The sequence below is a fragment of the Anaerococcus sp. Marseille-Q7828 genome, assembly GCF_949769285.1.
Taxonomy (GTDB): Bacteria; Bacillota; Clostridia; order Tissierellales; family Peptoniphilaceae; genus Anaerococcus.
Map to the genome: position 1 here is coordinate 403,698 of NZ_OX458331.1, position 115,343 is coordinate 519,040.

102 protein-coding genes, 1 tRNA gene, 3 rRNA genes, 2 pseudogenes and 1 other annotated feature (1 of these 109 only partly in view) are annotated in these 115,343 nt (G+C 34.9%); of the genes and pseudogenes, 25 read left to right on the forward strand and 83 right to left on the reverse strand.

Annotated features, from left to right (window positions below; genetic code table 11):
• The 14 genes from QNH69_RS01960 to QNH69_RS02025 form a co-directional block, all read right to left on the reverse strand.
• Positions 1 to 250: the 5' end (the start) of a dicarboxylate/amino acid:cation symporter gene (locus QNH69_RS01960; RefSeq protein WP_282928947.1), read on the reverse strand. Its footprint begins 983 nt before the window's first position; 250 of the gene's 1,233 nt are visible here — the first part of the coding sequence; the start codon lies at positions 248 to 250; the stop codon falls past the left edge of the window.
• A 346-nt stretch (positions 251 to 596) separates the two neighbouring features.
• On the reverse strand, positions 597 to 1,220 hold the full coding sequence (locus tag QNH69_RS01965) for a superoxide dismutase (protein ID WP_282930179.1): 624 nt from the start codon (positions 1,218 to 1,220) through the stop codon (positions 597 to 599).
• 69 nt (positions 1,221 to 1,289) lie between these two features.
• Entirely contained in the window at positions 1,290 to 1,727 is a 438-nt protein-coding gene (locus QNH69_RS01970; RefSeq protein ID WP_282928948.1) for a MaoC/PaaZ C-terminal domain-containing protein, read from the reverse strand.
• Between the two features lie 91 nt (positions 1,728 to 1,818).
• Positions 1,819 to 2,112 carry a hypothetical protein gene (locus QNH69_RS01975; protein WP_282928949.1) on the reverse strand — a complete coding sequence of 98 codons (294 nt, stop codon included), beginning with the start codon at positions 2,110 to 2,112 and terminating at the stop codon, positions 1,819 to 1,821.
• Between the two features lie 57 nt (positions 2,113 to 2,169).
• Positions 2,170 to 3,951 (reverse strand): C39 family peptidase, encoded by a 1,782-nt coding sequence (locus QNH69_RS01980; protein WP_282928950.1) that lies wholly within the window; start codon positions 3,949 to 3,951, stop codon positions 2,170 to 2,172.
• A gap of 87 nt (positions 3,952 to 4,038) precedes the next feature.
• A complete protein-coding gene (locus QNH69_RS01985; protein WP_282928951.1) occupies positions 4,039 to 4,701 on the reverse strand; it encodes a TlpA disulfide reductase family protein in 663 nt (220 codons plus the stop codon).
• Positions 4,688 to 5,542: a 4Fe-4S binding protein gene (locus tag QNH69_RS01990; RefSeq protein WP_282928952.1), complete on the reverse strand. Its 855-nt coding sequence runs from the start codon at positions 5,540 to 5,542 to the stop codon at positions 4,688 to 4,690. Before QNH69_RS01990 ends, QNH69_RS01985 begins: the two co-directional genes overlap by 14 nt.
• The gene (locus QNH69_RS01995; protein ID WP_268873852.1) at positions 5,535 to 5,681 is read right to left on the reverse strand and encodes a CD1871A family CXXC motif-containing protein; all 147 of its coding nucleotides are present in this window, start codon (positions 5,679 to 5,681) and stop codon (positions 5,535 to 5,537) included. The genes QNH69_RS01990 and QNH69_RS01995 overlap by 8 nt, the downstream gene beginning before the upstream one ends.
• A 53-nt stretch (positions 5,682 to 5,734) precedes the next feature.
• Positions 5,735 to 6,841, reverse strand: coding sequence for a HAMP domain-containing sensor histidine kinase (locus QNH69_RS02000; protein ID WP_282928953.1), 1,107 nt, complete (start codon positions 6,839 to 6,841; stop codon positions 5,735 to 5,737).
• Positions 6,831 to 7,502, reverse strand: coding sequence for a response regulator transcription factor (locus tag QNH69_RS02005; RefSeq protein ID WP_282928954.1), 672 nt, complete (start codon positions 7,500 to 7,502; stop codon positions 6,831 to 6,833). The genes QNH69_RS02000 and QNH69_RS02005 overlap by 11 nt, the downstream gene beginning before the upstream one ends.
• Before the next feature lie 60 nt (positions 7,503 to 7,562).
• Positions 7,563 to 7,817 (reverse strand): hypothetical protein, encoded by a 255-nt coding sequence (locus QNH69_RS02010; protein WP_282928955.1) that lies wholly within the window; start codon positions 7,815 to 7,817, stop codon positions 7,563 to 7,565.
• A gap of 16 nt (positions 7,818 to 7,833) precedes the next feature.
• Entirely contained in the window at positions 7,834 to 8,364 is a 531-nt protein-coding gene (locus tag QNH69_RS02015) for a DUF4256 domain-containing protein (RefSeq protein WP_282928956.1), read from the reverse strand.
• A 49-nt stretch (positions 8,365 to 8,413) separates the two neighbouring features.
• Positions 8,414 to 9,139: a TIGR03915 family putative DNA repair protein gene (locus tag QNH69_RS02020; protein ID WP_282928957.1), complete on the reverse strand. Its 726-nt coding sequence runs from the start codon at positions 9,137 to 9,139 to the stop codon at positions 8,414 to 8,416.
• Positions 9,136 to 10,383, reverse strand: a complete 1,248-nt coding sequence (locus QNH69_RS02025; protein ID WP_282928958.1) for a putative DNA modification/repair radical SAM protein — start codon at positions 10,381 to 10,383, stop codon at positions 9,136 to 9,138. The genes QNH69_RS02020 and QNH69_RS02025 overlap by 4 nt, the downstream gene beginning before the upstream one ends.
• A 179-nt stretch (positions 10,384 to 10,562) precedes the next feature.
• Between QNH69_RS02025 and QNH69_RS02030 the strand changes: the two genes are divergently transcribed.
• The 3 genes from QNH69_RS02030 (at position 10,563) to QNH69_RS02040 (ending at position 12,572) form a co-directional block, all read left to right on the forward strand.
• Positions 10,563 to 11,138: a hypothetical protein gene (locus QNH69_RS02030; RefSeq protein WP_282928959.1), complete on the forward strand. Its 576-nt coding sequence runs from the start codon at positions 10,563 to 10,565 to the stop codon at positions 11,136 to 11,138.
• 26 nt (positions 11,139 to 11,164) lie between these two features.
• Entirely contained in the window at positions 11,165 to 11,782 is a 618-nt protein-coding gene (locus QNH69_RS02035; protein ID WP_282928960.1) for a hypothetical protein, read from the forward strand.
• A 67-nt stretch (positions 11,783 to 11,849) separates the two neighbouring features.
• Positions 11,850 to 12,572, forward strand: coding sequence for a hypothetical protein (locus QNH69_RS02040; protein ID WP_282928961.1), 723 nt, complete (start codon positions 11,850 to 11,852; stop codon positions 12,570 to 12,572).
• Positions 12,573 to 12,589: 17 nt separating this feature from the next.
• On the opposite strand, the gene QNH69_RS02045 is transcribed toward QNH69_RS02040, so the two are convergent.
• From QNH69_RS02045 to QNH69_RS02085, 9 genes and pseudogenes are all read right to left on the reverse strand, one after another.
• The gene (locus QNH69_RS02045; RefSeq protein WP_282928962.1) at positions 12,590 to 13,789 is read right to left on the reverse strand and encodes a HAMP domain-containing sensor histidine kinase; all 1,200 of its coding nucleotides are present in this window, start codon (positions 13,787 to 13,789) and stop codon (positions 12,590 to 12,592) included.
• Positions 13,789 to 14,469, reverse strand: coding sequence for a response regulator transcription factor (locus QNH69_RS02050; RefSeq protein WP_282928963.1), 681 nt, complete (start codon positions 14,467 to 14,469; stop codon positions 13,789 to 13,791). Before QNH69_RS02050 ends, QNH69_RS02045 begins: the two co-directional genes overlap by 1 nt.
• Positions 14,466 to 15,374, reverse strand: a complete 909-nt coding sequence (locus QNH69_RS02055) for a hypothetical protein (protein WP_282928964.1) — start codon at positions 15,372 to 15,374, stop codon at positions 14,466 to 14,468. The genes QNH69_RS02050 and QNH69_RS02055 overlap by 4 nt, the downstream gene beginning before the upstream one ends.
• Entirely contained in the window at positions 15,364 to 15,672 is a 309-nt protein-coding gene (locus tag QNH69_RS02060; RefSeq protein ID WP_282928965.1) for a hypothetical protein, read from the reverse strand. The genes QNH69_RS02055 and QNH69_RS02060 overlap by 11 nt, the downstream gene beginning before the upstream one ends.
• A 109-nt stretch (positions 15,673 to 15,781) precedes the next feature.
• Positions 15,782 to 16,651, reverse strand: a pseudogene (locus QNH69_RS02065) (IS3 family transposase); the annotation flags it as partial.
• A complete protein-coding gene (locus tag QNH69_RS09310) occupies positions 16,639 to 17,613 on the reverse strand; it encodes a helix-turn-helix domain-containing protein (RefSeq protein WP_349252247.1) in 975 nt (324 codons plus the stop codon). The pseudogene QNH69_RS02065 and the gene QNH69_RS09310, both read right to left, overlap by 13 nt.
• Positions 17,600 to 18,274: an ABC transporter ATP-binding protein gene (locus tag QNH69_RS02075; protein ID WP_282928966.1), complete on the reverse strand. Its 675-nt coding sequence runs from the start codon at positions 18,272 to 18,274 to the stop codon at positions 17,600 to 17,602. Before QNH69_RS02075 ends, QNH69_RS09310 begins: the two co-directional genes overlap by 14 nt.
• Before the next feature lie 134 nt (positions 18,275 to 18,408).
• The gene (locus tag QNH69_RS02080) at positions 18,409 to 19,134 is read right to left on the reverse strand and encodes a hypothetical protein (RefSeq protein WP_282928967.1); all 726 of its coding nucleotides are present in this window, start codon (positions 19,132 to 19,134) and stop codon (positions 18,409 to 18,411) included.
• 23 nt (positions 19,135 to 19,157) lie between these two features.
• Positions 19,158 to 19,233 (reverse strand) — tRNA-Gln (locus QNH69_RS02085).
• A 335-nt stretch (positions 19,234 to 19,568) separates the two neighbouring features.
• On the opposite strand from QNH69_RS02085, the gene QNH69_RS02090 reads away from it, so the two are divergent.
• The 9 genes and pseudogenes from QNH69_RS02090 to QNH69_RS02130 all read left to right on the forward strand — a co-directional run bounded on the left by QNH69_RS02090 (position 19,569) and on the right by QNH69_RS02130 (position 29,564).
• A complete protein-coding gene (locus QNH69_RS02090) occupies positions 19,569 to 20,303 on the forward strand; it encodes a ZinT/AdcA family metal-binding protein (RefSeq protein WP_282928968.1) in 735 nt (244 codons plus the stop codon).
• 363 nt (positions 20,304 to 20,666) lie between these two features.
• Entirely contained in the window at positions 20,667 to 22,265 is a 1,599-nt protein-coding gene (locus QNH69_RS02095; protein ID WP_282928969.1) for a Na/Pi cotransporter family protein, read from the forward strand.
• 222 nt (positions 22,266 to 22,487) lie between these two features.
• Positions 22,488 to 23,357 (forward strand): DUF6612 family protein, encoded by an 870-nt coding sequence (locus tag QNH69_RS02100; RefSeq protein ID WP_282928970.1) that lies wholly within the window; start codon positions 22,488 to 22,490, stop codon positions 23,355 to 23,357.
• Between the two features lie 20 nt (positions 23,358 to 23,377).
• On the forward strand, positions 23,378 to 23,593 hold the full coding sequence (locus QNH69_RS02105; RefSeq protein WP_282928971.1) for a hypothetical protein: 216 nt from the start codon (positions 23,378 to 23,380) through the stop codon (positions 23,591 to 23,593).
• Positions 23,594 to 23,617: 24 nt separating this feature from the next.
• Positions 23,618 to 24,271, forward strand: a pseudogene (locus QNH69_RS02110) (DUF6612 family protein); the annotation flags it as partial.
• A gap of 19 nt (positions 24,272 to 24,290) precedes the next feature.
• Positions 24,291 to 25,211: a hypothetical protein gene (locus QNH69_RS02115; protein WP_282928973.1), complete on the forward strand. Its 921-nt coding sequence runs from the start codon at positions 24,291 to 24,293 to the stop codon at positions 25,209 to 25,211.
• A gap of 259 nt (positions 25,212 to 25,470) precedes the next feature.
• A complete protein-coding gene (locus tag QNH69_RS02120; protein ID WP_282928974.1) occupies positions 25,471 to 26,391 on the forward strand; it encodes a CAMP factor family pore-forming toxin in 921 nt (306 codons plus the stop codon).
• Positions 26,392 to 26,989: 598 nt separating this feature from the next.
• Positions 26,990 to 27,646 (forward strand): HAD family phosphatase, encoded by a 657-nt coding sequence (locus QNH69_RS02125; RefSeq protein ID WP_282928975.1) that lies wholly within the window; start codon positions 26,990 to 26,992, stop codon positions 27,644 to 27,646.
• An 827-nt stretch (positions 27,647 to 28,473) separates the two neighbouring features.
• Positions 28,474 to 29,564, forward strand: a protein-coding gene (locus tag QNH69_RS02130) for an IS3 family transposase (RefSeq protein ID WP_282930180.1) whose coding sequence is annotated in 2 segments (ribosomal slippage) — positions 28,474 to 28,711 and positions 28,711 to 29,564 — 1,092 coding nt in all. Because the reading frame shifts where the segments join, the coding sequence is not laid out codon by codon here.
• A 423-nt stretch (positions 29,565 to 29,987) separates the two neighbouring features.
• Here QNH69_RS02130 and rrf read toward each other — a convergent pair.
• The 11 genes from rrf to QNH69_RS02185 all read right to left on the reverse strand — a co-directional run bounded on the left by rrf (position 29,988) and on the right by QNH69_RS02185 (position 43,698).
• Positions 29,988 to 30,104, reverse strand: a 5S ribosomal RNA gene (rrf, locus tag QNH69_RS02135).
• 237 nt (positions 30,105 to 30,341) lie between these two features.
• A 23S ribosomal RNA gene (locus tag QNH69_RS02140) occupies positions 30,342 to 33,473 on the reverse strand.
• A 228-nt stretch (positions 33,474 to 33,701) separates the two neighbouring features.
• Positions 33,702 to 35,231: ribosomal RNA gene (locus tag QNH69_RS02145) — 16S ribosomal RNA — on the reverse strand.
• The 16S, 23S and 5S rRNA genes sit together here, the layout of an rRNA operon.
• Before the next feature lie 555 nt (positions 35,232 to 35,786).
• The gene (locus QNH69_RS02150) at positions 35,787 to 36,641 is read right to left on the reverse strand and encodes an IS3 family transposase (RefSeq protein ID WP_282930181.1); all 855 of its coding nucleotides are present in this window, start codon (positions 36,639 to 36,641) and stop codon (positions 35,787 to 35,789) included.
• Positions 36,605 to 37,171 (reverse strand): helix-turn-helix domain-containing protein, encoded by a 567-nt coding sequence (locus QNH69_RS02155; protein ID WP_282928976.1) that lies wholly within the window; start codon positions 37,169 to 37,171, stop codon positions 36,605 to 36,607. The genes QNH69_RS02150 and QNH69_RS02155 overlap by 37 nt, the downstream gene beginning before the upstream one ends.
• A gap of 87 nt (positions 37,172 to 37,258) precedes the next feature.
• Positions 37,259 to 38,524: an ectonucleotide pyrophosphatase/phosphodiesterase gene (locus tag QNH69_RS02160; RefSeq protein ID WP_282928977.1), complete on the reverse strand. Its 1,266-nt coding sequence runs from the start codon at positions 38,522 to 38,524 to the stop codon at positions 37,259 to 37,261.
• 9 nt (positions 38,525 to 38,533) lie between these two features.
• Positions 38,534 to 39,361, reverse strand: a complete 828-nt coding sequence (locus tag QNH69_RS02165) for a carbohydrate ABC transporter permease (RefSeq protein WP_282928978.1) — start codon at positions 39,359 to 39,361, stop codon at positions 38,534 to 38,536.
• Positions 39,362 to 39,370: 9 nt separating this feature from the next.
• Positions 39,371 to 40,288, reverse strand: a complete 918-nt coding sequence (locus QNH69_RS02170; protein ID WP_282928979.1) for a sugar ABC transporter permease — start codon at positions 40,286 to 40,288, stop codon at positions 39,371 to 39,373.
• Positions 40,233 to 41,384, reverse strand: coding sequence for an ABC transporter ATP-binding protein (locus QNH69_RS02175; protein ID WP_282928980.1), 1,152 nt, complete (start codon positions 41,382 to 41,384; stop codon positions 40,233 to 40,235). Before QNH69_RS02175 ends, QNH69_RS02170 begins: the two co-directional genes overlap by 56 nt.
• A 12-nt stretch (positions 41,385 to 41,396) precedes the next feature.
• Positions 41,397 to 42,770, reverse strand: coding sequence for an ABC transporter substrate-binding protein (locus tag QNH69_RS02180; protein WP_282928981.1), 1,374 nt, complete (start codon positions 42,768 to 42,770; stop codon positions 41,397 to 41,399).
• A 211-nt stretch (positions 42,771 to 42,981) separates the two neighbouring features.
• A complete protein-coding gene (locus QNH69_RS02185; RefSeq protein ID WP_282928982.1) occupies positions 42,982 to 43,698 on the reverse strand; it encodes a glycerophosphodiester phosphodiesterase in 717 nt (238 codons plus the stop codon).
• A 133-nt stretch (positions 43,699 to 43,831) separates the two neighbouring features.
• On the opposite strand from QNH69_RS02185, the gene QNH69_RS02190 reads away from it, so the two are divergent.
• Together QNH69_RS02190 and QNH69_RS02195 are read left to right on the forward strand one after the other, a co-directional pair.
• Positions 43,832 to 44,821 carry a sodium-dependent transporter gene (locus tag QNH69_RS02190; protein ID WP_282928983.1) on the forward strand — a complete coding sequence of 330 codons (990 nt, stop codon included), beginning with the start codon at positions 43,832 to 43,834 and terminating at the stop codon, positions 44,819 to 44,821.
• A gap of 140 nt (positions 44,822 to 44,961) precedes the next feature.
• Entirely contained in the window at positions 44,962 to 45,168 is a 207-nt protein-coding gene (locus QNH69_RS02195) for a hypothetical protein (protein WP_282928984.1), read from the forward strand.
• Between the two features lie 98 nt (positions 45,169 to 45,266).
• Here the strand turns inward: QNH69_RS02195 and QNH69_RS02200 are convergent, their stop codons facing one another.
• Positions 45,267 to 46,625 (reverse strand): PLP-dependent aminotransferase family protein, encoded by a 1,359-nt coding sequence (locus QNH69_RS02200; protein WP_282928985.1) that lies wholly within the window; start codon positions 46,623 to 46,625, stop codon positions 45,267 to 45,269.
• Positions 46,626 to 46,705: 80 nt separating this feature from the next.
• Here QNH69_RS02200 and pdxS point away from each other — a divergent pair, with 80 nt between their 5' ends.
• The 3 genes from pdxS (at position 46,706) to QNH69_RS02215 (ending at position 50,621) form a co-directional block, all read left to right on the forward strand.
• Positions 46,706 to 47,557 carry a pyridoxal 5'-phosphate synthase lyase subunit PdxS gene (gene pdxS, locus QNH69_RS02205; protein ID WP_282928986.1) on the forward strand — a complete coding sequence of 284 codons (852 nt, stop codon included), beginning with the start codon at positions 46,706 to 46,708 and terminating at the stop codon, positions 47,555 to 47,557.
• A 14-nt stretch (positions 47,558 to 47,571) separates the two neighbouring features.
• Complete coding sequence (locus QNH69_RS02210) at positions 47,572 to 49,212, forward strand: tryptophanase (RefSeq protein ID WP_209814197.1); 1,641 nt, start codon at positions 47,572 to 47,574, stop codon at positions 49,210 to 49,212.
• Positions 49,213 to 49,280: 68 nt separating this feature from the next.
• A complete protein-coding gene (locus tag QNH69_RS02215) occupies positions 49,281 to 50,621 on the forward strand; it encodes a sodium-dependent transporter (RefSeq protein ID WP_282928987.1) in 1,341 nt (446 codons plus the stop codon).
• A gap of 110 nt (positions 50,622 to 50,731) precedes the next feature.
• On the opposite strand, the gene pepF is transcribed toward QNH69_RS02215, so the two are convergent.
• From pepF to QNH69_RS02270, 11 genes are all read right to left on the reverse strand, one after another.
• On the reverse strand, positions 50,732 to 52,513 hold the full coding sequence (gene pepF / locus QNH69_RS02220; RefSeq protein ID WP_282928988.1) for an oligoendopeptidase F: 1,782 nt from the start codon (positions 52,511 to 52,513) through the stop codon (positions 50,732 to 50,734).
• A 21-nt stretch (positions 52,514 to 52,534) separates the two neighbouring features.
• Positions 52,535 to 53,404 (reverse strand): membrane lipoprotein lipid attachment site-containing protein, encoded by an 870-nt coding sequence (locus QNH69_RS02225; protein ID WP_282928989.1) that lies wholly within the window; start codon positions 53,402 to 53,404, stop codon positions 52,535 to 52,537.
• Positions 53,405 to 53,412: 8 nt separating this feature from the next.
• Positions 53,413 to 54,087, reverse strand: a complete 675-nt coding sequence (locus QNH69_RS02230) for a rhomboid family intramembrane serine protease (protein ID WP_282928990.1) — start codon at positions 54,085 to 54,087, stop codon at positions 53,413 to 53,415.
• A gap of 46 nt (positions 54,088 to 54,133) precedes the next feature.
• The gene (locus QNH69_RS02235; protein WP_282928991.1) at positions 54,134 to 55,243 is read right to left on the reverse strand and encodes a glycerate kinase; all 1,110 of its coding nucleotides are present in this window, start codon (positions 55,241 to 55,243) and stop codon (positions 54,134 to 54,136) included.
• 216 nt (positions 55,244 to 55,459) lie between these two features.
• Complete coding sequence (locus QNH69_RS02240) at positions 55,460 to 56,713, reverse strand: folylpolyglutamate synthase/dihydrofolate synthase family protein (protein WP_282928992.1); 1,254 nt, start codon at positions 56,711 to 56,713, stop codon at positions 55,460 to 55,462.
• A 222-nt stretch (positions 56,714 to 56,935) separates the two neighbouring features.
• The gene (locus tag QNH69_RS02245; protein WP_282928993.1) at positions 56,936 to 58,537 is read right to left on the reverse strand and encodes a hypothetical protein; all 1,602 of its coding nucleotides are present in this window, start codon (positions 58,535 to 58,537) and stop codon (positions 56,936 to 56,938) included.
• Positions 58,538 to 58,779: 242 nt separating this feature from the next.
• Entirely contained in the window at positions 58,780 to 62,565 is a 3,786-nt protein-coding gene (locus QNH69_RS02250; protein ID WP_282928994.1) for a tetratricopeptide repeat protein, read from the reverse strand.
• 40 nt (positions 62,566 to 62,605) lie between these two features.
• Positions 62,606 to 63,634: a protein kinase gene (locus QNH69_RS02255; protein WP_282928995.1), complete on the reverse strand. Its 1,029-nt coding sequence runs from the start codon at positions 63,632 to 63,634 to the stop codon at positions 62,606 to 62,608.
• On the reverse strand, positions 63,634 to 65,316 hold the full coding sequence (locus tag QNH69_RS02260) for a hypothetical protein (RefSeq protein ID WP_282928996.1): 1,683 nt from the start codon (positions 65,314 to 65,316) through the stop codon (positions 63,634 to 63,636). Before QNH69_RS02260 ends, QNH69_RS02255 begins: the two co-directional genes overlap by 1 nt.
• Positions 65,317 to 65,331: 15 nt before the next feature.
• Positions 65,332 to 65,862: a hypothetical protein gene (locus QNH69_RS02265; RefSeq protein ID WP_282928997.1), complete on the reverse strand. Its 531-nt coding sequence runs from the start codon at positions 65,860 to 65,862 to the stop codon at positions 65,332 to 65,334.
• A 144-nt stretch (positions 65,863 to 66,006) separates the two neighbouring features.
• Positions 66,007 to 68,016: a flavocytochrome c gene (locus QNH69_RS02270; protein ID WP_282928998.1), complete on the reverse strand. Its 2,010-nt coding sequence runs from the start codon at positions 68,014 to 68,016 to the stop codon at positions 66,007 to 66,009.
• Between the two features lie 225 nt (positions 68,017 to 68,241).
• On the opposite strand from QNH69_RS02270, the gene QNH69_RS02275 reads away from it, so the two are divergent.
• The gene (locus QNH69_RS02275; RefSeq protein ID WP_282928999.1) at positions 68,242 to 68,811 is read left to right on the forward strand and encodes a redoxin domain-containing protein; all 570 of its coding nucleotides are present in this window, start codon (positions 68,242 to 68,244) and stop codon (positions 68,809 to 68,811) included.
• A gap of 21 nt (positions 68,812 to 68,832) precedes the next feature.
• Positions 68,833 to 70,377 (forward strand): alkyl hydroperoxide reductase subunit F, encoded by a 1,545-nt coding sequence (ahpF, locus tag QNH69_RS02280; RefSeq protein WP_282929000.1) that lies wholly within the window; start codon positions 68,833 to 68,835, stop codon positions 70,375 to 70,377.
• Positions 70,378 to 70,477: 100 nt separating this feature from the next.
• Here the strand turns inward: ahpF and QNH69_RS02285 are convergent, their stop codons facing one another.
• The 4 genes from QNH69_RS02285 to QNH69_RS02300 all read right to left on the reverse strand — a co-directional run bounded on the left by QNH69_RS02285 (position 70,478) and on the right by QNH69_RS02300 (position 73,519).
• Positions 70,478 to 70,750, reverse strand: a complete 273-nt coding sequence (locus QNH69_RS02285) for a type II toxin-antitoxin system RelB/DinJ family antitoxin (RefSeq protein ID WP_282929001.1) — start codon at positions 70,748 to 70,750, stop codon at positions 70,478 to 70,480.
• A 116-nt stretch (positions 70,751 to 70,866) separates the two neighbouring features.
• Positions 70,867 to 71,220, reverse strand: coding sequence for a type II toxin-antitoxin system YafQ family toxin (locus QNH69_RS02290; protein WP_282929002.1), 354 nt, complete (start codon positions 71,218 to 71,220; stop codon positions 70,867 to 70,869).
• Positions 71,221 to 71,231: 11 nt separating this feature from the next.
• Entirely contained in the window at positions 71,232 to 71,504 is a 273-nt protein-coding gene (locus tag QNH69_RS02295; protein WP_282929003.1) for a type II toxin-antitoxin system RelB/DinJ family antitoxin, read from the reverse strand.
• Positions 71,505 to 71,599: 95 nt separating this feature from the next.
• Positions 71,600 to 73,519 (reverse strand): flavocytochrome c, encoded by a 1,920-nt coding sequence (locus tag QNH69_RS02300; RefSeq protein WP_282929004.1) that lies wholly within the window; start codon positions 73,517 to 73,519, stop codon positions 71,600 to 71,602.
• A gap of 166 nt (positions 73,520 to 73,685) precedes the next feature.
• On the opposite strand from QNH69_RS02300, the gene QNH69_RS02305 reads away from it, so the two are divergent.
• Positions 73,686 to 74,456, forward strand: coding sequence for an SDR family oxidoreductase (locus tag QNH69_RS02305; protein WP_282929005.1), 771 nt, complete (start codon positions 73,686 to 73,688; stop codon positions 74,454 to 74,456).
• A 96-nt stretch (positions 74,457 to 74,552) separates the two neighbouring features.
• Here QNH69_RS02305 and QNH69_RS02310 read toward each other — a convergent pair whose 3' ends face one another.
• Positions 74,553 to 74,909: an arsenic metallochaperone ArsD family protein gene (locus QNH69_RS02310; protein WP_282929006.1), complete on the reverse strand. Its 357-nt coding sequence runs from the start codon at positions 74,907 to 74,909 to the stop codon at positions 74,553 to 74,555.
• Positions 74,910 to 75,039: 130 nt separating this feature from the next.
• Positions 75,040 to 75,275 (forward strand) — a binding site (T-box leader).
• 66 nt (positions 75,276 to 75,341) lie between these two features.
• Here QNH69_RS02310 and QNH69_RS02315 point away from each other — a divergent pair.
• Positions 75,342 to 76,487 carry a 5-methyltetrahydropteroyltriglutamate--homocysteine methyltransferase gene (locus QNH69_RS02315; RefSeq protein WP_282929007.1) on the forward strand — a complete coding sequence of 382 codons (1,146 nt, stop codon included), beginning with the start codon at positions 75,342 to 75,344 and terminating at the stop codon, positions 76,485 to 76,487.
• A 126-nt stretch (positions 76,488 to 76,613) separates the two neighbouring features.
• Here QNH69_RS02315 and QNH69_RS02320 read toward each other — a convergent pair whose 3' ends face one another.
• Positions 76,614 to 79,130: a Spaf_1101 family AAA-like ATPase gene (locus QNH69_RS02320; protein WP_282929008.1), complete on the reverse strand. Its 2,517-nt coding sequence runs from the start codon at positions 79,128 to 79,130 to the stop codon at positions 76,614 to 76,616.
• A 399-nt stretch (positions 79,131 to 79,529) separates the two neighbouring features.
• On the opposite strand from QNH69_RS02320, the gene QNH69_RS02325 reads away from it, so the two are divergent.
• The 3 genes from QNH69_RS02325 to QNH69_RS02335 are packed head-to-tail and all read left to right on the forward strand — an operon-like array spanning position 79,530 to position 84,789.
• Positions 79,530 to 80,459: a restriction endonuclease subunit M gene (locus QNH69_RS02325; RefSeq protein WP_282929009.1), complete on the forward strand. Its 930-nt coding sequence runs from the start codon at positions 79,530 to 79,532 to the stop codon at positions 80,457 to 80,459.
• The gene (locus QNH69_RS02330) at positions 80,456 to 81,478 is read left to right on the forward strand and encodes an Eco57I restriction-modification methylase domain-containing protein (protein ID WP_282929010.1); all 1,023 of its coding nucleotides are present in this window, start codon (positions 80,456 to 80,458) and stop codon (positions 81,476 to 81,478) included. Before QNH69_RS02325 ends, QNH69_RS02330 begins: the two co-directional genes overlap by 4 nt.
• Positions 81,478 to 84,789, forward strand: coding sequence for a DEAD/DEAH box helicase family protein (locus QNH69_RS02335; RefSeq protein WP_282929011.1), 3,312 nt, complete (start codon positions 81,478 to 81,480; stop codon positions 84,787 to 84,789). Before QNH69_RS02330 ends, QNH69_RS02335 begins: the two co-directional genes overlap by 1 nt.
• Before the next feature lie 161 nt (positions 84,790 to 84,950).
• On the opposite strand, the gene QNH69_RS02340 is transcribed toward QNH69_RS02335, so the two are convergent.
• The 20 genes from QNH69_RS02340 to QNH69_RS02435 form a co-directional block, all read right to left on the reverse strand.
• A complete protein-coding gene (locus QNH69_RS02340) occupies positions 84,951 to 86,060 on the reverse strand; it encodes a hypothetical protein (RefSeq protein ID WP_282929012.1) in 1,110 nt (369 codons plus the stop codon).
• A 115-nt stretch (positions 86,061 to 86,175) separates the two neighbouring features.
• Positions 86,176 to 86,859, reverse strand: a complete 684-nt coding sequence (locus QNH69_RS02345) for a peptidase E (RefSeq protein ID WP_282929013.1) — start codon at positions 86,857 to 86,859, stop codon at positions 86,176 to 86,178.
• 723 nt (positions 86,860 to 87,582) lie between these two features.
• The gene (locus QNH69_RS02350; RefSeq protein ID WP_282929014.1) at positions 87,583 to 87,915 is read right to left on the reverse strand and encodes an IS3 family transposase; all 333 of its coding nucleotides are present in this window, start codon (positions 87,913 to 87,915) and stop codon (positions 87,583 to 87,585) included.
• A gap of 92 nt (positions 87,916 to 88,007) precedes the next feature.
• The gene (locus QNH69_RS02355) at positions 88,008 to 89,015 is read right to left on the reverse strand and encodes a 2-hydroxyacid dehydrogenase (RefSeq protein WP_282929015.1); all 1,008 of its coding nucleotides are present in this window, start codon (positions 89,013 to 89,015) and stop codon (positions 88,008 to 88,010) included.
• A gap of 14 nt (positions 89,016 to 89,029) precedes the next feature.
• Positions 89,030 to 90,094 carry an AEC family transporter gene (locus QNH69_RS02360; RefSeq protein WP_282929016.1) on the reverse strand — a complete coding sequence of 355 codons (1,065 nt, stop codon included), beginning with the start codon at positions 90,092 to 90,094 and terminating at the stop codon, positions 89,030 to 89,032.
• Positions 90,095 to 90,660: 566 nt separating this feature from the next.
• On the reverse strand, positions 90,661 to 91,038 hold the full coding sequence (locus QNH69_RS02365) for a VOC family protein (protein WP_282929017.1): 378 nt from the start codon (positions 91,036 to 91,038) through the stop codon (positions 90,661 to 90,663).
• 455 nt (positions 91,039 to 91,493) lie between these two features.
• Positions 91,494 to 92,492 (reverse strand): NADH:flavin oxidoreductase, encoded by a 999-nt coding sequence (locus QNH69_RS02370; protein WP_282929018.1) that lies wholly within the window; start codon positions 92,490 to 92,492, stop codon positions 91,494 to 91,496.
• 14 nt (positions 92,493 to 92,506) lie between these two features.
• Positions 92,507 to 93,469: a cation diffusion facilitator family transporter gene (locus tag QNH69_RS02375; RefSeq protein ID WP_282929019.1), complete on the reverse strand. Its 963-nt coding sequence runs from the start codon at positions 93,467 to 93,469 to the stop codon at positions 92,507 to 92,509.
• Complete coding sequence (locus QNH69_RS02380; protein WP_349252252.1) at positions 93,444 to 94,388, reverse strand: IS3 family transposase; 945 nt, start codon at positions 94,386 to 94,388, stop codon at positions 93,444 to 93,446. The genes QNH69_RS02375 and QNH69_RS02380 overlap by 26 nt, the downstream gene beginning before the upstream one ends.
• Positions 94,301 to 94,840: a helix-turn-helix domain-containing protein gene (locus QNH69_RS02385; RefSeq protein WP_282929020.1), complete on the reverse strand. Its 540-nt coding sequence runs from the start codon at positions 94,838 to 94,840 to the stop codon at positions 94,301 to 94,303. The genes QNH69_RS02380 and QNH69_RS02385 overlap by 88 nt, the downstream gene beginning before the upstream one ends.
• Positions 94,804 to 95,142, reverse strand: coding sequence for a cation transporter (locus QNH69_RS02390; RefSeq protein WP_282929021.1), 339 nt, complete (start codon positions 95,140 to 95,142; stop codon positions 94,804 to 94,806). Before QNH69_RS02390 ends, QNH69_RS02385 begins: the two co-directional genes overlap by 37 nt.
• A 74-nt stretch (positions 95,143 to 95,216) precedes the next feature.
• Positions 95,217 to 95,627 carry an arsenate reductase ArsC gene (locus QNH69_RS02395; protein WP_282929022.1) on the reverse strand — a complete coding sequence of 137 codons (411 nt, stop codon included), beginning with the start codon at positions 95,625 to 95,627 and terminating at the stop codon, positions 95,217 to 95,219.
• A 94-nt stretch (positions 95,628 to 95,721) separates the two neighbouring features.
• Complete coding sequence (locus QNH69_RS02400) at positions 95,722 to 96,546, reverse strand: MurR/RpiR family transcriptional regulator (protein WP_282930183.1); 825 nt, start codon at positions 96,544 to 96,546, stop codon at positions 95,722 to 95,724.
• Positions 96,547 to 96,557: 11 nt separating this feature from the next.
• The gene (locus QNH69_RS02405) at positions 96,558 to 97,442 is read right to left on the reverse strand and encodes an ROK family protein (protein ID WP_282929023.1); all 885 of its coding nucleotides are present in this window, start codon (positions 97,440 to 97,442) and stop codon (positions 96,558 to 96,560) included.
• Positions 97,443 to 97,495: 53 nt separating this feature from the next.
• Positions 97,496 to 97,945 carry a YhcH/YjgK/YiaL family protein gene (locus QNH69_RS02410; protein ID WP_282929024.1) on the reverse strand — a complete coding sequence of 150 codons (450 nt, stop codon included), beginning with the start codon at positions 97,943 to 97,945 and terminating at the stop codon, positions 97,496 to 97,498.
• A gap of 1 nt (position 97,946) precedes the next feature.
• Positions 97,947 to 99,461, reverse strand: a complete 1,515-nt coding sequence (locus tag QNH69_RS02415) for a sodium:solute symporter (RefSeq protein WP_282929025.1) — start codon at positions 99,459 to 99,461, stop codon at positions 97,947 to 97,949.
• Between the two features lie 11 nt (positions 99,462 to 99,472).
• Positions 99,473 to 100,393, reverse strand: coding sequence for a dihydrodipicolinate synthase family protein (locus QNH69_RS02420; RefSeq protein ID WP_282929026.1), 921 nt, complete (start codon positions 100,391 to 100,393; stop codon positions 99,473 to 99,475).
• A 19-nt stretch (positions 100,394 to 100,412) separates the two neighbouring features.
• Positions 100,413 to 101,108, reverse strand: coding sequence for an N-acetylmannosamine-6-phosphate 2-epimerase (locus tag QNH69_RS02425; RefSeq protein ID WP_282929027.1), 696 nt, complete (start codon positions 101,106 to 101,108; stop codon positions 100,413 to 100,415).
• 231 nt (positions 101,109 to 101,339) lie between these two features.
• On the reverse strand, positions 101,340 to 102,140 hold the full coding sequence (locus QNH69_RS02430; RefSeq protein ID WP_282929028.1) for a methyltransferase domain-containing protein: 801 nt from the start codon (positions 102,138 to 102,140) through the stop codon (positions 101,340 to 101,342).
• A gap of 3 nt (positions 102,141 to 102,143) precedes the next feature.
• Positions 102,144 to 103,142: a DUF4236 domain-containing protein gene (locus QNH69_RS02435; protein ID WP_282929029.1), complete on the reverse strand. Its 999-nt coding sequence runs from the start codon at positions 103,140 to 103,142 to the stop codon at positions 102,144 to 102,146.
• Between the two features lie 140 nt (positions 103,143 to 103,282).
• On the opposite strand from QNH69_RS02435, the gene QNH69_RS02440 reads away from it, so the two are divergent.
• Positions 103,283 to 103,564: a DUF1232 domain-containing protein gene (locus tag QNH69_RS02440; RefSeq protein WP_044567102.1), complete on the forward strand. Its 282-nt coding sequence runs from the start codon at positions 103,283 to 103,285 to the stop codon at positions 103,562 to 103,564.
• A 320-nt stretch (positions 103,565 to 103,884) separates the two neighbouring features.
• On the opposite strand, the gene QNH69_RS02445 is transcribed toward QNH69_RS02440, so the two are convergent.
• The 11 genes from QNH69_RS02445 to QNH69_RS02495 all read right to left on the reverse strand — a co-directional run bounded on the left by QNH69_RS02445 (position 103,885) and on the right by QNH69_RS02495 (position 115,116).
• A complete protein-coding gene (locus QNH69_RS02445; protein WP_044567100.1) occupies positions 103,885 to 104,145 on the reverse strand; it encodes a glutathione S-transferase N-terminal domain-containing protein in 261 nt (86 codons plus the stop codon).
• 101 nt (positions 104,146 to 104,246) lie between these two features.
• Positions 104,247 to 105,011 (reverse strand): AIM24 family protein, encoded by a 765-nt coding sequence (locus tag QNH69_RS02450; RefSeq protein ID WP_282929030.1) that lies wholly within the window; start codon positions 105,009 to 105,011, stop codon positions 104,247 to 104,249.
• 88 nt (positions 105,012 to 105,099) lie between these two features.
• The gene (locus QNH69_RS02455) at positions 105,100 to 105,516 is read right to left on the reverse strand and encodes a histidine kinase (RefSeq protein ID WP_282929031.1); all 417 of its coding nucleotides are present in this window, start codon (positions 105,514 to 105,516) and stop codon (positions 105,100 to 105,102) included.
• 9 nt (positions 105,517 to 105,525) lie between these two features.
• Positions 105,526 to 105,729 (reverse strand): helix-turn-helix domain-containing protein, encoded by a 204-nt coding sequence (locus QNH69_RS02460; protein ID WP_044567095.1) that lies wholly within the window; start codon positions 105,727 to 105,729, stop codon positions 105,526 to 105,528.
• 137 nt (positions 105,730 to 105,866) lie between these two features.
• Complete coding sequence (locus tag QNH69_RS02465) at positions 105,867 to 106,055, reverse strand: hypothetical protein (protein ID WP_282929032.1); 189 nt, start codon at positions 106,053 to 106,055, stop codon at positions 105,867 to 105,869.
• Entirely contained in the window at positions 106,052 to 107,671 is a 1,620-nt protein-coding gene (locus QNH69_RS02470; RefSeq protein ID WP_282929033.1) for an oligopeptide/dipeptide ABC transporter ATP-binding protein, read from the reverse strand. The genes QNH69_RS02465 and QNH69_RS02470 overlap by 4 nt, the downstream gene beginning before the upstream one ends.
• Positions 107,658 to 108,659, reverse strand: coding sequence for an ABC transporter ATP-binding protein (locus tag QNH69_RS02475; protein WP_282929034.1), 1,002 nt, complete (start codon positions 108,657 to 108,659; stop codon positions 107,658 to 107,660). The genes QNH69_RS02470 and QNH69_RS02475 overlap by 14 nt, the downstream gene beginning before the upstream one ends.
• A gap of 8 nt (positions 108,660 to 108,667) precedes the next feature.
• On the reverse strand, positions 108,668 to 110,641 hold the full coding sequence (locus tag QNH69_RS02480; protein WP_282929035.1) for an ABC transporter permease subunit: 1,974 nt from the start codon (positions 110,639 to 110,641) through the stop codon (positions 108,668 to 108,670).
• 10 nt (positions 110,642 to 110,651) lie between these two features.
• Positions 110,652 to 111,614, reverse strand: a complete 963-nt coding sequence (locus QNH69_RS02485) for an ABC transporter permease (protein WP_282929036.1) — start codon at positions 111,612 to 111,614, stop codon at positions 110,652 to 110,654.
• A 347-nt stretch (positions 111,615 to 111,961) separates the two neighbouring features.
• On the reverse strand, positions 111,962 to 114,220 hold the full coding sequence (locus tag QNH69_RS02490; RefSeq protein WP_282929037.1) for an ABC transporter substrate-binding protein: 2,259 nt from the start codon (positions 114,218 to 114,220) through the stop codon (positions 111,962 to 111,964).
• A 386-nt stretch (positions 114,221 to 114,606) separates the two neighbouring features.
• Complete coding sequence (locus QNH69_RS02495) at positions 114,607 to 115,116, reverse strand: helix-turn-helix transcriptional regulator (RefSeq protein WP_282929038.1); 510 nt, start codon at positions 115,114 to 115,116, stop codon at positions 114,607 to 114,609.
• Positions 115,117 to 115,343: the final 227 nt, after the last annotated feature.

A 115,343-nucleotide genomic window follows, 5' to 3' on the forward strand; every position in this document is an offset into this window, starting at 1 on the left:
TAGAACAATATGCTATTAATACTGTTATACCCAATAATTTACCTGCACCTTCACCAAGATCTGCGATACCCTTGGTAACGAAAGCTAAAATCATTAATGGAATAATGAATGATAAGAATGATCCGAAGATCTTAGAAAATGTTACAAACAATCTAGTAAATCCAGCTGGCATATATGAGCCAATTAGGATACCAAGGATGATTGCAACGATTAGTTTTGGAACAAGTCCAATGTTTTTTAAACGTCCCATAAAATTCTCCTATATATATTATTATGTAAACCTTTGCAACTAAATTATAACCTATTTTTGACAAAATTAAAACAGTAAAACATAAATTTTTCCAAATTTATATTTTATTGTTCCTTTCCGCCAACAAATCTTAGAATTTATCTAGTCTTCAGTTATAATCCAGAAATATATTATATAGTATAAAAACGTTTTTTGCAAGACTATTTATTAAATTTTTACAAAAATTTAACTATTTATTTCTAATCATATAAAAATTAAAGAAGAAAAGCCTATCCTTGATGGCTTCTCTATTAATTTGAGAAGTTGGATAGGCTTTTTCATTTATTTGATTTTTAAGTTACAAATATTATTTACATTTACAATTTTTTTGGTATCTTTCTTCTACTACATCCCAGTTTACAACTTTCCACCATTCTTCTAGGTATTTAGGTCTTGCATTTTGGTAATCTAGATAGTATGCGTGTTCCCAAACATCATTGCCTAGAAGTGGAGTTTTGCCGCAAAGGATTGGGTTATCTTGGTTTTTTGTAGAGATAACTTCAAGTCCACCTTCACTTACAACAAGCCATGCCCAACCTGAACCAAATTGTCCCTTGCCTGCTTCTTCAAATTCTTTTTTGAATGCATCAAATGATCCAAATTTTTCTTCAATAGCTGCTTTCAAATCTCCAACAGGTTCACTTGATCCACCTGGGGTCATTGTATCCCAAAATAGGTTGTGGTTTAATACTCCACCAAGATTATTAATAAGTTTTTGTTTTTTATCAGCATCATCTGTTATATTTTCTATATCTTTTAATAGGCATTTTGGACAAGATTTTTCTTCATAGCCTGTGCCTTCCAAAAGTTTGTTTGCTGTATCAACATAAGCTTGATGGTGCTTGTCGTGGTGGAAGGTCATAGTTTCTTTTGATATAACTGGCTCTAGCGCATCATATTCGTAAGGTAATTTCTTAAGTTCTAACATTATATAAAACCTCCTAATGGTTTAATTTTTAATTTACACTTAATATATACCCACAATTGATAATGAAAATCATTATTTATTATTTACTAAGCCAGTTGCTTCATAAACTACAACAGGTTCGTTTTCTGGGTCATAGGCCGTCATTTTGTAGGTCACAAATCCATCAACACCATCACGTCTGACTTTCTTTTCAGTGATTTCTACCTTTATATCATAAAGAGTATCTGCATACACCGGCTTTATCCACTGGCCACCGTCTAGCCATGCGCCAGCAACAAGTCCATCCATATCTATGCCTGTTTTTACCCATTGACCCCAAAAAGCCATATTTGCAAAAGATCCTGGAGCAATGATTTGACCAAATCTGGATTTTTCCGCAGCATCTCTGTCTATATGAATAGGCCTAGGATCGTATTTCTTGCCATATTCTATGATTTCTTCTTCTGTAAATGATATAGATTCGATTTCTTTATCAAAAACCATACCTACTTTATAATCTTCAAAATACATATTTTCACCTCTTAGGAAATTTTATACCCAATTTGCAAATAAATGTCCATATGTTTTCACAAACTAAAAGCACCCATAAAAGGTGCTAAAGTTAAATATATTGACTTAATACTATAGTCATTATTATAGGGCCGAGAATGACAGTTGCTACAAGGCAAAATACAAACGAATTTTGAGAGAGCCAAAAGGACCTATAAGCAATTGCTTCTAAAAATAATAAAATGGCTAATATTATGTAAGCTTTACCCACATTTTTTCCTAATTTTACAGGGTCATCTATTTTTTCAATATTGATTCCATTTAATAAGTGGAGCATTTTTGTATTATAGAACTTTATTCCAAGTATCAAATAAGTAAGACCCAATATCACTGTCATAACTACCATATCAAACCTCCTTATGATTAACTATAATTTACCTGATTTTAAGATTTTAACAAATTATTATTTTATCTCCCAGGCCACAGTAACTTCTTGTTTTAATCTCCAAAAGTCGTGGGTTTCCATAGTATTTTTCTTTGAATAAAATGGATCGTTAATGTAGAACTTGCCATCTTTGTAGGAGTCAATAACCATATAGTGCCCAGCATTTATAAAGTAACCATTGCCAACTCTTACTATGATTGGGTTCTTCTTTAGGGCTTGGATGAAGGCTTTTTCATTTACTGGAACTGGATAAGATTTTAGTCCATAATTTTCCGGACCTTCGATTAGATATTGCCAATCTGTTCCATTCCATGCTGTGTAAGGTCTGGCATCTATTGCTGTAGTTGTTGGATAGATGTCGTTTCTATTCAACTTCCTATTTAAAACCATGGCCATAACTGTTGGACCACAAGCGTATCCTCCAAAATTACCTGAGGCATAGGATTTATATCTCCACCTAGGATCGTTTTGGGTAAAGTATGGGGTTTTGCGATTTAAATATTGACTAAAGCCTGGTCTAAATTCTCCTCTAGTTCCAGCTTGAGCTGGATATCGGTTGACTTCACCAATATATCTTGCCACGCCATTTCCATCAGTTCTATATCTCTTGTGGTTGAAGACCTTTTCTACATTTCTTTGTTTTTCTAGAGTCAATTCATGGAAAATATATGTCTTTCCATTTATAACTTGAAGACCTTCAGCTGGTTTGCCATCTGAGAAATAATATCTATCTCCAACCCAGCCAGTTGGGAAATTGCCATTTGATCTGGAAGCTTCGCCATATTTGTTGAAATACCACCATTGCTTGTCGATTTTCTTGTATTGACGGTTATAAATTTTCCCATCATTATCAAAGCCATAGGTCATGCCGCCAATCTTTTTAAGACCCTTGGAATATGTTCCATCGGAATTAAAATATCCTAGCTTGCCATTGTAGTAATCCCAACCTACATAATGAGCCACTCCATTGTCTGCAGTATGGATTTTGTCAAAACCTTCATTGATTATTTGGTTTCTAAGCATAAGGCCATCGATTTTGTCAAAGTAAAACCTGTTGGTGCCCAAATCTTGTAGACCCCTTAGTAATTGTCCTTTTTCATCAAAATAATATGACTTTTCTCCTAAGCCAGCCCAGCCTTTTTTGGCATTTTCGGTAAGTTTAACTGTAGCATCTTGCCCAGCATAGTATTTGCCACCATCAGCTATAAATGGTTGATCGACAGTTAATTTGTATTCTTTGTCAAAAAAGTATTGCTTACCTGAAATTTTTTGTAGGCCTTGGTAGGCTATTCCGTCTTTGCCAGCAAAGTATACGTGGCCTCCTATATTGGCCCAGGTATTCTTTGCCTTTTCTTCCTTACCATCTGATACCTGATATATGGTGCCATTTTTCAGCTTGTAAGTACTTTGACTTTCTTCTTTTTCTTCGGCTATCTCATTATTTTCTTGTTCTTTATCCGGTTTTGGATCTGGGCTTTGGTAATCCTCTTTAAATAAAGGCAGAAGCTCATCTAGATTTATGTCATTATAATATACAAGCGGAGCATTTTCAGATGAATCTTTCGAGAATGTACTTATTTGGTCTTTGCTATCTAGGCCTTCTTCCAATCTAGGATCAGAAACTTTATTAGTAATCTCTTCATTTGCCGATTTTTCTGCATCATTATCTGTGATTTCTATATTTTCATTTATATAATTATTATCTTTAGGAGATGTGTCAGCTGCATTTGCTACATTTGTATTCAAAAATGTAGATAAGGATATCACTGCACATAAAGTAAGAATTTTTTTACTAGCCATTATTAGCTCCTTTACAATAATCTCCTTCAATTATATAATGTATGATTTTAATTATCAATAAAAAATGCACATATAAATGTGCATCTCTTAGCTACTTTTTGAAGATTCAACAGCCTTTTTAATATTTTCTTTTAGTTTGGCTACTTGTTCTTCTGGAATAAGTGCGCCTTCTATTGGATCTCCTATAATATTACCATTTTTGTCTACAACTATAGTTGTTGGATAGGCAAATATGTTTTCTAGGTAGTCTTTCATGTCGCCCTCATAGTCAACTGCAAGTGTCTTGTAGGTTGGCTTTTTGTCAGCTATGATTCTATCAAAAGCTTCTTTGGTAGATTCGTCATAATTTACATCTGTACACATTGATAGGAATTCTACCCCATCTTCCTTGTTTAGCTCATCTGCAAGGTCGTTTAGCTCGTCCATTTCGTCTATACATGCTGAGCATCCTGTAAACCACAAGTTTATTACTGTAGCATCATTTTTTGCAATATCTTCGTTGGTAAAATCCTTGCCATCTTGGTCTTTTGATGTGAAGTTTGGTAATTTTGTGATTTTTTCGCCATTTGTTTCTGGCTCGTCTATAGGAAGATTTTCCTTTACTACATTTGCACCTTCAGGCATAGATTCCATAGCCTCAGCTGGCGCAGTTTCTTCTTTAGTTGCTGGCTTTTCAACTTCTTGCTTACCACAAGCTGTAAGCATTAGACCTGCTAATAAAATAGCATTGAATTTTTTAATTTTCATCATTTTCTCTCCTTTTTATCATTGAGGTTGATATGGCCTTAGTAGGGCAAGCTTTGACACAGTCATTGCATCTGATACATTCGCTATGGCAGGAATTTTTCCTAATGTCAACGTCCATCTTGCAAACTCTAGCACATTTGCCACAGTCTATGCATTTTGATTTGCTAACTTCCATTTGGTAAAAACTATACTTATTAAAGAAAGCATAAAATGCACCCAGTGGACAAATCCACTTACAAAAAGGTCTATAAAATATAGTCGATAGGATTATGGTCACTATCAAAATTCCTAGTTTCCAATTAAATAAGGCTCCCATGCCAAGTCTTAATGAAGGATTTTTAAGTGCTAGGGGAAATGCACCTTCTAGAATCCCTTGTGGACAGATGTATTTGCAAAAATATGGAGGAATTACTTCATACACATCTCTTAAGACTAGGCCTAGGGCTATGATTAGGGAAAAGAGAATCCCATATTTGATATAGCGGAGGGGCCATAGCTTCTTAGTGGACAATTTTGGACTTGGGATTTTGTGGATCAAATCTTGGAAGAAACCAAAAGGGCAAAGAAAACCACATATGAGTCTGCCAAACATTACTCCAAAAAACGCCATTATGCCAAAAACATAGTAGGAAAATCTATATTTCTTGCTGCCCATAACAGCCTGGAGGGAACCAATAGGACAGGCTCCAGCAGCGCCTGGGCATGAATAACAATTTAATCCAGGGAGGCAGATTTTCTTCGTTGGCCCAGTATAGATTCTTCCTTTAAAAAAGTTTGGTATATGTATGTTATAAACTAGTGTCGCTAGAGCTTGTATAATATGTCTGGGATTTTTCTTATCCAATTCCTATACACTCCAAACATAGTTTTACTGCCTTGTGAAAAACAGTATCTACTTCGCCACGACTTGCCCCATATACCATAAAGACTAGAGAAGTGACAAATATTAAATTTCTTATTATTTTTTTGTCAATTTTTTTCATATCATTACCTCTACAACAATATTAGCAAATAGATTGTTAATTCCTTGTTAAGATTATTTGAAAGTGATTAAAAACTTACTTCCCTTTGGTTTATTGTCCAAAACTTCAATTTTTGCTCCCAATGAATCTGCTATTTGCTTTGATAAGGAGAGGCCAATTCCAAAGCCTTCACCATTTCTTGATTTGTCAGCCTGATAGAATAAATCAAATATTTTCTTTTTCTGCTCATCAGTCATACCAATGCCAGAATCTCCTATCTCTATTTTTAGTTTTCCATTATCAACTTTTGTTTCTATATTTATAAATCCATCTTGAGTATTATATTTAATCGAATTCTCAATGATATTAAATAGCAATCTTTGCAAGAGCGCATCATCTGACTTGATGCATAGATCCGCATCATTATCAAAATCCACTTTGATACCCTTATCTGCAATTTTATCTTCTAGGTCAAATAGTATTTCTTCTATCAATGAATTTATACAGACCTTACTTATGTGAGGCTCTTGATTTTTGGAAAACATAAGGACAGAATTTATAAGATTTGTTAGCTTTTCTAGGGACTTATCCATTTTCTCAACAAAGACCCATGTTTCATCATCCATCTCTTTTCTCTTGAAAACATCAACCTGGGCTTTCATAACTGCAACAGGTGTGCGAAGTTCATGGGCTACATTTGCCGAAAAGTCCTTTTGTTTTTTGTAGTCCTTGTAGACCCTATCCATGAGATTATTAAAGCTTTCTGACAAATCGACTATCTCACTTGACCCATCTTCTATCAATAGTTTTTCAGAAAAAGTTTCTGGCCTATCGATATCAACCTTTGCGATGTTTTTTTGAAGTTCCTTTAAAGGATCCAAAATTTTTGTAATGATAAAGGCAAAAATCAAAGACCCGGTCAATATCACAATTCCTGTTACTATAAAGGTGTATATTTTAAAATCTGCTGACGATTGTAAGTGGGCGTTGTTTACTGTTACAACAATAGAATTCTTGTAATTAGGCATCCATTCTTCAATCTGCTTAAGCATTAGCTCTGTCATCTCTATTTGCTTTTGATTAATCAAGTAATTTGTAATGGTAATCATGGCTATAAAAATGATTACAACTGCAAAAATCAACTTAAAGACAATGGATTGATAAAATTTCTCAGTTTTCATAAATTCTATAACCCTTGCCAATTATATTTTCTATTTTGTTCTCTCCGCTAGCTTCTTTGATTTTCTTTCTAAGGGAGGACATATGGACTCTTACAGAGTTTGAGAAGCTATCAGCATTTGAATCCCAAACGTGATCTATGAGCTCCTCGCTTGATACATATTTTTCCTTGTTCAAGAATAAATATTCTAATATTCCAGTTTCTTTTTGAGTAAGATTTAGTTTCCTGTCTCCTACAAAAGCTTCACGGGTGGTAGTATCAAAAGTCATACCACCAGCTTCCAAAATTGGATTTTCTGTAACAGATTTTCTTCTCAAAAGCGCCCTCATTCTGGCATCAAGTTCCTTTAGATCAAAAGGCTTTACCATATAATCATTGGCCCCAAAATCAAGACCCCTTACTCTATCATCTATATCAGAGCGAGCTGTGAGCATTATGATATTTACTTCTTTGTTAAAGTCACGGATTTCCTCAAGAACCTCAAAGCCGTCCTTTTTTGGCAAATTGATATCCAATACAATCACATCATAAGTCTCAACATAGGCCATATCAATGGCTTCTTCTCCATCTGTCGCCTTATCAACAGCATAACCATACATGGTCAAGCCTTCTGCCAGTAATTCTATTAAATCTAAATCATCTTCTACAACTAATACTCGCATACTTACCTCCATTTTACAGATATTATATAATATCTTTTGTTAAATTTACATAAAAAAAGACTAGCTCTCGCTAGTTTCAGGCTTCGCAAAATAAAATCCTACCATCAGTATAGCCACTAATAGGTAATCAAAAATATCTATATTGGCCAATTCTGTTAAATCTAAAATTAAAAGAAGGACAAATACAATTGCAAGTACAAAAGAAGTCAATTTATAGTCCATTTTAAAATAATCTAGGCTTATTTTATTTGGTGTTCTAGTTACTTGCCATCCTATTTTTATATTATCTTTTCTAAATAACTTTTTAATAGACATCTTTGGCTCCTAAGCTTTAAATCTCAACATATCCACGAAATCCTCTTGATGAATAGTAGGACTCAGCTCCATTGTGGAAGGTGAAGACCCTGCCATATCTCTTTTCACAAAATAAAGCTCCGCCCCTTTCCCTCAATTCACCTTCAGTTAAAATCCAAGACGATGATTTTAAATCAAATTCAAATAATTCTTGAAGAGTATAGTACTGGTCTTCATTTAGAACTTTGATTCCTATCTTTTCTGCTTCTTCCATGACCGATGAATTTGGAGCATTTTTCTTTCTCTTTATTCTAGCTTCCTTGTCATAGCAAAGGCTCCTGCGTCCCTTGGGAGATTCCTTGGCACAATCTAGGAAAACTGGTCCAGAAAATATTGGTAAGTCAACAAAATTGACCTCACCACCAGTTTCTTCCATTAGACACAAAGTTTCTAATAACTTCTTGTCCTTTAATAATTTTTCTTCCACTTCATCCCAATTTGAATTTGGGTGGAGATCTAAAGTCTTATCAAATCTTTCTTTTAGTATTGATATTAAATTTTCTTTCATAATTATCCTCTGAAATGCCTTTAAGTTAAGAATTTCTAATACAAGTACTTTACTTTCCTTGCTTCTCAGGTAGGTACTTCCAGTATTTTTTTGGCATATTACTTGCCATCAGCTTGTGGTTTTTTCTTTCCTCTATTCCTATGGCCTTATAAAATCCCTGCCAGGCGTCTTTAAATATTTCTTCTTCTTTACTATCTACCCCATTCATTTCTAGTATCTCTACTATTTCCCAAGATTCTTTCTCACAAAGACTTGCCTTCTTACGATTCTTATCATATATTATAAATTTCTCATTTGGCATTCTCGATAAAAAATGTGGAGTCAAGTGTTCTAGGATATCGTTTTCCGGCTCTATTTCTCCTAGTAAATAATTATCTTGGATTTCCCTAAATCTCACTAGGCCCTTATAGGTATGGAGTTCGTGGTTGAAATTTCTTAGTTTTTGTCTAAATCTTACAGCGGCTTTTTTGGATGATCCCAGGTAGATTCTGCCATATAACAGGCAGGATTTGACTGTGATAGCTATGGTTTCCTCTTTCGTGTCATCTTTTGACTTAAAGACCTTGTAAACATCGGTTAGGAATTCATCTCCTATATTATCTTTTATAGACCTGATGACTCTTTGAGCTTCTATTAGATTTGTTTCTACAAATTCACTTTGAAGAAAGTTTACTTGGTCACTTTCCTTTGATATCTCACACTTGCCAATTTCCTTATATTTTTCAAATATTACAGTCATTAAGCCGTCAAAGGTCCCATCGTAATTGTAAATCATGGAAGCTGCCTATCAAACATTGATAATTGCTGGTAATTTGAATTATCTGGTGCACTCATCATATCCCTAAGGGTCTTTTTATTTTTAAAACGTAGACCTCTATAGACTCCATTTACTAAGATAAAATGCTGGGCACGTTTGGTTGAAATTTTCATCTGCCTTAGGTTATCATAGGATATTCTGTGGAATTTGCGAGCAGCAATTATCCTATTAGCATAGGTTCTACCAAAACCAGGAACTTTCATCAACTGGTCATAATTTGCCGTATTTATCTCTATGGGGAATCTTTCTATATTGTTTATAGCCCAATTAGTTTTGGGATCTATTCTTAAATCCAAGTTCGAATCTACATCAGATAATATATCATCAGCGGAGAACTTATATCCACGCATGAGAAAGTCAGCTTGGTAGAGCCTATGTTCTCGCAAGAGTGGAGCCTTATCAATTCCTTGGGTCCATTTTGATTTGACCACCGGTACAAAACCCGAATAATAGACTCTCTTTAAAGCATAATTATTGTATAAATTCTCACTAGCTTTGATGATTTCATAATCACTTTCCCTATTTGCTCCTATTATCATTTGAGTAGTCTGTCCTGCAGGAAGAAACTTAGGTGTGTGATGAAATTTCATCCTATCTGCTCCATAAACCATTAGTTCATTTTTTACATCAGCCATTGGGCGGGTAATGTCTGCTATTTTCTTTTCTGGTGCAAGTTCAGATAGGGCTTTTTGAGTTGGGAGCTCTATATTTATAGACATCCTATCGACAAGTAGACCCATTCTTCTAATCAAATCATAGCTTGCCCCAGGAATTGCCTTCATGTGAATGTAGCCATTGAAATTGTAGGTATTTCTCAGCAAATCAGCAACTCTTATCAAGAGTTCCATTGTATGGTCTGGATTTCTGATTATGCCAGATGAGAGAAACAAACCTTCTATATAATTCCTACGGTAGAAGTTCATTGTAAGATTTGCCACTTCTTCTGGGCTAAAAGTAGCTCTTCTAGTTTCATTGTCCCTACGATTTATGCAATATTCGCAATTGTATATACAGGAATTTGTCATAAGAATTTTGAGCAAGGAAATACATCTACCATCTTCAGACCACGAATGGCATATGCCACCCATTGACCCATTACCTAGACCTTTATTATGATTTTTCCTATTAGATCCGCTAGATGAGCAAGACACATCATACTTGGCTGCATCAGCTAGAATCTCAAGTTTCTCTCTCAAATCCATAAAATATTTTCCCCTAATCTTATATAATTTCAAAGATCTTTTCTAGTAAATTAACTATACTTTACCAGTCATTAATTGTCTAGCGATTATCTGTAATTATCATTTAATTTCACTTGCACAAATAAGTTGTTAATTATTTTTGCAATCGGGTATAAAAAGTAGAAATAAAAGGAGGTTTTATGAATAAAAAGAAATTACAAAAGACCTTGTTAGCCCTACTAGCAATCCTTACTTTTGCTGCTTGTTCAAAAGATTCAGAGAAATCTGCCGATACTTCTACAGAAATTGTAAGTGAGAATAATGATGAAAATTCAAATGAAACAAATAAAGAAACTAATACAAATGATGATGAAGAAAAAGAAGATACAGCCGATGGCGTCAATATGATTGATGATGGGACTTACACTTCTAGTCTCGAACCAGGTAGGAATGGAGAAAGAGAAGCTGACGGGTCTTGGGCCAATGTTTATGACATAGCTATAGATAGTAATAAACTAATTGTTAAGGGAAGCTTGGACTTTTTCCCAGATGATGATACCAGCAGCGAGGCAAAGCCTTTAGAAAATCAGGTTAATGTCTTTAAAATAGACGATGCCACTCAGTTTACAACACAAAGTAATGCAAGTTCCGAGACAAATACTCATTCCCAAGAAGAATTCTTAAATATGTACGATGAAACTAAGGACCAACAACTTGCTTTATTTGTACAAGTTGCCAATGGAACTGTGATGGAAGTTCACATGGGATTGAAATAAAACAATTACAGAAAAAGGAGAAAATAATGAAAAAGAAAATATTAATGACTGCAGTTCTAGCAATTGCCCTAGCTAGTTGTGGCAATGTAACAGAAGCAGAACCTACAAGCGAAGACAATCAAACAAGTGTAGAAACAGAAGAAAAAGCCCCTGAAGTGGCAGAAAACGAAGCTATGGCAGATAGTGAAAAACCAGAAGAAAATATAGAAGAAGATACCAATGATGAAGCTAGTGATGATTCAAAAGAAGAATCAGATCCAAGCGATGAGATGATTATAGAAGAACGTGATGGAAGATATTTCTCTACACTAATGGCTTCAAAAAACGGTGAACGTAGCGAAGACTTCAACGCTGGATTTGTATCAAATCTAACAATAGAAGATGATGTTCTCACCGTAGATGGGACTATAGATTATTTAGTAGATCTAGAAAATACAGAAGATGACGAAAAATATGACAAAGGGTCTTTCCACTTTAACTTAAGCCCTGATGTTAAACTTCAATCAGCAGGCGGAGACCAAGAACCTACCGTATATACAAAAGAAGAATTCTTGAAATTCTATGAAGATGTCAAAGACTCAGGCCTTGCCCTATTTATCGATGTAAAAGATGGACTAGTGACTCTAGTATCAATATCTTCATAAGATATATTCTCTTTAAATATTTTCTTATCTGTAAACAGAGGGTAAAATATATAACAAGGAGAATATTATGAAAATTAGTAATAAAATTTTATTAACTGCAATCTTAGCAGTAAGCCTAGCATCTTGCACAAACTCTGATTCCGGAGAAAACCTAAGTGAAGATGTGGTAGCTAGCATGGAAGATGAATCAACAGATAAGCCAAAAGATGAGCTAATCGAAGACGTATCTGAGGATGCCAATACCGAAGTTAGTGAAAACGAAGATAAAGCAGAAACTGACAAAAAAGTCGAAGAATCAAAAGCAGAAGAAAAGACAGTAATAAATGTCAAAAATCAAAATAAGGAAGAAAACAAAGAAGATTCTGACAAAGAAAATGCTGATGATTCACAAGAGACAAGCGAAAGTGAAGAAGATATGGACTACCAAGACCAAGACGGAGTTTATTTTTCAAGCCTAGTTGCATCAAAGGGCGGAGAACGTGATAGCGACATGGGTCTTGCTACAATTTCTAGTATCAAAATCGAAGAAGATACACTAATAGTAGAAGGCACCATGGACTACAGAGAAGATCCAAATTCTGAAGAAAGTCCAAAAGAGCTTGAAAAAAAGACATACAAATTTAAATTTAACTCTGACAGTAAGTTCCAAGCAATTGGTGGCCTAGCCGAACCAGAAATATTTACTCCAGCAGAATTCATAGAATACTATCAAGGTATAACAGATTCTGGTCTAGGACTAAATATCGAAGTAAAAGATGGAATAGCAAGCACAGTTTCCTTTGCTTCATAAGTTAAAAATCCAAGGATTTATTCCTTGGATTTTTTTATTTCTATTATAAAAGCATTATCATAATGTATTTGCCAGCCGTGCAAATCACAAATTCTCTTGACATTAGAAAGGCCCATGCCACGAAGTTTGTCACCAGTTCTACTTTCCTCTCCTGTATATAGAGGATTGAAGATTTTGCTAGCCTTATCTTTACTAATGCCCTTACCAGAGTCTTTAAAAATAAGCTTATCTTGCTTGTAATCTATATATATTTTGACATCACTTTCATTGTGATCAATAGAATTTTGCAATATATTTTGTAAGAGTCTTTTGAATAGTTTTTCATCAACAGGGATAATTTCCTGGTCTGTCTCAGCAAATAAAATTTCAATTTCTCCGCCATTGTCCAAAAAATACATGTAGTTATCGCCGACATACCTTCTTATAATCTCTAGTATATCTTTGGATTCTTTGTCAATGTTTCTGCTACCAAGACTAGCAAATTCCAATAATTCATCTACCCTATCATTTAAAATATTAGCATTTTTCTCTATAGATTCTAAATATACTTCCTTCTTATCATTGTCTATAATTTCATCGTTAAGGGCCTTGGAATAAGAAATTATCACAGAAAGCGGGGTCTTTACATCATGGGCTATGCCCCTGAAAAGCATGTCCTTTTCCTCTTCTTCCTTGCTATATATTTCGCTCATCTCTTTGTTGATGCGCCTTGAAAGCCATCTGACTATAGCATAAATAATGCTAAGGTAGATAAGGACTATAAGAATGGCTATCGATATAATTTCAGTTTTTAGTGGAACTTTTTCATGGTTTATATCAACTTGCCAGATGTATTTGACAGCCTCATTATCATATTCTAAAAAAAGCTTGTTGCCATCTTTTGTATTATAGACCATCCTGGTCTCTGATCCAGAATTTACTGCAAGCATATCAAGGAGTTCATTTTCTGAGTACTTGTCCTTGAAATCTTTGTTATAGGATCTTATAACATGGCCATCCTTTAGGACAAAGCCCGAACCACCATAAGCGTCGATTGCCTGCCAATCTATAGCTGTGTCATCTACAGTTTCTCTAGTTGGGAAATACTTTGAAACGTAATTTTCAACATTATTTTGGTTAAAAACTATGCCAAGGCTTAGCAGAAAAATAAGACTTACAATTATGAAAACTATTATAAAAATCACTGTATTTTTTAAGATATTTTTCCTAGTATTCATCAATCTTTCCTCATCATGTATCCAAGTCCTCGTATGGTTATGATTCTAGTTGGATTTTTGGGATTATCCTCAATCTTATCTCTTAAGTTTGAAATATGTACCATGATTGTATTATCATCGTTTATAAAGTCTCCACTCCACAAGTACTCATAAATCTCACCCTTGGTAAAAACCTTGCCTGGAGTTGTCATAAACATGGTAAGAAGTTCATATTCCTTGGCCCTAAGCCTTAGAATTTTATCATTTTTATAAACTTGCCTGTTAGCCTTATCCCAGCTAAGATTTCCCACCCTTATAATCTCTTCAGTATTGGCTCTTTTTTGCCTACGCAAAAGAGCTATAGAACGTGCAAGTAATTCTCCTGGATCAAAGGGCTTGGCTAGGTAGTCATCAGCTCCTAAGTATAGGCCCTCGATTTTTTCTTTGACTGTTGATTTGGCTGATAAAAATATAATTGGAAAATCTCTATCTTGGCCGATTTTCTTTAGGACTTCAATCCCATCCATTTCTGGCATCATGATGTCTAAAATTATGAGATCCACAGAATTTTTATCCAAAAGTTCAAGAGCCTCAACACCATTTCCAGCTTCCATTACTTCAAAGCCAGAATTAGTCAGATATAGCCTTACAATATCTCTTATTTCCTTGTTGTCATCTACTACCATTACTAGTTCATTCACAAAATTCGTCCTCTTTCCATCATCAAGTCAAGGTTGTTCTTCTCATCAAAACTCAAATTTTCTCGCCATTGCTTGTAGTATTTATCCAAAGTCCTAGCCTTTAGTTCTCCCTCTGTATAGAAAGTCTTTTCCAATTTATAAAAGACCCTATCTTCAAATTTAATCTCATCAACACCAGTTTGATCTGCCATGTACTTGTCTTGAACTAATTGGGCCGTACCTTCTATAAATTGCTTGTAGTTTATGTGAAAGATCAAATCTTCAAATAGTGAAGGGAAGTTCTTTTTGATATAGGCCTCTTTTTCAGCCTTTGCTTTTTTGTAGTTATCAGCATCTCCTGAATCATAAAGATCCAAAAGTCCCATACATTCTGCTTCCCACAGTTTTTTAAATTCTGGGTCCTTGTCCATTTTTTCAATAGCTCCCATAAATTCATTGTAGTCTTCCTCTACTTCACTTTGGCCATCACTTACATCATGGACCATATCTAGCCCATGTTGCATCTGATAGCAATGGAAGCTCTCGTGAACAAAGACTGACTTGTAGTTTTCTTCTTGATTAGTGGTTCCACCCATTCCCCCATAAATATTTTTGAATTTATCAAAGGAAATAGCTTTAATAAGTGGCTTGCCATCTAGCTTTAGCGCCTCAATTCCTAATACTGGGTCATCTGGTTGTTTTTCTATTATCTTGCCATTTTGATACCTAAATTCCTTATTAAAATTATACCAAATATCCTTGGTATATGAAGACATCTCAAAGCCTTTCCAAAGTTTTGTGGTATCATAGGTCTCTACTTCATCAATAAGTGCAAGGCTTACTGGATCAATTGTAGTTATTCTCATAGAAAAACTCGCAAGCAAAAGTCCAAGACCTGTAATAAAATAAATGATTTTACTTTTCACGACCTAGCCTCCATCTTTTTACAAGATACAAAATACCAAGCAAAAGCCACAAATAGATTAGGCTATGAACAAGGGACCTATAGTTTGTGAAGTTGCCGAAAAATAAATCACGCTCTATCTCTCCAAAAACACTTATAGGCGGAAAGATATTTAAAATATGAGTCATAACTTGGCCAAAGATTCCACCTGTCATCTCTACTATTAGCCTAAAAATTTCTCTCATAGCGCCAACAATTACAAAAAACACCCCAAAAAGTGCAGCAGGAGCTGGTGGCAAAATCAAGTTGAAAACTGACATTAATAGGCTACTTGTAAGAATTCCTATTAGATAAACTATGATAGCTAAGATAAAACCAAGAAAGGAAATGTGACCTGAACCCGTAAACACGGAATAATTTAATAATATTTTAAGCGGAATGTAATCTGTACATAACAGGAGACATTCCGTTTAATTTTGTCTTAATCCTATCTTCATTGTACCATTTAATATATTTTTCAATCTCATTTCTCAAATGATCATAACTTTTAAAATCTTCTCCATAATACATTTCTTGTTTTAATATCCCAAAGAAGTTCTCCATTGGAGAATTGTCTAGACAATTGCCTTTTCTTGACATACTTTGGGTTATATTCATCTTTTCTAGTTTTTTAGTCCAAGAACTATGTTGGTAATGAAATCCTTGGTCTGAGTGTATAGTTAAATATTTAATGTCTTTATTTTCTTCTAGTGCTTTTTCTAGCATTGTATTGGTTAAGTTTATTGTTGGGTGGTTACTTAGTGTATAGCTAATTATTTCACTGTTGTATAGGTCTAATATTGGTGATAGGTACAGTTTCTTTTCTTGACCTTTAATTTTAAATTCTGTTACATCTGTTAACCATAACTCATTTGGTTTACTTGCTGTAAATTGTCTTTTTACAACATTATCTGCTACTTTGCCTATTTGTCCCTTGTATGATGAGTATTTTCTTGATCTAGTTTTGAATTTAGTACATAGCAAGGATTCCTCTCTCATTATTCTTAGAACTCTTTTATGGTTAATTTTAAATCCCTTATTTTTTAATGTTAATGTTACTCTTCTGTAGCCATATCTACCTTTTGACGCTTCTACTATGGTTTTAATTTCATCTTTAACTTTTTTGTCTTTATCTACTGGATTAAGTAACTTTATCTTCCACTCATAGTATGATGATTTTGGTAATTTAGCTATGCTTAGCCATTCACCTATTTTACTTTGTGGATATTCTTTTTGTAGATTGAGGATTATCTTTGTCTTTTCCTTGCTTCTGCTTCCTCTTCTAGTAGCAAGGCTTGTAGCTTTTTTTCGTAGATTATCTTCATTTTGAGAAGTCTATTTTCTTCTCTTAGTCTTATTAATTCTTCTCTTTCACTTTCGTTTATTGGAGTATTATTCTTTTGTTTCTTATTTGATTTGGTCATATCTTTTTTAGGCCTTCCTCTGTTGTCTTCTAGCCCAGATAGACCACGTTCTTCGTAAGCTTTCTCCCACCTATATACCATAGATCCATTAACAAGATTAAAATGCTGTGCAGTCTCTCTGAGCGAAGTATTGTTGATTTGCCTATATTGTATTACAGACAGCTTAAATTCACTAGAGAATTTATTGTTTTTTAACTTTTTAGATAAGTTGTCAAAGCCGCCAGATTTATATTTGTTTATCCATTCTCTTAAGGTATCTTTGGGAACATTATATTTTTCAGCTACTTTCTCTTGCCCACCTGATTTACCTGATAAGTATTCCATTACTAATTTTATTTTAAATTCATTTGTGTATTTTGGCATACAAAAAACCCCTCCATCCGTATTCCGGATTTTGGGGTTCAGGTCAATGCTTGGACGATTTATAATAACATTTATAACCATACCAACTAGCAAGATCAAACCCATGGCAATACTAATTATCACATCGGCTCTTATAATTTCAGAAACTTGCTTATCCAAGGATTTGCCGTGGACTTTCAAAATATCAACCAAACCACTATATAAGTGTTTCCTAAAAGAACCCATAGAAAGTGTAATAGCAGCAAGAGCAGCAAGCATATTGGTTAAGGTCCAAGCAGTAGCATATTGACTATATTCTGAATTACTATTAACACCAGGTGCCGAAAGACTAATACTTGATGAAACAAAGGCTGTAATAAGTATTCCTATTATGGCAAAGATAACAAATGATGACTTAGACAGATTTTCCCTTATATGTAGTTTAACGAGGGTCATAATTTACCTCCCTTCCAAAATCTATAAAAATATCAGCCAAGGACTTTTCTTTAAAATCATCTCTAGTAAAATATTTAAAACTATCAGGACCCATAATTATAACTCCCCTATCACATATACGTTCCACATCCCAAAGTAGGTGGGAGTTTAGAACTATTGCCTTATCAGAAGACTTGAGCGATTTTATCAAATCTTGCATAGCCATTTGCCCAAAAAAATCTAAACCACTTGATGGTTCATCAAGGAGAATGATATCAGGATTGCCAATAAGGCTTTGAGCTACAGCAAGTCGTTGGATCATGCCCTTGGAATACTTAGAAAGCTTAGTTTTATTAGCAGAATCAAGGCCTACTTTTCTCATCAAATCTTCTAAATCATCACTAGCTCCATGAGCATTTTTAATAAGCTCCAAAAGCTCCATAGCAGTCAAAATTTCTGGAAAACTAGGAGTTTCTGGAGAATATCCAATTTTAAATTCATTGTAGTCAATATTTCCAGAATAATCCCTATCAAGACCCAAAATCATACGGATAAGACTAGTCTTGCCAATCCCATTAGGTCCAATCAGCGCAAAAATCTCTCCTTTGTTAATATCTAAATTAAAACCATTATAAATAATATGATCATCAAAATTCTTATGTAAATCACTTACTTTTAGCATATTGCTTACCTCCTAATGATAGAATAAATCATTATGCTAAGAATAAACTTAAAGAACCTTAAATTGAGCTTAAATATAAAAAGCCTCTTAAAAGTTCTACTAATAATGCTTTTAAGAGGCTGTAATTATGATTATTATTTTTTATCTCCCACAAGAAACGAAAAAGCAAAGTCATATCCTGCTCTCATTGCCACATTCATTGACTTCACATGGGAAAATTGAGTGGAGTATATTACTGTTATTTCTGGGTTTTCTTCTCTTGCTATGTTTACAAGATTATTTACTAAATGTGAAGTCACATTTTTATATCTAGGAGGCTTGTCAAATTTTTCTACTCCTATTTCCCACAAGTATTTTGAGTTCTGGTTAGCTCCTGCTATTGCTATGAGTTCTTCATTATCATAATATGCTAGGGCAAGTCTATCTTTCCATATTCCATTATCAAAGCTAAAGGCGTGCTTAGTTACGCCCTTAAATTTCGAAAAGTCTTCTTCTTTTATCCTAGTAAATTCATATGGGCTGTCTATTTTCTTAAAAGTCCTACTAGGTCCCATAAGAGGACCCATGTTTTTTAGGGTCATATTGTGGTTATTAAGGATATTTTGTAATTTTATAAGATTCGGCGTTTCCATAAACCATTCTGCAGGATAATCACTATACTCTTTTTCTAGTTCTTCTAATAAATTTTTATCAGAGGAGCGAACTAATAAGGATTTGCCCACACAATTTATGGCAAGCGCATGGCGATTGTAGGATAAGAAACTATTATCGTAGTCATTTAATATAAAATGATTTTTCCCATCTAGTAAGTTTTTATTGCCAAAGTCATTTTCTAATTGTTTTGCTATATTTTGATCCATAGGCTAATTCCTCACATAAAAAATGGCTGGGATAGTAGGACTCGAACCTACGCTCTCCAGAGTCAGAATCTGGTGCCTTACCAACTTGGCTATATCCCAACAAGTATTATAATTATATCACTTATTTCTCAAGTAATAAAGCCTTTTAAAGATTCAGTTACTCTAACTTTTTAAAAATATCCATCATGCTTTCATTCTAGCTTTGTAAAAGCTTTTGATCAGTAGTTTTTCATGGATCATCCTCGCTTTTTATAAATTATTATAAAATTTAAAGTTTTCTTATTTTTTACCTTATCATGGGTAATTTTAACTCTTAATTTAATAAAAATCTTTTAATATATGATAATGAAAATCATTATTGACTATATGTCAAATTAATGTTATTATTATTTAGTAAATAGATAAAAAATAACTGCTATAAGAGGAGAGTTTATATGAAAAATAAAAATAGATTAGTTATTGCCAGTGTTCTATCACTTGGATTAGTTTTTAGCGCTTGTGGAAATGATCAAGCTAAAGAAGATAAGGCTTCCGAGGATACTAGTCAACAAGTAGAAGAATCTAAAGATAATTCTGCTGAAAATGATGACGCAAACAAAACAGATGATGAGTCTACAAAAACTGATGATAATAAAGCAGAAGAAAAAGAAGAAAGTGAAGAATCAGATGATGATGTAAGTTTGTCTGATTGGGATGGCAAATGGAATAGTATGTACGAATATTTAGAGGATGATGATATCCAACCAGCTTACGCAACTCTAGCTGAAAAAGATGGTGTTGAAGAAAGCAAGGCAAAGGATGATTATCTAGAAAAAAGAAAGACTGATTTTGCAGGTCTAGTTGTTGACGGCGATAAGATAACATTCTTGGATAATTTTCCAGATAAAGATGGAAAAACTATAGGTGAAGGAACTTACGAATTCTCTAAAACAGAAAATCAAATGGTAGGCGAACACAAAATAACTTGGAATATATTCGAAGCTACAAATGATGATGCCCCATATAAATATATGATCTTGATGGCTATAAATCCTGACGAAGATCTTGTACATTTCCACTTTAGATATGGTGATGATTTAGATGAAATACTAAATAAAGAAGGATGGTTCCCAACAGTAGTATCTCCAGAAACTACTAATGAACAATTGATAGAAGAAATTACAGAATAATTTAATTTTCACTTTCAAAATTTATGTTTTATCTCTACTAAGTAAGGTGTATGCTTGGAGCAAGCCTATAGGATTTCTCCAAGCTCTTACTTTTACTTATAATTGTATTCTTTTTTGATCAAGCTTAAATCCAAACATCCTACTAAATTAACATCCACTTCTACTAACCCTCTAAGTCAAATCTAACTTATTATCTAAATTAAAATTATATAGAAGACTTTAAAAGTAAAAAAAGGTAAAATTATTATAATGGACTATTTTTGTTAGGTCTTAATCTTCAACAGAGTAATTAAGTGAGCATTAATTAGTTACTAAAAAATTTAATAAATTAAGATAAAAATAATAAATGATAATGGAGGGTATATGTCAATTAATTATTTTATCGAATTATTGGGTGGTCTTGCCCTGTTTTTATATGGGATGGCTATGATGAGTAAGGGCCTAGAGCTTGCAGCTGGGGATAAGCTTCGTGTTATAATAGAAAAAATGACTTCTAATTTTTTCAAGGCTATCTTGGTCGGTATCATAGTTACTGGTATTATCCAATCTTCATCCGCAACCACAGTTATGGTTGTTGGCTTTGTAAACGCAGGACTGATGAATATCTACCAAGCTGTTGGGATAATAATGGGGGCAAATATTGGTACAACCATTACAGGACAGCTTGTTGCTTTAAATATTTCTGCCATAGCTCCTATAATTGCATTTATTGGCTTCGTATTGAATACTTTTGCTAAAAAAGAAAGGAAGACTTTTTTAGGACAAGCTATAATGGGACTTGGTTTTCTATTTATGGGTATGGAATTTATGAGCACGGCCATGGAGCCACTAAGGGATTATCCAGGTTTTGTCACACTTATGACCAAATTTCAAAATCCTTTCCTAGGAGTATTGGCTGGTACTATTATTACTGCTCTTATTCAATCGTCATCAGCATCTCTTGGTATCTTACAGGCTGTTGCTAACCAAGGTGTAATACCACTAAAATCATCTATGTACATAGTCTTTGGCTTTAATATAGGAACTTGTATTACATCAGTCCTATCTGCTCTTGGGTCATCCAAAAATGCAAAGAGAACAGCTTTAGCCCACGTGCTTTTTAATATCATAGGTACAATCATGTTCATTATTGTGGCTATGTTTATACCAATAGATGAAATTGTTCTAAGGCATTCAAGGGACTTGCCAGCTGCACAAATAGCAAATCTGCACACCTTGTTCAACTTTGCTACAACCATAATTCTAATTCCTTTTTCAAGAAAACTTGCAGACTTATCTGTAAGTCTTATTCCTGGCAAGGACAAGGAACAAGAAGAGATGAGCTTGCAATATATCAACAAGAATATAACAAAAGACGTAAATGCTACATTTACAGATGTTAGGGCTGAAATAAACAGACTATTGGCCATAGTAGATCTTAATTACGAAGATTCAATGGATATCCTGGTAGAATTTGACGAAGATAAATACCACGATATTTTCCACAGAGAAAAAATTATAAACCACTTAAATAAAGAAATATCTGCTTTTATAATAGATGCTCTATCCATGTCTATGGATGAAGATACATCAGCAAATTTCGTTTCTTATTTGAGAATATCAAGAAATCTAGAAAGAGTTGGCGATCATGCCAAAAATGTTGCAGATGTTGCAAAACTTAAAGCTGAACAAAAATTAGACTTCACAAACATAGCTTATGAAGATTTATACGCACTAAATGAATACACGATAAAAATGCTAAAGGCATTGAGAGAAGACTTACCAAAAGATGAAAGAGTAAAAATAGTAAGTGAATACTACAAAATTGTAGAAAGAGATGTAGAAAAATGTAGATATGAACATATGCTAAGAATGAGAGAAAGACAATGCGATCCAGAAAGCGGCTTAGTATACGAAAAAACTTTGACAGCTTTGGAAAGAATATCTTCCTACCTATCAAAAACAGCTAAAATATCCATATAAGAAATCGGCAGGAAATCTGTCGATTTTTTTGTGCAAACTTTAGCTAAAGTCCAATTATTTATTCGCAAATTTTGCAATTTTTTGTTTATCTTTTATATAATCGGGTAATTAAAAAATATATTTATACAGTAAAGCAAATTACAATTATTTGTTAATCAATAAATATTATTACAAAAATATTTGTGATTTATACATTTAGAAAAGATAGGGAAAGGAAAATTTATGAAATACAAAATAAGTTTAGCATTTGTTATTAGCTTGGCCCTACTTACATCATGTAATGGCGGGACCAATCAAAATGATAATAAGGCTGAGCTATCCCAAAGTGAAACAAAGGAAGATACTAGAGAAAAACCAGTCGAAACAGCCGAAGATAATGAAACAGAAAGTAAGGAAACTAAGGAAGAAGAGAAAGAATTAGAAACCAAGGAAGAAGAAAAGTTAAGCAAAGAAGAATTATTTAGCAAATTAAATGAACTTCCTAGTCTAGAATCCTATAAGATTGAAACTACCGCAGAAAAAATAGCAAAAGCAAATTCTGATAATCCAGAAGTAATAAGTTCCACTGATGCAAAGCTTGAATATATCAAAGAGCCACACATCTACCATGCCCTATATGAGATTCACGATCCTGCTGTAGGCGAAATGGAAACTGAAACATATCAAAATGGCAAAGTTGCTGTCACAAGGCAAGATGCTAGCGGGTGGATGAAAACCGAAATACCAGAAAACGAAGCAAATGACGAGAACAATATAATAGTAAACGAACTTGATGATTACTACACAGTAAGCGAAACTGATGAATACTATATTATAGAGATAGAAACCACTCCAGACAACCTTGAAGAAATTAAAGATCTTATAATGGGCGATGAATTCGAGCAAATATTTGATGGTGAACTAACAACTATAAGAATTAACCACAAATTTGACAAAGAAACCCTTTATCCAATCAGCTATGCTTTGGAAGCCGAGTCAATAAATGAAAATGGCGACTTAACCCTATATAAAAATAGCGATGTCTATAAAGAGGTAAATTCAGTAAAAGAAGTCCCTATACCTGATGAGGTAAAAGCTTTATTAGAAGAATAATATAGAAAAGGAAATTTTAAATGAAAGTTAAAAATGGAAAATTTTTAATATTAGCACTTGTTCTGTCGATTTTAACAGCTTGTAGTGGAAACAGTACCCAAACAAAAGAAACTAGTGAAGTTACAGCAAATGAAACAGAAAATATAGAGACTAAAGAAGAAAACAAGGAAGATGAGATAAGTGAGGAAGAATCTAAAGCTGATAATCCACAAGTAGATAATGAAGAAGAATCATAGGGCCTAAGCAAAGAAGAACTTTTTAATAAATTATCAGAGGAAGCTAGCTTGGATTCTTACAAGATTGACACAGCCACCCAACAAATAGCTAAGGCTAATTCTGACAATCCAGAAGAAGTAAATGGCACCGAAGGTTATGTAGAATTCAATAAAAAAGCTAATATCTACCACTCCCTATATACTATATCTGACCCTAGTGTAGGCCAAATGGAAATGGAATCCTATCTAGTTGATAATCTAATGGTTTATAGAAAAGATGACAGTGGATGGGTTAAAACTCCGATGACAGAGGACGGAGAAGATGTTTATAATGTTTCAGACACCGATAAAAATAGTAATAGGGTTTTTAAAGAACTTGAAGAATATTATGAGTTAAGTGAAAATTCTGATGATTATACCCTAGAATTAGAATCCAATCCTGAAAACATTAATGAAATGAAAGATATTATCTTGGGAGACACATCAGGTCAAGTATTTGTTGGCGAACTAACATCCATCAAGTCTTGGCATAAATTCCACAAGGATACTTTATATCCTATTTCTTATGATTTTGAGATAGAATTCACCGACGAAAACGGAGACGTTAGGTTATATAAGCACACTGCTGAATACAAAGAAATAAACGAAATATATGAAATTAATGTACCTGATGAAGTAAAAGCTTTATTAGAAGAATAATATAGAAAAGGAGATTAAAATGAAAGTTAAAAATGGAAAATATCTAATACTAACCCTTGCCCTGTCCATACTAACAGCTTGTAATGGTAATACCGAAGAAAGTACTCCTCCAAAAGAAACAAGTGAAGTTACGGCAAATGATACAGAAAATACAGCCACAAGCGACACAAGCATGGAAGATGAAAAAAGTGATGAAGAATCAAAGACTGACGATCAGCCAGTAGATGAAAAAGAAGAATCAGAAGAAATAAAAGAAGATGATGTCGATAAAGAAGACAAGATGGAAGAAGATCAAGAGGATAGTGAAGACTCAACTGAAAAAGAAGCCTTACTCGACCAAATAAAAACAGAAAATGACAAAGTAAGAAAAGTCCTCATGAAGACTAAGATTCAAAAGATAGACCCAGAAAATACTACTACCCAAACTTTTGATGCAGATGCCCTATATGGTGACGATTTGCAAGCTATAAAGGCTGATACAATTTCAGAATCAAGCGACGGATACTATCAAGAATTTACTTTTGATGAAAATGACAATACCAAAGCTACTATTTTAGAAAGACAAGCTGGCGAAGAAGAAACCACAGTGACAGAAGCAACAGTTGACAACTTTGACCTCCATCCAGACTACCATAGACTAATACAATCTGTCATGGACTTAAAAGATGAACTAGAAGTAAGTGAAGATAATCAAAGCATAAAGCTTAGTCTCAAAGAAGATGCAAAAGATGTTCTAAAACATATAGAAAGCGAATATAATATACAACTTACGCTAGTAGAAGAAGATGAAATAGAAAAATCAATGGAAATAGAATTTGATAAAGAAAGCAAATTGCTAAAGAGCATTAACCTTGAGCTAGATCCTCAAATAGACGAACTAAAGGACCACAAAATCACGATAGAATCCTTATTTACCGACCATGATTTTAATGGCAATTAAAATACCCAAAAGTCTATATACTCTCCAGTAAAGGTGGACCAAGAAAACTTGGTCCACTTTTTTTATTAATCTATCCTTTATAGCAAAACTAGCTAAAATAAATATTATCTAGTTACTATAAAGATAATATATCCCTTTGTAATCCAATTATTATATGATTTAATTTTAATGTGTTTCATATACATACACTAAAATGTGTATTTAATTAATAATTAATATCTGATAATATAAAACCATAAATAACGAGGAGGAATAAAATATGAAAAACACAAAAATTAAAATCCTAGGAATGGCACTATCAGCATCATTCGTACTATCATCTGTAGCACCAACGTTATCATCTGCTAATGCATTAAATACACCAGCCACTACTAACTATATAGAAATAGACCCAAATGCAGTAAGTCCAGAAACTATTACATCAATAATCAAAAAAGCAGAAGCATTAAAAAATATTATTAACCACATACCTGGTGGACAAGCTTATGCAAAGGCTATCGATATCATAATCAACGTTTTAAAGAAAGTTGATCCTGCAAAAGCAGCTAAAAAAGTAGAACTGGCTTCTGAAGCAATAGAAACTATCAAATTCTCTATTGAAGATATCCAAGGCAAAACAAAGAAAGCTCACGTTGATATAGGTCTTGAAATAACAAAAGAAGTATTAGTTCTAGCTGATCCTTTTGCAAGCAACCAAAAATTAGATAAGGCTATCGAAAACCTTAAAAATGCCAAAGAGCTAGCAAAAAATTCAGCTGATATAACTGACGAAGATGTAGCAACTATTTATGTTAAAAAAGATTTAAACAAAGCTATAGAAGAAGCTAAAAAATTAAAAAGAAGCAAAGAGACTACAAAAGAGCAAAAAGAAGAAATAAACCAAGCCATTAGAAAAGCAGTTCATACAAAAAACAAAGCTAAAGTTACAGTAGCAGAAATAAAGGCTGCAACAGCTGAATTACAAGAATTCTTAGATAACTTTGTAATAGGAGAAGAAGACGTAAGTCCTGAAGAAAACGACATTGCTGAAGTAAATGAAAGTCCAGACGAAGAAGAAATAACAGAGGAAGATACAGAAACTGAAGAAGAAGTAACTGAAAATCCAGAAGATGAAGAATTAATAGACCCAGAATTTAGTAATGTTACTTTAGATGAGATTGAATCTGTAGAAAATAATTAAAGCTTTAATCATTTCCTACTATAAAATAATAACCTGTAATAGCCTCCATTAAAATTGAAAAATTACTGATAATATAAAAAGACAAAGTCCCTTTATAAGAGCTTTGTCTTTTTTTAAATAAAAGTAAAAAAATTTCTCTATTCTTAATATCATATAATCTTCACAAACTTCATTCTTTATTCATAAAAGTTCACCTTTATTAGTAACATGTTTAAAAAGTAGCTAAGCAAAGTACATGTAAGGCCATTTTTTTGCCTCCATAATGTGAAAATAAGTCCAACTTCCACTAAGCTTACGTAGAGCTTTAATATGAGAATTGTGGTATTAACACAATATTTTTGTACTAAAAAGGTGATGTTTCAGAAGAGGTAAATCTATTATGTGCATTAGCTTTATTCATAAAATATTATAATCTTTCTAATTATTATATTATTTTAGTAATACAGGAAATTAAATCAAATTAAAGGCCAATATTCTTTTATAAATTAGACATTATTCTATTATAAGATTATCATCATTACAATAATGAAAACAATCGTATGGAATTATATTTTATGGTACAGTAATTTTAAACAACATTAAACTTTGGAGGAAATAAATGATTAGAGGAATTATTTTTGATTTTGATGGCGTCATAGTAGATACAGAAATTGTATCATATAGGATATATAAAAAGATATTATCTGATTTTGGTCATGACTTTACTAAATACGATTATGCCTATAATTTTTCCGGAAAAACCGAAGAGAAAAATGTAAATAATTTAATTGATCAATATAAACTACCTCTTTCCTTTGACGAGTGTTTTGACTTAGTTATAAGTACTGAAAAATCAATGTTAGCAAAAGGAGTTGACCTAAAAGCTGGTGTAAACGAATTATTAACTTACCTAAATGATAATAATATAAAAATGGTCGTTGCTTCATCAAGTACTAGAGAAAGAGCAATAAATATACTAGAAAAACACGACATTAAACACTACTTTGAAGGCTTTGTCTTTGCAGAAGACATAAGTAAGAGCAAGCCAAACCCAGAAATTTTTACTAAAGCAAATGAATTATTAGGATTCGATAAGGAAGAATGTTTAGTCATAGAAGATAGCGAAAACGGTATCTTAGCAGGATACAGTGCTGGTATTCCTGTAATATGCGTGCCAGATATGAAAATGCCTAAAGATGAATATTTAAATAAGACTAAACATGTTGTGAATTCTTTAGAAGACATCATAAAAATCATAGATGAAATAAATTCTTAAATTGAAACACGCTATAAGTAATTATATTTGCAGCAATTTTAAATATCAATAAAGGCAAAGTTCATATTATTGGACTTTGTCTTTTTTAATAAAATGCTAAAAACATTCAGCTCGAGGGGATGATGTAAATATCTTTAATAAGCGAATTAGCTTGCCTAACAAGAGGGTTTTCGTGACAAGTGTATATTTGTACTAAAAAAGACTCAGTCAAAAGACTAAGTCTTAATTATTTAGCAACTTCCTACTATACCGGGCTTAAATATGCCTTGATTTGGACCCTATATGTAGCGGGCGGCTAGTTATTTAAGGCTAAAACTGAGTGCAGTTAAAAACCCATTGATTTTGGGCTTTTAACCCGAAAAATTAGTGCGGCAGCACGGCGAGGTTCGATAGAACCGATTTTCGTAGAGCACGTAAGAGTTTGCGTAAGCAAACGTGTTTAAGCGGATCGGTCCTAAAGGAGGCGGACGGCCTTCACCTTTGGTGAACCACTCCGTGGTGGGTCCTCCCCTGGCCGGAAGGGCCTGCTTTCGAGTACCATCGGCGTTATGAGGCTTTCGGCTTCGCCGACCATTCCATGGAGGGTGCTTTATGAGCCGCACGGGCTAATTTTCTGTGTTCGGTATACATAAACACCCGTTGATTTCGGGTCCAGGAGTTCGGACACAATCGTTTATGCCGAAAACTGAGTGCAGATAAAAGTCCATTGTGGTAAGGATACAGTAAATAGTACAATTTAAAATCGAATATCTGATACAATAAATAATAAGAAATCAAAGGGGGATTTTAAATTGGCTAGACACTACGAAGAAGACTTCAAGAAACAGATGGTAGAAATCTTTAACCAAGGTAACTACACATATAAAAAATTGGGAGAAGAATACGACATAGCACCATCAACAATAAGAGATTGGGTTAATAGATACAACAACTCAAATTCCTTCGACATTGATGATAATAGAACAGAAGAAGAAAAGGAATTAATCAAACTAAGAAAAAAAGTAAAACAGCTTGAAATGGAAAATGATATTTTAAAGCAAGCTGCACTACTACTAGGCAAAAAGTAAAGCTCATAATCTCAAATAGGGATAAATACAGTACTAGTGCAATGTGTAAGTTTTTAGGTATACCAAGAAGTTTAATATACTATCATCTAAACAAAAAAGAATCAAAATATAACCTAAAAACCGAAGAGCTTTTAGAAGAAAAAATCAAAGAAATATTCAGGAAAAGTAAAAATGCATATGGATCAAGAAAAATCAAAGTAGAGTTGGAAAAACAAGATATCATAGTATCACGAAGAAAAATATGCAGAATAATGAAAAAACATGCCTTAGTATCAAGCTATACAGTAAAACAATACAAGGTAGAAAAAACCACATGTAACAATAAAAAGATTAATAACAAGATAGATAGACAATTTGACAATAGGCCATCTTTACAAGCATGTGTAAGTGACTTAACTTACGTAAGAGTAGGAAATAGTTGGAACTACATCTGTGCAATAATAGATTTACACAATCGAGAAATAATAGGATATGCAGCAGGAAAAAATAAGAGCGCAGATTTAGTAAAAGAAGCAATATATTCAATCAAGTACCCATTAAATAAAATAAAAATATTTCACACAGATAGAGGACGAGAATTTGACAACAAAAGCATAGATAAAATTCTAGACATATTTGGCATAGAAAGATCCTTAAGTGGAAAGGGAAGTCCATATGATAATGCAGTAGCTGAAGCATTTAATAAGGTGATGAAAACAGAATTTGTTTATCAGAAAGAATTTAAAAACTTAAAACAACTAAAATTAGAACTATCAGAATATGTTTATTGGTACAACAACCTAAGAATCCATGGATCCTTAGGTTACTTGTCACCAGTTAAATATAGAAACCAAATCTTAGCTAGTAACTAGTTAAAATTATAATGGTGCGATCGATTTTAGATTGTACAAATAGGTGTTGACAATCCATTGATTTTGGGCTCTTAACCCGAAAAACTAGTGCGGAAGCACGGTGAGGTTCAATAGAACCGATTTTCGTAGAGCACGGCAGAGTTTGCGAAGCAAACGGGTTTTCGTGACAAGTAAATATTTGTACTAAAAAAGACTCAGCCAAAAGACTAAGTCTCTCACTTCGCTCGACCATTCCATGGAGGGTCCTCCACTAGCCGGACGGGCTTTCTTTTATTCAGCAACTTCCTACTCTACCGGGCTTAAATATGCCTTGATTTGGCATATTTGCCCCGGAAAGTAGCGCGGATAAGCCTTCGTAGAAGGCGACTTTCCGTGACAGGTGTATAAACTAAAAAGACTTAGTATAAAAACTAAGCCTTAATTATTTGGCGATTTCCTACTCTACCGGGAGGTCGCCCTCCGAGTACCATCGGCGTTATGAGGCTTAACTTCTGTGTTCGGTATGGGTACAGGTGTATCCCTCATGCAATCATCACCATATTTAATTTATGAACCATGTTCGTAAATTCCTTATTGTTTGAACCTTTAAATAGCGTTCAGTAAAACTTACCTTCATACAGATTGATTATTCATACGATTGGTTCGTAAGTGTCTACCAAGCTTAAGACCTACGGTCTTAACCATTGGGACACTCTGAACGAGGACCTACCATCAATTTGTCCTCAATAAGCCGGACGGGCTAACTACAAATTGGGTTAGGTCTCTCAAACAATATTTCCAGTCAAGATTTAAAGTTTAGTATCCTTTAGCTTAATACATTACTGTACTTACACCTTGGACCTATCTAAGGTATTTTCTTTACCTTCTTTTAGAAATCTTATCTTGAGGGTTGCTTCGTACTTAGATGCTTTCAGTACTTATCAATGCCATACTTAGCTACCCAGCTATGCTTCTGGCGAAACAACTGGTACACCAGTGGTATGTCCATCCCGGTCCTCTCGTACTAGGGACAGCTCCTCGCAAATTTCTTACGCCCACGCTGGATAGGGACCGAACTGTCTCACGACGTTCTGAACCCAGCTCGCGTGCCTCTTTAATGGGCGAACAGCCCAACCCTTGGGACCTACTTCAGCCCCAGGATGAGACGAGCCGACATCGAGGTGCCAAACCTCCCCGTCGATGTGGACTCTTGGGGGAGATAAGCCTGTTATCCCCGGGGTAGCTTTTATCCGTTGAGCGATGGCCCTTCCATGCGGTGCCACCGGATCACTAAGTCCGTATTTCTACTCTGCTTGAGCTGTGTCTCTCGCAGTTAAGCTCGCTTGTGCCTTTGTACTCTGCGAATGGTTTCCGTCCATTCTGAGCGAACCTTTGAACGCCTCCGTTACTTTTTGGGAGGCGACCGCCCCAGTCAAACTGCCAAACTGACAATGTCCATTGCCCAGGTTCATGGGTCAATGTTAGAATTTTGATATTAGAGGGTTGGTATCCCAAGGGTGACTCTGTGTATACTGGCGTACACACTTCTTTGTCTCCCAACTATCCTGTACGTCTAATCTCAAAATCCAATATCAGCCTACAGTAAAGCTCCACGGGGTCTTTCCGTCCTAGCGTGGGTAAGTCGCATCTTCACGACTACTACAATTTCACCGGATCCTTTGTTGAGACAGTGCCCAAATCGTTGCACCTTTCGTGCGGGTCGGAACTTACCCGACAAGGAATTTCGCTACCTTAGGACCGTTATAGTTACGGCCGCCGTTTACTGGGGCTTAAGTTCTAGCCTTCGATTGCTCTAAGCCTTCCCCTTAACCTTCCAGCACCGGGCAGGTGTCAGCTCCTATACGTCATCTTTCGATTTTGCAGAAACTTGTGTTTTTGGTAAACAGTCGCTTGGGCCTGGTTTCTGTGGCCTGATCGCTCAGGCTCCCCTTCTCGCTAACTTACGGGGACATTTTGCCGAGTTCCTTAACAAAGGTTCTTCCGCGCGTCTTGGTATTCTCTACCTCCCTACCTGTGTCGGTTTTGGTACGGGCGCTTTGGTCTTGATAGTGACTTTTCTTGGCAATTTGAAGTCGGCTATTTCTCTACTTATGTTTTCGATGCCTATTACACATTAGCTTTTATGATTAGCGGATTTGCCTACTAATCAGCCTTTGTGCTTAGACTGCCATCCATCGGGCAGCTAGCTTATCCTCTTGCGTCATCACGTCTCTTTAGCGACTTTAAGCGGTACAGGAATCTAAACCTGTTGTCCATCGGCTACGCCTTTCGGCCTGGCCTTAGGTCCCGACTTTCCCTGAGGGGACGAGCCTTGCTCAGGAGTCCTTAGGGTTTCGACGGGAGAGATTCTCACTCTCCTTCTCGCTACTCATGCCAGCATTCTCTCTTGTATTAAGTCCACGCTTGCTTTCGCTTAGGCTTCACCCCTAATACAATGCTCCTCTACCACTGATAGAGAGTTTAAATCTATACATAAGTAACCACTTTTTTGGTTTTTGAATACGCTTAACCAGGGTCATACTTTTTTTGTATGTCTGTTTTCGGTGATATCGTAGTTATCTTATCTTTTTTTCAAATCTTTTGATTTGTTTTTGTTCTGCCGATCTTACCTTTATCTTTGTGTTTGATATTTGCGTAAATTTTTGATAACTCGTTTTATCTTGATTGTGTGTTTTAATATTTCCTAGTTAAGTTTTTTCTTTTACCTTTTTTATGGTTTCCTTTTATGTGAATAGATTTAAATTCTCTATCAATCCGAAGCTTCGGTACTGGATTTTAGCCCCGTTTATTTTCGGCGCAAACCCACTTGACCAGTGAGCTATTACGCATTCTTTGAATGTATGGCTGCTTCTAAGCCAACGTCCTGGTTGTCTTGGTAGGTTCACATCCTTTTCCACTTAATCCAGATTTTGGGACCTTAGCTGTCGGTCTGGGCTGTTTCCCTTTCGACTTAGGAGCTTATCCCTCTAAGTCTGACTCCATGACCTGATTTTTTGGCATTCGGAGTTTGATAGGCTTTGGTACGGTATGCCGCCCTAGGCCATTCAGTGCTCTACCTCCTTAAATCTTTGGTCATAGGCTAGCCCTAAAGCTATTTCGAGGAGAACCAGCTATCTCCGGGTTCGTTTGGTTTTTCGCCCCTATCCACAGTTCATCCGATGCGTTTTAAACCGCACCCGGTTCGAGCCTCCAGTGAATTTTACTTCACCTTCACTCTGACCATGGATAGATCACCCGGTTTCGGGTCTATCATATCTAACTTTCGCCCTGTTAAGACTCGCTTTCGCTTTGACTTCGCATCTTAAATGCTTAATCTTGCTTTATATGATAACTCGCTGGCCCATTCTACAAAAGGTACGAGATCACACTATTGTGCTCTCTCTGCTTGTAGGCACTAGGTTTCAGGTTCTTTTTCACTCCCCTTGCGGGGTTCTTTTCACCTTTCCCTCACGGTACTTGTTCGCTATCGGTCACATGTTAGTATTTAGCCTTAGGGGATGGGCCCCCTGTCTTCACAGCAAATTCCTCGTGTTCACTGCTACTTGCTCCCAAAAATATTTTGGCTTTTGTCTACAAGACTTTCACTTTCTTTGGTTCATTTTCCCAAATGATTTGACTTGCATTTATATTTCTTACTGGGTTGGGCTGTTTTCTTTTCGCTCGCCGCTACTTGGAAAATCGAGTTTTCTTTCTTTTCCTCCTGCTACTTAGATGTTTCAGTTCGCAGGGTCTTACTTCATTAAGCTATGTATTTACTTAATGATGACTGTGTCTTCCACAGCCGGGTTTCCCCATTCGGAGTCCTAGGGGTCATGGCTTTTTGTGAGCTTGCCCTAGTTTTCGTTCACTTACGTCCTTCTTCGTCTTCATGTGCCAAGGCATCCACCTGGCGCCCTTTCTTTCTTGACTGGAAATATTGTTTGCTATTTAGTTTTTTACTTAACTTTCTCGGACTTCGTCCTGCGACCATTTCATGGAGAGTCCTCCATCAGCCGGACAGGCTAGTCTGTTAAGTGGTTCATTATTGTTAAATTTCATTAAACTCAATTAAAATGAGTAACATTGTTTTTTCTAAAAGTTAGAGAATAACGTATCATTCTCTTTTCAGCGACGACGTGTCGTCGCTGAAATCCTTAGAAAGGAGGTGATCCAGCCGCACCTTCCGATACGGCTACCTTGTTACGACTTCACCCCAGTTACTGACCCTACCTTCGACTGCTGCGTCCTAAAAGGTTCGCTCACAGGCTTCGGGTATTGCCAACTTCCATGGTGTGACGGGCGGTGTGTACAAGACCCGGGAACGCATTCACCGCAGCATTCTGATCTGCGATTACTAGCAACTCCAACTTCATGCACTCGAGTTGCAGAGTGCAATCCGAACTGGGACAGGCTTTTTGAGGTTCGCTTGACGTCACCGTCTCGCCGCCCTCTGTACCTGCCATTGTAGCACGTGTGTAGCCCAAGTCATATAGGGCATGATGATTTGACGTCATCCCCACCTTCCTCCGGTTTGTCACCGGCAGTATTGCTAGAGTCCCCAACTTAATGATGGTAACTAGCCATAGGGGTTGCGCTCGTTATGGGACTTAACCCAACATCTCACGACACGAGCTGACGACAACCATGCACCACCTGTATTACAGTTATCCGAAGATATAGTGTCTTATCTCTAAAACACGCCGTAATATGTCAAGACTTGGTAAGGTTCTTCGCGTTGCTTCGAATTAAACCACATGCTCCGCTGCTTGTGCGGGTCCCCGTCAATTCCTTTGAGTTTCACACTTGCGTGCGTACTCCCCAGGCGGAGTGTTTATTGCGTTAGCTGCGGCACCCAGATTTACTCCAGACACCTAACACTCATCGTTTACGGCGTGGACTACCAGGGTATCTAATCCTGTTTGCTACCCACGCTTTCGTACCTCAGCGTCAGATAATGGCCAGAAAGTCGCCTTCGCCACCGGTATTCCTCCTAATATCTGCGCATTTCACCGCTACACTAGGAATTCCACTTTCCCTTCCATCTCTCAAGTTAAACAGTTTTAAAAGCTTACTATAGTTGAGCTATAGCCTTTCACTTCTAACTTTTCTAACCGCCTACGTACCCTTTACGCCCAATGATTCCGGACAACGCTCGGTCCTTACGTATTACCGCGGCTGCTGGCACGTAATTAGCCGGACCTTATTCGTATAGTACTGTCATTTTCTTCCTATACAAAAGATTTTTACAACCCGAAGGCCTTCTAAATCACGCGGCGTCGCTGCATCAGGGTTGCCCCCATTGTGCAAAATTCCCCACTGCTGCCTCCCGTAGGAGTCTGGGCCGTGTCTCAGTCCCAATGTGGCCGTACACTCTCTCAAGCCGGCTACTGATCGTTGCCTTGGTGGGCTGTTATCTCACCAACTAGCTAATCAGACGCAAGTCCATCTTACACCGCTAAAACACTTTGATTACTTCCTCATGCGAGATTGTAATGTCATAGGGTATTATTCTCCGTTTCCAGAGGCTATCCCCTTGTGTAAGGCAGGTTACTCACGCGTTACTCACCCGTTCGCCACTAATTCACTTAAGTTCATTCCGAAGAAATCATCTAAGCTTCATCGTTCGACTTGCATGTGTTATGCACGCCGCCAGCGTTAATCCTGAGCCAGGATCAAACTCTCATGAAAAATTAATTATATGAGAGCTTTTGATTCAAGCTCTTTCATTTACACTGATCTAAAATCAATGCGTGATTTAAATTTGTCCGTTTATTATATAAACGTTCATTGTTTCTCGGCCGTTCCGTCCTGCGACCACTCCGTGGGTCTCATAATGTGGAGACACGAAATGTCCTCTTCTGGCCGGACTGGCCAATTTTAGGTTACTCAAATTAATTGATTAAGTTTAATTACTATTTAAATGTAGATAGTTTATTTTGACTATCTGGTTCATTGTCGTTTGTTAACGACAAGATATATAATACCACCTTTTAAAAATAATGTCAAATATTTTTTGATATTTTTTAATTTTTTCGGTAGAATTTGCTATTTCTACTGAAGTGGCATTGTATATATTATACAACATACAAAATAACATGTCAAATGCTTTTTTTATTTGCTGTAGTTAATATGGTACTACGTGTTTTCAAAAATGTCAAACTATTTTTTATTTCTTTATTAACAGTAATTTAAAAAGCCCAGCTATTACTGATGTGTACCCATAAAACTGGACACAATATTTAATTAACTAATTGTAGTGGATGCTAACCTATACTTTGTAGGTGGCATCCATTTTGTTTTGGATTGAATTCTCTCGTTATTGTAATAATCAATATATTCCTCTATTGCTCTCGAAAATTCTTCAAAAGAGCTATAGCTCTTTTCATAACCATAATAAATTTCATTTTTTAATCTTCCAAAGAATGTCTCCATAATGGAGTTATCATAGCAATTTCCCTTCCTTGACATTGATTGTCTTATGTCATGTTTTTTAAGCTCATTCACATAGTATTTATGTTGGTATTGCCATCCTTGATCTGAATGTAGTATCAGATTATTTAGTTTCGGAAATTTGTTAAATGCTTTTTCTAACATATTAGATATTTGTTTTAAATTAGGGCGTAAGGATAAGTCATAAGATATTATCTCATTTGTATACATATCAAGTATTGGAGAGATGTAGCATTTACCCCAAGAAAATTTAAATTCTGATACATCAGTGGCCCATTTTTGTAGAGGTCTATCTGCCTTAAAATCTCTATTTATTATATTATCAGCTACTTTACCTACCTTCCCCTTATATGAGTGGTATTTTTCTTTAGACCTTTTTCCGAATAGCTTTAACTCATGCATTATCCTTTGCACTCTTTTATGATTTATGACATAACCTTGATTTACCAACTCCATATATACTCTTCTTACTCCATATCTGCCTTTGTGTAAGTTAAATATTTGGGTTATTTTATCTGCGATATGACTATTCTTATTTTTTATCTTATCAACTTTATTTATTTCAAAATAGTATGTTGACCTTGGCATATCAATAGCTATTAAAAGATATTTTAGTTTGTATCCTTTTTCTTTGAGTTCTTTGACAATCGCTGCTTTTTCGCCTTGAGTTGCGCAGCGTAACGTTCTTCTCTCAAGGCGATCTCTTTTTTTATTATTTCATTTTCTGCCTTTATATATTCATTCTCTGCTCTAAGTCTTATTAGTTCTTCTCTTTCAGATTCATTAAGTTCTTTTACTTTATGGTTATTTTTACTTTTCATACTTGTATTTTTAGATTTACGGCCTTTCTTTTTATTAACAAGACCATTATATCCATAATTTTTATACTTGTTAACCCATGAATAGAGTTGTCCATCATTAATTCCGTATTCAATTGCTACAGACTTTATTGAATTTCCAGCTAATACCTTAGATACCATTTCTAACTTCTCATCAGGTGTCCAATTGATATTATTTCCATGTTTTAAAATTTCTGGTCCATGAAGTTCTTCTAACTTAAACCATATTCTAATTGAATCATGAAAGTTTTTTTCGGTGGTCCCTTCAGGTGTATCAGGCCATTTACCTTCCCTATACAACTGTACACATTCTTTTTTGAATTCATAACTATATTTCATAAAAAACACCCTCCTTACTGGTTTGTCCAGTAAAGAGGGTACATATCATACTTTTAGCCAGACTTTTATACAAATACTATAAAAAGATTATTTTAAACAGTCAATAACTTCTCCACTCATATCTTTCATATCTAAATTATAAATAGTGTCTATAGTTGGTGCAATGTTTACTATTTTTTCTTTCTCTATAATTTTCCCTTTTTTGAATGCCGGCCCAGCGAATATCCCAATGGCAAGATTCTTTTCTTTTGTCGGCAAGAATCCATGATTGCCTCTAGCACTTACTGTATAGTCTCTGCTAGTGATAAATTCTCTTGCATCAGCTTCAAAAGCATAGCCTTCTTTTGCTTCTATCCATAGTTTAGCCTTATCGCTTGATTTGAGTTCCTTTATTTCCTCGGCGTCAAATATTTGTTCTATGCCAGAAATATTTACGCTTTCTATTTTTTCTTTTATCTGTTCTACAAGATTTGGATCATCTTCTTTTGTATAAAGAGCTGTTGATCCTCCACATGTTAAGAAATATGCTTGCCAATCTTCTTTTACAGTTCCATCTTCATTTACATTCACTAAATTCATATCAGCTAGCATCTTATTTAGTCTAATAGGGTATGCTGTGTCTATTTGAGAGTGGTCGCTCATAAGCATAATATTTATTTCATCAAGATTTTTAACTTTTGCAATTTTTTCAAACATACGACTAAGTCTATCATCTAATTCCTTAATTGCATCTTTTACTGCAAAATGACTTGCACCATAAACGTGTTTTTGGTGATCGACATCTATAAGATGAAGAAAAGTAATATCTGGTTGATATTTTTCAAATGTATAGGCTACTGCTTTAGCCATCCATTCATCAGCTATCTTTTGACTATCATTTATATTGCGCTCTCCGATTTCTTTGTATAGCTCTTCGATAAATTCTGGACTTCCTTTTCTTTTTACATGTTCAAAAAATTCTTCGTCTTCATAAGTCCATACTTCAGGAACATTGTATTCAATTGGTAAGAAGCCTGAAACCGGCCAGCTAAAGGCTGATATAGTATATGACTTTTCGTGGGCTTTCTTAAATATTGTATCTCCAGATACATAGTCTTGATCCCAGTACCAGTCCATATTAAGTCTTTCCGGTTGAACTAAGAGGTTGTTATCTACACCGTGCTCTGATGGGTATCTACCAGTTACGATCGTGGAATGAATAGCATATGTTAAAGTTGGATATACTGATTCAAGCCTTCTTATCCATGTGCCTCTTTCTCTCATACTCTTTAGAAAAGGAAGATCTTTGTAAATATCCTCATCATAGTAGCCAAGCGCATCTAAAGATATTACAAAAAGTGGTGTTTTATTCATATTAATCTCCTATTTAATACCGCTATAAGTAAAAGCTTTTATAATTTCTTTTTGAGCAAATAGATAAATAATTACTATCGGTAGTATCAATATAACATTACCGGCCATAACTGTATTCCAGTGTATTCCATCAAGGGTCGATTTAAGCATTGATACACCAAGCGGCAAAGTTCTTATGTCATCATTGCTTGTCATTACAAGTGGCCAGAAGTAATCATTCCACTCAGAGATAAATGTGAATAGTGCAATTGTGATCACTGTTCCTTTAGCTTGAGGTAGCATGATTTTATAAATAATCTTCCAAGTAGGAGTATTGTCCAACACTGCAGCCTCAATTATCTCATCAGGAACTTGCATAAACCTTTGACGAAGCAAGAATATTCCAAATGCTGAGCTTGCCCATGGTAAAATAAGTGACCAGTAGCTATTGATCAAATTTACCTTAGAAAACATAAGATACACTGGCAAAAATATTAGCTGAGCTGGAATCATCATTGTTACAAGTATAAGTGAAAACAAAATCTTTTTACCCTTAAAGTCCATTTTAGCAAAAGCATAGCTCGCTGGAATGATTGTCAATAATTGTAGGGCAACTACAGATAAAGTAACAATTACAGAGTTCTTTGTGTAGTGTAAAAAAGGTCCAGATTGCCAAGCGTCAGCATAATTTTGTGGAACCCAAGTTTCAGGAAGAAAAGTTGGAGGCAATCTTAAAGCTTCAGCAAGAGGCTTAAATGATGTGAATACCATCCACAAAAACGGACCTAAGAAAACAATTGAAACCAATATTAAAGCAATGATTCTAAATATTTTTCTTAAAATACTTTCTTCTCTCATACATTCTCCTTAGTTGTAGTAAACTTTTTTAGCCATCAGCTTAAAGTAAATCAAGGTAAGTATTGCTATCACTACAAAGAGAATGACTCCAGCAGCTGATGAAAGTCCCATATTAAAAAACTTAAATCCTGTTTCATAAATATAGTAGACTATAGTATTTGAAGCATTCATTGGCCCACCTTGGGTCATAATACTGATAGTTTCAAAAACTTTGAAACTGGCTATGATACTTGTAATTCCCACAAAAAACACAGTAGGAGAAAGCATTGGCAAGGTGATTTTAAATAGCTTTCTGTGCCAAGGAGTATTATCTAAAGCTGCTGCTTCATAGATATCGTCAGGTATAGCTTGCAAGCCTGACAAAAATATTAATGAATAATACCCAACTCCCTTCCAAATACTTACTGCTGCTAGGGAATATATAACTACATCCGGATTAGTGAGAAAACTAACAGGACCTAGGCCAATCTTAGCTAACAAATAATTAAATAAACCATAATCATAGTCCATTAGCCATAGCCAAAGCATAGAGATTGATACTAAGGATATAATATGTGGAGCAAAAATCACACTTTGCATAAAGGAATGAATTTTGGTGTTTTTATTTAAAGCCAAGGCTATAAGTAATCCAAATACAAGAAATCCAACTACAGTTAATACCGTATATAGGAATGTATTTCCCATAGTCTGAGCAAATCTAGGATCCCCCAAAAGAAACTTAAAATTGTTCACACCTACAAAATTCATATCTGCTGATATGAAATTCCAATCGTGAAAGGATAGGAAAATCATATAAAATATTGGTATAAAAGAAAACAGAATGAAAACGACCATAGCAGGGGCAATCATTAAATAAGGGGTGACTTTGCTCTTACTTTGAGATATAGATTTGCTTATCTTTTCTTTGGGCTTGATTGCTATTGACAAGTTCTTCTCCCCTTTCTGGCTCACTTGTTATACCTTCGTCTGTACTTCTACCAATTACATCTTTAATAAGATTTTGATTGATATCAAAATATTTTATATTATCATTTTTTACTTCTATAATAATCTGATCTTTGTGGACAACATTTTTGTCATAAGATTTTATTTGAAAATCTCCCAAATTATTTTTTATATTATAGATAGTTTCTGATCCTAATGCTTCTACATTTGTAACATCTGCCACAAAACAAAGAGAATCTGTATAATGAGGTTTTTCTACTATTTTTACATCTTCTGGCCTAAATCCAATATATTTTATATTGTCGTCATTTGCTTCATAGTATTTATTGGTATTTCCATCAAGTTTGATAATATTCATTGGAGGTGAGCCAATAAATTTAGCTGTAAATACATTGGATGGATGATTGTAAACATCATAAGGCTTAGCATCCTGCATAACTTCGCCATTATTCATTACAATAATTTGTGTACCCATACTCATAGCTTCAACTTGGTCATGAGTCACATAGATAAATGTTGTGCCTAGCTTGTCATGAATTCTCTTAATCTCTGACCTCATCTGTACTCTAAGCTTGGCATCTAAGTTGGATAGTGGCTCATCTAGAATAAAAATATCTGGTTTTTTTACCATTGCGCGAGCTAGGGCTACTCTTTGCCTTTGTCCACCAGAGAGATTGGAAGGGCGTCTATCCATATATTCATCCAAAGATACTATTTGGCTTATTTCTCTAATAAGCCTATCCCTTTCATCCTTTGCGACCTTGTTATTTATAAGTCCAAACTCTATATTCTCACGAACTGTCATTGTTGGGTATAGGGCGTAGTTTTGAAATACCATAGCTACTTTCCTGTCACCAGGTGCTACTTTATTTACTAACCTATCCCCTATATAGATTTTTCCATCGGATATATCTTCAAGTCCTGCTATCATCCTTAATGTTGTAGATTTACCACAACCAGAAGGACCTACAAAAACAGCAAAAGCTCCATCAGGGATGCATAATGAAACATCCTTGACAGAATAATTCTCGTTGCCGTCATATTTTTTATATATGTTTTCTAATTTTACACTTGCCATCTTATATCCTAACTAAAAAGATAAGATTGATTGTGCTTGCTTTTGAAGATTATCATAAATTTGGTCTACATCTGCACCTTGAGTTGTAGTATTAGTTACACCTTCATAAAGCATTTTTTCCATTTCTGGCCAACCTTTTGCAATTGGTCTAGCCTCCGCATATTCAAGTTGATCAAAGGCAACCTTATATTGTGGTATTTCCTCGTGAAGTTTTTTGATTTTATCGCTTTCGATTGAAGAATATCTAGTTGGTAGGTAGCCTGTATATTCTGAAGCAAATACGTTTTGTTCTGTTGCAGTCATAAATTTAAGGAATTCCCAAGTAGCATCTTGTTTTTCTTTATCAAGACCGCTTATCATTACTATGTTGCATCCACCGGTTGGCACTGCGTAATGTTTGTTGCCTGGCACAAATGAAACATCCAAGTCAAAGCCGTTTTCTTTAGCAAGTGGCATAAGTTCAGTTAAGTTAGCTGTTGATGTAAAATAGAAAGCTGAGTTTTGGTTTACAAAGTCTTGCCTGCATGTTTCACCAGCTTGTTCACCTAGAGCTATTTTAATTAGATCTTCGTCTGCTAACTCTTGTAAAAATCTAGCTGGAGCTTTTGTTCCTTCTTGGTCAAAGCCAATTTTTCCATCTTTAGCATAAAATCCATCAGATGAATACACCCAAGCCTCTAAGAACCAAGGGTCTAGTTGATAAGTTAATGCATATTTGCTCTTATCCTTATCTCTTAATTTTTCTGCATATTCCTTAAACTCTTTCCAATCTCTTGGTCCTTCTGGATCAAGTCCAGCTTCTTTAAGCATGCTTATATTTTTATACATAATTGGAGTTGACCTATAAAAAGGCAATCCATAAAGATTATCATCTATATATGCTTCATGCATAAGACCTTCATTAAAGTCATCTATATCTACTTGGTCATCTACAAACGGTGATAGATTTTCAATCATGCCACCTTTTGCCATTGTATACATATTTGCAATCTCTACTTCAAAGATTTCTGGAGCATTATTAGCAGCTTTTGCAGCTTGAGTTTTACTTGCTAACTCATCATATGAACCTTGATACTCTGCATCTACTACGATTTTATCTTGAGATTCGTTAAATTGTTTTACAAGCTCTTCTTTAGATTCACCAATCTTATCCTTCCATGCATACCAATAGGTTAAATGGATCTTGCCATCATCAGTATTAGCTTCTGTCTTTGTATCATCTGCCTTATCTGCTGGAGCCTCAGCTGTTTGACTATCTTTTGTAGTTTCTGTTTGTGCTGTTTGATTTGTTGTGGAAGTTTCAGTATTATTTGATCCACAAGCTGTGATCCCTAATAGCATTGACACTGATAATGCCAAGCCAAAGATTTTTTTTGTATTGAACATATGTCCTCCTAAATGTTTAATGCTATTCCATTTTATTGAGCTTGTATAATAAATAATTAATCTTTCTGTAATACTTAAGTAAAATAATACTAAAATTTTCTTAGTTATGTTTTACATAGCAAATGTTATCCCTAAAATTATTTTTGGAAATTAGCCGATCTATAAATTTAACTAAAGTTTACATAAACTTAATATTGTTTCTTATATAAAGTCAATCATTTAAGAGTTTGCCCACTACATCTGGAAAATCCGTTATAAGACCACTTATTTCCAAATCTAGATACTCACTATAATCATAGTCCGGAATCCCAAACCAAATATTTAGTCCAATATTGTTTTCCGCACACTTTTCTGCAACTTCCTTAGTTACTGTAAAATTTAGTGGGTGGTAGTATTCCATACCCAAATTTTTCACATAGTTCCACGCCTCATATAGCCTTGATGATTCTAGGACTCCACATTTTATATTTTGGTCAAGCTTTTTAAAGTTCACTAATGAGTTGTGGTTAAAGGAAGAAATAATAACCTTCTCGGCCATATCATATTCCTTTATAACTTTATAAACCTTCTCCTCGATGCCTGGATAATCTATAATAGATGTCTTAAGTTCAATATTTGTGATAATGTCATAATCTTTGGCAAAGTCAAAATATTCGCTTAGGGTCAATATCCTTTGAGTCTGGAAATCTGGATAGCCCTTTGATGCATTTAGTTTCTTTAGCTGAGCCAAAGTTTTCTCACCAACCAAACCTGATCCATCAGTAGTCCTTTCCAAGATCTCATCATGGATAATAACTATTTCTCCATCTTTTGATAGATGAACATCAAATTCAATACCATCCGCTCCTGCTTCGATAGCTTTTTTGAAAGCAAGCATAGTATTTTCCGGGTACTTCCCTTTAAATCCTCTATGGGCAAAATTTATCATATTTTCCTCCTAAAATTTTAATGAAATACTAGTACACAAACATTATAATTAATCTATGTAAATTTTAAATTAAATGGACAAAACTTTTATACTATCATATAATTTAGTGTAATAATATATTAAAGGATTTATAATGACTAATAATATTACGAAAAAAGATGGTTTTACAAGTAAATTAGGATTTACCCTTGCTTCTATTGGTTCTGCTGTGGGCATGGGTAATATTTGGCGATTTCCTGTTATGGTTTCGCTCTGGGGTGGTATGAGCTTTTTGCTTCCTTACTTCCTTTTTGTAATCCTCATAGCTTCTACCGGTGTTATTGAAGAGTTTTCTTTCGGTAGGCTTACAGGTTCTGGACCTGTCCATGCCTTTGGCTTTGCGACAGGCCAAAGAGGAAAGGAAAGTCTTGGCAAAAAATTAGGAATAATTCCAGTCCTAGGTTCCCTTGCCCTTGCTATTGGTTATACTGCTGTCATGGGTTGGATTTTTAGATATAATTACTTGGCCATAAATGGTACATTGACAAATTTTGCTGACGATAATTATATGATTGGCATGACTTTTAACAAAACTGCCCTTGCTTTTGGCAATAACTTTTGGATAATTGCAGCTGGAATATCTTCTATGATTATTATGTCTTTTGGTATTGCCAAGGGAATCGAAAGAGCAAATAAAATTTTGATGCCAGTTTTATTTATTTTGCTTCTTGGACTTGCCATATATATTGCCCAAAATCCTGCTGCTTCAAATGGATATCAATATATTTTCAACTTGAACACAGAGATGCTAGCAGACCCCAAACTTTGGGTTTTTGCCTTTGGCCAGGCATTCTTCTCCCTTTCTATAGCCGGAAATGGGTCAGTAATCTACGGTTCTTACCTATCCAAGGATGAAGATATCCCTTCTTCTGCAAGAAATATTGCTTTTTTTGACACTTTGGCAGCACTTTTGGCAGCTTTTGTAATCATTCCAGCTATGGCTATCGGATCGGCCGACCTCAATGAGGGCGGTCCAGGCCTTATGTTTATTTACTTGGTTGGTGTCTTTAATAAGCTTCCAACAGGTAGGATTTTGATGGTTATTTTTTATCTTGCAGTTCTTTTTGCAGGTTTTCGTCAATAATCAACCTATACGAAGCTCCTTTAGCCTATGTCCAGGAAAGATTTAATCTTAACAGAAAAAAAGCTTCCTTTATCATAAACTCACTTGGTATCATATCCGCTATTTTTATCCAGGGTATTATTGGTTCTTGGATGGATTTTGTGTCCATAGTAATCGCCCCACTTGGTGCCCTTCTTGCAGGAATCATGTTCTTTTGGATTTTGGATAAGGATATGGCGATCGGTGAGATTAACAAGGGCCGCAAAAAGCCAATTTCATCTTACTTTTATCCTATTGGCAAGTACCTATATTGCCTACTAAGCCTCCTTGCCCTAGTTTTGGGTATAACTTTTGGGGGTATTGGTTGAAATAGTAAGCACATTAAAAGAGACCCACTAGTAAATCTAGCTAGGTCTCTTATCTACTGATTGGATAATTTTTTTACATAACTCACTTATTGAGCAACTTATTTTAATAGTTTTTTTACCTCATCAGCCATAATGTCTAATCCTTTATCAATTTCATCGAAACTAAGTTTAGCAAATCCAATTAAGTATTCATTGTCAAATCCTTTATTATCCTGAGTATAAGTATTGATAGGTTTAATTTTAACTCCCCTATCTTTAAGATTATTTATAAGCTCATTTTCGTCTATAGGTGGTGTTTTCAAAACAAAGGAAATTCCTGGATTTGTAGAAATTATTTTTATGTACTTTGAGTCCTTTAGCTTATCTGTTATATAATCGTATTTTTTCGAATAACTCACTCTCATTCTATTAACTTGTTTTTCAAAATAACCCCTATCAATAAAATAAGAAACTGCTTCTTGAACAAAATTAGATACCGAACACCTTAAAATATTTAGTTTATCAAAGTGGTTATTTACAAGATGCATAGGTAAAACCATATAGCTTATTCTAACCGCAGGGCTGATTGTTCTTGAAAAATTTCCAAAATATATGACCTTATCATTAATATCCATACTCATCAAAGGATAAATTTTATCTAACTTATATTTAAATTCAGCATCATAATCATTTTCTATAATATATCTATCATCTCTTTCACTTGCCCAATTCAGCAAAGAGACTCTAGTATTGTAATCCATAAAATAAGTTAGAGGGAATTGTCTTGCTGGTGTTACCACAGGCAAGCTAATATCTGGGTCAATTTTATCAACTATAACCCCCTTTTCTGAAATCTCCATTGGCAAATTGTTTATATTTTTAAAAATAGAATTTGGTGTATATTGGTAACTCGGATTTTCAAAACCAAAAATTTTATCAGGGAAAATTAGCTTCAATATCATAAATAACTCATAAGACCCAGGTGCAACAATGATTTGCTCTTCGCTGACATTAATATTTCTAGCGACTTTAATATAATTTTTTATGGAAGTCCTAAGGTTAATACTACCTTTAGGATCATCTTGGCTTATAACATCCATTTTCCCAGAAACAATTGTGTTCTTGAATGATTTTCCTAAATTAGTGTAATCAAAATATTTATCACCCACTCCACTGAATGAAAAGTCATACTTAATTGAATTGCAAGCTGTAACCATATTCTCCATAGGATTTTGTTTTTCTATACGATTATTTAAAGGGTCTATTTTACTTACAAAATAACCATTCCTATATTGAGAATAGATAAGGCCTTCTATCTCCAATAATTCATAAGCATAAATTACGGAATTTTTTGATATACCTGCACTTGAGGATAAGCTTCTTATAGATGGAAGTTTTTGTCCTTCCTTGAAAGTACCATCTAAAATCTTATCTTTAAAATCAGTATAAACTTTTTCATAAATAAAATTTTTACTCATTTTCTGTATCCCTTTTTAAAATTCATTTTGTCACTTTTATTATTACTATACCTGTTTTAGAATAAGGGCAGGAGGTAATTATGGACTTCGAAAAGATAAACAGCTCTCTTAAATCCGGAGTGATTATGGATGTTGTAAATGTAGAACAAGCTAAAATAGCTGAAAATGCAGGTGCTGTAGCGGTTATGGCTCTTGAAAGAGTACCAGCTGATATAAGAGCGGCCGGTGGTGTTTCAAGAATGAGTGATCCTGAAATGATTCTTAAAATAAAAGAGTCAGTGAGCATACCTGTTATGGCAAAAGTAAGGATTGGACACTTTGTAGAAGCTCAAATACTAGAGGCTCTTGAAATCGATTACATAGATGAGTCAGAAGTATTAACACCAGCCGATGATTTTAATCACATTGATAAAAAGGTTTTCAAAACTCCTTTTGTATGTGGTGCAAGAAACTTATCTGAAGCACTAAGAAGAATTAAAGAAGGTGCTGCTATGATAAGAACAAAAGGTGAAGCTGGTACAGGTGATGTGGTTCAAGCTGTAAGACATTTAAGAACTATTACTACACAAATGGCTGAAGTTGCTGCTTTAAGAGACGATCAGTTATACACAAAAGCTAAAGAACTTGAAGTTGACTATGAACTTTTAAAATATGTTAAAGAGAATAAGAAACTTCCAGTACTTAACTTCTCAGCAGGTGGGGTTGCAACTCCAGCAGATGCAGCTTTAATGAGACAGCTTGGAGCTGAAGGTGTTTTTGTTGGTAGTGGTATCTTTAAATCTGGTGATCCAGAAAAAAGAGCTAAAGCAATAGTAAAAGCAGTAGCAAACTATGATGATCCAAAAGTTTTATTAGAAGTATCTAAAAACCTAGGTGAAGCCATGGTTGGAATTAACAAAGACGAAATCGAACAAATAATGGAATTAAGATAAAAGGAGATTAAATTATGACTAAAGAATACAAATTAAACGTACCTACACCAAAATCTTTCTCATTTGTAAAAAGAGATATTCAAAATGTTACTATCGAACAACGTGAAGAAGCATTAAAAAGAACCCACTACAACGAATTTGCTTTCCCAGCTGGTATGCTTACAGTAGATATGTTATCAGACTCTGGTACTACAGCAATGAATGATAGACAATGGGCTGCAATGTTCATGGGTGATGAATCCTACGGAAGAAATAATGGTTACTATGTACTTCTAGAAGCATTTAGAGATTGTTTCGAAAGAGGAGATGACCAAAAAAGGCCAGTAGATATGATTTTATCTGGTGAAAAAGATATTGATAAATTAATGGACGAACTTTACCTTTGCGAATACGAAGGTGGTTTATTCAACGGTGGAGCTGCTCAATTAGAAAGACCAAATACTTTCATAATGCCACAAGGCCGTGCCGCTGAATCAGTATTATTTGAAATCGTTAAAAAAATCTTAGCAGATAGATATCCTGATAAACAATTTGTAATTCCTTCTAATGGTCACTTTGATACAACAGAAGGTAATATCAAACAAATGGGATCTATTCCAAGAAACCTTTATAACAAAGACTTACTATTAGAAGTTCCTGAAGGTGGAGAATACGAAGTAAACCCATTCAAAGGTGACATGGACATCGACAAACTTAGAGAACTAATTGAAAAAGTAGGTCCAGAAAATGTACCACTTATTTATACAACAATTACAAACAATACAGTTTGTGGACAAGCTGTTTCAATGAAATCTATCAAAGCAACAGCTGAAGTTGCAAAAGAATATGACATTCCTTTCATGTTTGATGCTGCTAGATGGGCAGAAAACTGCTACTTCATCAAAGAAAACGAAGAAGGATACAAAGATAAATCAATCCCAGAAATAGCTAAAGAAATGTTCTCATACTGTGACGGATTTACTGCATCTCTTAAAAAAGATGGTCACGCAAACATGGGTGGTGTGTTAGCATTTAGAGATAAAGGTACTTTCTGGAGAAAATTCTCTGACTTTGATGAAAATGGCAATGTAACAAATGATGTTGGAATTAAAATTAAAGTAAAACAAATTTCATCATACGGTAACGATTCATATGGTGGAATGAGTGGTCACGATATAATGGCATTAACAGTAGGTCTATATCAATGCTGTGATTTCAACTACCTTGAAGAAAGAGTTGGTCAATGTAACTACCTAGCAAAAGGCTTCTACGATGCAGGAGTTAAAGGTGTTGTACTTCCAGCTGGTGGACACGGTGTTTACATCAACATGGACGAATTCTTTGACGGCAAAAGAGGACATGATACATTTGCCGGAGAAGGTTTCAGCTTAGAGCTTATCAGAAGATACGGTATAAGAGTATCAGAACTAGGTGACTATTCAATGGAATATGATCTAAAAACTCCAGAACAACAAGAAGAATTAGTAAACGTTGTAAGATTTGCAATCAACCGTAGCATGTACTCAAAAGAACACTTAGACTATGTAATTGCTGCTGTAAAAGCACTTTATGAAGATAGAGAATCTATTCCAAACATGAGGATTACAGCTGGTCATGAACTACCAATGAGACACTTCCACGCATTCCTTGAACCATATCCAAACGAAGAAAAATAATAAGTAAATGGCTAATAACTCCCAGTTTAACTGGGAGATATTAGTATATATAAATGAGGTGTTTTAATATGACTGACAATACAGTAAAACAAAGAGATGGATTCACCAGTAAGTGGGGCTTCATACTAGCTTGTATAGGTTCAGCAGTAGGAATGGGAAACCTTTGGAGATTCCCAGTAATGGTATCCTTATTTGGCGGTATGACTTTCTTAATCCCATATTTTATATTTGTTATCCTTATTGGATCTACAGGGGTAATCGAAGAATTCTCATTAGGAAGACTAGCTCAAGCAGGACCTGTTGGAGCTTTTGGTTATTGTACAGGTACAAAAGGAAATAAAGAAACTGGAAGAAAATTAGGTATCATTCCAGTTTTAGGTTCTATGGCACTTGCTATAGGATACACTTGTGTTATGGGTTGGATTTTTAAATATACATGGCTTGCCATAAATGGCACACTATCAGGCTTTGGTGGAGACATGGGTACTATCGCTGGAACATTTGAATCCACTGCCACATCTTTCGGTAATAACATTTGGCTTATAATTGCTGGAATCGTTTCCCTAATTATAATGTCTATGGGAGTTGCTGACGGTATTGAAAAAGCTAATAAATTCTTAATGCCATTACTATTTATATTATTAGTAGGACTTGGTGTATACATAGCTTTTCAACCAAACGCAAGCAATGGTTTTAAATATATATTTACGGTAAATCCAGATATGCTTAAAGATCCAAAGCTTTGGATCTTTGCCTTTGGTCAAGCATTTTTCTCACTTTCTATAGCTGGTAATGGTTCAGTTATCTATGGTTCTTATCTACCAAAATCAGAAGACCTTCCAAGTTCAGCTAGAAACGTTGCTATATTTGATACAATCTCAGCACTAGTTGCAGCTTTAGTAATCATACCAGCTATGGCAGTTGGTGGCGCAGAACTAAGTGAGGGTGGTCCTGGACTTATGTTTATATATCTTGTAAACGTATTCAATCAAATGGCTGGTGGTAGGATAATTATGATGGTATTCTACATAGCTGTGCTATTTGCCGGTGTATCATCTATCATTAACCTTTATGAAGCTCCTGTAGCTTATTTACAAGAAGAATTCAACTTTGAAAGACCAAAAGCAGCTGCTACTATAAATATTATAGGTATCATAGTAGCCATATTTATTCAAGGTATAGTTGGCGAATGGATGGATGCTGTTAGTATCTACGTAGCTCCACTAGGTGCTCTTCTAGCAGGTGTAATGTTCTTCTGGGTGCTTGATGAAAAAACAGCTCTTGCTGAAGTTAACCTCGGACGTAAAAAACCAATCGGTAATTGGTTTATACCATTAGGTAAATACTTATACTGTGCTATGGCAATAATTGCTCTAATAGCAGGAGCTATACTTGGCGGTATTGGTTGAGTAAATTTAATAAAATTTACTAAAAAACAGTTTAATTTACAGATAAATGAAGTCCTAATAATCTTAAAAGAGGCATTGCTGATATATTTCAGTAATGCCTCTCTTATTTCTTACATTATCGCTTTTCTTAAATCTTCTAGAGCTTGTCTTGCTACATCCATTGCTTTTTGCATTGCGTCTTTGTTTGTCATGTCAACGCCTGCTTTTTTAAGGACATCTATTGGATATTCGCTTTCTCCTGCTTTTAGGTAGTTTAGGTAAGCTTGTCTGTCTTCATCTGTTCCTTTTAGGATTTTTTGGCTTAGTGCTACTGCTGACATAAATCCTGTTGCGTATTGGAATACGTAGTAGAACATGTAGAAGTGTGGTATTCTTGACCATTCTGCTGAGATGAACTCATCAACTTCAATATCATCTCCAAAGTAATCGCGGTTTAGGTCGCCGTATACTTGGTTTAGTTTTGCTGCTGGAATTGGTTCTCCATTTGCTACTAGTTTGTTTACTTCGTGTTCAAATTCTGCAAACATTGTTTGTCTAAATACTGTTGATTTGAATTGGTTTACAAAGTAATTTAATAGGTAGGCAGTTTCTGCTTCACTTTGTGAGTTTTTGAGCATGTAGTCAAGTAGTAACAACTCATTTGTGGTTGATGCAATTTCTGCTAGGAAAATTGAGTATGAACCATAAATAAATGGTTGGGTTTTTCTTGTGTAGTATGAGTGCATTGAGTGGCCAAGTTCGTGAGCTATGGTAAATACATCGTTTATTGTGTTTGTGTGGTTTAGTAGAATGTATGGTTGGGTGTCATATGAACCTGATGAGTAGGCTCCAGATCTCTTACCTTCGTTTGGCATAACGTCAAACCATCTTTGTTCAAAGCCTTTTCTTGCAACTTCAACGTATTCTTCGCCTAGTGGTTTGATTGCTTCAAGTACTATGTCACGAGCTTCGTCAAATTCTATCTTTCTATCGTAATCTTTTACTAGTGGCACGTAGATGTCGTGGAATCCAAGATCATCTACTCCTAAAAATTCCTTACGAAGTGTAGTGTAGTCTCTGTGGATATCCATATTGTCGTGAACTACTTCAATAAGGTTGTCATATATTGCTTCATCAAGGTTATTTGCAGATAGGCTCATTTGGCGAGCAGAGTCGTATTTTCTAAGTTTTGATTCGATATTATGGCTTGTAATTTCTCCATCTAATAAAGAAGCTGCTGTGTTTTCAAATTGTTTGTAAACTTTATAATATGTTTCATAAACTTTGCGTCTGAAATTACGGTCCTGATCTTCTTCTAATGTTGTGAAGTTCGCATCAGAAAGTTCGATTTCTTCGCCGTCTTTTTCTACTGATGGGAATTTTATATCAGCATTTGAGAAAATCATATAAGTTGATACAGGATTTTCTGCTAATTTTGAAAAGCTTGCTATAACTTTTTCTTCATTTTCACCTAATACGTGGTCTTTGCTTCTAAACAAGTCTTCAAAGTAGTGGTCATAGATTTTTAATTCTTCTTTTTCACCAAGCATTTTCTTGATGTCTTCATAGTCAGCAGCTAAGATTTCTGGTGTGATAAATGATAATTTTTCAGATATTTCAGACCCTGCTATAGATGATGTTTGGCTCATTTCTTGGTAAGTGCTATTAGCTGTATCTTCATCTGATCTTAAGTGACCGTAAACTGCTGCCTTGTAAAATTTTCTCATTAACTTTTCATAATCTTTTAGGAAAGCTAAAAGTGTGTCAGCATTTTCTGTGATTTTGCCCTTATAGTCTGTAAGTTTATCAGCAAGTTCTCTTGCTTCTTTGACTTCGCTGTAGTAATCTTCATCACTTTTATAGATTAAAGAAGTGTCCCACTTTAATCTTTCATCAATTTCATTTCTTTTCATAAATTCTCCTTTTAAAGCCATTTATTTTTCTAAATCAATTCTAGATCCTTGGTCTATTGGATCATTTGTTGTCCTTGCTAATAATATCCTATTTTCCATTTTTATATCAGGTATATAACCTATGTCCATATCCTTGCCATCTACTCTGCCTACTACCGGTCTAGTTTTGATGCCATAGACATCAAGTAAGCTTGGCAGATGATTATTCTCCTTATCTATCCTTGCCTTGATTGCTTGGTCAATAGTTCCTGGAAGTTCTGCTTCTGGCGCTTCTACTATCTCTCCCAATCTTTCAACTGTCGGATTTATATTATCGATCGAATTTCTAAATACCAAATAGTCAATCAGACCCATAAATTTGTTAAATAGATAATAGGCACTGTAGGTATCTCCATTTGACTGGCCAACTAGACTTACCAATAGCATTTGTCCTGATTCTGAATCTATCACATCATAGGCTACAGTCGAACTAAGACCGACAAAGCCTGCTATAGGTCCGAATTCCCTTTCGACAAATTCGTCATTTCTATTGTAGGATAGATAAGTGGAATATCCTCCAGGAATTTGCACCGATTGCATTAAGGAAATGCCTATTTGTGTATTGCCAATTTTGGTATCGACGACATTTCCAAGGTTTTTTGACGGGTCCAAAGACATACCGCTGTTGCCCTTGCCATAGTATTCTTCAAAGTCTATCTTATCGCTAGTATCCTCGCTTTGGCTAGGATTCTTGTCATCATCACTTGCCGCAACATATGTGATTTTGGGCATAGTTACATCATCAGAGTTTTGTTCTTGCTTGTTAAATTTCGCCTCAAAGTCAGACCTGGATTCAAAGTCACAAGCTGATAAGGCAAATACAAGAGATATGATAACTAGTATTCTTTTCATATGTCACCCTAATAAACTGATTTTAAGCCAATTCTAATCAAAAGCACAATCAAAACAACTAGAGCTGCTAGTGATATTACCCTCACACCAGATGAAAGCTCTCTGTTTACTACTGGGAATATGCCAGATAGTATAAGGCCTGCAAAAAGTCCTCCAAAGTGGCCAAGTATACCTACATTTGGACTTATAAATGAATAAATCACATTTATGGCTATAACTGATAAAAAGCTTGCACCAAAACTTGATAAAACTGCATCGTTTTTGTAATTTAGCATAATCCCTAGGGCTAGGCCAAACATTCCGTAAAGGGAAGTAGACGCGCCAGCAGAAACTGTTCCAGCTGAGCCAAAAGCAAAACTAACTAAGTTGCCAACTATACCAGAAATAAGGTAGATAATTAAGAAATTCTTGCTACCATAAAGCATTTCAAAAGTTGGACCAAGTTGATACAAAAAGTACATATTAAATAAAATATGCATCAATCCTATATGGATGAAAGAAGCTGTAAAGAGTCTCCACCACTGGCCAGCTGCTATATATGGCTTAAATATAGCACCAAAACGCACCAAATTGGCTGTGTTTTCGGTACCACCACTTAGGGCCATTACAACAAAAACTAGAATATTTATAATGATAAGAGCTCTTGTCACTTTACTTTCTCCAAGTTTTTTAAAATAATTCATAAAAATACTATACTACTTAACAAGCCTTACTAAAGGGCAAAAGGCCTTATAATTTTGTAGCCAATACCTTATCTCTTAAAGATTCGTCTACATCCTTAGCCAAGGCTCTGATCCCCTCTCTTATTTGTTTGTTGTCAAAATCATCTGAGAGTTTATACTTAAAAATCATATCAAAGTTTTCTCTCTGGCCAATCTCCTTACCATCAGCATCTTCCAAAAATATAACCTTAAGGTTTGGATTGTAAGATTTGGCTACTTTACTAACATTGATGGAAGAAACACCATCAAATTGGTCTACGTTTTCACCAAGTATCAATAGGTCGTAATTATTAATCATTGATACAAAGTCTATTTTTTCCATAACTATATCCATAGACTTAGAAATCTTGGCCCTAAAAAATGTATAAAGAGCCCAAGCTACTCCACCACCAGATCCAAGTGATGGAAAGTCTACAGAATCAATCCCAAGGGTTTGTTCGATTACTGCCTTGAAATTTTTGCATCCCTTGTATAGAAAGGCAATGTCTTCTATACTTGCTCCCTTTCTATAAATTCTGCTTTCCAAAAATGAGTTGTCACCAAACAGGGTCGTATCAGAACTTGTAGCTATGGTTATATCCTTTTGATAGATCCTATGGTCAATATTTGAAATATCTACTCTGTGGACTCTTTCCATATTGCTTGCAATGGGGTTGAGTTCATTTTCATCCTCATCATAAAACCTAACTCCAAGAGCATACAGCATACCCATGCCCAAATCATTGGTTGCAGTATCCCCTATGCCTATTAGTAGTGAATCTGCTCCTTGGTTGAGCCCATCAACTATCATCTCTCCAAAACCAAGAGAAGAGGAGTTCATAACATCAAGTTCTTCTTTGTATAATAAACGAAGGCCAGAAGATTCTGCCATTTCCATAACAGCATAATCATCCTTAACTACATAGCGAGCTGTAATAACTTCGTTTTTTGGGTTATGTACATTTACATACTTATATGTTCCATCTATTAGGGCTTTCATAGCCTCTACTGTTCCTCTGCCACCATCTAGAAAGGGCATAACTTGAGCATCTTTGCCAAGTTCTTTTTGAAATATCTTTCCTATTTCTATTGAATTTTCATAATCTTTGATTGAATCAATTGCTAGTAAAGTTTTCATATTTTTCTATTATTCTCCCTAGTTAATATATTACCCGAAAAGAAAGTTCTTAATAAAATAGATGAAAACTTTACAAATTCAAGCTTTTTTATTATAATGAATCTGAAGGTTAAGAACTTTCGCTGTTTAACTCATGAAATCTTATATAGATTTCGCCCATCAAAGACCATTGCGAGCACGTAATGGTTTTTTTGTTTGGCAAAATTATATTTATCCCTAGTAAATTTCGCCAATCAAATATAATGATCCACACCAGATGATTAGGTCATTTGGGCCTGCTATTTCTTTCGCATAATTATAGGCTTTTTTATTATCTTCTATGGCTATAACCTTTGGAAACTTCTCTTTTACGATTTCTCTTAATTCACGAATTTCAAAGGCCCTCGGGCTATCTATACTTGTTATAATAAGTTCATCGGCAACCTCTGCTAACCTGTCTATTATGTATGCATATTCCTTATCCTTAAGGACTGAAAAACCCACTATTAACCTTTGATAGGTGAAAGTTTCAAGCGAGGTGATAAGAGAATCTATGGCATCCCTATTGTGACTACCATCTACTAAAACTCTAGGATTTTGGCTAATTAAGCTTAGTCTACCAGGGTTTTTCGCCTTGAAAATTCCTTCTTTTATAGTTTTTTGATCTAATTTGAAATCATCTTTAAAATAATCCAAAACCATAAGGCTAAGGCTAGCATTATAAAGCTGGTGAATGCCTAATAAAGAAAGCTTTACATCCTTGTAATTTCTAAAGTCAAAAGCATTAATTTTATCATCACTTTCCTTAATGACTACTTCGTCTTTAGAAAAAGTGAAAAGTTTGCTAGAGCACTCATCGGCCTTTGCTTTTATAACCCTGTACACAGAATCTTCTTGGGGATAGAGGAAGACTGGAGAGCTCTCCTTTATTATGCCTGCTTTTTGATAGGCAATTTCTTCTATCCTATCTCCCAAAATTTCCATATGATCTTTGGATATGCTTGTTATGACAGATGCTAGTGGATTTTTGACAATATTTGTAGCATCTAAAAGTCCACCAAGACCTGTTTCTACTATGGCAACATCTACATTTTTCTCATAAAAATACAAGTACATCATTGCTGTCAATATCTCAAAATATGTAAGATAATAGCCTTTTTTGTCCAAATCATCTATGTGAGCTTTTAATTTATTGATCAAATATAGAAAGTCGCTATCTGAAATAGCTTTGCCATTAATGGCTATATTTTCATTAATTTCTTTGATATATGGTGATGTGAAAGTCCCAACCTTGTATGACTGAGAGAGTACTTGACTAATCATCTTTGTCGTAGATCCCTTGCCATTGGTCCCTGCTATATGAATCACCTTGATTTTATCTTGCGGGTTGTCAAAGCTATCTAGTAAGAGCCTTATCTTCTCTAGACTATGAACGCCCTTGGAATTTCTCCTATTTAGGACAAATTCTTTTGCTTGATTTATATCTTTCAAAACTTCTCCTGTCTATGTTTTTTTAATATACGATACTAATTTTTTAATAATATGTACGGACTGATATCCAAGTAAATATCTATGCTAGAATACAAACTTTATTGGATGTTTTTAGCTTTATTATCCCTATATTAATTTTAACATAAAATAAAGCAAACAAAAAAGCTTAAGACGGGAAACTTAAGCTTTTACTCTATGTGAAAATATATACGGGATTATCTTTTAATTTATTGATGCGTATTCGATTGTGTATTCTACTGGGTATTCTGCTCCATCTTTTGTTACGCCTGTAACTTTAACTTGAAGTTTTGTACCTGGTTGGAAGTTCATTCCTTTACCGAATGTTATAGATTTTACCCAACCTTTTAGACTTTGGTCGATGTGTGCATCATTTCTTACTTCGCCTGTTTGAAGGTCTGTTACGCTAACTTTAGCATTAGTTATGTCAAAGTTTTCGCCAAACATTAGTGATAGGCTAGATTCTTCTGAGTGGAATTCGCTTATTGCAGTTTGTCCTGGATAAGCATATACTAAATCTTCGTTTTCGCCATCGTATTCGTTGTTGTTAACATACATTGCAGAGTATTCATCAGTTAATCCAAATCCTACTTCTGTTCCTGCTGGATTTAGTACCCATCTTCTGTGTCCAACTTCAGCTTGGTTTCTTTCGCCAATGTCATCTCTTATGTATCCTAGTACTGAGTCTAGTAGTCCATAGTTTGATGCAAGGTTTGAGTTTGCTGCGCCTTGGAAACCTAGTTGGTAGATGTTTGAATCAAGTCCACTTACTTGTTCTGGGTTATGGCTTATTTCATCATTTAATCTGTTTACTAGTGATGCAGCTTGTGCAGCTTGTGCTTGGTTTTGACCTATTACTAGTTCGTTTTTGATACCTGATGCAAATCTTGCTGTGTTTGCAATGTGAAGGGCATCTTCTTGTGCTTGTTGAGAAAGTGCACCAAGAGTTATGTTGTTAAGGTCAAGATTTGTCCATTCGCTAAATATTTCATCACTTTCTTGGTCGATTAAGTTAAGTCCAAATACTTCAAATGTGTCGTTTGCTTTTGTTTGGTAGTTTTTCCAGTATGATCTGATTTCTTCTATAGTTGGGCTAGCAATTGTTAGTCCAGAAGCGTTGTTTTCTTTTGTTTCATTTACTACTGGTGCTTCTTCTTTGATTTCTACTGGAGTTTCTTCTATTTCTTCTTCGTTTTCTACTTCTTCGATGATTTCGCTATCTTCGTTTACTGTAACTTCTTCTTCGATTTCTGCTGGTGCAGATATTACAGCTTCTTCTTTGATTTCTTGTGGAGCTTCTTCTTTTTCTTCTTTAGCTTCAAATTCTTGTTTTTCTTCTGCTAGATAAGCTACTGCCTTATCATCTTCTATTTTTTCTTCTACGTATTCGTAATCTTCTTCGTCTGCTCCTACGAAAACTTCGTAAGCGTCATCGTAGTTTGCTGTTTTTTCTTCTTTTATAGGTTCAGCTTCAACAGCTTCTTCTTTAACTGTGCTAACTTCTAGGTTCGCTACTACTTCTTCTTCAGTAGTTTCTTTTTTAGCTTCTTTTATTTCTTGAGCTTTTTCTTCTTCTTTAAGTTCTAAAGTTTGTGGAATTAGATAAGATTTCTTATCTTCTTTATTTTCTTCTTCAACAGCAACGTTGTTTGCCTTTGGTGTTTTGATATTTGCAAGGGCAACTTCGTTTTCTGTTTCTGCTTGTGCTAGGTTAATATTTTCTGTTGTATTTGCTTCTTTTGATCCACATGCTGTTGATGTAAGTATTGCTAGTATTAATGCTAATGCTTTTAATTGCTTTTTCATATCTATCTCCCGTTATATTTTCCCGATTTTTATTGTGTCTTTATTATAGGTCCAAGCCTTGAGCATGATTTTTTTCAAATTCTATTCCCGAGCTTTTCGCTTGCCTTTATCTTGATTACATTATAGATGGGGATTAGGACCTGGATTTTTTTCAAATTCCACTTTTATTATTGGGAGATTAGCATATAAAAAAAGAGCTCTTACAAATTGATATATCATCATTTGTAAGAGCTCTTGCTAGGTTATATATGTGCCTTATGTTTATATATGAAATTTTTTATATTCCCTTCTTTATCGACTTTTATTTTTCTATCTATGAAGTTTGCTATTTTGTAACATTCTTCCATTCTTTCGTCTTTGCCCCAAAGTTCGTAGATTTTGGATAAATTGTAATAATTTACCATTAGCCTTTCCATATTTTCCAAGGACAAATTTTGACCTATTAGCCATTTGGTTAGGTCTATGGATTTTAGGTAGCATTTTTCGGAAAGCTCGAAGTTTCTATCTTTTATAAAGTATAAGTTAGCCAAGTTGTTGTAGATTATGGCTGTTTTTTTGCGTTTACTGTAAGGATCCTTTATGGCTTTTATTAATTCTATAGCTTTAATATATTCTTCTTCAACCTCTATTAGACCAAGGTCTGTATCAGTCATATAGCAAGCCAGGTTATTATAGATTATCAGCAATTTTTCTATGATCTCGTCATCCTGGTATCTTTCTATCAGGCTTTTATAAATCTCTATAGCTTTTTTGTAATACTCCTTGGACTTTTCCCTTTCATTGTTAGCATGGTATAAATCAGCCAAATTTGTATAACATACTCCTAGGCTTTCCCAATAGGTCTTATCTTTATTTTCGATTATATTAAGGGTCTTAATGGCCTTTTCATAGTAGTAGATAGCCTTTTCTTTATTGGTATCCACAAATAAAAATCCAAGATTATTGTAAGATGTGGCAAGGTCTATGATCTCTTCCCTGCTTGAGTTTAGCCCAAGCACTTCTTCTTTGATTTCTATAGATTTTAAATAGTAAGAATAGGCCTCATCTTCTTTCCAATTGGAGTAAAGATTCCCTATGTTACCATAGGTTGTAGCAAGGTTTTTTTTGACAGAAATAATTGCCTTTATTTTCAGTATAGATTCAAATATGCCCTCTGCCACAAGGTAGAATTCTTCGGCCTTCTCTCTATCATTTACCATCTCATCAGCAAAAAGATCGGCTACATTGTTGTAGGCCCTGGCCAAGGCTTCTTTATTTTCCAAGCTTGGTTCCATATTTTCTATCCATTTTATGGCATCAATGGCTCTAAAATACCATTTTTCAGCCCTTTTCATATTGTTTTCTCTAAAGTATAGGCTAGCCATATTGATATATCCAACGGCAACTGTCTTTTTCATGCTGACATTTTCGTACTTTTTCAGTAGATTATTTATTATTCTAATAGACTCCTTGTAGTATTTCTTAGCCTCAAGCCTATCCACCCAATCAACTTCTGAGTATAGGTTGGCAATGTTACTATATGCAAGGGCAAGATTTTCCAGATTTACCGTGGTCTTTCTTTTATCTACCAGTTTTTCGAATAAATCAATAGATTTTTCGTAGTTTGTTTTTGCCTCATCCCTAAAACCGTGTCTTAGATAAATTTTTGCCATATTTGCATAGACATTAGCTAGATTTTCCATATTAGCATCTGAATTATCTACCAAGACTTCATTGAGTCCTACTGCTTTTTTCATATAATCAAGGCTAATTGGATCCTTATCAACCACGCTAATCTTCATTGCCAAGAAACTTAGTTGGTCAGCGTATAGCCTCATTATATCGTAGTCTTTGAGATTATATTCCAATAACTTTTCCAAGTGAGCCAAGAGGATTTTGCCATTATTAGTTGACGCTTTTATTGATCCTATAGTTCCATCTTCATTGTCCGAGTAAACAAAATATGCCAAGAGAACTTTTTGGATATTCAAATCGAATTTAAAGGCAGCCTTAAATAGATCGCTAACCCATTTCTCATCACTTTGACTTGTGTTGTGGGTTTTTATTATGGATACTAATGTTGATTCTATGGTTTGTGGAGCGATTCTTTCTGCATTGGCCCCTATACTTAGCAAAAGATCTACGGCTGCCTTTTTGTTGTGGGCAAAATAAGCTAGGTAATATTGTTCTTCTAGCTTTATAGGATCTTCTGGGCGTAGGTCCATGAGGGCATTTGCTATATCATTAGAAAAAGTAATTTTATCAGTATAGGTCATATCATCTAGTATAGCCTGTCTGATTATTTTGTGGGTAAAGTCTACTCTCAAGTACTTATCTTCTAGGAAAAAGGCTCTCAAATACTTTTTCAAACTTGCAAAATCTAGGGAATTATATGCTTTGCCCTTAAGCTTGTATATATTTTTTAGGTCCATTCCCCTTAGACCCCTCCTAGATATAGCCAGGTAATTTAATGTATTCTTTATATCATCAGTATTGGTATCTAAGGTTTTTGTCGCATAGGAAATAAGCTTTAAAATCATATCCTTAAGGCCATTTGGCATCTTTTGGATCAAATCTTTTTGGTAGGCGCTTATCTTCTCATAACCATCTCCAGATTTTATGATTTCTTGATAATCTTTTCTATCCATCATAAGCAGCCTTTGGACCAAAAGTGATATATATAAGGGTGATTTGGACCCATCTTTTTTTATAATCGCTCTTTTTATCTCATCTGGTAACTGCTTATTATTAGCCCTTAAAGAGGTGTTGATTACCTCTAGCTTATCTTTATCTGTAAGATCACCCAGCTTGTAATTTGGAAATTCATTTAAGAAAATATATTCATCATTTTCCTTGCCATCATCCATGTAAGATATTATAAATTTTATCTTGCTATCATTGATGAAGTTTATTGGTTTTATAATTTTTGCTACATCCTCTGGTCTATCGAGCTGGTCAATGGCATCAATTAGGATGATAAGCTCGTCTTTGCCCTTTAAGAAGTACTCCCTTAAAGCTAGTTGATATTTCTTTTCTCCGACTGATAAGCTTTGCTCAAATTTGGCTTGTTTGTTATGGGTGTTGATTTCTATATATGCTGATTCACCATTCTCTTTTTCCAAAGACTCCATGATATAAGCTGTAATTGTCCTCATAATTCCAATGGCGCTTGTAGTCTTTGGTGTCAACGATGAAAATAAGATTATAGAATCTTTGTCCATACGTCTATATAATTTTGCCATTAGGGTAGATTTGCCATTGCCACTTTTACCCTTTATGCTTATGACATTGTTGTTATTGATCTCTTTTATAACTTCTTCTTCAACAGATTTTCTAGCAGAAGATAATAGATCTTTTTCATCTGCTTGCTTGATATGGTAGGCTATTTCCCTTTGATTTTTACTTAATTTTTCTTCTTGGACTTGGTTTTCAAAAAGAATTTTTTTCATATCATCTTTTACAATTTGGACAAATTTGTGAGCACCAACAAGCTTATCATCTTCAATTCTAAGCTCGTATTCGTGGATGTGGGATGGATCTAAAAGCCCTCTGATTTCAGCTTTAAGGGCTTCAACCCTTTCTTTTTCATAAGGGTCTGGTTTATTGATAGTCCCCTTGGCATCTCCAACTATAGTCCTAAAGTAGGCGTAGGCGTTTTGAGCATAGTCTGGATTTTTCAAAAAACCATAGTCTATTTCTAGGTTGGTGATAGATTTATCTATCGTTTCATCTTGATCATAGATGCCATATTGGATTTCTGTCTCTTTTACAAGATTAGCCGGTGGAATCCACCCATACCTATCCCCCAATAGGACTATAAAGTAGGGCCTATAGTTGTCAATCTCATCTAAGCAAACGTCAAGAATCTTCTTATTCTTATCTTTTTCATCAATACCTGTATCAATTCCCCATCTCAAATCTTGGAACTTGATTCCTTCTATTCTCTTTTTGTATGCTAGGTCGTTTAAGTCAGGGCTAATTTTTGTCTGAATTAAATCTCTTTCCATATGCATATCTCTGAATGTACTTGATACAAATACTTTCTTCATTATCTCACCTGTCCTTTTTAACCCTTATAAGTCCTTGCTTCTAAGCCATCTGCTGTACTTTCTCGATGTCAGCTAGCCTATCTCTAAAGTCGCTTACGCTAAGAAATCTGTGAACAGATAGGCATTTTACAAGCAAATCAACCAGCTTGTCAGTGATTTCCTCTTTTAAATATATGTACTTCTCATCCTTTGCAAAGGTATCCCTTAAGTTTTCTTCCAAATATTTGCTATTTTCATTTTCCAGATTTTCTGGAAACCTATCCATAAGAAGGGTAAACAAAGTTACTCCCAGCATATAGAGGTCAATCTCTTCACTGATAAATATCTCTTTTCTCTTTTCAATATTTGATATGTACCTAAGCTCTGGAGGTATGAAAGATCTCTCTTTGGGTATGTAAAACTCTCTTATATTATCTATATGATCTAAAAAAACGGCTGCTTCAAAGTCAAAGAGCTTAACCTTATCTCTCTTACAATCGTATAAAATATTGGCAGGCCTTATGTCCATGTAGATAATGTCTTTTTGGTGGAGTAGAGCTACTATATCAGCTGTTTGCCTTAAGATACTTATAATCCTAGGAAAGTCTAGCCTAGATACCATATCAAGGACTTTAAAGTCCTCGATCTCGTAAAAGGTCAATATGTATCCCTTTCCTACTTCAATTTTGCATGGCCTTGCTATTTTATCATTTAAATCCATAACTTCTAAGTGCTTATGGTAGGACTCTACAAATTTCTTGCGACTCCTATCAAGTGATCTTAGGCCCTCATCAGTCCTTGTATGATAGCGGATTATTTCTGGATTCTCATCATCTCTCATACCCACAACATCTTCCCTAAGACTGGGGAAGAATTCTTTCATGAGCATATTTTGTTCACCAGTTTTTCCTACATAGGCTTGGTAGATGAGACAGGTGTCAGTTTTCCCAATAAGTCTGCCTGTTTTTACCCTGTATTTACCTTTTTCACCCCCTATATCAAAGGAATGGCCACTCATAGGCGACCTTTTGGGTCCACCAATCACTTTTATTTGATTAATAAAGGCATCTTGGGTTTTGAAATTTTTCATCAATTATCTCCAATATTTATCAAATATTTGGCCCAAAGATCTCTGAAAGCTTCTAGAGGCTCATCATAGACTACAAGTTTTAATAGGGTTTCCTCGTAAGGATTGGAAATGTTGTACTCATAGAGTCTGGCATTTCTTAGCTTATAGTCCATAAATATTAGATAATCTCTTTTCCTCCTGGCTGGAGTGGAAAGTTTGTCAAACCAAATATCGCTATTTTCCAAAACATAGGATATAAAGTAGAGAGTTATAAGCCTAGACCTTGTAATCTGGCTAATCTTTCCTTTTTCTATGATAGCGTTCAAATTTTCATGCCTAATCTTTGTTTCCTTCAATAGATTGTCCAAGGCTTGGATTTGATCATCTGGCAATTTGCTATCTTCTCTTAGGATCAAGGCATCTTCGTTGTACAGGTATGTTAATAAGGAAGATAGTCTTTTTTCTGAAATATATATAGAATCATTCTCGATTTTTGTTATTGCCGGGATAGTATTCACGTAGGCAAAATCGCTGTATTCTTCCCCAGTACCTAGGATTGGAACATCGTATTTATCTTCGTAAAAGGTACTCCTTAGGGTTATTTCCTTTTCCCCACCTTCTGGATTTGCTGGCAGTGTATAATTTGTAAAAGGATAGTAAGTTTTTTCCTCGCCAGTTTCTTTTGACCTAAAGACAAAGGGATCTTCTCTTTTGAGAACAATATCCTCATCACTTTTGTAAAAAATATCTACCTTGCCCATAGAAAAATATTCAGCATTTCTAGTAGTTCCGTCGTCATTGCCGTATTTCACATTGGAAAAGGCAGCAATTTCAGCAGACAAGCTTTCATCGATTTTATTAAAAGTAGATATAAATTCTGTTAATATAGTCCTGTTTTTATTCTCGCTTACCAAGTCTTTGTGGTAGGCGATTATGTTGTGTATTAGGGTATCATCAGTATCTGTGATATTTTTATAATCATTAAGATAGTCATCCAGAGAATTTTGTAATATGCTGGTATTTAGGTTAGTATCCTTTTTCTCAAAGCTAATCTTTTTGTCAGCTTCTTCCTGGTAAAGATAATCAGCACGCATATAAAAATTGATTGGATTATCTGGAAAGTGTTTGAGGGCTATATATATGAGGGCTTCCTTGTTATCCCAAATATTTAGGCCAGTTTCTTCCAAAACCTTCATCAAGAATCCTTCTAGCTCCTCAAGGCTCATACCTAGGCCAAAGGCGTAGATAAACATCTTATCTCGGCTTATGACATTGGCCTTTAGGTCCTTTCTTATTTGTGTTTTCTTCCAAATTTTCCTATCTTCTTCTTTGTAATCCAAAGATCCATATACTTCGTTTTTTGAATCTTCTGGCGCTAGGCCCTTTTCCCTAAAAAGTTCAATAACCAATGTGTCCAACTTCTCTAGATCTTCATTTTTCTCCTTAGCTTCGATGGAGTCAAATATATGAGTTGAAACTTCGCCAATATCACCATCTATGTCCAATCTATCTTTGTATTTTAACAAGAGAAAATTTATTATGTACTTATAAAAAGGGATTTTTTTCCTAAGCGATATGGTATTATTAGCCCCAATTGCAATGGACTCAATATCTAAATATTCTCCAGAACTGATGTTTTTTTGCCACTCAAATTCATTACTTTCAATAATTGTTGTTTCCCCAGAAAAAATTCTAGCTTCCATCTCTACTCCCCGTAACTATATGTATTCATAAGTCTTATCAAATTCATCCCTGTCGATTAGATTAAAATTGACCGAAATAATCTTATCTCCCGCTTTTTCCACACCGTATATCAAGACCAAATCATCTTCCTTGGCTGTAAGAAAGGTCCCCCGTAGATTTGCCTTGTAAAAAGAATCTGTTAAATTTGGATTTACTATAAGTTTTTTCGTATCCAGCAAGTATTTTATATTCTCATCCTCAATATCCCCATAAGTCCAGCTTAAGACCTCCTGAGGATACTGGATAAAGTCATCCCCACCTATATGTATGTGATTGGATAAAAATCTATCCCTGGTATTAGGATAGGGCATATTGGAACTATCAATCTTAATATAGTCTCCAGCACGAGCAAGCTCACCCACTCGGGCAGCCTCTATAGAAAAAACCTCATAATAGTAATCGTGCTTTTTTAATTTACCAGATGCGATAAGCTCATCTTCCAAAGGATTACCTCTTCCCAACTCAAAAGCCTTAACGCACACATTATATTTTTTAACTTTTTTCATCTTCGCCTCATAATAATAGTAATTTACTATACTTTATACCTACACTTTACCTTAAACTTTAATAAAGTACTGCAAGTAAATATATAAATTTATATAAAAAAGAAGTAGACCGCTAAAACGGAATACTCCTTTAGTAAATCGTCATTATTCTATTTCATTTGCAGCATTTGTTCCTGCTATTCTACCAAATACGTGTATATCTAATAGAGCATTTCCACCTAGACGGTTTCCTCCGTGTATACCACCTGTAATCTCTCCAGCAGCATACAAACCAGGTATAGGATTTCCATCTTCATCTAATACGTGGGCTTCTGTATCAATACTTACACCACCCATAGTATGGTGAACTGTTGGAATTCTCGGAGATGCATAAAATGGTCCTTGATCTAATTTTTGACCAAAAACAGTTCTTCCAAATTCTTCGTCTTCCCCTTTTTCTACCATAGTATTAAATTTATCGTGAGTATCTTTTAGATTCTGTGGGTCAACTCCAATTTTTTCGGCTAGTTCTTCTATAGTATCTGCTTTAAATACCCTATTATGCTCGATTAATTTATCGACATCCATTGCAAAATATGTTATGCCTTCATCGTTTATTGCACCAGAGTTTTGAGATGTGATTAGGTAAACTTCGCCATCAGCTTGAGCAAATTCTGCTGCTGTCATTTCGTCTCTTCTCTTATCTTCTGCTATAAATCTCTTACCGTCATTATTTATTAAGTAATATGATTCAACTCCTGGCCCTCTAACTGAACCTTCCAATCCTCCTGTTATTGGATCCCCTAATGGGTGGATTTGTATTTCAGTCATATCACGAAGGGCTGCCCCAGCTTCTTCAGCCATTGATAAACCATCACCTGTTATGTTTGGTGAATTTGTTGTAAGTATTGTATCTGGAATTGATGAATCGTATTTATTTACCAGCTCCTTGTTTGCCCCAAAACCACCTGTTGTTAGTATTACTGATTTTGCTTTTATTTCGACAGGAGCATCTTCATTTTTTCCTCTTATACCAACGGCTTTTCCGTCTTCCATTAAGATTTCCTCAGCCTTAGTATTCATGTAGAATTTAACGCCTAGTTCATCTGCTTTCTTCTTATTAGCAACTATATAATCTGTACCTGTTGCATTAACTGGTGTGTGACTCCTAGACCAAAGTGCTCCAGTAGCAGCAGTTACTTCTTCTTTCCACTCTACTCCATTTTCAGATAGCCAATTTAGAGTATCCAAACCATTATCTACCATCTCTTCTATTAAAGATAAGTCCGCTACGTAATCTCCACCGTCATATGTCTGTAATATGTGGAGCGCGTTTGAATCAAATAGATAATCTTTAGAAGGGTCATTCTCATAGTCTTCAATTTCTTTTGCAAGTTGATCCATCAATTCTTGATGTCTGTCATTCTTAGATTCTTTTTTAGTAAGCTCTTTAATTTTTTCCATTGAGCTTTCTGATGCTTTTGCTAAGTTTTTTTGTCTAGCTTCATCTGGTATGTTGTATGGACCACCAGCTCTTACAGTATTGCCACCAAGTCCTGGAGCTTTCTCCACAAGAATAACTGATTTTCCTTCGCTTGCGGCTGATACTGCTGCGGACAAACCAGCACCACCTCCTCCAACTACAACAACGTCAGCTTCGTCGTTTATTGGATCAGTATTTCTTTTAACTTCTTTAGCTTCTAGAGCTTTTACATCTCCTCCTGCTTGTTTTACGGCATCTTTTACGGCCAATAATAAGGCATTAGATGTAACTGTCGCTCCACTTACTTTATCTACTCCTAATGATTGATTTTCTACAATCTTTTCTGGCATATATTCAATAGGAACTGTACCAATTCCTGAAGATTCACTATTTTCTACTACTTCTATGTTTGTTATTTCGTCTTCATCAAAGTCAACTTTTACTTTGACTATGCCTTTGTATCCTTCTGCTTCGGATTCATATGTACCTGGTTTGTAAGAAGTATTTGAAACTTTGCTTGTTTCTTCTTTTTGCTCTTTGTTTGAGTTTTCATCATTCTCACCATTTTCTTTTACGTCATTGTCTTGACTTTCAACCTTTTCATCTTTGTTATTGTTCTGGTCATCACATGATGAAAATATACCAAGTGACAAACACATCGCCAATAACAGCGGAAGTTTATTTTTCTTCATTGAATTCCTCCTATATGTATTTTATTTTATATTATCTATTTTAACATAATTTCAAATAATGATAAAATTATTGTTCATCATATATCAATATCTTTTATTTTACTTTTTGAAAAATAGGGTAAATATTAACTGTTGAAAGTTAACTAACAATATATTTTTGGTTTGACTTTTATTTTATAATGATTATAATAATTAGTGTAAAGAATACAAAAAAGGAGATTTAAAATGGCATTTATTGGTAAAACACTTCCAGAATTTAATTTAGACGCTTACGATCCAAAAAAGGACGAATTTATAACAGTTTCAAACGAAGATTTAAAAGGAAAATGGACAGTACTACTATTCTATCCAGCTGACTTTACTTTCGTTTGCCCAACAGAGCTAGAAGACCTTCAAGATAATTACGCTGCTTTACAAGAACTTGGAGCTGATGTTTACGGTGTTTCTGTAGATACTCACTTTGTTCACAAGGCTTGGCATGATAACAGCGAGAGAATTAGCAAACTTGAATATCCACTAATTTCTGACTCTAACAAAGAGTTGACAAGAGAACTTGATATCCTTGATGATTCAGGAAAGGCTCTAAGAGCTACATTTGTAATCGACCCAGAAAACGTGATCCAAACAGTAGAAATCAACGCTGATGGCATCGGACGTAAGGCTGATGTTAATATCAACAAAGTTAAGGCTGGTAAATATATCGCTGCTCACCCAGGTGAAGCTTGCCCAGCTAAATGGGAAGAAGAAGGCGACGATATCCTAACACCAGGTCTTGACCTTGTAGGTAAACTATAAGATTTGAGGATTTAAAAGTAAATGTTAGATCAAAATTTAAAGAACCAGTTAGCCCAATATCTTGACATGCTCAAAACAGAAGTCACTATTGGGCTTTCTGTTACTAATGACGAAAAAAGTGATAAAGTACGTGGATTTGTAGAAGATGTTGCAAGTCTTTCTGACAAAATCACTGTCGTAGAAAAGGACCTTGCCTATACTCCAGCTTTTGAACTAAAAGGGGTATTTGACCACGGACAAATCATCTTTGCAGGTGTGCCACTTGGCCACGAGTTTGCATCCTTTGCCCTAGCTATCCTTCAAGTTGGAGGAATCGCGCCAAAGATTGATGAAGGTACAAAAAAGAGAATTCAAGCAATAGAAGATTTGCAAAACCTTGAAACTATAGTATCCCTATCATGTCACAACTGCCCAGAAGTTGTTCAATCCTTTAACATAATGGCAGTTCTAAATCCAAAAATCAACCACACTATGATTGAAGGATCTATGTTCCAAGAAATCGCCGAAGATCGCGATGTCCTTGCAGTTCCTGCAATCTTTAAGGATGGAGAATTCCTTGAAGGTGGCAAGCAAACTATGGACAGCCTCCTTGAATTAATCGGAAGCAAGAAATCTTCTGATGACTTTGCCGATAAGCCTGCCTTTGATGTCCTAATCATTGGTGGCGGTCCAGCTGCTGCAACTGCGGCAGTCTATGCAGCAAGAAAAGGTGTGAAAACAGGCCTTGTAGCAAGTGAGTTTGGTGGACAAGTTGTAGAAACTCTTGGAATAGAAAATATCCCAGGCTTCAAATACACTGAAGGCCCAGACTTTATGGCAAATATGAAGGAGCAAGTGACTGCTCTTGGTGTAGATGTCATGACAGGAGCTCTTGCAAGTGATATCAAAGAAGCAGAAAATTCATCAAATAAACTTATAGAAGTAGAACTAGATAATGGTGCAAAACTAGAATCAAGAACTGTCGTAATCGCAACAGGGGCTAGATGGAGACTATTAGGAATCCCTGGCGAGACAGAATTTAGAAACAAGGGTGTAGCATATTGTACCCACTGTGACGGCCCACTCTTTAAGGGCAAACCTGTAGCAGTAATCGGTGGAGGAAACTCAGGCATTGAAGCAGCTATAGACCTAGCAGCCATGGTTGACCATGTGACAGTCCTAGAATTCTTGCCAGAGCTAAAGGCTGATCAAGTACTCCAAGATAAGCTATATAGCCTAGATAATGTTACAGTAATCAAAAACGCCCAAACAACAGGCCTTTACGGTGACTCTAGGCTTGAAAGGCTAGAATACACAGACCGTGAAAGCGGAGAAGAACACAGCCTAGAAGTAGAAGGATGCTTCATCCAAGTAGGCCTTGTGCCAAACACAGAATGGCTAAAAGAATCTGATGTAGAGCTTACAGACCGTGGCGAAATCCTGGTTGATGGCGAAGGAAAAACCAGCCTAGAAGGAGTCTATGCCGCAGGAGATGCAACAAATACAGTATTCAAACAAATAGTAATAGCAGCAGGATCTGGCGCAACAGCAGCCCTTGGAGCCTTTAATTACTTGATGAGAAACTAAAATATTGCAAAGCAAAAACGCCCACGCGGGCGTTTTTTACTGCATTAATTCTATTTATCCTAATCTAAATTTGAATCTTTTTCTATTGGCTATTATTATTTCATGATTCTAAATCCCTAATCAAATCTTCCATATTATCATAGCCTTTAACATTTGGATCATTGGCAATTCTTCTACCTTCCTCTATGGCAGCAATAGTTTCTACATTAGGTATGTCTCTTCTCACTTCAAACGGTATTCCTTGCTCTCTGATGGATGCTTTGACAAACATAGTAAGGGCCGTGGTCATATTTAATCCTAAGTCTTCGAACAATTCCTCAGCTTCTTTTTTAGTTTGTTTATCTAATCTAAAATTCACATTTGTTGTTTCCATAGCATGCTCCTTTTTTACATTGTACTTACAACGTAAGGTTTTGTGAATAAATACATGGATATGATGTTACAAACTGATCAGATAAAAATCTAATGAATTTTATAGACTATTAAAGTTTAGAATAGTTCGCTATGACTTCCCACTCTTAGCAGATAGAATCCTAATTCACTTTCTGAATATATTAACAAACAGTCTCCTGTCCTTCCATCAAAATGTAAATCCATCACTTTTATTTTTGATCTTTCTCCAATAGCTCTTCTTATATTTTGAATTTCAGATTTTGGAAATGTTATTTCGTGTGAATAAAAATAATTTGGTAATTCTTTATCATCTTCAAAAGATTTAATAACATACTCCCATGGTGTGAGATTTGAAAAAGGAAGAGGCTTTTTAAGGACTCTTTTCCATTTTTTATTATTTTGAATTTTCTTGATATCTTTTTTAAACTGTTTTGAATAACCTATTATCAATTTATTCCCTCTTATTCATCAAATAACTTTTTAATATCTTCAAAACTAACAGATTCTACTTTCTCCTTATTTTTTAAGGTGTCAATCATCTCATAAATAGCCGCCATAGTAGTTTCATTTGGCATACCATAATAATCTGGAAGACCTTGATTTGCAACTGTTGTTAGATTCATTCTTATAAATTCGGAGATAGATAATCCATGTTTTGATAATTCTTTTTCAGCCTTAGTTTTTGTAAGTTGATCTATTCTAGCTGATACTCTTGCTTCTTTTATACCTTCCATAAATTTCCTCCTAGTATTCCTTTTTATTATTGTACCCCAATTGGTGTACATTTGCTACACGAAAAAAAGCTGGCTTAAATTGCCAGCTTTTATGCTTATTTTTCTTCTGCTGCTGCGTTTTGTCCTGCTATTCTACCAAATACTACTGTGTCGGTTATAGCGTTGCCGCCTACCCTGTTGGCTCCGTGGATGCCGCCTGTGATTTCACCTGCTGCGTATAGGCCAGGGATTTGATTGCCGTCTTTGTCTATTACGTGTGCTTCTGTGTCAATTTTTAGTCCGCCCATGGTATGATGAAGGGCTGGTGTTCTTGGTACTGCTACAAATGGTCCTTTTTCAAATGGATATGCAAATAGGGTTCTGCCAAACTCATCTTCTTCGGCTTTTTCTTCATAGCATTTGTTGTATGCATCTATAGAAGCCTTTAGATTTTCATATGGTACGTCTATTTTTTCTGCCAATTCTTCCAATGTTTCTCCACGTACCCATCCGAACTTGCCTTCCTCGAGTACTTTTTTGAAGTCTTCTTTTTCTAGGGTTTTCTCATTGTCAAAGTCGAACTCATCTGATGAGTGTATCAACCAATATTCCCCGTCTGTTTGTTCAAATATTGCCTTTGAAATGACATCACGTCTGCCATCTTCTCTTACAAATCTATTACCTTCTTTGTTGACAAACAAGGTCTTTTCTGCTGCAAGATCCAAGAGCCCTGTGATTGGTCCTCTACCTGGTATACCAAGGTATAGGAATTGCATTTGGTCCATATCTACAAGGTCTGCGCCAACTTCTTCACCCATGATGATTCCATCACCTGTTATAGAGTCTAGGTTGGTTGAAATAGTGTTTTCGTCTAGATTTGGCCATTTTTCATTGTTTTTGTATTTTACTACCATGTCGGTATTTTTTGCAAAACCACCAGTTGTCAAAATAACTGCTTGTTTAGCGTGTAGGGTTAGTGGTGAACCATCGTAGTTTTTGGCTTCTACTCCTACTATTCTGCCGTCTTCTTCGATGAGCTTTTCACCTGTGGTTTCAGTTAATATTTGAGCATTGTTGTTTTCTTTTAATGTATCAACATAACCTTCTATAAATCCAACACCGTTAGGTTTTACAGCCTGGTGAGCTCTTGGGTATAGGCCACCAGCCACTTGGTAGATTTCATCTTCAAATTCTATGCCTAGAGATTCTAACCATTTGAATCCATCGTAGGCATTGTCAGCCAATACTCTTACTAAGTCTGGATTTGCAACATTGTCTCCAGCTTCCATGGTTTGTTCATAGTAGTTGTCGTTTGAGTCTTCTATGCCTTGTTCGGCTTGTTTTTCTGGATCTGGAGCATTGATTGCACCACCAGCAAGTATGGTATTACCACCAACAAAGCCATTTTTCTCAATAACTACAACTGATGATCCAGCTTTGCTCGCCTCAACTGCTGCAGCAAGTCCTGCTCCACCGCCGCCAACAACCACTATATCAGCTTCGATTTCGCTTGGATATTCACGTTTTTCCTTGTATTCTTCCTTAAAATCATCAGCAACTCCAGCTTCTTCCAAAGCCTTGCCAACTGCAAGCATCATTCCTTTTGATGATGCTGTCGCACCAGTTACAGCCTCAACATTGGTTGATTGGCCTTCGATTATTCTTCCAGTTATTTTTTCAAGGGCAACTTTGCCAACTCCACTAGTTTCATTGTCTTCTAGGATATTAATATCAAGGATTTCTCCTTCTTCTCCCATTTCTACAGAAACTTTGACATCTCCACCATATCCTGGAGCAATTCCCTCATATGTACCACCAGTTGCTGGGCTATGTCCGCCTTCATCAATAGGCTTTTCTGCCATTTCATCTTCTGGCGCTTCTTTGCCCTCATCCTTCTTTTCTTCTTCGGTATTTACTTCTTCTGCTTCCTGCTTACTCTTATTGTCAGTCTCTGCAGGATCATTGTTACACGACGTTAGCATTGTAAATGATAATGCAAGAGCCATCAAATACGATAAGGTTTTCTTACTCTTCATATTCTTACCTCCTTATTTACCTGTATTTTAACATATTTAAGCCGAAAAATAAATACAATTAATATATAATTTACATTAGAAAAACGTTTTATAAATCTAGCGATAGTCTTTATCATTTCAAAAAATTGTAGTATAGTAAACAAGTAAAAACAAACAAGGAGTTACAATGAAGAATTATTTAGATTTAACAGGCGATGTGGCCATAGTAACAGGTGCATCATCAGGCCTAGGTGTTCAATTTGCAAAAGCTTTGGCTAGCCAAGGAGCAAAATTGGCCCTATTTGCTAGACGTGAAGAAAAATTAAAAGAAGTGGCAAAAAATATCGAAAACGAATTTGATGTTGAAGTTAAATACTATGTGACAGATGTTACAGATTCCAAAAAAGTAAGCGAAAATGTTGGAAAAGTAATAGAAGATTTCGGCAAAATCGACATCCTAGTCAACAACGCAGGCCTTGGCCTATCAGCGCCAACCACAGAAACAAGTGACGAAGATTGGCAAAAAATGATGAATATCAACGTAAATTCACTATTTTATATGGCACGTGAAGTAGCAAAAAATATGAAAGAAAACGGATACGGTAGAATCATCAACCTTGGATCAATCCACTCAAGTGTAGCCCTTGCCAATGGCGCACTAACGATGTATACAACCACAAAAGGTGCAGTAGAAAATATGACCAAAGCCCTAGCAGTAGAATGGGCAAAAGATGGTATCACAGTAAATGCCATAGGACCAGCATACTTTGCAAGTGAAATGACTGGCCACCTACTAGAAGATGAAGCCTTCAACCAATTTATAGCAATGAGCGACCCAATGGGCAGAACTGGCAATCCAGGCGAACTAGACACAGCCCTACTAATGTTCGCAAGCCACCACTCCTCATACACAACTGGCCAATTACTAACAGTTGACGGCGGTTGGATAGCAATTTAATACACAAAAATAAGAGGCAACTATATTGAACTGAAACCCTCAATCTCTTTCCGGATTTTAGCTTTCACCTCAAATAGTTGACCTCTTTTTTAATTTTTAGCAGCTGCAAGTACCACCGCTGCCACATCCACAAGCTTCATCGCCAAAATCATCTATGCCATCAAGGTCTGAATCTGGGAATAATAGCTCGTAAAATTCACTTTCACTAGGATATCTGCGAGTGATAACCACCTCATTATTTACCATAACAATAGGAAGCACTTCTTCCCCACCATCATCCAAGAATCTTTTTACAATCTTATTATCACCAAATTGCTCAGGATTTTCTTCCAAATTATATCGTCTAATATCCGCGCCAATCTTAGTAAAATGATCTACTAGACCAGATACCCTATCAAGTTCATCCTTATCAAGCCCATTAATAGGCCCTTCGTATATATACATAATTCTCATTATTTCCTCCATTGAGATTAATTATCATTATTATTTATAATACCTTTAAGAATCCAAGTTCACTAGGGACTTGATAAGAAATATTTAAATTTGACAAAAATAAAAAGCCACCCTATAATTATTACAAGAAATAAAAACGTTGAAGAGAAAAGTAGGTTTTTGAAAACTTTCCAGAGAGACTATGGTTGGTGGGAATAGTTAAGTGGCAGAAAACTGAAAATGGCCTCTGAGTTGTTTGTCCGAATATTTTAAGACAATCCGTGTGCGCACGTTACAGCGATAGGGTATACATTTGTACCTGATGAGTTATTAATTGTGAAATTGATATGAAATTAAGGTGGTAACACGAGAGACCTCGTCCTTTTTAAGGACGGGGTCTTTTTTAATTTTGCCATAGCGTTTTATTTCTGAAAATAAAAAAAGGAGCTAATTATGAGCAAAAGATTTTTAACAGTAGGATCGTTACTAAGAGATGAGGAATTACTAAAATACAAAGAAGAAATAAAGAAACGAGATGATATCACCTATCCATTTTACGATGACCTAGAAGGCTACAAAGAAGCTGAAGATGCCGCAGTAGCAAGAGTAGTGAAGAGTCAAAAAGACCACGACCTTTGCCAAATCACAGACGGCGAATACTCCAAATCCCTCTGGCACCTTGACTTTGTCTGGGGCCTACATGGGGTAGAAAGATACATCGCAGATGCTGGCTACTACTTTAGGGACAAAGGCAACGAAGGAGTATACGAAACTAGAAAAGACATAGGAATTAGAATCGTAGACAAGCTAAATGGCAAAAATCACCCATTCATAGACCACTTCAAAAGATTAAAAGAATTAGCAGGAGAATCCGAAATCAAACAATGCATCCCATCCCCATCCCATGTTTATGGCGAACAAGCCCTATTTGGCGGACTATCTGGCGGCTACTACGATGGCAAGGTATATGAATTTGAAAAAGACCTCAAAGCATCATACAAGGACTTTATCAAAGAATACAAAGAAGCAGGAGGAGAAATCATCCAATTTGACGACTGCTTGTGGGAAATATTCTCAGAAGATAACAAAAACGCCCCAATATCAGAAAAGACAAGACCAACAGAAGAATTGGCAGAAAAATTTATAGCCATCAACAACGAAGTCATAGCCTACGCCCACGACCTTGGTCTAAAAGTCTACGCCCACAACTGCCGAGGTAACTATGAATCTAGGTCAGCAAGCGACGGAACCTACGAATCCATCGCCCACCTATTTTTAGAAAAACAAAACTACGATAGATTCTACCTAGAATGGGACGACGACAGAGCAGGATCCATCGAGGCCCTAAAAGTCCTAAAAGATAAAGATAACGAAATAGTCCTAGGCCTCCTATCCAGCAAAACAAACACCCTAGATGAAGAAAAAAGAACCCTAGACCTCCTAGAAAAAGCAAGCAAAATCATAGACAAAGATAGACTTTACCTCTCCCACCAATGCGGCTTTGCCTCATGCGATGAAGGAAATGAACTAAGCATAGATGAGCAATGGGCTAAGATTGACCAAGGGCAGAGGATTGCAGAGGAGTTTTGGGGAGAATAGGTGTGAAAAAATCAGCTATTAGCATAACTAATAGCTGATTCTCCATGAAAATTTATATCTACCCTTTGATGGACAAAAAAGAGATATAACTATATATCAATAAAAAGTACAATTTAAATAAAAATTTTAATTACCAAGAGCTTCTTCATATATTTGAATTTTATGTTTAAATGAATCTTCTCCACCTTCCATATGGTTTATTATTTCTTTTTTTATGGTGATTTCACCAGGATATCCCTGAATCTTAACCCAACCATGTTCTCCATCAGAATCCATTACTAATACACAATCTGACATGGCATTGGTAACAATTGTTGCACTATGAGTTGCTATTATAACTTGTCTATCGTTTTTAGTCTTTCTTAACTGTTGAACTAGATTTTTATAAATATATCTGCTATCTAAATTATCCTCTGGTTGATCAATGACAATCGGTCTAAAGTCATTATTAAATTTCCCATATCCAAGTATAAAATCTAGCATTGCAACAACTTTTTGACCTAGGGATAGAGTTTTTATATCCTTATACCTCTCCGGGAGATTTTTTTTATCTTCTCTGCTATTAACATTAAACAATATAGTATATTCTTCAAGTTCTCTAAAACAGTTTTTAAAATAATTAATCCGTATATTTACATATTTATCACTAGTTGCATAATTTATCAAATCAGATACTAATGATTTCGCAATATTCTCATCAATAATAGTTTTACCTGCATCTATTGTTTCAATACTACTTTCTTCTGTAAAATCTAAAAATTCTTTAGAACTTATCCAAGAAGAATCTTTATTGATTGATGCTTTTAAAAATTCAATTACCCCTTTTTTATCTATTACAGAAAGTATAAAACCCTTCAAATTTTTTCTTTTAATATTATATCTATTAACAATACTTGAAAATTTACTATTATAAATTTGTTCTATGGGATACTTAAGCATTAAATCATTTTGTATATACTCTATTTTTAGAGTACCTTTTTGCGTTTCGTTAAAAGGTTCAATTACTTTTTTTACATCTTCTTTTCTATTTTCTAAAATATTTTCTATATCTCTTAGAAATTTAGATAAACCTGATTTATCTCTAATTTTTATTTTATTTTCAAATAGTTCTAACTCTTTATTTTTAAACATCAAATCATAAATAAAGCTGTTAATTTCATCTCCACTTGCATATCTAACAAGATCATTAACAGAATATCTATTATCATAAAGTTTTGATAGGACTTTCGTTTTATTACGTACTCTTTCGATATTACTAATATCCATATCTTTAACATTAGTACAATTTATTTTATATACGTCCAAATATTTTCTAAGCATAAAAGTTTTTATTTTCTTTTTATTTAAAGAATATCTTCTTTCATATCGGTAAGGTTTCTCTTCTTCAAAGTAACTTAGAATATTATCATTTTCATCTTTGTATGGACATCTAAACTCAACAATATACTCATCTTCATAACACTGAAATAACAGATAAATATTCCCATGACTACAAATAAAATCTAAAAGACTCTCATCATGAATAATTTGTGTCATTACAAAGTCTATTGTTTCAAGAACTGTGCTTTTTCCAGTCCCTCTTCCCCCTATAAAACAATTCAATGAATCAGAGAATTTAACTGTAAAGTCGCTATTTCTCTTTTTGTTAGATAGAAACCCAGATTCCTCAAAAATTACATAAAGACCCTCTATAAAAATTTTATTTTTATTAGGAGCTTCATAGTTTACAGATATATCAAAATCTATTAAAGCTTCTTTTAGCATTCGAAAGCTGATATCACTTCCTTTTATCCAAAAAAAATTATTTCCCAAAGTGTCTATGGAGTGTGAATCATTATCAATTAAAAATTTCACATCTTTCCTATAATTTTTCATGAATTTTTTTGCATTTTTGATTTGATATTTACTTTTTAATCCAACAATTCTAGCGTTGTCACTAGAAAATAGTTTCTTTTTATAAGCTCCACTTAAAAATTTTTCTTTATTTATATCAGATGAATAAATATGTGCAATATAAGTTATCGCGCCTAAACTCGAGAAAAAATCCATAACTTCTAAACTAGTAACAAATACTCCATCTTTTTCAGATATCAATTTTTCATCTAGCCAATCAATAACTTTGTCTTCTTTCTTTTTATCTCCATCTAAAATAGCAACTACATGCAATTTATCAGCACAGGATATTTCTATGCCACCAAATATATTTAGATTAACATTATATTTGTTCTTACGTTTTTGTAGATGGTTTACACATATTTTTAATTTATCTATCCCATTAAATGTATTATGATCCGTGACAACAGCTATCTCATATTGATTTATTAGTAATTCATGAGCTAACAATAAAAAAGCATATATTTCTTTTTTGCTTTTAAAAATATCAAAATCTTCACCAAACTTTACATCTCTTTTCCCGTTTACTAGGGGAGCAATATTCCTTTCATAAATTATATCTTCTAATTCTTTTTCACTAATTGTTTTATATCCATCTGTACCTAGATTATCCATTAATTTATAATCATGAGAAGCTGGTGTGTGAATATGAAATATTGACTTCCTAGGATATCCAAAGTTATTTCTAGTATTTTTTATATGTTTATAAGCATCTATTATTTCTACATATGATCTATCGTCTTTAGGCATACTTCTCCTTTTAATCCTCATTCACTGAAATAATACACTTCTAAAAATATATACATGATGTATACTACATATGGTATATTTCTATATAATTTGTGTTTATTATACTATATATAGTGGTTTAAGTAAAAATGTACAATGGAGAATATACTATAAAATATATAATGAGCATAACTAATCTTATAATTATTGAATTCATAAATTTAATAAGTGTTATGCGTGCTGACACCCAACTATAACAGAGTAATAGTATTTCAAAAAAGCGATAGTATTGTTATATAGTAGTATTAATCATGTTTTTAATCCTTAACTTTATTTTATGTATATTTCTTCATTTTTTTAGTAAAACTTGATACAATATTAATAACAACTAATTTTCACTATTTTAGATTTGAGGTTTTTATGGATCAGCCGTTGATTGATTTTAATTTTTATCCTATTAGGATTACTCTAAAGAGTCTTCTTAGGGATAAGTCTACTAAAAAGAATATTATATGGGCCACCAATACATACGAGCACTTGGGGGAAAGTTTTGATGATAGGGCCGAAATTAGGGAAGCTACTTTTACTCATGGATTTGCTCTTCATCCTAGAACTAGTAAGAGTTCAGAAATACAGCTTGACCGAACTAGGAAAAAAGCTGAAGTATACACCCCGTCTTGGGTGGTCAATTTTATGAATAATTATTGCGATGAGGTCTGGTTTGGTAGAAAAGATGTCTTCAATGTCCAAAATGGTGAATCTTGGCAGCCTGTTAGAGAAAAAATAATCTTCCCTGAGGGCAAGAGCTGGCAAGATTATGTAGACTCTAGGAGGCTTGAGATTACTTGTGGAGAAGGTCCCTACTTGGTTTCCAGGTATGATGCCACAACAAGTGAAATTATCAGGCATACCATAGATAGAATTGGATTCCTTGATAGGAAGCTTAGGATAGTAGACGAAAATACCACCACCAAGGAAGAGTGGATATTGTGGGCGACTAGGGCTCTTATGGCATCCTATGGTTATGAATACCAGGGCGACAGCTTGCTTATAGCAAGAATCAATGTCCTACTGACCTTTGTAGAATATTTTGAAAGACGTTGGGATGAGGATGTGGATAAGAAAACTCTTCAAAAGCTTGCCAATATCATCTCTTGGAACCTCTGGCAGATGGATGGATTGTCAGACACTGTGCCATTTGGTGCACCGCGTGGTGAAAATAGTCAGATGGGTTTTTCAGATCTGGGAGAAATAGAAGAATCAGAAAAAGTAGAGCCAGTGGCCTGTAGAATATTTGATTGGAAGGCAAACAAGTCCCAGACCTTTGCATCACTAAAGGAGAATATATGAAAGAATTTGATTTTGTTGTAGGGAATCCACCGTACCATAAAGAATCTGTAGGGAATAATGAAAGTGATACACCGTTATATCATTATTTTTTTGATTCATCTTTTAAAATAGCTAAAAAGGTTGAGCTAATAACTCCTGCAAGATTTTTGTTTAACGCTGGATATACTCCTAAAAAATGGAATGAGCAGATGTTGAATGACTCTCATGTTAAAGTACTTTTTTATGAAGCTAACAGTGCAAAGATGTTTCCAAATGCGGATATAAAAGGTGGAATAGCCATAACATATAGAGATTCCGAACAAGTTTTTGATCCTATAGTGGTTTTTACTTCCTTTCCTGAGTTAAATTCAATTAAGAAAAAGGTAGATAAATTGAAAGAGGATAGTTTAAGCGATGTTGTATCAAATCGTGGGCTATACAAGTATTCTAAGCAAGCATATTTAAAAGAACCTGATGAATTAAAAAAAACCGCTGATGCTCGTATCGCACCGAGTTCATTTGATAGAATGCCTAAACTTTTTACTGATAAAAAACCAGACGACAATAACGATTATGTAAGAATATATGGATTGCAAAAAGGAAAAAGAGTTTATAAGTGGTTTAGGAAAGATTATCTTAAAGATGTTCAAAACCTCTATAAATACAAAGTTATGATACCCAAAGCCAATGGCTCTGGAGCCATTGGCGAGGGTATCAGCACCCCACTCGTGGGTACCCCACTCGTGGGTTTCACAGAAACATTTATTTCAATCGGCGAAACCGATTCAAAATCCGAAGCCGAAGCTACTCTAAAATATGTAAAAACAAAGTTTGCTAGAGTTATGCTCGGTATTTTAAAAGTAACACAAAATAACGCAAAACCAACTTGGAAATACGTCCCAATCCAAGACTTCACAAAAAATTCTGACATTGACTGGTCCAAGTCTATAGCTGAGATTGACCAGCAACTTTACAAAAAATATGGCCTATCAGATGAAGAGATAGCCTTTATCGAAGAAAAAGTACAGGAGATGGAATAATGACTGAAGCTAAGATTTCTACCACCAAGGAAGTTACCCCTGTATGCTATGCCTATACTACACCAGAACTTAGAAAGCACGATGGATGGACCAAGATTGGTTTTACTGAAAGAGATGCAGAGGAAAGAATCAAGGAGCAGGTGTTCACATCTGACCTTGAATATAAGCTAGAATGGGCCAATAATGCTGTTTATGAGGGTTCCAATGATACTTTTAGAGATTCAGATTTCCATAAGTATTTGGTCAATCTAGGTTTCCAACGAAAAGAGGGCAAGGAGTGGTTTGAGATAGACCCAGACCTTGCTGAACTCAAATTCTTTAAGTTTAGAAAAACTCGTGGCCAAGTGGAATCTGATGACAAGCCAGCTCCTTACCAACTTAGAAACGAGCAAGCTGAGGCTATTGCTATGACTATGGAATATTTCAAAAGTCATGACAAGGGCGAATTCCTATGGAATGCCAAGCCTCGTTTCGGAAAAACTCTGGCAACCTATGACCTATGTATGAAGATGGACTTTGAAAATATCCTTATAGTTACCAATAGGCCAGCCATTGCTGATTCATGGTATGGGGACTATGTGAAGTTTGTAGGACCAGGGTCCGGCTATATTTTTGTTAGCCATGTTGATACTATCAAGGATGAAAAATATGTCTACAGCAGGAAAAAATACGTAGATATTTTGCCAACTGTTGAAAATTACAAGGGATGTATAGAATTTGTCAGCCTCCAAGACTTAAAGGGTTCAATACATTTTGGTGGAATCCATGACAAACTAGATGAAATTAAGAAAACTCACTGGGATATTCTAATAATAGATGAGGCCCACGAAGGTGTGGATACCTACAAGACAGATACAGCCTTTAATCAAATCGAAAGAAAAAATACTCTCCACTTGTCTGGTACACCTTTTAAAGCCTTAGCAAATGAGAAGTTTCCTAATGATGCCATCTACAATTGGACTTATGCCGATGAACAAAACGCTAAGAGGTCTTGGATAAGCTATGACCTTGAAGAAAATCCTTACGCAACACTTCCTCAACTAAACTTATTTACCTATCAAATGTCAGATGTTATTAGAGATAGGGTCGAGGATGGGATTGAGCTTGATGATGAAGTTGCTGAATATGCCTTTGATTTGAATGAGTTTTTCTCAACTGATGAGAGGGGTGCCTTTGTCTACAATAATGATGTGGACAAGTTTTTGGACGCCTTGACTCAAAACGAGAAGTTCCCTTTCTCTACTCCAGATCTTAGAGATGAGATTAAACACTCTTTTTGGATTTTAAATAGAGTGGATTCAGCCAAGGCTCTAAAGAGAAAACTTGAAGTCAATCCAGTCTTTAAAGATTATAAGATTATTCTGGCTGCTGGAGATGGCAAAACAGACGATGAGGTTATTAGCGAAGATTCGCTAAATAGAGTCAAGGATGCCATCAGAGATTATGAAAAAACTATTACCCTATCTGTAGGCCAATTAACTACTGGGGTCACCATACCTGAATGGACAGCAGTCCTTATGTTAGCTAATATGAAATCACCTGCCCTTTATATGCAAGCTGCCTTTAGGTGTCAAAATCCATGCCTTTTCTCTAATAGTGGTAGGCATTTTAGAAAGAAAAATGCCTATGTATTCGACTTTGATCCTGCGAGGACTCTTGATATTTTTGAAAAATTCGCCAATGACCTCTCACCATATACTTCAGCTGGTAGTGGAGATTTAGAGACTAGGAAAAAACATATAAGAGAACTTTTAAATTTCTTCCCTGTCTACGGTGAAGATGAAGACGGGAAAATGATTCTATTGGATGCTGAAAAAGTCCTTACCATTCCTAGAAGGATCAAGTCAGTAGAAGTTGTAAACCGCGGTTTTATGTCTAACTTCCTCTTTAACAATATAGCCAATATATTTAGAGCTCCAAGCCAGGTTAGGGGTATTCTGGAAAAGCTAAATCCTGCTAAGGAAGCAAAGGCAATTCAGATCGATGATGATACGGCCGATGAACTTGATATTAATGATGAAGGAAATATAGAAATAGACAAAGAAAAAATTATTGGCAAGGCAAAGAATGTTTTCGGTCCAAAAATCTATAATGATATAAAGGATGATTTAGACGAATTGGATAATGAAATAATAGTAAATAAGGACAAATCTGGCCTTGATGACTTAGTTGATAAAATAACTAAACCTATAATTGATCCATTGCTTGATAATGCCAAAGATGTGTATGGCACTAACTTGAAAAGGTCCGTTGAAAATAATATAGAAAGGTCTATAAAAAATACAGCTAAATCAATAATCAAAAAAAGTTATAGCGATTTTGAAATAGAAAGAAACAAAATAGAAGCACAAAAATCAAAAGACCTTGAACAATCTAAGTCCTCAGCAGAATCTAGTCAAATAGAATCTAAGTATGAGGATATGCTAAAAGAGAAGAAGAAAGAGCTAGCAAGAAAATTCAAAGAAGACTTAGATGATTATGAAATAGTTGAAAAATCTATTATAGTTGCAACTGAAGCTATCGAAACAGACATAAAAGAGAAAGAAAAAAGAACTATTGAGGATGATGTCAGAGATAGACTCAGAGGATTTGCAAGAACTATTCCATCATTTTTGATGGCTTATGGTGATTATGATACAAATTTGGATAATTTTGATAAAATAATCCCAAATGAGGTCTTCTTGGAAGTAACATCTATTACCCTTGATGAGTTTAGGAGCTTGCGTGATGGCTTTGACTATGTTGATGAAGAAACTGGGGAAACAAGGCACTATGATGGTGGATTATTTGATGAATTAGTCTTCAATGATTCTGTAATAGAATTTTTGAATAAGAAAAAAGAATTAGAAAATTATTTTGATCCTGATGTCAAAAGAGATATTTTTGACTATATACCAGCCCAAAAAACCAACCAAATATTTACACCAAGAAAAGTTGTAAAGCAAATGCTAGATTTACTTGAAAAGGAAAATCCAGGATGCTTTGACAATCCTGATTTCACATTCATGGATCCATATATGAAGTCTGGACTCTATGTGGCAGAAATAGTTAAAAGATTATACAGAAGCGATAAAATAAAAAGTCTATACCCTGATTCTAAGGAGAGACTAAATCATATTTTTGCTAAACAAGTCTATGGACTTGCTCCTACAGAAATCATCTATAGGATTGCAAGTAATTATATCTTAGGATTCAGCAAAGATATAGAAATAGAAAAACACAATCTAAGGCTACTTGATTCCTTAGCAAGTATTCAAGCTGATAGATTTGAAGATGATCTAGTAAGAATTTTCCCTGAATTGGTAGACTAATACATTTGGCTGGACTCATATATTTGTATAAAAATACTTAATAAAAAGGAATGTAAGTTTGTCAAAAATCTACATTCCTTTTCCATATAGAGTTTATAAATATAAATTCTAGTTTATTCCTATGTTTCAAAATTTTTATATGTGATTTAAAATAAATATCATCACGGAATGAATATTTCGCATATTTGCTCGTTTTTAGACATAGGCATCCGTATTTCCTTAATATTTTTTTGCATTAATTCTAAACCATAGTAAATACCTGATAGCTCAATTGCAGAATCTATATTATTTTCTTCTAATTCTTCTTCTAAATATTCTTTATGTTGCTGATATAATTCTCCTTTAAATTCATCACTATTTGTAAAAGTATTCAATTTTTCCTTATAAGAATCTAAACTCTTATATTTTTCCCTGACTCTATACTTCCCTAGTTCTTTAAAAACATCTTCAATCGGTAATTGGGATATACCATCTAAATCGTAGTCTTCAAATATACTTCTAAATACATTTACATCCCTTATTCCTGATTGATTTAATAAAAATCTATATAAATAATCCTTTTTATTTTGTTCTAAATTTAGGAATTTATCAATATCAACATCACCAAATGATATAATATAAGGGCTAGATGATGCTTTAAAGTCTTCCTTATTTTCGAATATTGGCGTTTCTATACTAAATATTTTTGATCCAAAACTATAATCTAGATTTCTAATCTCGCCATATTTACAATAAAGCTTCTCATTTATATTGTAGATATTGAGCAAATAAAGCGCAGCCATCGATTCAATCAAAGCTTTTATATTTCCTCTATTAAGATTCTTGTACCTATTATGCTTTAAATCTTGATATGTGGTTTTCCATAAAGTTTTATGTTTTTTATGAGCATCTTTCAATGGAAATAATATCGAATATTCATCAGATAAATCGAAGTGTAGAGATATAATATTTACTTGTTTGTTATCAAAATTCCATTTATTGTGTAAATGTTTTAAGCAATTTGAATCAAAAGATAGCTGGTAGTCTTTTTTCTTTGGTTTGCCTCCATTTTTTAGATACAATTCTTTAGAAATAGCTTCAATCTCTACTCCACATCTAACTATTAAGTCTGCTATGTACGGTGAGTAAACGTATAGTTGATTAGGAGTCAATTCATCTGGATCATTATTATATGAACTTACTTTATCACTTATGTAGATATAATGAGATAAGTCAATTAATTCGCTTTCTAATTTCATATACATTTGCCAATATAAACTCGAATTATTCACAACTTCTCCTTTTCTATAATATGTACATTATATTATTACAAATATACTAAAAATAAACAAATAGATAAACTAATTTATTTTTTATCAGAAAATAATTTTTATAGCCTTGAAAATCTTAATATAAAACTTCTTTCTCCAAACCCGTATCAGTCCAGGAAAGTTTATAAGCATTTTTACTAGGGTTGGATTTGATAACTTTCATTTCATAATCATCCCAAACGATGGCTACCTGATTTTCTATTGCTATTGCATCTGCTGCTTGTCCTGAATAGAAGTCATCAAAACCTGTTCTTTCAGGCTCATCATAATGAGGACAATGTAAATAAGGTATGATTCCCAAACCTTTTACCCACTTATGTTTTGGGTTTTCAATATCTTCTATAAACTCACTATCGCTATGGCCTGCTATAAACCAACATATGGATCCTGCACTCAAGCCAGCAAGCACCTTGCCACTTTTATAAGCTCTCATTAGGGCTTTATCAACAGAATATTTTCTCCAAATTTTCATCATATAATCAGTGCTTCCACCACCTACATAGATGATGTCTGCATTTTCAATCTTTTGACTGACCTCTTTCCTGTTTACCTCTACATTAGCCAAATAAAGTGTATCAGTTTCACATCCTAAGCTCTCATATAAATTATTAATTGTCTCTATATAAGGCTTAGCATCTTTGCTTGCTGTAGGAATAAACAAGAAGTTTGGTTTTTCTTTTTTTGATGACTTAACAATAAATTTATCTATTTCATATGTTTCATTTTGGGAAACTTCCCCGCCACCGATAGCTATAATCATAAATTCCCTCCGAAGTTTCAAATTTGTCAGTATAGATCTAATCTATCGTTAGTATCTAATCTTGTCATTATTATAACAAAAAAGGCTATTTCCAGCCAAAAAAAAGGCCTGTTAGGTGATTTTCCATTATTATATATAATAGATTTGTTAGATTAGGGAACATTCTCACATATTCCGTGCGAATAAGTGTTAGAATAATTATTCTCACGGATTTATCAAATATTTTTTTATAAGAAAAAGCTCTAAATCCAGCACTTTTAAAATATTCTCGCAGATTTAATATTGTTAAATTTATGATAAGTCTGTTTTGCTTGAAATCTTATAATAAAAATACTATTTCTAGACAAAAAAATAAGCCTATTGCTAGACCAATTAGTTATTTTAATCAGATTAATTTTCTCTAAGCGACTTTATTTCTCTTTCCACCCAATCCGAATCCTTAAATACTGTCTTAGCTTCCATCAAGTCCATGGATAGCTATTTGACCAAGCTTTTATGTATTGACATTGGATTTTTGACCTTAGATCTAAAGTTAGTTGATCCAGCCTTACTGGATTTATACAAAATTTGCTCGTTGGGAAAACATAGATTAAGCGCTCCTAAAAAACCTCCCAAACACTCAAAATAAGGTGACCCCACAAAGTTGGACCTAATACCAGAGTCAGAATTAAACTAGCTCTGGTATTTCTTTGTCCTATCCTACCCCCTAGGGGTAGGAAATTTTTATGCTGCATTCTTCTTTCTATATTCTACTGGTGATAAGTATCCTAATTTTTCTTTTATTCTTTCTTCATTGTAGTATTTGATGTATATACATATAGATTGTTTTAGGTGCCCATAGGATTTATAAGCTTGATAAGACCATTCTTCTGTTAAGTACAACTTAAATAGATTTTTTAAAACATCATAACCGAGTGTTCGATATTCATTAACCCAAACTCTTATTAATTTTATATCAGGGATGTTAAATATATTGGCTAAAAATTCATAACTTTCCTTACCTTCTAAGTATCTTCCAACTAATTTACATTTAAATTTTGTACTATATTTTGCCATAAAAAAACTGACCTCCTTAAATTGGTTGGTCCAACTTTAAGGGGTCAGTTCAATTTAAACAGTATGGTTTTGCCAATACTGAAATATTTATTTTATTTTGCCTCTATTGCATTTTTTGTTTCGCCCGTAGTCAAAACTTCATTTATATTATCATATGAAATTTCAATCATATTTTTCAAAGCTTCATCTGTATTTGAACCTACATGAGGCGTAACTAAAACTTTAGGATATAAATCTACCAATCTTCTTACTGATTGATCTTCCATTTCATCACCAGATGAAAACTCCTTGAAGAATGTATTAGCTTCATTTGGAAATACATCTGTGCCAAATCCTGCTAATTTACCAGATTTTATAGCATCATAAATATCCTCGTTATTTTGCAATTCACCACGTGCTGTATTTATTAGTATTGCTCCATCCTTCATTTTTGAAATGAAATTTTTATTTATTAATTCATCATTTTCTCCTTTAAAATATGGAATGTGCAAACTTACTATATCTGATTCTTTCAATAATTCATCTAATTCAACATATTTTAAAATTTCTTTTGCATTTTCATTTGGATAAGGATCATTACCTAAAATTTCAGCTCCTAATCCTTTGAATAATTTAGCTTCTGTCAAGCCAATTTTACCCGTACCAATTATACCAACTTTACAATTTCTAATTTCTTTGCTAAACATTTGAGCATCAACTTTGAAATTATAATTTTTTGTTTTATTTGTTGTGTATGCTGTATTTCTCAATAACATCATTGCTAATGTTAAAGATAATTCTGCTACTGAATTTGGTGAATAAGCTGGTACTCTAGCAACCATTAAATTCATTTCTTTACATGCTTCTAAGTCTATATGATTAAAACCTACCGTTCTTGTGAAAACATATTTTATGCCATAAGACTTTATTTTTTCAAGATTTTGTCTATCCGCTACACAATTTCCTCTGAGTAAAACAACATCTTGACCTTCTGCTGTTTCTATATTATCATGTGTAAGCAATTCTTCTACTAGTTTTAATTCATAATTATATTTATTTAACTTATGAAAAAATTCAACTTCATTTGGTCTTACACCATATGCTACGATTTTTAATGTCATATTATTTTCCTTTCTTAAGCAAATGCTCCTGTTTTACCAATCAATTCTATTATAACAATCCAAATCGGTGCCATCAACACTGCTACCATTGTGGACATAAGTGACGCATTTGATGCAAGTAAAGCTTCTCTATCAAAATTAATAGCATAAGCTACCGCTACAGTAGCTGGTGGTGTTGCCATCATTATAACTACAGTTCCCAAGCCTACTAAGTTTATAGGAAATCCTACTAAACTTAAAGCATATAAAATTGCAATATTTATAGATGGAACTAATAATAATTTAACAAATGTATAATACCATGTTTTTTTATCAGAAAATGCTTCTTTAAAGCTTACTGCACCTAATGTTGAACCTATTGACAACCAAGCTAGTGGTGAGGCTAATCTTCCTAGATAACTAAATACTTCGAATAGTTGTGGGAATGTATGGTCAATTCTCAAAAATGCCACCGATTTTTTTATAGTTTCTCCATTTTCTTCTACACTAACAGTCACTTGTGGTAAATAAGTTTGGAATATCCATACTAACAAACCTAAAAATGTAGCCACTACTATTGGATTTAAAAACATTTTTTTAAGATTTTCTTTTTTCATGCTTAAACCACTCATTTTTATGTATCCATATGAATATAGAAAAATTCTATATCCTATATTAAAAATAGATGCATATAATGTTCCTTGTGGTCCATAAATTGCTGTTACTATTGGAATACCAAAAAAAGTTGTCGAACCTAAAATTGATAAAACTCTTAATGTTGTTTTCTCATCTCCCTCGTACCTCGCGTAAATTGGTAGAGTCAAAAGAATTAAAATAGGATACATTGCTATTCCCCACACTAATAGTCCCATTCCATTTCTTAATGTTTCCTGATCTATATCACTCATAAATGAGTTATAAGCTAAGGCTGGTAATGATAGTGATAATACTATACCTGTTAGTACTTTTCCTGTCTTATCATCAAAAATACCTCTTTTTCTACAAAAATAACCAATTAAAATAATTGCCAAACTCGAAAAAATTGCTGTATTGATTTTTTGTGTTTGTAATGTTGTCATGAACACTTCAAAAAAATTCATGAATACCTCCTAAATATTAATATATGTAACATCTAGTATACATTATTGTGATTTTCTTTACAATAAACAAGTTATATAAAAAATTATTTTTATATTTTTCTATAAAGCCCTGGTATTTCTTTCCCAAAAACTCTGTTATCTCATAGGTAATAGTTATGTTAGCTATATCTTGGTCAAATCTTTCTTTTTTTCTTACCGGATAAGTCTTGTGGGAATCTTTGGTAGATAGCTTTTTTGTATATATTTTTCCTTGCTAGGCCTATTAGTTATTTTTATCAGATTAATTTTCTCTAAGCGACTTTATTTCTCTTTCCAACCAATCCGAATCCTTAAATACTGTCTTAGCTTCCATCAAGTCTATGGATAGCTATTTGACCAAGCTTTTATGTATTGACATTGGATTTTTTACCTTAGATCTAAAGTTGGTTGATCCAGCCTTACTGGATTTATACAAAGTTTGCTCGTTGGGAAAACATAGATTAAGCGCTCCTAAAAAACCTACCAAACACTCAAAAATGGCCAGGAGATTTTATTGCCAGCCCTTTTTAATCGAAAGTTAAGAAATTTTATTTTTGTATAATCTCAATCTTGTATCCATCTGGATCTGTTACGAAAAAGTACTTATCTGAATTATCGGTTAAGCCTCTGAGCTCTGAAACTTCATATCCTTTTTTGCTTAACTCTTCCCTAAAAGATTTGATATCTGGGTGAGATATTGCTATATGTCCGTAGCCATCTCCTAGGTCATAGGCTTCTTCTTGGTCATAATTGTAGGTTAATTCCAATTCATAGTCGGGAGATTGAGGAAGTTTTAGGTATACAAGGTCGAATTTTTTCTCTGGAAATTCCTTCCTTCTACTTTCAACAAAGCCCAACTCTTCTGTATAAAACTTATAAGACTTATCAAGGTCCTTAACTCTAATCATTGTGTGTAAAAATTTCATATATCCTCCTAATCTATTTATAACCAAAAGCTATTTTATTATTCTCTTAGCTTATCCTATAGGCACTTTAACGACAGATATATTAAGTATTTTAAAAAAGATAAATCTGGCAATTATCAAATAAAGAAACCCTATCTAAGCCCATACTTGTATATGTACAACAGTGGAATATGAAGCTGTCAAATCTCAAAACAACCAACACTAGAACCAATTCTAAAATCCTTAGATAGAGCAATAAAAATAACAAACAAAAGCAAATAAGAAAGAATAAAAGGGAAATTAGTATATTTATCAGCAGTAGAATACAAAAAGAAGAATGCAGCACAAAAATTTCCCATCCCTAAGGGTGAGAATGAACAAGGAAATAGCAGAGTAAGCTTTAGTACTAACTCTGCTATTAGGTCCAACTTTATGGGGTCATCTTATTGCTAGGCTTATCAGTTCTATCTATCAGATTAATTTTCCATAAGCGAATTTATTTCTCTCTCCATCCAATTAGAGTCTTTAAATACTGCCCTGCCTACTCCTACTAGATCACATACATTTCTCTTTAGGATATCTTCGATATCCTTGCCAGCCTTGACCCCACCTGTTAGTATTACTGGTATGTCAACCTCATCATAGATAGGTTTTGATAGATAGTCGAAGAATCCTGGGTAGTCATCATCGGAAAAGTATAGGCACATGCCACCCGATATATCAAGGACATCTACACCTCTCTTTTCAAAGGCTTTTGCTGCATAGACTGCATCTTTTTGTGATAGGCCAGCTTCTTTACCATCTCCTACTCCTAGTCTTAGAAATATTGGATAGTCTTCTCCTACTTTTTCTCTGACTTTTTTGATGATTTCTAGGTGGATTTTGATTCGTCCTTTGATGTCCCCGCCATATTCGTCTTCTCTTTTGTTAGTAAGTGGGGATAGGAATTGGTTTAATAGGTATCCATGGGCGGAGTGGATTTCTACTCCGTCAAAGCCTGCTTCTTTGACCCTAAGTGCTGCATCAGCAAACTTATCTTCTATGTCCTTAATCTCATCTATTGTAAGTTCTCTTGGAAGTTCTACCTGCTTTTGGGATGGGTTTTTGATTTCTGATGGACCGACTGGACTTTGACCTATTAGATCTTTCCTTGCTGAAGAGCCTGCATGGTTAATTTGCACTACTGCTAGTGAGCCATTGCCTTTAATGACTTTGGCAAGCTTTTTTAGGCCCTCTATGGATGTATCATCTGCTATGGATACTTGCCTCTCGCTTGCTTGGCCAAGGGAATCTATGAAGTTGTGCTCTACTATCACTAGAGAAAATAGCCCGTGGGATGTTTTCTCCTCGTAGTAGTCGAGTATTTCTTTTGAGATGTGACCATTTTCATCAGCCTTGGAACTTGCCATTGGTGGCATGATAATCCTATTTTTAAAGTTTATATTTTTCGCTTTTAATTCTTCAAACATTTTCATATATACCTCTAATTTTACCTGTCAGTGTAGTCTACATTTGGGAAAGCTTCTATCTTGTAGGTTGGGAAGTGATTTTTTACATCGCTTACTACTTCTTCTAGAACTTCTAGCCTATCTTCTGCATCTAGGCTTATTATTACATCAAATCTGATTTCCTTGTCGCTTTCATCTACATATAGGCCATGAATGCCGTTGATGTGCTGGTGGGAAAATACTATTTCTTTTATTTGGTCTTTGATGCTTGTAATGTGGCGGTTTTGGGCGTTGATTGGATAGACGCCTACAGCTGTGAGCATTATTTGGTGCTTATAGTAAACCTCAAGTTGTATGTCTCTGATGATTTCGTCTAGTTCTTCTGCCGTATGAGTTTCTGGAACTCCTATGTCAATTGAGCCATTCCAATCATTGGGACCGTAATTGTTGAGTACAAGAGCGCTTGCTCCCTCTACACCTGGGAAATTTTCTACTGTTTTGATTACTTCTTGGGCAAGCTCTGGGTCTATTTTCTCTCCTAAAAGTTGCGATATGGTTTTGCTTAACATATCTATGGCAGATTTTATAATGATAATAGATATGATAGCTCCCAAGTATGCTTCTAGGGAAATATCAAACAAGACAAAAATTCCTGCAGCTAGGAGAATTGACAGTGATACTATAGAGTCAAGTTTGGCATCCTCGCCCGAGTTTATGAGAGAGTCAGACTTGACCTGATCACCTACCTTTAGGAAATAGTGGGCTATGGCAAGTTTTACTATGACAGATAGGCTAACTATGATAATACTCATGATGCTATATGATGGTTCTATGGGGTTAAATATTTTCTTTACTGCCTCCACCAGGGATGTTATACCTACATACAAGATGATTACTGATATCACCATAGCGGATAGGTATTCTATCCTACCATAGCCATGAGCTGAACCCGTAAACACGGAATAATTTAATAATATTTTAAGCGGAATGTAATCTATATTCAATAGGTGACATTCCGTTTAATTTTGTCTTTATCCTGTCTTCGTTGTACCATTTTATATATTTATCTATTTCTTTTCTTAATTGTTCATAATTCTTAAATTCTACACCATAGTACATTTCTTGTTTGAGTATACCAAAGAAGTTCTCCATTGGTGAATTGTCTAGACAATTCCCTTTTCTTGACATGCTTTGCTTTATGTTTAGCTTCTTAAGCTTGTTAGACCACGAACTATGTTGGTAATGAAATCCCTGATCTGAGTGTATTACTAGATCTTTTGTATCTTTAAATTTATTAATTGCTTTATTTAACATTCTGTTTGTTAGTTTAATTGTTGGATGATTACTTAGTGTATAGCTAATTATCTCGCTGTTATATACATCAAGGATTGGTGATAGGTAAAGTCTTTGCTCATGTCCTTTGATTCTAAATTCTGTTACATCTGTTAACCATAGCTGGTTAGGTTTTTTAGCTTTAAAGTTACGGTTTACTATATTAGGAGCTACTTTACCTACTTGTCCTTTGTATGATGAGTATTTTCTTGATCTAGTTTTAAATTTAGTACATAAGAGTCCTTCTTGTCTCATTATTCTTAATACTCTTTTATGATTTACTATTAAACCTTTATTTCTTAAGACTTTACATACTCTTCTGTATCCGTATCTACCTTTACTTGCTTTAACTATCGACTTGATATCTTCTCTGACTTTCTTATCTTTATCTACTGGATTTTCTAATTTAATCTTCCATTCATAGTATGAAGATTTAGGGATTTTAGCTACTTTTATCCATTCACTTGCTTTAGTTTCAGGGTATTCTTTAAGAAGATTAAGTATTATCTTTGTTTTTTCCTTGCTTCTGCTTCCTCTTCCAGTAGCAAGGCTTGAAACTTTTTTTCGAATAGTATTTGCATTTTTAGATATTTGTTTTCTTCTCTAAGCCTGATTAATTCTTCTCTTTCAGATTCAGCGATTGGTTTATCATTCTTTGATTTCTTATCTGCTTTAGGCATATCTTTCTTAGGCCTTCCTCTGTTATCTTCTAGCCCAGATAAACCACGTTCTCGATATGCTTTCTCCCATCCATATACCATGGACCCATTTACAAGATTGAAGTGCTTGGCGGTTTCTCTAAGCGAAGTATTATTGATTTGCCTATATTGTATTACAGATAACTTGAATTCACTAGTATATTTATTGTTATTTTGTTTTTTATTTAAGTTATCAAAACCTCCTGAATTGTATTTGTTAATCCAATTTTTCATTGTTGCATTAGGAATCTTATATTTTTTAGCAATCATTTTTTGACCACCATACTCTCCTGATAAGTATTCTGATACTAGCTTAATTTTAAATTCTTTTGTATATTTTGGCATGAAAAAACCCCTCCATCCGTATTCCGGATTTTGGGGTGCAGCTCACCAAAGGGGTGCTTGTTGTCAGCTTCTTTTCCAGCAAGTTTTGTTCCTACAATGGTTATGACAGAACTTCCTGCATCAGACAAGTTGTTTACTGCATCTACTAGTATAGCTATGGAATTTGATTTCATACCTATAAATACTTTAAATATTGCAAGGACTGCATTGCCAATAATACCAAAAATACTGGTTTTAATAATTTTGTTTTCTCGTTCTTTTTCTAATTCATCTAATTTCTTAAAATCTTCAAATCTTTTCAATTTAACTACTTTCTATATATCTTATAATTCTTACTCATTAACAAATCTATCTATTTTTGCAAATAATACTATTCCTAACTTATCTCATCTTCTAAGTATCTTTGTCTAAGATTAATAACTTTTCGTTCAATCTCACTTATAGTTTCTTTAAAGAAATCATCTGACTTTCCTGTAGGATCTTCCAAGCCCCAATCTTCTTTGTATTTACTTTTTATATGTGGGCAGCTTACATTGCAGCCCATAGTGATTACTATGTCGACCTCTGGGATATCGTCAATAAGTTTTGAGTATTGGTCTTTCGCCATATCTATATCATAAATATCTTTCATCAGCCTAAGGGCATCTGGGTTTAGATTGTCATTTTCTATATTGCCAGCTGAATAACTTTCAAATACATCGCCAGCATATTTTTTGCTCAAAGCCTCGGCTATCTGGCTTCTACAGCTATTATGAACACAAATATAAGCCACTTTTACTTTTTCCATACAATCCCCCGTTTTTTGCTTTAAGAATATTATACTGTTTTGCTGTGATTAAAATAATGCACAAAAAATAAGCCTATCGCTAGGCTTATAAGTTTTACTTCTCGTAGTTTATGTTGAGGGCTTCTAAGGTGTCGCCGTGGAGTTTTTCTTTTAGGTTTTTGTCTTCGTCTACGAAAAATGAGTAAAGGAGGTCTACCATTACTGATAAAGGGAATTGGGGGCTTATAACGTTGCCGTAGTTTAGGTGTTTGAGTGATGGGACTAGGACTATTTCGTCGCAGTAGTCTTTTACTTTGTCCCTATTTTGTGAAGTTATTAGGACCGTTTTGGCCTTTTTCTTGTGGGCTTCTTTTAGAAAATGTAGAACTTCTTCTGTCTCGCCACTTATGCTAAGGCCAATGATTAGACTATTGGCTGTGTGAAATACTGCTCGCATTTTCATCTGGTCTGTGTCTGTGATGGAGTCAATGTTTACCCCTATCCTCATGAACCTAAGTTCCATCTCGTTTGCTGCAAGGCCTGATGATCCCTTGCCGCACACGAAGACTTTTTCGCTACTATTAAAATAGTCTATGACTCTTTTGATCTGATTTTCGTCTATCAAGGAATAGCTTTTGTTTAGGAGTTCTTGGTAGGTTGTTAGAACTTTGCTTACGTTTTGGGTGATGACTTCTTGTTTTACTACAAAATTTTGCTTATACTCGTAGATAAATTCCCTATAGCCTCTAAATCCACACTTTTGGGCAAATCTTGATAGGGAGGCTTCGGATACAAAGAGTTTTTCTGCCAATTTTTTGGCAGCAAAGTCTCCCTTTTTGTTATTGTGGATGAAAAAATCAGCTATATTTTTTTCTACTGGGGTGAAGTTTTCATAATTTGATTCTATATTTTCAATAACTGATTTTGTACGGTAGTCTATGGCAGGCCTCCTTACTTGTTTTCTTTTTTGTAGTTATAAAAGGCACCGAGCATGCCTGCTGAGTTTTGATGTTGGGCAAATTTGAGGGTGATTTGCTCATAGATTGGCTCTGCTAGATTTTCTCTAAGTTTGCCATCTATTATGTCATATAGGTAGTCTTCCTGGGCCATAATACCGCCCCCTAGGATTACTGTATCTGGGTTTAGGACATAGGAGATGTTAGCTATACCTATGGCTAGAGCTTGGCACATTTCATCTATTGCCTTGATGCATATAGGATCGGACTTCTTGGCTAGTTCAAAGATTTTTTTACCATCCCAATCTTCAACACTCTCATTTTTTTCTCTAGCTACATTTTCTACTAGACTTTTAGCAGAGCCTAGGGATTGGAGAGTGCCATTTTCTATTTTCATATAGCCTACTTCTAGGGCAGAGCCTGATACTCCTTGGTAGACCTCACCATTTATTACAGCACAGCCACCAATGCCAGTTCCTATGGTTAGGATGAGAGCAATCTTGCTATCCTTGCCTGCTCCTGATGTGTATTCGGCAAGGCCTGCACATTTGACGTCGTTTTCTACTGAAGAGTTAAGGCCAAATTTTTCCTTGATTGGTTTTTTGAAGTTGATGCCTGTGTAGTCAGGTATGAGCTTTGATGCATAGCGGATAGACCCATTTTCCCTGTCGACCATGCCGGCTGTGGATATGACTACACCCTCTATATCTTGATTTTCTGTGTAGTTTTCTATGATTTTTAGGACCTTTTTTAGAATCTCTGGTCCACCTTTTTGGGCCTGGGTTGGTATTTCGTGGTTTTCAATTATGGTCCCGTCTTCGCTTATTAGACCGTATTTAATGAAAGTTCCACCTATGTCTATGCTTATGTATTTTTTCAAGTCTCTCTCCTTGTTTTTATAATTGACAAAAAGGCAGATAAATCTGCCCCCTGTCAAATTTTTATTTTAAATATGGCCTTTTTAATCTTCTCTGGCCCGCAAGCTTCTAGGCCTGTCATATGTCCATCGTCTGGATAGCATATGAGAAAATCACCCTCTTCTAATACTAAAGAAGTCTTGCTTTCTCCTTCTATAGGCAAGAAGTCGTCTTCCTTCACATAAGCTCCTGGCTTCATATTTTCTATGAAGTTTAGGTCGATTCTTTCTCTTCCTTTTAGGATTATGTGCAAGTCTAGGTAGTCCTTGTGGGCTTCCCAGAATCTATTCTCTGGATTTGTAGTTTCATATTCTACTATATTTACAAATAGTTTATCATCTTTTATGTCGTGGCGTCCAGGCTCATATGATTTTAAATCATTGGCCTTGGCGTAGGCAAAGCATTCTTTGATTTTTTCTTCTAGAAAATTATATTCGTCCAAGTTTGTAATATTTCCAAATATCATATTACACTTCCTTATATACTGTTGAATTTGCTGGTGGAGTGAATTTCACCTTTTTAACCTTGTTGTAGATGACAGATCCTATAAGGCCTACGACCAATGATACTGCTATTGATATCATTGAGTATGACCAGAATGATACTTTGGCTGGGTCAACAAAGTATTTGATATATACCATCACACATGAAGCTACTATGAAAGCAAGGCTTGCACCAAATTTGTTGGCAACTTTTGTAAAGGCTCCTAGGATAAATATTCCAACCAAGATTCCTAAAACTAGTCCCATAAATCCGTTGAACCATTCGTAAGCTGATTTGACTCCACCATGAGCTAGTAGAATTGATACTACTATGGCAAATATACCTACCACTAGTGAAACTCTTTGGCCTATCTTGGTTTGTTTTTCAAAGGTCATGTCTTTTTTGTTAAAAGTTGATTGGATGTCTAGGGCCCAGCTTGATGCAACTGAGTTTAGTCCTGTTGATAGGGTTGATTGGCTGGCTGCATATATGGCTGCTAGTAGGATACCTGTAACTCCTACTGGAAGTTCGTAAGCTATCCAAGATGCAAAGATTTGGTCTTGTTGGGCACTTGGTGGTAGAGGATTGCCTTGGCTTTGGTAAAAGACATATAGTCCTGTTCCTATTAGGTAAAACACAGTAGCTATGAACAAGGATAAGCATCCATTTGTTATCATCATTTTTCTAAGTTGTTTGGAGTCATTTGTTGTTGTAAATCTTTGTACTATATCTTGGCTTGATACATAAGATCCTATGGTATTGATACCAGCTCCTACTATTAGTAAAAACACGCTATCTTTTAGGATATTTGGATCAAAGATTGGTTGGTCAACTGCCAAAAACTTGTTGTTGGTAAATAATTCGTAGTTGATTGCACCAAGGCCACCATCTATATTGCTTACAAGATAGATTAGTCCAAAAGTTACACCTATTAGAAGAACCGAGCCTTGGATGAAGTCTGTCCATAGAACTGATTTTAGTCCACCTGTATATGAATATATTATAGCTATAACGCCCATGATTATAATCAATAGGTCTACACTGATGCCCATAAGTTCTGATAGAACCATACAAGGTAGATACATGATAATAGACATTCTACCGATTTGATAGATTATAAACATTATCGCCCCTAGAACTCTGAGGCCCTTGGATTGGTATCTGATTTCTAGGTATTGGTAAGCTGTATCTATGTCTAGTTTGCTGTAGATAGGTAGGAAATATTTTATAGTAAATGGTATAGCTATAAGCATTCCTAGCTGAGCAAACCACATTATCCAAGTGCCAGCATAAGAGTTACCTGCAAGTGATAGGAATGATATTGGGCTTAGTAGGGTAGCAAAGATAGAAACTGATGTTACCCACCATGGGATTGATCCATCACCTCTGAAGTATTCCTTGCCCTTCATTTCCTTTTTGGAAAAGTGAAGACCAGCAAAGAGAACTGCTCCAAGATATGCTATAAGTATGATTAAGTCAATAGTTGTAAAACCCTGCATATGATATCTCCTTATACAATGTATTTCTCACGAGCTTTATTAATCATGGCAGCTGCTTCTTTGACTATAGCTTGGTCTGATTCTATAAGTCCGGCTAAAGGTTTTCTTACAGAGCCCAGTTCTAGGCCTTCATTTTCTTTAAGTATAGCTTTTATAACTGCATACATATTGCCATGGCCTGATACCATCTTGTAGATGATAGCGTTGATGTCATATTGCATCTTGCGTGCTTCTTCTAAGTTGCCATTTATTAGGTGTTCGTTCATCTTTAGGAATAAATCAGGCATAGCTCCATATGTTCCACCGATTGCACCTTCTGCACCGATTAAGCGACCTGATATAAATTGTTCATCTGGACCGTTGAAGATAATATAGTCTTCGCCGGCATCTTGTTTGAACATTTGTATGTCTTGAACTGGCATAGATGAGTTTTTCACACCTATTACATTAGGATTCTTTCTCATTTCTGCAAATAGGCTTGGTGTAAGTGCAACACCTGCTAGTTGTGGGATGTTGTAGATTACAAAATCTGTGTTTGGAGCAGCTGATGAAATGTCGTTCCAATATTCTGCTATAGCATATTCTGGAAGTCTAAAATATATTGGAGGTATAGCTGCTATGGCATCTACTCCAAGACTTTCTGCATGAGCTGCAAGTTCCATAGAATCTTTTGTGTTGTTGCAAGCTACGTGAGCTATAACTGTTAATTTGCCCTTAGCTTCTTCCATGACATTTTCTAAAACGATTTTCTTATCTTCAACACTTTGGTAGATACATTCTCCAGAAGAACCGTTAACATATACTCCCTTAACACCTTTTTCGATAAAGTATTTGGTAAGATTTCTCACTCTTTCTGGGCTGATGTTGCCTTCTTCATCATAGCAAGCATAAAATGCTGGAATTACTCCCTTGTATTTGTCTAAATTTCTCATATTGTCCTCTCCTATATAATTATTCTGCTAATTTATCAACGAAATTTTTTGTAATAACTTGTGGTCTAGTTATTATTGAGCCAACAACTACACTATAAGCACCTAGGTCTATAACCCTCTTTGCCTTTTCTGGTGTATTGATATTGCCCTCAGCAATGACTCTTGCGTTTACATTTTTGATGATCTCTCTAAGAATAGCAAAATCATCTTCCTCGATCTTATCTCCCCTAGATTGGTCTGTATATCCAACCAAGGTTGTGCCAACAAAATCAAAACCAAGTTCATCTGCATGGATAGCTTCTTCGACAGTAGAACAATCAGCCATCAGCAATTGGTCCGGATATTTGTCTCTGATTTCCTTATAAAAATCATCAAGGCTAAGTTCATTTGGTCTAAGGTCTCCTGTAGCGTCTAGGGCTATGATATCTACATTTGTTGGTATAAGTTCCTCAACTTCAGCCATAGTTGGTGTTATGTATACTTTCGAATCGTCATAGTCTCTTTTAACTATGCCTATAATTGGAAGATCCACTTCTTTTTGGATTTCTCTAATATCTTCGCTAGTATTCGCTCTGATGCCACTTGCCCCACCTACTTTGGCAGCCCTTGCCATCCTTCCCATAATAAATGAAGAATGCAAAGGTTCATCAGCCAAGGCTTGGCAAGAAACAATGAGCTTACCCTTCAAAGATTCAATTTTTTTACTATCGCTCATTCCTTCCTCCTCATTTAAGGCAATTATATACCGTCTTGAATATAATTTCAATTTACTTGCCACATTCAGAAATTACTTTCAATAAAAGGCAAAACAAGATAACATTTTCCCGTTTTCCCTAAGTTTTTAGTGAAAGTGAATTCAGGAAAACAGGAAAATGATATGACCTTATTTTGCTACAAACAAAAAAAGCTGATAAGGCAGAATTAATTGCCTAACAGCTTTATTGTATTAATTTTCACACACAAACAAAAAATGGTTGCTTGCTGATAATAAATTTTCATTTTTTGAGTGGCTTTGGTGCCAAGATAAGTATGTGGAGAAGCTTTCTTCTGACATTTGGTTTATTTTATCTGCTAAAATTTCAGAAAATCCATCGCTTGCTATTCTTTCTATTATTTTTAAGTTCTCTTTTTCTAGCATTTTTGTGCATTCATCTAAGGTGAAATATATGAATGGAGTGTTTTTAACCCTCAATTTTCCTTGGTCAAAAAGATTTGTTGACATGAAATTTGGATTATATTTAGTTTCTGTCATTGGGATCATATCGTGATTTATAAATGCTATTAAGATATGACCACCTTCCTTACAAACTCTTTTGGCCTCTTTTAGGGTAAATTGTCTATCTTTTTCATTTGATAGGTGATACATTGGACCAAAAAGTAATACTAAGTCAAAGTAATTACTAGCTAGATCACCCATATCCATGGATGACTTTTTGTAAGCTTTGATATTTTTTATATTTCTTTGAGAAATCTTTTCATCTAATTTTGAAAAATTAGCACTAGATGGCTCATATGATACAACTTCATCGACTTTTTCTGCTAGATAAATGCTGTATACACCTGTTGCCGCCCCAACGTCTAGAACTTTTGTTTTGCTACTTATAAGTTTATCAATTTCATTGATTGTTGTTATTTTTTCTACTGATCCAGCCTTACTTTCCAGTCTTTTTTCTTCGTCAAAAATTTTGTATAGTTCATCATTTCTTTTAAAATCATCGGTAATTTTTAAAATATCATTTATGTCCATTTCCTATTCCCCATCCAAAACTGTATCCGAAAATACTATCAGAGTATCTAAGCCCGTTGAGTTATATAGGGATAGGAAGCCGTATTCTACTTGATAAACTTCTCTATTTTCCTTATATCTCCTGTCTGGGCTGCCGTCTTTGTTGGTATGCTCATAGGTTTTGCCAAGTACTGTGGCATCTTTTGCTGGGGTTTGGTCTTCTAGGAAGATCATTTTGCCTAGGTTGATGTCTATGTCTTTGAAGTTTAAGGCATTTACCTTGCTACCCTCTTTTATTACTATAGAATCTGGCAAGAAAATAAATTTGCTAGTTGTGGCATCTAGAGTAAAGGTCTCTGCATTTGTTTCTATCTCGTCGTTGCCCTTGTAGTAGATTATTGGCATGCGAGATAGGATTTTCATATCTGCGCCAGTTTCTTCCTTTAGTTCTTCTGCTTCTGTGACTAGCCAGACCTCATCTGATTCCATAATTCCTTCTAGGAGTTTGTTGGTTTGGCTTAGTTCTTTTGCTGCCTCATCGGTGAAGTCGTAGTCTATTTTTATGGTGTCATTATTTTTGCTATATAGGCCAAAGACTAGTCCTAGGGCTGATATGATCAAAAATAATGGGTTTACTATTGCAAGCCCTATTCCTGCTAGAACTAATATCCCAGCAATAATCTTGTTGGTCTTGTTCTGCTTTTTGGCTGCTACTAGCTCTCCCATATCTCCTGATCTGATATTGCCTATATCATTAGTAAAATTCTTGGAATTATTGCTTACATCCTCTCTTTTCTTGCTAGTTGTGGCTTTTTGGGCCTTGGTATTATTAAAAGGGTTTTTGAATTCCTTTTGGTAGGAAACCCCCGTGCCTGGTATATAGGCTGTTCCACGTATGTTGCCCTTGGCAGTTCTTGTAAGCCTAAAGCCCTTGCCACCCCAAGAAAATCCTGGCCCTGATTTGCTCATATTTACTCTAAAACCCTTGCCTAGGTTTATACTTTTTCTATATCTAAATCCCATATCATTCTCCTTTGTAATATTATACCAAAGAAAAGATTTTTTATTAACATTAAATATAATTAACTTGACTTTTAAAATAATCAAGTATAATATTCTTACAAGTTAACATTATTTAAACTCATTTTAAGAAAGGAGTTTTTATGAATAAATTAAATACAATCAGAACATCCATTCCTGCTTTTATGAAAGCTCTATTTAACAAAAATACACCTGCCAGCGCAAAAATCGCCGTACTAGCAGCAATACTATACGCAGTAATGCCAGCAGATTTGGTAGCTGACGTTGTTCCATTCCTAGGCTGGTTTGACGATGCAATTGTAATGGCTATTTTGTTTACAATTGCAGGCAAAATGATTCCAGATACTGTTATGGATGAGAAAAAAGACGAAATAGAAGATATTAATTACCAAGAAATGGATTAAAAATTTCCAGGCTTTGCCTGGATTTTTTTTGTACTAAAAAACCCAAGCATCTATTAAAATCATTTTCCAAACAAGGGCTAGATAAGTCGTCTTGACTATTTCTTACTTTGCGATTTATCCTAGCATCAACTGGTATTGTTGACTCCTGTTTTTATAATAATCTTAAAAGCTTGGGTTTAGTTATATTCTTCAAAGCAAATTTCTTTAATTACTCATATCGCCATATCAAAACTGAAGTGTGTACATTGGACTTCTCCACTTTCTTTTATTCTCTAAGTTTCAACCGAGGCTTATTAGCAATTTTTGCTACATATTTTATCTTAAAGAAGATTTTCTTTTGCGTATTCAATTATATCGTCAGATTCATACATTGCCTTACCATCTATAACAAGACATGGTACCTGGACCTTTCCTCCGACTTCTTCTAACTTTTTCTTATTTTCATCTCCGCAAGTCGCATCTTCTATGTTATATGATGGGAATTTTTCAATGTCATTTTCTCTAAAGAAATTTAACACCTTCAAGCAATATGGACAATCTGGCTTAAAATATAGCTCAAACTGTGAGTCTTCACTTTTCATTGGACTGCCCTCCTATTCCATCAGTTTATATTAAAGATATATCTTTGTATTAATATTATACCCAGCAAATGATTTCCTAAACACTTTTTTAAAAAATATTTTTAATTAAAGTCAACAGGTGCCATCAAAACTTTGCCTGTTCCTCTGTACACATTCACTAAGCCTTCTCCACTTACTGCAGATCCTACCAGTGAACTTGTTGAGCGCTCTACTGTAAATTTCAATGAGCCAGACCAAGCTATGGCAAAGGACCCATCTATTTTTAGTTCATCATCAACTAGGTCGATTTCGATTAGTTCATTCCTAGCTACTGGTGACTCAAGAGCAACTACGCCATCTCCTTTGAGGCTTAGGTTGAATAATCCTTCTCCGCCGGCTACAGCAGATGAAAATGAGCTTCTTGTTGCTATTTTGTGTTGGAGACTCGCTTCACTAGCCAAATAATATCCATCTTCTAGAACTATTGATCCATTCCAAGCTCCAACATCTATAAGAATTATATATTTATAAGTAGGTTCTAGGACTATCATGCCTGTTCCATGGTATTCTGGTTTTACAGCAGTTTCCTTGGTAACTGTACTTCTTAAACTTTTGCCTATAAAATCACCAACTCCTTTGATGCCAGAACTAGCGTTTACATCGCCTATCATCCATTGCATAGCACCCGCTTGTACAGTAACTGGGCTTTGTTTTAGGTCACATACTAGTTGTTTTAATCTAACACCCATTTGTGAAGCAAAGTATTCTCTTTGGGCAGTTTCCTTGGTAACTGATAGGTCTCTCTTGTACTCAGCAACTCTAAAGGCACCCATCTGGTAAGTTACGTCAATATCATCATTGTTTAGAAAATTTTCAATCTTATACATAAGTTCTCCTTATACTTTTGGACTTATTATATCAAATTATTATTCTAAATCTATCTATTAATGATAATATTATTTTAAATATTGATTGTTAAATCATATTCCAATTATTTGCCTTTAAGATTTGCAAGTTTTCCTCGTTAGTTGTGCAAATCTTGCCCTTATAAGGAATTTCATAGCTTATCTTTTTACCTAGGTGTAGTAAATTTATAATGGTTTTGTTAGATTTTTCTTCTATTTCAAAGTCTTCTATTTCATTTGCTGGCAAGAGGGTAAAATTTCCCTTACTTGAATTGCTTATTTCTTTTTCATATATGCCTTTTGGGCTGAAGTATAGGATAAATGTTCTTGCCGAATCCATAGTATACAGCAGATTGCTAGCTAGAAGTTTAGCAATCCCAGTCTTTGTATCATTATGTTTCATTGCTACCAGGAAATTTTTATTATCGTTAAAGTTTTCTTCAACCTTTGCTTTTATTTCGTTTGTATCGTTAAATAATAATCCCATTGTATTCTCCTATTTAAAAATAAATACTTCTTTGATGTCTTTGTCTAGGACCTTGCAGATTTTGTAGGCTGTTTCAAGTGTTGGGCTTATGGTGTTGTTTTCATAGGCCATGATCGATCTTCTCTTTAGGCCAACAGCGATTGCTAGCTTATGCTGAGATAGGCCCTTTTCCTTTCTAAATTCTGCGATTCTATTTTCTATTTGAACTTCCACGTGATCATCCTTTCATAGAAAATGTTACATTTTTAGTACTAAATATGTTACATTTTTAGTACCAAATGTTGTTTTAAATGTCAAAAATATTTTTCAATACAAAAAATCCTATGATCTAAATCATAGGATTTGCTCTTTTATAATAATATTGCAAAAAGCAAGATTGGGCCTACTACTATTAGTAGGGCTGGGAAGAGTACTTTTATAGCGGCAAGGAACATTGCTAGTTTGTCGTATTTTTCTAGATTGTCGTCTTCTAGCAAGGATTCCTTTTGATAGATTTCATCGCTGGATTTGCCAGAAAATCTATCTATTGGTTTTCTCATAAAACACTCATCTCTTCTAATTCTGATTCTTGTTTTGCTTTTTCTGCCTTATTTTTCTCGTAAGCTTTTTGTTTTTCTTCTTCGCTTACTTCCATCAAGTGGCAAGCTACATAGTGACCATTGTCGTAATCTTTGAGCTCAGGCTCATAGGTCTTACAGATGTCCATAGCGTACTCACATCTGGTGTGGAAACGGCATCCCTTTGGTGGGTGAACTGCTGATGGGATGTCCCCTTCTATTACAGCTAGTTCTTGGCCTTGGTCCACGTCAGTTCTTGGTATGGCTTGTAGCAAGGCTTGTGTATATGGATGTAGTGGTTTATCAAAGATTTGCTCTGTAGTTGCTAATTCTACTAGTACTCCAAGGTACATTACCCCTATTCTATCAGAGATGTATTTTACTACTGATAGGTCGTGGGTGATGAATAGATAAGTTAGGTTGTTTTGATCTTTTAGGTCTTGGAGTAGGTTTATAATTTGTGATTGGATTGATACGTCTAGGGCACTTACTGCCTCGTCACAAACTATAAAGCTTGGTTTTAAGGCAAGGGCTCTGGCTATACCAATTCTTTGTCTTTGTCCACCTGAGAATTGGTGAGGGTATCTGTGGAGGAAGTATGGTGCTAGTCCACATTTTTCCATGGTTTCTTGGATGTATTCGTTGTATCCAGCTTCTTTTCTGGATTTGAATAGTTCGTGTCCTAGTACGCCTTCACCGATGATATTTCCTACAGTTATCTTTGTATCCAAGGATCCGTATGGGTCTTGGAAGATCATTTGTAGGTCTTTTCTCATCCTTCTCATTTCTTCTGAGTTTAGTTCTGATAAGTCTATACCACTGTCTTTGAGACTTTCTAACTCTTCGAATCCTTCTTTTGAGCTTAGGGTCTGTCTATATTCGTCGACTATGTTTATTTTTTCGCCAACTTTTTTTGAAAGTTCTGCTCTTTTTGTGGTTAGTTCTTTGTATTTGTTGTCAGCTTCCAAAGCTTTGTGGTAGGAGTCCCAATCACGAGATCTCATTTTGAGCTTGTCTTCGAAGTCTTCTATGTCTTCTAGGACTACTGCTCTTTCTTTTAATGCTTTGTAGTAGTCTTCTAGGAGGCTTGATACCTTAGATAGGTCATCACTTGCTAGTAATCCACCAGCAATTCTTACCATATTGGTATATTTTTCTTCGATTTCGTGACGTTTTAGCATAGCACGTTCGTTTATTTCTGCACGTGCTTCGTCAGTACTTGCGCCTTCTAGTTCAGTGTATATAGCATCCAATTCCTCTCTTGCTTTAGCATAGTTTGGGTATTGGCCTGGTATATTTTTGATCATTTTGCCCATATATTCTGGAGCAATATCTTCTATTGTTTTGCCGTAATATAGGGTGGTTCCTTCAGTTTGTTCGTAGATTTGTAAAAGAGTTCTACCAAATGTAGATTTACCACAACCAGATTCCCCTACTAGGCCTAGGGTTTCACCTTCGTAGATATCTATTGTGATAGATTCGTTGGCATGAACATAGTCTCTTGGTCCCTTATCAAATATAGATTTCTTTTTTAAAGGGAAATATTTTTTAAGGTTTCTTATTTTAAATAAGACCTTCTTATCGTTAGTTGTTTCCATCTTCCCTTTCCTTTCTATTTGGATAATGACATCTGATTCTTTGGTTCTCGTTTACAGCTACAAGTTCAGGCATTTGATTGATACATTTTTCTGTTGCAAACTTACATCTATCGGCAAATTTACATCCCTTTGGTAGGTTTAGTGGGTGTGGCACTGAACCTGGTATAATGTCCAATCTCTCATTCTTATCACTTGTTATAGATGGTATAGAGTTTAGTAGGGCTACTGTATATGGGTGGTTGTAGTCTGTAATATCTCTTTTGAAGATAAATTCTACTGGAGATTGTTCAACTATTTGTCCAGAATACATAACCGCTACTTCATCTGCCATTTGATTGATAACCCCAAGGTCGTGAGTGATAAATAGGATAGATGTATTAAGTCTATGCTTTAGGTCATTCATTAGTCTTAGGATTTGAGCTTGAATTGTTACGTCTAGAGCTGTTGTAGGCTCGTCGGCTATTAGTAGTTTTGGTTCACAGGCTAGTGCCATAGCAATCATAACCCTTTGGTTCATACCACCTGATAGTTCAAATGGATATTGTTTGGCAACAATATGTGGGTTAGGAATCTTAACAGATGCAAGAAGCTCCTCACATCTTTTCGCTGCTTCAGCCTTACTCATATGTCTGTGAAGAATCAAAACTTCTGAGATTTGCTTTTCAACAGTAAATACTGGGTTTAGTGAGCTCATCGGCTCTTGGAAGATCATGGAGATTTCGTTTCCCCTGATTTCTTCCATTTGCTTTGTGCTATATTTTGTTAAATCTTCACCTTTGTATAGGATTTCTCCCTCATAAATCTTTTGGTTAGGTTCAAATAACCTTAAAATAGACATGGCTGTTTGGCTTTTTCCAGAACCAGATTCACCTACAAGGCCAAGGGTTTTCCCTTCATCAATAGTAAATGAAACGCCATTTACAGCCTTGATTAATCCTTTTCTTGTGGAGAAATATGTGTGAAGCTTATTTATTTCTAGTAATCTCATCTTTACCTCTATCTCTCATTTGCTCTTGGGTCTATAGCATCACGCATAGCATCACCTATTAGGTTTACAGAGAAAGATGCTAAGAATACTGCTAGTACTGGGAATATCCATCTCCACCAGTAGATGTTTAGTACATCAGAGCTTTGTGCTGCTGTCAACATATTACCCCATGATGGAGTAGGTTCTTGTACACCAAAACCTAAGAATGATAAACCAGATTCTGTTAGTAAGTTACCAGCATATCCTAGTGTTGCGTTTACTATAACGATTGAAAGGATATTTGGTAAAATATGTTTCATCATAATTGACCAGTTCTTAACACCAAGGGCACGAGCTGCAGTAATGTAATCACGTTCACGTTCTGCAAGGATTTGTCCACGTACTAGACGGGCAAGTCCTGTCCAACCTAACAAACCTAGAAGAACCATTACCATGGTGATTCTTTGAGTTTGGCTAGCTCCTGGTGGCAATAGCGCTGATAGGGAGATAAGCATTGGATAAAATGGGAATGATGCAATAATTTCTGACATTCTCATCAAGATATTATCCACACGTCCTCCGGCAAAACCTGAAATCATACCTATAAGTACACCAAGAACTACTTGAAGTACTGTGGAGATTAGGGCGATTATCATAGTCATACGACCACCGTGGATTAGTCTTGTGAAGATATCACGACCTTGGTCATCAGAACCAAATCTAAATCCATTAAGTCCCCAAGTTTTGATCTTGCCTTCCTTGTCAACTGCGTATTGGTTAAAGTAGGATGCGTATATTTGATCAAATTCACCATCTGGTGCATTTAATTCACCGTAGTTATCTAAACCCCAAGTATAGATCTTGCCGTTTTCATCAAGGGCAGTAAAGGTAGAATCTCCACCTTGGATATCTACTATTGGAGCTTCAAATTCTGGAACATTATTGCCAGAAATACCAGCTCTAGACGGTCCCCAAACATATAGTTTTCCTTTGTCATCAAGGGCTGCAGCTGAGCTAGATGTTAGGGCAACTTTTTTGACAAATACTGAGCCATCAGTCAATTCTTTTGGCATAGCTGTTTGGTTTTCTGCACCCATTACACCTATAAGTTGAACTGTTCCATCTGTCTTTGCAACAATCATATTGATTGGTGAAGTATCAAAGTCTTCGACTTGGCCTTGAACTGTTGATGGAATCATGTTCAAACGGCTGGCCATAGTTGAACCCCAAACTACAAGATTTTTCTTTTTGGTAACTATTACTGAATATTGAACACCAGCACCAATTTTTTCTATACCTTCTTCTTTGATTTGGGCTTCTTGCATTGGTGGAATCTTTGTTTGATCAAAGGAGTTGTTACCCCAACCATAAAGTTCACCATCTTCTGTAGCTATAAGGATATGTCTATCCCCAGCTGCCACATCTTTGATTTCTTTACCAGCAAGGCCTTCTTTTACTTTATCAGGTATGGATGTAATATTGTCTTCGTTGTTTGATCCCCAAACATAAACATTGTTTTCGTTTGTAAGACCAACAGCAAAGGTATTACCCATTGATATTTTCTTTGTACCTTCTTTTTCCATTTCACCAGGGAAATTCATATATGCCCCACCTGGAGCAACGTTAGTAAGGTTACCTTGTGAATAATATTGGTTAAAAGGTAGGACCCTAGAGCCTATAAATACAATTAGTATTATAGCTACAAACATTATAAGTCCAATAACACCAAGTGGGTTTCTAAAGTAGTTTCTTAACGCTACTTGACCTGGTGAAAGGATTGCTTCTTCCTTTAGGTCCTTATTTTCTGTGGAAGGATCTCCACTTGTACCTATATTTGAATTTGGTCCGTTGAGATTTTCTCTCATCTCTGGATCTAGTCTATTGTCTTCTACTTTTTTAGTTTCATTTTCATCTAAACCATCTGCAAATGTAAAGCCTCTAAGGAAATATGACTTTAAAAACTTCTTATATGATTTTAATGATTTGTTAAATGTCTTGTTCATATTACCCCTCTTAAGCGTCTAGTTTAACCCTTGGATCAACTAGCGCATAGGCTATATCCATTATCAAGTTTCCTAAAAGTGTAAGTACTGCATAAAACATTGATAGGGCTAATATAATATTGTAATCTTGGGCCATAACTGCAGAAATAAGTTCGTTACCAATACCCCTATATGAGAAGATTCTCTCAGTAATAGCAGAACCAGAGAACATACCTAATACTGCCCATGTTAGGGCTGTAACAACTGGAATAAGCGCGTTTCTAAAGGCATGTGAATAGATAACAGTCTTTTCTTTAAGACCCTTAGATCTTGCCGTTCTAATATAATCTTCGTTTAAGGCATCAAGCATTGAGTTTCTAACATATCTAGAAAGTCCTGCAAGAGAACCTATAGTAAGTGTAAGTGTTGGTAAGAACAAATATCTCACCCATTCACCAAATTCGTTGGTCCTTGGCATACCGTTGGCTGGGAACCATTTAAGTTTAAATGCAAAAATATAAATTGCAATAAGACCTATAAAAAATACTGGAATTGACAAACCAACCAGTGTTAAAGTCTGGAAGGTCCTATCAAAGACCCCTCCCCTATGGGTGGCCGACCTTATACCAATCAGTACCGATAGAACAAATGAAATAATGGTAGAACCGATATTTAGAAATATTGTATTCTTTAGTGGTTCTTTTAAATATTCTTTTACATCACGTCTAACTCTAATGGACTCACCAAGGTCACCTTTAAGAGTTCTGCCTAACCATCTAACATATTGCTCTGGATAGGACTTATTTAGTCCATAACGTTCAGAAAGTGTCTCATAAAGCTGTTCCTCTTGTGCCTTAGTCATACGGGTTCCTTGTGGCATCATGGCCTTTATCGGATCCCCAGGCATAGCTTTAGAGAAAGTAAATAGCAATATAGATATGATTATTGCAACAGGTATCATGTTTAAAATTCTCTTTACTATATAACGGAGCATAATTTCCCTTCCTATTTTGTTATATAATTGATTTTTTTATACTTACTAAATCCTTATCAATTGAATAATTTCTATGTATTTATTTAGTAAAAATCAAATAGGTTAAAAACCCCAAAATAACATTTTTTATAAGTAATATATTAATATATTGACCCGACTTTGTCAAATATTATTAATATAATAACAAGAAATAATTATCATTTTTATGTATAATTATTTACTTATTCATGTCTTGATTTCCTATATATTTATGCAAATAAACTAATAAACCCATCAAATTATACATTTTCATTAACTAAAAAAGCTCACCTAGGTGAGCCCTTTTAGTTTTAAGAGATTTTCGATAACTATTTAGCTATTGTAATTGCGTTAACTTGATCTGCAAATTGCCATGTTGGCGTATTGATATCAAATCCTTCAACTCTGTTTGTGTAACCTGTGTGGAATAGGTTAGAGTATAGAGGAATTTCTGGTAGGTAGTCATTGTACCAAAGTTGGAATTTCATCCATTCTTCTAGGAATGCTTCCTTATCATCTGGAGCGATTCTACGAAGTTTTTCTGTGATTTCATCAACTGCTGGATCGTTTGTTCTTGTCTTGTTATCGCTACCTTTTGAGTTGTATTGATACCATGGGTCAAATATTGGTGCAAAGTTTGTACCCATGTTAAATGCTGTATATTCTGCATCTTCTGTTGGAGATGTGTAATATTGCAATAATGTTGCAAAGTTACCAGCTGTTACGTTATATTCCATACCAACTTGTTTAGCGTTGTTTGGAAGTTGGTTAGAAATTAGTGTTGTAATTGGAGATTCATCAGAACCGTATTGGTTAACAACTAGTCTCTTACCATTTTCATCGTATCTAAAATAATCAAAATTATCAGCATTTGAAGCGAATTCTTCGTCAGCTTTTGCCTTATCCCATGGAGTTTTTCCATCAGCTTCAAATGTAAATGGTGTTTTGTCAAGTAATTCGTTAGCTGTATCAAGGTTTAATTGATAGTTAATCATATTAGGATCACTTTCTAGGTCAGCTCCTTTTTCCTTGTACATCCATTGGCTTTGGCCGTACATACCGTTTGTTACTACACCGTAACCACCAGCATATGATTGTACGAATGAGTTTCTGTCCATTAAGTGAGCGATAGCTTGACGAACTTCTTTATATTTTGTGTTTCCTCTATCTGTTAAGAATGTAAGGTTACCATAACCAGATCTTTCAAATTCGTTGAATTTGATCTTGCCAGCGTCAGCTGCAGCTCTCATTTGGTCAATCTTACCACCATCTGCTTCTGATTCCCAAATATCTATGTCTCCATTTTCAAGTAGGTCAACTGCTATATTTGAGTTTACTGTTTGTACTATGATGTGTGGAACTGTTGCCTTGTCACCCTTAGCATTTCCTGCATAGTTAGGGTTTAGAGATAGTTTAACCATGTTGTTTTTGAATTCATCAAACATATATGGTCCAGTTGTAACTGTTGGGTTAACCCTATAATCATTGTAGATATTAAGCATTGCTTGTTCGATTAGTTGCAAGCTTGGGTCAACATCGCCATTCATCTTATCTTCTAGGATTTTTACTTCTTCTTCATGAGCTGCTTTTTCTTCTTCGTAAGCTGCCTTGTCATCTTCAGAAGCATCTGCTCCTGGTTCTTCTACGTTTTCTTCAAAATCTGCATTTAGATTGTCGATTTGTTTTTGAAGGTCGTCTTTATATTTTTGGATTTCTTCTTCACTTGGTTCATATCCATCTTTTGCAACAAGTTTTGTACCATCTTCGTTAAGAACAAGATTTTCACTTACTGCGTGTAGTGGGAATGGACTTGCTGAAGCTAGAGCTGCTTCTTCGAAATATGGTAAGAATGAGCTATCAACTGTAAATTCGAATGTGTAGTCATCGATTTTCTTTTGACCTTCAAAGAAGTCAACATCATTACCTTCTGCATCCTTACCTGTGTGGTAAGCTTCGTAGCCTTTTAGTGAGTCAGAGCCGATTGTTGTAGAACCTGTTACTGGTATAAATGATGGGTGAGTAAATATTAGAGATCCATATAGGTAATCATCTGATTTAACTGGCTCGCCATCAGACCATTTTAGGTCCTCTTTGATTTTGTATTGGTAAGTTTTTGAACCATCTTCATTTTCGGTAACTTTTGGTTCACCATCAAGAACGGCTGGGTTATTTACCCATTGACCATTTTCGTCTTGAACTACTGTTGAATATCCACTGTTTCCTTCGATACCTAGTAATTTTCTTACAGTAACGTCGTTAGCGTTGTTTGTCCAACCACCGTAGAAGTCACCGTTCAAATCAGCAAGACCAAGTACTAGGGTGTCATCAGAAGTTTGAGCTTCAAAGTTTTCTACTTCTTCGCTAGCTTCTGCGTCTTCCTCAGTATTTTCGCCTTGATCATCTGTTGTTTCTTCTGCATTATCTTTGTTAGCATCATCTGTTGTTTCTTCTGCTGAAGTATCTTCAGTTGTTGCTTGCTCAGCATTATCTTTTTCAGTATTAGCTGAATCAGTGTTTCCTCCACAAGCTGCTAGAGTTGTTGCCAAGCCTAGTGCCATTAGGGAAGAAAATACTTTTTTAATTTTCACGAGTATACCCTCCATTAATAATATGTTAAGTAAATTTTAATCCATAAATCATTTTTTGTCAATAGGAAAAAGCTGTTATTATTTATCTTGACGTATATTTATACATTAAAACGGTTGGTTTTACAAGCTTTGAAATCACGGCTCAAATAATTATGAAGAAAACTTTATTGTAATATTGTAGTGAATGCAGGTGTTCTGGCACTTAACTAAAGTACTTGTTATATTTATCACTTTTACTAGATACGTTTTCTTTATACATTTTTATCTTATATATGCGAAAAATAATTTTTGTTTTTTTGTGCAAATTTCAGCTAAAAGTTTGTTATTATAATCACTTACATGAAAAATGTACTATAAATTATCTTATTATGATTAAGCTCTATTTACTAATTAGGTTTTTCTTTTTTAAAAATATAATAAAAAACTATAAGGGGTGATATTATAAAAATCACTGGCAAGATCAATTTTGAAAATGCGAAGTAATCAATCTCATCTAATTTGTCCCCCATATTTTTTACAGCTTGGGGAAAGGCTATCACTGAAATAGCTAGAAAAACTGTAAGTATCATAAATGGCATTTGCCTTGGATCTTTGTTTAAGGCTCCCTCCATTAATCCAAAGTAATATAATAAATAGAAAATAAGTCCAATAGCTGCATATAAAAAATCCCAAAAAATATTTGATATAAGGGGCTTATTATATTCGCCATCATTTTTGAAGTATGCCATATCAACTCCAAATATTTCAGATAATTTAACAAGATTGTCCATGGAAGGCTCGGAAAGTCCTTTTTCCCACTTTGAGACAGCTTGCCTTGATATATTTAATTCCTTTGCCAAGTATTCTTGAGTAAGATTTAATTCTTTTCTTTTGTCTTTAATTTTTTCTCCAATCATAAGACCTCCTATTTCTATTGTAGGGAAATCTTTGATAAAAAGCTAGCAACTATAGGGCAACTTGGGTGTTTTTCCCCAGTATTTGCTGATTTTTTGTTTTAATTTGTAGGTTTTTTATTTATGCTGCCACAAAAAAAGACCTCCTCAAGTTAGTTTTGCTTCTAACTTTTGGAGGTCAGTTTACATTTCCTAAATTACTATTAAATAATGAGGAAAAATATTTTTAT

What these genes read in the sequence shown, in the direction of transcription:
- QNH69_RS02425 (WP_282929027.1), bottom strand. Translation starts at nt 101,108, where the DNA reads ATGAGCGATAGTAAAAAAATTGAATCTTTGAAGGGTAAGCTCATTGTT.
- QNH69_RS01980 (WP_282928950.1), bottom strand. Translation starts at nt 3,951, where the DNA reads ATGGCTAGTAAAAAAATTCTTACTTTATGTGCAGTGATATCCTTATCT.
- QNH69_RS02100 (WP_282928970.1), top strand. Translation starts at nt 22,488, where the DNA reads ATGAAATACAAAATAAGTTTAGCATTTGTTATTAGCTTGGCCCTACTT.
- QNH69_RS02125 (WP_282928975.1), top strand. Translation starts at nt 26,990, where the DNA reads ATGATTAGAGGAATTATTTTTGATTTTGATGGCGTCATAGTAGATACA.
- QNH69_RS02010 (WP_282928955.1), bottom strand. Translation starts at nt 7,817, where the DNA reads ATGTCTATTAAAAAGTTATTTAGAAAAGATAATATAAAAATAGGATGG.
- QNH69_RS02040 (WP_282928961.1), top strand. Translation starts at nt 11,850, where the DNA reads ATGAAAATTAGTAATAAAATTTTATTAACTGCAATCTTAGCAGTAAGC.
- QNH69_RS02000 (WP_282928953.1), bottom strand. Translation starts at nt 6,841, where the DNA reads ATGAAAACTGAGAAATTTTATCAATCCATTGTCTTTAAGTTGATTTTT.
- QNH69_RS02465 (WP_282929032.1), bottom strand. Translation starts at nt 106,055, where the DNA reads ATGAGAAAACCAATAGATAGATTTTCTGGCAAATCCAGCGATGAAATC.
- QNH69_RS02185 (WP_282928982.1), bottom strand. Translation starts at nt 43,698, where the DNA reads ATGATAAATTTTGCCCATAGAGGATTTAAAGGGAAGTACCCGGAAAAT.
- QNH69_RS02200 (WP_282928985.1), bottom strand. Translation starts at nt 46,625, where the DNA reads ATGAGTAAAAATTTTATTTATGAAAAAGTTTATACTGATTTTAAAGAT.
- QNH69_RS02025 (WP_282928958.1), bottom strand. Translation starts at nt 10,383, where the DNA reads ATGGATTTGAGAGAGAAACTTGAGATTCTAGCTGATGCAGCCAAGTAT.
- QNH69_RS02175 (WP_282928980.1), bottom strand. Translation starts at nt 41,384, where the DNA reads ATGGCAAGTGTAAAATTAGAAAACATATATAAAAAATATGACGGCAAC.
- QNH69_RS02275 (WP_282928999.1), top strand. Translation starts at nt 68,242, where the DNA reads ATGGCATTTATTGGTAAAACACTTCCAGAATTTAATTTAGACGCTTAC.
- QNH69_RS02095 (WP_282928969.1), top strand. Translation starts at nt 20,667, where the DNA reads ATGTCAATTAATTATTTTATCGAATTATTGGGTGGTCTTGCCCTGTTT.
- QNH69_RS02235 (WP_282928991.1), bottom strand. Translation starts at nt 55,243, where the DNA reads ATGAAAACTTTACTAGCAATTGATTCAATCAAAGATTATGAAAATTCA.
- QNH69_RS02355 (WP_282929015.1), bottom strand. Translation starts at nt 89,015, where the DNA reads ATGACATTAAAAATCGTAGCATATGGTGTAAGACCAAATGAAGTTGAA.
- QNH69_RS02035 (WP_282928960.1), top strand. Translation starts at nt 11,165, where the DNA reads ATGAAAAAGAAAATATTAATGACTGCAGTTCTAGCAATTGCCCTAGCT.
- QNH69_RS02180 (WP_282928981.1), bottom strand. Translation starts at nt 42,770, where the DNA reads ATGTTCAATACAAAAAAAATCTTTGGCTTGGCATTATCAGTGTCAATG.
- QNH69_RS02475 (WP_282929034.1), bottom strand. Translation starts at nt 108,659, where the DNA reads ATGAGATTACTAGAAATAAATAAGCTTCACACATATTTCTCCACAAGA.
- QNH69_RS02270 (WP_282928998.1), bottom strand. Translation starts at nt 68,016, where the DNA reads ATGAAGAAAAATAAACTTCCGCTGTTATTGGCGATGTGTTTGTCACTT.
- QNH69_RS02305 (WP_282929005.1), top strand. Translation starts at nt 73,686, where the DNA reads ATGAAGAATTATTTAGATTTAACAGGCGATGTGGCCATAGTAACAGGT.
- QNH69_RS02165 (WP_282928978.1), bottom strand. Translation starts at nt 39,361, where the DNA reads ATGAGAGAAGAAAGTATTTTAAGAAAAATATTTAGAATCATTGCTTTA.
- QNH69_RS02435 (WP_282929029.1), bottom strand. Translation starts at nt 103,142, where the DNA reads ATGGGATTTAGATATAGAAAAAGTATAAACCTAGGCAAGGGTTTTAGA.
- QNH69_RS02255 (WP_282928995.1), bottom strand. Translation starts at nt 63,634, where the DNA reads ATGAAAAATTTCAAAACCCAAGATGCCTTTATTAATCAAATAAAAGTG.
- QNH69_RS02230 (WP_282928990.1), bottom strand. Translation starts at nt 54,087, where the DNA reads ATGAATTATTTTAAAAAACTTGGAGAAAGTAAAGTGACAAGAGCTCTT.
- QNH69_RS02480 (WP_282929035.1), bottom strand. Translation starts at nt 110,641, where the DNA reads ATGAACAAGACATTTAACAAATCATTAAAATCATATAAGAAGTTTTTA.
- QNH69_RS02020 (WP_282928957.1), bottom strand. Translation starts at nt 9,139, where the DNA reads ATGATTTACAATTACGATGGGACCTTTGACGGCTTAATGACTGTAATA.
- QNH69_RS09310 (WP_349252247.1), bottom strand. Translation starts at nt 17,613, where the DNA reads ATGACCCTCGTTAAACTACATATAAGGGAAAATCTGTCTAAGTCATCA.
- QNH69_RS02445 (WP_044567100.1), bottom strand. Translation starts at nt 104,145, where the DNA reads ATGAAAAGTGAAGACTCACAGTTTGAGCTATATTTTAAGCCAGATTGT.
- QNH69_RS02190 (WP_282928983.1), top strand. Translation starts at nt 43,832, where the DNA reads ATGACTAATAATATTACGAAAAAAGATGGTTTTACAAGTAAATTAGGA.
- QNH69_RS02300 (WP_282929004.1), bottom strand. Translation starts at nt 73,519, where the DNA reads ATGAAGAGTAAGAAAACCTTATCGTATTTGATGGCTCTTGCATTATCA.
- QNH69_RS02160 (WP_282928977.1), bottom strand. Translation starts at nt 38,524, where the DNA reads ATGAATAAAACACCACTTTTTGTAATATCTTTAGATGCGCTTGGCTAC.
- QNH69_RS02320 (WP_282929008.1), bottom strand. Translation starts at nt 79,130, where the DNA reads ATGCCTAAAGACGATAGATCATATGTAGAAATAATAGATGCTTATAAA.
- QNH69_RS02325 (WP_282929009.1), top strand. Translation starts at nt 79,530, where the DNA reads ATGGATCAGCCGTTGATTGATTTTAATTTTTATCCTATTAGGATTACT.
- QNH69_RS02210 (WP_209814197.1), top strand. Translation starts at nt 47,572, where the DNA reads ATGACTAAAGAATACAAATTAAACGTACCTACACCAAAATCTTTCTCA.
- QNH69_RS02430 (WP_282929028.1), bottom strand. Translation starts at nt 102,140, where the DNA reads ATGGACATAAATGATATTTTAAAAATTACCGATGATTTTAAAAGAAAT.
- QNH69_RS02395 (WP_282929022.1), bottom strand. Translation starts at nt 95,627, where the DNA reads ATGGAAAAAGTAAAAGTGGCTTATATTTGTGTTCATAATAGCTGTAGA.
- QNH69_RS02385 (WP_282929020.1), bottom strand. Translation starts at nt 94,840, where the DNA reads ATGCCAAAATATACAAAAGAATTTAAAATTAAGCTAGTATCAGAATAC.
- QNH69_RS02365 (WP_282929017.1), bottom strand. Translation starts at nt 91,038, where the DNA reads ATGAAATTTTTACACACAATGATTAGAGTTAAGGACCTTGATAAGTCT.
- QNH69_RS02080 (WP_282928967.1), bottom strand. Translation starts at nt 19,134, where the DNA reads ATGGATCAAAATATAGCAAAACAATTAGAAAATGACTTTGGCAATAAA.
- QNH69_RS02265 (WP_282928997.1), bottom strand. Translation starts at nt 65,862, where the DNA reads ATGAAAAAAGTTAAAAAATATAATGTGTGCGTTAAGGCTTTTGAGTTG.
- QNH69_RS02250 (WP_282928994.1), bottom strand. Translation starts at nt 62,565, where the DNA reads ATGAAGAAAGTATTTGTATCAAGTACATTCAGAGATATGCATATGGAA.
- QNH69_RS02260 (WP_282928996.1), bottom strand. Translation starts at nt 65,316, where the DNA reads ATGGAAGCTAGAATTTTTTCTGGGGAAACAACAATTATTGAAAGTAAT.
- QNH69_RS02360 (WP_282929016.1), bottom strand. Translation starts at nt 90,094, where the DNA reads ATGAATTTTTTTGAAGTGTTCATGACAACATTACAAACACAAAAAATC.
- QNH69_RS02420 (WP_282929026.1), bottom strand. Translation starts at nt 100,393, where the DNA reads ATGAGAAATTTAGACAAATACAAGGGAGTAATTCCAGCATTTTATGCT.
- QNH69_RS01975 (WP_282928949.1), bottom strand. Translation starts at nt 2,112, where the DNA reads ATGGTAGTTATGACAGTGATATTGGGTCTTACTTATTTGATACTTGGA.
- ahpF (WP_282929000.1), top strand. Translation starts at nt 68,833, where the DNA reads ATGTTAGATCAAAATTTAAAGAACCAGTTAGCCCAATATCTTGACATG.
- QNH69_RS02415 (WP_282929025.1), bottom strand. Translation starts at nt 99,461, where the DNA reads ATGCAGGGTTTTACAACTATTGACTTAATCATACTTATAGCATATCTT.
- QNH69_RS02495 (WP_282929038.1), bottom strand. Translation starts at nt 115,116, where the DNA reads ATGATTGGAGAAAAAATTAAAGACAAAAGAAAAGAATTAAATCTTACT.
- QNH69_RS02440 (WP_044567102.1), top strand. Translation starts at nt 103,283, where the DNA reads ATGAATAAATTAAATACAATCAGAACATCCATTCCTGCTTTTATGAAA.
- QNH69_RS01985 (WP_282928951.1), bottom strand. Translation starts at nt 4,701, where the DNA reads ATGATGAAAATTAAAAAATTCAATGCTATTTTATTAGCAGGTCTAATG.
- QNH69_RS02315 (WP_282929007.1), top strand. Translation starts at nt 75,342, where the DNA reads ATGAGCAAAAGATTTTTAACAGTAGGATCGTTACTAAGAGATGAGGAA.
- pdxS (WP_282928986.1), top strand. Translation starts at nt 46,706, where the DNA reads ATGGACTTCGAAAAGATAAACAGCTCTCTTAAATCCGGAGTGATTATG.
- QNH69_RS02005 (WP_282928954.1), bottom strand. Translation starts at nt 7,502, where the DNA reads ATGCGAGTATTAGTTGTAGAAGATGATTTAGATTTAATAGAATTACTG.
- QNH69_RS02045 (WP_282928962.1), bottom strand. Translation starts at nt 13,789, where the DNA reads ATGAATACTAGGAAAAATATCTTAAAAAATACAGTGATTTTTATAATA.
- pepF (WP_282928988.1), bottom strand. Translation starts at nt 52,513, where the DNA reads ATGAAAAGAAATGAAATTGATGAAAGATTAAAGTGGGACACTTCTTTA.
- QNH69_RS02060 (WP_282928965.1), bottom strand. Translation starts at nt 15,672, where the DNA reads ATGTCAGTTTTCAACTTGATTTTGCCACCAGCTCCTGCTGCACTTTTT.
- QNH69_RS02215 (WP_282928987.1), top strand. Translation starts at nt 49,281, where the DNA reads ATGACTGACAATACAGTAAAACAAAGAGATGGATTCACCAGTAAGTGG.
- QNH69_RS01970 (WP_282928948.1), bottom strand. Translation starts at nt 1,727, where the DNA reads ATGTATTTTGAAGATTATAAAGTAGGTATGGTTTTTGATAAAGAAATC.
- QNH69_RS02225 (WP_282928989.1), bottom strand. Translation starts at nt 53,404, where the DNA reads ATGAAAAGAATACTAGTTATCATATCTCTTGTATTTGCCTTATCAGCT.
- QNH69_RS02285 (WP_282929001.1), bottom strand. Translation starts at nt 70,750, where the DNA reads ATGGAAACAACAAATGTGAATTTTAGATTAGATAAACAAACTAAAAAA.
- QNH69_RS02370 (WP_282929018.1), bottom strand. Translation starts at nt 92,492, where the DNA reads ATGAAAATGTTTGAAGAATTAAAAGCGAAAAATATAAACTTTAAAAAT.
- QNH69_RS02015 (WP_282928956.1), bottom strand. Translation starts at nt 8,364, where the DNA reads ATGAAAGAAAATTTAATATCAATACTAAAAGAAAGATTTGATAAGACT.
- QNH69_RS02075 (WP_282928966.1), bottom strand. Translation starts at nt 18,274, where the DNA reads ATGCTAAAAGTAAGTGATTTACATAAGAATTTTGATGATCATATTATT.
- QNH69_RS02450 (WP_282929030.1), bottom strand. Translation starts at nt 105,011, where the DNA reads ATGTATAAGATTGAAAATTTTCTAAACAATGATGATATTGACGTAACT.
- QNH69_RS02485 (WP_282929036.1), bottom strand. Translation starts at nt 111,614, where the DNA reads ATGCTCCGTTATATAGTAAAGAGAATTTTAAACATGATACCTGTTGCA.
- QNH69_RS02455 (WP_282929031.1), bottom strand. Translation starts at nt 105,516, where the DNA reads ATGGGATTATTATTTAACGATACAAACGAAATAAAAGCAAAGGTTGAA.
- QNH69_RS02105 (WP_282928971.1), top strand. Translation starts at nt 23,378, where the DNA reads ATGAAAGTTAAAAATGGAAAATTTTTAATATTAGCACTTGTTCTGTCG.
- QNH69_RS02335 (WP_282929011.1), top strand. Translation starts at nt 81,478, where the DNA reads ATGACTGAAGCTAAGATTTCTACCACCAAGGAAGTTACCCCTGTATGC.
- QNH69_RS02330 (WP_282929010.1), top strand. Translation starts at nt 80,456, where the DNA reads ATGAAAGAATTTGATTTTGTTGTAGGGAATCCACCGTACCATAAAGAA.
- QNH69_RS02090 (WP_282928968.1), top strand. Translation starts at nt 19,569, where the DNA reads ATGAAAAATAAAAATAGATTAGTTATTGCCAGTGTTCTATCACTTGGA.
- QNH69_RS02470 (WP_282929033.1), bottom strand. Translation starts at nt 107,671, where the DNA reads ATGGAAACAACTAACGATAAGAAGGTCTTATTTAAAATAAGAAACCTT.
- QNH69_RS01995 (WP_268873852.1), bottom strand. Translation starts at nt 5,681, where the DNA reads ATGAAAAAAATTGACAAAAAAATAATAAGAAATTTAATATTTGTCACT.
- QNH69_RS02345 (WP_282929013.1), bottom strand. Translation starts at nt 86,859, where the DNA reads ATGATTATAGCTATCGGTGGCGGGGAAGTTTCCCAAAATGAAACATAT.
- QNH69_RS02115 (WP_282928973.1), top strand. Translation starts at nt 24,291, where the DNA reads ATGAAAGTTAAAAATGGAAAATATCTAATACTAACCCTTGCCCTGTCC.
- QNH69_RS02295 (WP_282929003.1), bottom strand. Translation starts at nt 71,504, where the DNA reads ATGGAAGGTATAAAAGAAGCAAGAGTATCAGCTAGAATAGATCAACTT.
- QNH69_RS02350 (WP_282929014.1), bottom strand. Translation starts at nt 87,915, where the DNA reads ATGGCAAAATATAGTACAAAATTTAAATGTAAATTAGTTGGAAGATAC.
- QNH69_RS02245 (WP_282928993.1), bottom strand. Translation starts at nt 58,537, where the DNA reads ATGAAAAAGCAATTAAAAGCATTAGCATTAATACTAGCAATACTTACA.
- QNH69_RS02030 (WP_282928959.1), top strand. Translation starts at nt 10,563, where the DNA reads ATGAATAAAAAGAAATTACAAAAGACCTTGTTAGCCCTACTAGCAATC.
- QNH69_RS02120 (WP_282928974.1), top strand. Translation starts at nt 25,471, where the DNA reads ATGAAAAACACAAAAATTAAAATCCTAGGAATGGCACTATCAGCATCA.
- QNH69_RS02310 (WP_282929006.1), bottom strand. Translation starts at nt 74,909, where the DNA reads ATGAGAATTATGTATATATACGAAGGGCCTATTAATGGGCTTGATAAG.
- QNH69_RS02155 (WP_282928976.1), bottom strand. Translation starts at nt 37,171, where the DNA reads ATGAAATATAGTTATGAATTCAAAAAAGAATGTGTACAGTTGTATAGG.
- QNH69_RS02410 (WP_282929024.1), bottom strand. Translation starts at nt 97,945, where the DNA reads ATGATATTTGGAAATATTACAAACTTGGACGAATATAATTTTCTAGAA.